91 protein-coding genes and 1 pseudogene (2 of these 92 cut by a window edge) are annotated in these 115343 nt (G+C 62.2%); 44 read left to right on the top strand and 48 right to left on the bottom strand.

What is annotated here, in order from left to right; all coding sequences use genetic code 11:
• The 7 genes from ACYASU_RS23390 to ACYASU_RS23360 form a co-directional block, all read left to right on the top strand.
• On the top strand, nt 1-907 hold the 3' portion of the coding sequence (locus ACYASU_RS23390) for a transporter substrate-binding protein (RefSeq protein WP_463584232.1). The gene continues 254 nt to the left of window position 1, outside the view; the window shows 907 of its 1161 coding nt (coding positions 255-1161); its start codon lies off the left edge, out of view; its stop codon occupies nt 905-907.
• Complete coding sequence (locus ACYASU_RS23385) at nt 904-1488, top strand: ANTAR domain-containing response regulator (protein ID WP_463584231.1); 585 nt, start codon at nt 904-906, stop codon at nt 1486-1488. Before ACYASU_RS23390 ends, ACYASU_RS23385 begins: the two co-directional genes overlap by 4 nt.
• Entirely contained in the window at nt 1485-2333 is an 849-nt protein-coding gene (locus tag ACYASU_RS23380) for an ABC transporter permease (RefSeq protein ID WP_463584230.1), read from the top strand. Before ACYASU_RS23385 ends, ACYASU_RS23380 begins: the two co-directional genes overlap by 4 nt.
• Complete coding sequence (locus ACYASU_RS23375) at nt 2333-3259, top strand: ABC transporter permease (RefSeq protein ID WP_065988863.1); 927 nt, start codon at nt 2333-2335, stop codon at nt 3257-3259. Before ACYASU_RS23380 ends, ACYASU_RS23375 begins: the two co-directional genes overlap by 1 nt.
• A 27-nt stretch (nt 3260-3286) precedes the next feature.
• Complete coding sequence (locus ACYASU_RS23370; protein WP_463584229.1) at nt 3287-4894, top strand: ABC transporter substrate-binding protein; 1608 nt, start codon at nt 3287-3289, stop codon at nt 4892-4894.
• Nucleotides 4895-4972: 78 nt separating this feature from the next.
• A complete protein-coding gene (locus ACYASU_RS23365; protein ID WP_463584228.1) occupies nt 4973-5920 on the top strand; it encodes an acetamidase/formamidase family protein in 948 nt (315 codons plus the stop codon).
• Complete coding sequence (locus tag ACYASU_RS23360; protein ID WP_463584227.1) at nt 5917-7659, top strand: ABC transporter ATP-binding protein; 1743 nt, start codon at nt 5917-5919, stop codon at nt 7657-7659. The genes ACYASU_RS23365 and ACYASU_RS23360 overlap by 4 nt, the downstream gene beginning before the upstream one ends.
• Nucleotides 7660-7675: 16 nt before the next feature.
• On the opposite strand, the gene ACYASU_RS23355 is transcribed toward ACYASU_RS23360, so the two are convergent.
• On the bottom strand, nt 7676-8227 hold the full coding sequence (locus tag ACYASU_RS23355; RefSeq protein WP_463584226.1) for a cytochrome b: 552 nt from the start codon (nt 8225-8227) through the stop codon (nt 7676-7678).
• Between the two features lie 190 nt (nt 8228-8417).
• Between ACYASU_RS23355 and ACYASU_RS23350 the strand changes: the two genes are divergently transcribed.
• The 10 genes from ACYASU_RS23350 to ACYASU_RS23305 all read left to right on the top strand — a co-directional run bounded on the left by ACYASU_RS23350 (nt 8418) and on the right by ACYASU_RS23305 (nt 25195).
• Nucleotides 8418-9140, top strand: a complete 723-nt coding sequence (locus tag ACYASU_RS23350; protein WP_463584225.1) for a thermostable hemolysin — start codon at nt 8418-8420, stop codon at nt 9138-9140.
• Nucleotides 9130-10611 carry an AMP-binding protein gene (locus ACYASU_RS23345; protein WP_463584224.1) on the top strand — a complete coding sequence of 494 codons (1482 nt, stop codon included), beginning with the start codon at nt 9130-9132 and terminating at the stop codon, nt 10609-10611. Before ACYASU_RS23350 ends, ACYASU_RS23345 begins: the two co-directional genes overlap by 11 nt.
• Complete coding sequence (locus ACYASU_RS23340) at nt 10608-11297, top strand: TenA family transcriptional regulator (protein WP_346629020.1); 690 nt, start codon at nt 10608-10610, stop codon at nt 11295-11297. Before ACYASU_RS23345 ends, ACYASU_RS23340 begins: the two co-directional genes overlap by 4 nt.
• On the top strand, nt 11284-12093 hold the full coding sequence (locus tag ACYASU_RS23335; RefSeq protein ID WP_282368413.1) for an SDR family oxidoreductase: 810 nt from the start codon (nt 11284-11286) through the stop codon (nt 12091-12093). The genes ACYASU_RS23340 and ACYASU_RS23335 overlap by 14 nt, the downstream gene beginning before the upstream one ends.
• Nucleotides 12090-12731, top strand: a complete 642-nt coding sequence (locus tag ACYASU_RS23330; RefSeq protein WP_463584223.1) for a tetratricopeptide repeat protein — start codon at nt 12090-12092, stop codon at nt 12729-12731. Before ACYASU_RS23335 ends, ACYASU_RS23330 begins: the two co-directional genes overlap by 4 nt.
• A gap of 10 nt (nt 12732-12741) precedes the next feature.
• Complete coding sequence (locus ACYASU_RS23325) at nt 12742-13404, top strand: response regulator (RefSeq protein ID WP_133770422.1); 663 nt, start codon at nt 12742-12744, stop codon at nt 13402-13404.
• The gene (locus ACYASU_RS23320; protein WP_463584222.1) at nt 13401-14777 is read left to right on the top strand and encodes an ATP-binding protein; all 1377 of its coding nucleotides are present in this window, start codon (nt 13401-13403) and stop codon (nt 14775-14777) included. The genes ACYASU_RS23325 and ACYASU_RS23320 overlap by 4 nt, the downstream gene beginning before the upstream one ends.
• Nucleotides 14778-14904: 127 nt before the next feature.
• Entirely contained in the window at nt 14905-23550 is an 8646-nt protein-coding gene (locus ACYASU_RS23315) for a GH36-type glycosyl hydrolase domain-containing protein (RefSeq protein ID WP_463584221.1), read from the top strand.
• A gap of 64 nt (nt 23551-23614) precedes the next feature.
• Complete coding sequence (locus tag ACYASU_RS23310; RefSeq protein WP_346629016.1) at nt 23615-24334, top strand: Crp/Fnr family transcriptional regulator; 720 nt, start codon at nt 23615-23617, stop codon at nt 24332-24334.
• A gap of 99 nt (nt 24335-24433) precedes the next feature.
• On the top strand, nt 24434-25195 hold the full coding sequence (locus ACYASU_RS23305) for a YoaK family protein (RefSeq protein ID WP_463584220.1): 762 nt from the start codon (nt 24434-24436) through the stop codon (nt 25193-25195).
• A 127-nt stretch (nt 25196-25322) separates the two neighbouring features.
• Here ACYASU_RS23305 and ACYASU_RS23300 read toward each other — a convergent pair whose 3' ends face one another.
• The 3 genes from ACYASU_RS23300 to ACYASU_RS23290 are packed head-to-tail and all read right to left on the bottom strand — an operon-like array spanning nt 25323 to nt 29163.
• The gene (locus ACYASU_RS23300; protein ID WP_463584219.1) at nt 25323-26360 is read right to left on the bottom strand and encodes a hypothetical protein; all 1038 of its coding nucleotides are present in this window, start codon (nt 26358-26360) and stop codon (nt 25323-25325) included.
• Nucleotides 26357-28249 carry a hypothetical protein gene (locus ACYASU_RS23295; protein ID WP_463584218.1) on the bottom strand — a complete coding sequence of 631 codons (1893 nt, stop codon included), beginning with the start codon at nt 28247-28249 and terminating at the stop codon, nt 26357-26359. The genes ACYASU_RS23300 and ACYASU_RS23295 overlap by 4 nt, the downstream gene beginning before the upstream one ends.
• A gap of 20 nt (nt 28250-28269) precedes the next feature.
• A complete protein-coding gene (locus ACYASU_RS23290; protein WP_463584217.1) occupies nt 28270-29163 on the bottom strand; it encodes an SH3 domain-containing protein in 894 nt (297 codons plus the stop codon).
• A 286-nt stretch (nt 29164-29449) separates the two neighbouring features.
• On the opposite strand from ACYASU_RS23290, the gene ACYASU_RS23285 reads away from it, so the two are divergent.
• Genes ACYASU_RS23285 through ACYASU_RS23270 form a run of 4 tightly spaced genes read left to right on the top strand, consistent with a single transcriptional unit; the run spans nt 29450 to nt 31243 of the window.
• Complete coding sequence (locus ACYASU_RS23285) at nt 29450-29725, top strand: metal/formaldehyde-sensitive transcriptional repressor (RefSeq protein WP_463584216.1); 276 nt, start codon at nt 29450-29452, stop codon at nt 29723-29725.
• 20 nt (nt 29726-29745) lie between these two features.
• Nucleotides 29746-30681, top strand: coding sequence for a CDF family Co(II)/Ni(II) efflux transporter DmeF (gene dmeF / locus ACYASU_RS23280; RefSeq protein WP_463584215.1), 936 nt, complete (start codon nt 29746-29748; stop codon nt 30679-30681).
• Between the two features lie 32 nt (nt 30682-30713).
• Nucleotides 30714-31070: a hypothetical protein gene (locus ACYASU_RS23275; protein WP_463584299.1), complete on the top strand. Its 357-nt coding sequence runs from the start codon at nt 30714-30716 to the stop codon at nt 31068-31070.
• Nucleotides 31071-31072: 2 nt separating this feature from the next.
• Nucleotides 31073-31243 carry a DUF1289 domain-containing protein gene (locus ACYASU_RS23270; protein ID WP_369305382.1) on the top strand — a complete coding sequence of 57 codons (171 nt, stop codon included), beginning with the start codon at nt 31073-31075 and terminating at the stop codon, nt 31241-31243.
• Between the two features lie 218 nt (nt 31244-31461).
• Here the strand turns inward: ACYASU_RS23270 and ACYASU_RS23265 are convergent, their stop codons facing one another.
• The 11 genes from ACYASU_RS23265 to ACYASU_RS23215 all read right to left on the bottom strand — a co-directional run bounded on the left by ACYASU_RS23265 (nt 31462) and on the right by ACYASU_RS23215 (nt 41906).
• On the bottom strand, nt 31462-32343 hold the full coding sequence (locus tag ACYASU_RS23265; protein WP_463584214.1) for an NAD(P)-dependent oxidoreductase: 882 nt from the start codon (nt 32341-32343) through the stop codon (nt 31462-31464).
• Nucleotides 32344-32360: 17 nt separating this feature from the next.
• The gene (locus ACYASU_RS23260) at nt 32361-33701 is read right to left on the bottom strand and encodes an MmgE/PrpD family protein (protein WP_463584213.1); all 1341 of its coding nucleotides are present in this window, start codon (nt 33699-33701) and stop codon (nt 32361-32363) included.
• A gap of 61 nt (nt 33702-33762) precedes the next feature.
• Complete coding sequence (locus ACYASU_RS23255; protein ID WP_423574292.1) at nt 33763-34530, bottom strand: SDR family NAD(P)-dependent oxidoreductase; 768 nt, start codon at nt 34528-34530, stop codon at nt 33763-33765.
• Entirely contained in the window at nt 34527-35366 is an 840-nt protein-coding gene (locus tag ACYASU_RS23250) for an N-acyl homoserine lactonase family protein (RefSeq protein WP_423574291.1), read from the bottom strand. Before ACYASU_RS23250 ends, ACYASU_RS23255 begins: the two co-directional genes overlap by 4 nt.
• A gap of 80 nt (nt 35367-35446) precedes the next feature.
• Complete coding sequence (locus tag ACYASU_RS23245; RefSeq protein WP_463584212.1) at nt 35447-36211, bottom strand: carboxymuconolactone decarboxylase family protein; 765 nt, start codon at nt 36209-36211, stop codon at nt 35447-35449.
• A gap of 147 nt (nt 36212-36358) precedes the next feature.
• Complete coding sequence (locus ACYASU_RS23240; protein WP_463584211.1) at nt 36359-36748, bottom strand: cupin domain-containing protein; 390 nt, start codon at nt 36746-36748, stop codon at nt 36359-36361.
• Complete coding sequence (locus tag ACYASU_RS23235) at nt 36745-37668, bottom strand: NAD(P)-dependent oxidoreductase (RefSeq protein ID WP_423574289.1); 924 nt, start codon at nt 37666-37668, stop codon at nt 36745-36747. Before ACYASU_RS23235 ends, ACYASU_RS23240 begins: the two co-directional genes overlap by 4 nt.
• A 27-nt stretch (nt 37669-37695) precedes the next feature.
• Nucleotides 37696-39036 carry an MFS transporter gene (locus ACYASU_RS23230; RefSeq protein WP_346625748.1) on the bottom strand — a complete coding sequence of 447 codons (1341 nt, stop codon included), beginning with the start codon at nt 39034-39036 and terminating at the stop codon, nt 37696-37698.
• Between the two features lie 49 nt (nt 39037-39085).
• Complete coding sequence (locus ACYASU_RS23225; protein ID WP_463584210.1) at nt 39086-39490, bottom strand: carboxymuconolactone decarboxylase family protein; 405 nt, start codon at nt 39488-39490, stop codon at nt 39086-39088.
• 92 nt (nt 39491-39582) lie between these two features.
• Nucleotides 39583-41010 carry an aldehyde dehydrogenase family protein gene (locus ACYASU_RS23220; protein ID WP_463584209.1) on the bottom strand — a complete coding sequence of 476 codons (1428 nt, stop codon included), beginning with the start codon at nt 41008-41010 and terminating at the stop codon, nt 39583-39585.
• Between the two features lie 14 nt (nt 41011-41024).
• Nucleotides 41025-41906, bottom strand: a complete 882-nt coding sequence (locus ACYASU_RS23215) for an NAD(P)-dependent oxidoreductase (protein WP_463584208.1) — start codon at nt 41904-41906, stop codon at nt 41025-41027.
• Nucleotides 41907-42098: 192 nt separating this feature from the next.
• Here ACYASU_RS23215 and ACYASU_RS23210 point away from each other — a divergent pair, with 192 nt between their 5' ends.
• Nucleotides 42099-42425 carry an NIPSNAP family protein gene (locus tag ACYASU_RS23210; RefSeq protein ID WP_192172555.1) on the top strand — a complete coding sequence of 109 codons (327 nt, stop codon included), beginning with the start codon at nt 42099-42101 and terminating at the stop codon, nt 42423-42425.
• 220 nt (nt 42426-42645) lie between these two features.
• Here ACYASU_RS23210 and ACYASU_RS23205 read toward each other — a convergent pair whose 3' ends face one another.
• On the bottom strand, nt 42646-43326 hold the full coding sequence (locus ACYASU_RS23205) for a GntR family transcriptional regulator (RefSeq protein ID WP_192172554.1): 681 nt from the start codon (nt 43324-43326) through the stop codon (nt 42646-42648).
• Between the two features lie 333 nt (nt 43327-43659).
• Here ACYASU_RS23205 and ACYASU_RS23200 point away from each other — a divergent pair, with 333 nt between their 5' ends.
• The 4 genes from ACYASU_RS23200 to ACYASU_RS23185 all read left to right on the top strand — a co-directional run bounded on the left by ACYASU_RS23200 (nt 43660) and on the right by ACYASU_RS23185 (nt 48809).
• Nucleotides 43660-44118: a hypothetical protein gene (locus tag ACYASU_RS23200; RefSeq protein WP_463584207.1), complete on the top strand. Its 459-nt coding sequence runs from the start codon at nt 43660-43662 to the stop codon at nt 44116-44118.
• 451 nt (nt 44119-44569) lie between these two features.
• Nucleotides 44570-45418 (top strand): phosphate/phosphite/phosphonate ABC transporter substrate-binding protein, encoded by an 849-nt coding sequence (locus ACYASU_RS23195; protein ID WP_346625743.1) that lies wholly within the window; start codon nt 44570-44572, stop codon nt 45416-45418.
• Nucleotides 45419-45449: 31 nt separating this feature from the next.
• Nucleotides 45450-48368, top strand: coding sequence for a putative bifunctional diguanylate cyclase/phosphodiesterase (locus ACYASU_RS23190; RefSeq protein ID WP_463584206.1), 2919 nt, complete (start codon nt 45450-45452; stop codon nt 48366-48368).
• Nucleotides 48369-48569: 201 nt separating this feature from the next.
• Nucleotides 48570-48809, top strand: a complete 240-nt coding sequence (locus tag ACYASU_RS23185; protein WP_346625741.1) for a hypothetical protein — start codon at nt 48570-48572, stop codon at nt 48807-48809.
• 21 nt (nt 48810-48830) lie between these two features.
• Here ACYASU_RS23185 and ACYASU_RS23180 read toward each other — a convergent pair whose 3' ends face one another.
• The 8 genes from ACYASU_RS23180 to ACYASU_RS23145 all read right to left on the bottom strand — a co-directional run bounded on the left by ACYASU_RS23180 (nt 48831) and on the right by ACYASU_RS23145 (nt 58761).
• Nucleotides 48831-49985 carry an ATP-binding protein gene (locus tag ACYASU_RS23180; RefSeq protein ID WP_463584205.1) on the bottom strand — a complete coding sequence of 385 codons (1155 nt, stop codon included), beginning with the start codon at nt 49983-49985 and terminating at the stop codon, nt 48831-48833.
• A 224-nt stretch (nt 49986-50209) separates the two neighbouring features.
• A complete protein-coding gene (locus ACYASU_RS23175) occupies nt 50210-51043 on the bottom strand; it encodes a phosphodiesterase (protein WP_463584204.1) in 834 nt (277 codons plus the stop codon).
• Nucleotides 51044-51050: 7 nt separating this feature from the next.
• Nucleotides 51051-52097, bottom strand: coding sequence for an ABC transporter ATP-binding protein (locus tag ACYASU_RS23170; RefSeq protein ID WP_463584203.1), 1047 nt, complete (start codon nt 52095-52097; stop codon nt 51051-51053).
• Nucleotides 52094-52888 (bottom strand): ABC transporter permease, encoded by a 795-nt coding sequence (locus ACYASU_RS23165; protein ID WP_463584202.1) that lies wholly within the window; start codon nt 52886-52888, stop codon nt 52094-52096. Before ACYASU_RS23165 ends, ACYASU_RS23170 begins: the two co-directional genes overlap by 4 nt.
• Nucleotides 52885-53706 carry an ABC transporter permease gene (locus ACYASU_RS23160; protein ID WP_463584298.1) on the bottom strand — a complete coding sequence of 274 codons (822 nt, stop codon included), beginning with the start codon at nt 53704-53706 and terminating at the stop codon, nt 52885-52887. Before ACYASU_RS23160 ends, ACYASU_RS23165 begins: the two co-directional genes overlap by 4 nt.
• 48 nt (nt 53707-53754) lie before the next feature.
• Nucleotides 53755-54759: an ABC transporter substrate-binding protein gene (locus ACYASU_RS23155; RefSeq protein ID WP_463584201.1), complete on the bottom strand. Its 1005-nt coding sequence runs from the start codon at nt 54757-54759 to the stop codon at nt 53755-53757.
• A complete protein-coding gene (locus ACYASU_RS23150; protein ID WP_463584200.1) occupies nt 54743-55762 on the bottom strand; it encodes a LacI family DNA-binding transcriptional regulator in 1020 nt (339 codons plus the stop codon). Before ACYASU_RS23150 ends, ACYASU_RS23155 begins: the two co-directional genes overlap by 17 nt.
• Before the next feature lie 416 nt (nt 55763-56178).
• A complete protein-coding gene (locus ACYASU_RS23145; protein WP_463584199.1) occupies nt 56179-58761 on the bottom strand; it encodes a M10 family metallopeptidase C-terminal domain-containing protein in 2583 nt (860 codons plus the stop codon).
• A gap of 242 nt (nt 58762-59003) precedes the next feature.
• Between ACYASU_RS23145 and ACYASU_RS23140 the strand changes: the two genes are divergently transcribed.
• On the top strand, nt 59004-59519 hold the full coding sequence (locus ACYASU_RS23140; protein ID WP_463584198.1) for a DinB family protein: 516 nt from the start codon (nt 59004-59006) through the stop codon (nt 59517-59519).
• Between the two features lie 138 nt (nt 59520-59657).
• Here ACYASU_RS23140 and ACYASU_RS23135 read toward each other — a convergent pair whose 3' ends face one another.
• On the bottom strand, nt 59658-59972 hold the full coding sequence (locus ACYASU_RS23135) for an RcnB family protein (protein ID WP_463584197.1): 315 nt from the start codon (nt 59970-59972) through the stop codon (nt 59658-59660).
• Nucleotides 59973-60239: 267 nt separating this feature from the next.
• Between ACYASU_RS23135 and ACYASU_RS23130 the strand changes: the two genes are divergently transcribed.
• Together ACYASU_RS23130 and ACYASU_RS23125 are read left to right on the top strand one after the other, a co-directional pair.
• Complete coding sequence (locus ACYASU_RS23130) at nt 60240-60797, top strand: GNAT family N-acetyltransferase (RefSeq protein WP_463584196.1); 558 nt, start codon at nt 60240-60242, stop codon at nt 60795-60797.
• A gap of 102 nt (nt 60798-60899) precedes the next feature.
• Complete coding sequence (locus tag ACYASU_RS23125; RefSeq protein ID WP_463584195.1) at nt 60900-62078, top strand: MFS transporter; 1179 nt, start codon at nt 60900-60902, stop codon at nt 62076-62078.
• A gap of 44 nt (nt 62079-62122) precedes the next feature.
• Here ACYASU_RS23125 and ACYASU_RS23120 read toward each other — a convergent pair whose 3' ends face one another.
• Nucleotides 62123-62497, bottom strand: coding sequence for a MerR family transcriptional regulator (locus tag ACYASU_RS23120; RefSeq protein WP_463584194.1), 375 nt, complete (start codon nt 62495-62497; stop codon nt 62123-62125).
• Between the two features lie 74 nt (nt 62498-62571).
• Between ACYASU_RS23120 and ACYASU_RS23115 the strand changes: the two genes are divergently transcribed.
• On the top strand, nt 62572-63018 hold the full coding sequence (locus tag ACYASU_RS23115; protein ID WP_463584193.1) for a hypothetical protein: 447 nt from the start codon (nt 62572-62574) through the stop codon (nt 63016-63018).
• A gap of 52 nt (nt 63019-63070) precedes the next feature.
• Here the strand turns inward: ACYASU_RS23115 and ACYASU_RS23110 are convergent, their stop codons facing one another.
• Nucleotides 63071-63958, bottom strand: a complete 888-nt coding sequence (locus ACYASU_RS23110) for a LysR family transcriptional regulator (RefSeq protein WP_463584192.1) — start codon at nt 63956-63958, stop codon at nt 63071-63073.
• 103 nt (nt 63959-64061) lie between these two features.
• Between ACYASU_RS23110 and ACYASU_RS23105 the strand changes: the two genes are divergently transcribed.
• The 3 genes from ACYASU_RS23105 (at nt 64062) to ACYASU_RS23095 (ending at nt 65944) form a co-directional block, all read left to right on the top strand.
• Nucleotides 64062-64724, top strand: a complete 663-nt coding sequence (locus tag ACYASU_RS23105) for an NADPH-dependent F420 reductase (protein WP_463584191.1) — start codon at nt 64062-64064, stop codon at nt 64722-64724.
• A gap of 95 nt (nt 64725-64819) precedes the next feature.
• Nucleotides 64820-65449 (top strand): LysE family translocator, encoded by a 630-nt coding sequence (locus ACYASU_RS23100; RefSeq protein WP_463584190.1) that lies wholly within the window; start codon nt 64820-64822, stop codon nt 65447-65449.
• Nucleotides 65450-65509: 60 nt separating this feature from the next.
• The gene (locus tag ACYASU_RS23095; protein ID WP_463584189.1) at nt 65510-65944 is read left to right on the top strand and encodes a GNAT family acetyltransferase; all 435 of its coding nucleotides are present in this window, start codon (nt 65510-65512) and stop codon (nt 65942-65944) included.
• 76 nt (nt 65945-66020) lie between these two features.
• Here ACYASU_RS23095 and copM read toward each other — a convergent pair whose 3' ends face one another.
• From copM to ACYASU_RS23080, 3 genes are all read right to left on the bottom strand, one after another.
• Complete coding sequence (copM, locus tag ACYASU_RS23090; RefSeq protein WP_346625727.1) at nt 66021-66362, bottom strand: CopM family metallochaperone; 342 nt, start codon at nt 66360-66362, stop codon at nt 66021-66023.
• A gap of 243 nt (nt 66363-66605) precedes the next feature.
• The gene (locus tag ACYASU_RS23085) at nt 66606-67574 is read right to left on the bottom strand and encodes a hypothetical protein (protein ID WP_463584188.1); all 969 of its coding nucleotides are present in this window, start codon (nt 67572-67574) and stop codon (nt 66606-66608) included.
• A 241-nt stretch (nt 67575-67815) separates the two neighbouring features.
• Nucleotides 67816-68028, bottom strand: coding sequence for a hypothetical protein (locus ACYASU_RS23080; RefSeq protein ID WP_463584187.1), 213 nt, complete (start codon nt 68026-68028; stop codon nt 67816-67818).
• 123 nt (nt 68029-68151) lie between these two features.
• Between ACYASU_RS23080 and ACYASU_RS23075 the strand changes: the two genes are divergently transcribed.
• Both ACYASU_RS23075 and ACYASU_RS23070 read left to right on the top strand, forming a co-directional pair.
• On the top strand, nt 68152-70680 hold the full coding sequence (locus ACYASU_RS23075; RefSeq protein WP_463584186.1) for a PAS domain-containing protein: 2529 nt from the start codon (nt 68152-68154) through the stop codon (nt 70678-70680).
• Nucleotides 70681-70927: 247 nt separating this feature from the next.
• Nucleotides 70928-72343, top strand: coding sequence for an MFS transporter (locus ACYASU_RS23070; protein WP_463584185.1), 1416 nt, complete (start codon nt 70928-70930; stop codon nt 72341-72343).
• Between the two features lie 806 nt (nt 72344-73149).
• On the opposite strand, the gene ACYASU_RS23065 is transcribed toward ACYASU_RS23070, so the two are convergent.
• The 9 genes from ACYASU_RS23065 to ACYASU_RS23025 all read right to left on the bottom strand — a co-directional run bounded on the left by ACYASU_RS23065 (nt 73150) and on the right by ACYASU_RS23025 (nt 86438).
• Nucleotides 73150-78435, bottom strand: a complete 5286-nt coding sequence (locus tag ACYASU_RS23065) for a DUF4011 domain-containing protein (RefSeq protein WP_463584184.1) — start codon at nt 78433-78435, stop codon at nt 73150-73152.
• 179 nt (nt 78436-78614) lie between these two features.
• Nucleotides 78615-79808 carry an ABC transporter substrate-binding protein gene (locus tag ACYASU_RS23060; RefSeq protein WP_463584183.1) on the bottom strand — a complete coding sequence of 398 codons (1194 nt, stop codon included), beginning with the start codon at nt 79806-79808 and terminating at the stop codon, nt 78615-78617.
• Nucleotides 79805-80809, bottom strand: a complete 1005-nt coding sequence (locus ACYASU_RS23055; protein WP_463584182.1) for a CobW family GTP-binding protein — start codon at nt 80807-80809, stop codon at nt 79805-79807. The genes ACYASU_RS23060 and ACYASU_RS23055 overlap by 4 nt, the downstream gene beginning before the upstream one ends.
• A complete protein-coding gene (locus tag ACYASU_RS23050) occupies nt 80806-81105 on the bottom strand; it encodes a hypothetical protein (RefSeq protein WP_065989066.1) in 300 nt (99 codons plus the stop codon). Before ACYASU_RS23050 ends, ACYASU_RS23055 begins: the two co-directional genes overlap by 4 nt.
• Before the next feature lie 64 nt (nt 81106-81169).
• Nucleotides 81170-81916, bottom strand: a complete 747-nt coding sequence (locus tag ACYASU_RS23045) for an SDR family NAD(P)-dependent oxidoreductase (protein ID WP_463584181.1) — start codon at nt 81914-81916, stop codon at nt 81170-81172.
• Between the two features lie 60 nt (nt 81917-81976).
• Nucleotides 81977-82738, bottom strand: coding sequence for an SDR family NAD(P)-dependent oxidoreductase (locus tag ACYASU_RS23040; protein WP_463584180.1), 762 nt, complete (start codon nt 82736-82738; stop codon nt 81977-81979).
• A 38-nt stretch (nt 82739-82776) separates the two neighbouring features.
• Nucleotides 82777-84117, bottom strand: a complete 1341-nt coding sequence (locus ACYASU_RS23035; protein ID WP_282371672.1) for an MFS transporter — start codon at nt 84115-84117, stop codon at nt 82777-82779.
• A gap of 27 nt (nt 84118-84144) precedes the next feature.
• A complete protein-coding gene (locus ACYASU_RS23030) occupies nt 84145-85026 on the bottom strand; it encodes a polysaccharide deacetylase family protein (protein ID WP_346628983.1) in 882 nt (293 codons plus the stop codon).
• The gene (locus ACYASU_RS23025) at nt 85026-86438 is read right to left on the bottom strand and encodes an amidase (RefSeq protein WP_463584179.1); all 1413 of its coding nucleotides are present in this window, start codon (nt 86436-86438) and stop codon (nt 85026-85028) included. The genes ACYASU_RS23030 and ACYASU_RS23025 overlap by 1 nt, the downstream gene beginning before the upstream one ends.
• Nucleotides 86439-86770: 332 nt before the next feature.
• Here ACYASU_RS23025 and ACYASU_RS23020 point away from each other — a divergent pair, with 332 nt between their 5' ends.
• Nucleotides 86771-87772, top strand: coding sequence for a GntR family transcriptional regulator (locus ACYASU_RS23020; RefSeq protein WP_346628981.1), 1002 nt, complete (start codon nt 86771-86773; stop codon nt 87770-87772).
• A 695-nt stretch (nt 87773-88467) separates the two neighbouring features.
• On the opposite strand, the gene ACYASU_RS23015 is transcribed toward ACYASU_RS23020, so the two are convergent.
• The 5 genes from ACYASU_RS23015 to ACYASU_RS22995 form a co-directional block, all read right to left on the bottom strand.
• Nucleotides 88468-89886: an efflux transporter outer membrane subunit gene (locus ACYASU_RS23015; protein WP_463584178.1), complete on the bottom strand. Its 1419-nt coding sequence runs from the start codon at nt 89884-89886 to the stop codon at nt 88468-88470.
• A 17-nt stretch (nt 89887-89903) separates the two neighbouring features.
• Nucleotides 89904-93011, bottom strand: a complete 3108-nt coding sequence (locus tag ACYASU_RS23010; protein ID WP_463584177.1) for an efflux RND transporter permease subunit — start codon at nt 93009-93011, stop codon at nt 89904-89906.
• Nucleotides 93008-96238, bottom strand: coding sequence for an efflux RND transporter permease subunit (locus ACYASU_RS23005; RefSeq protein ID WP_463584176.1), 3231 nt, complete (start codon nt 96236-96238; stop codon nt 93008-93010). The genes ACYASU_RS23010 and ACYASU_RS23005 overlap by 4 nt, the downstream gene beginning before the upstream one ends.
• Entirely contained in the window at nt 96235-97335 is a 1101-nt protein-coding gene (locus ACYASU_RS23000) for an efflux RND transporter periplasmic adaptor subunit (protein WP_244655918.1), read from the bottom strand. The genes ACYASU_RS23005 and ACYASU_RS23000 overlap by 4 nt, the downstream gene beginning before the upstream one ends.
• Before the next feature lie 472 nt (nt 97336-97807).
• Nucleotides 97808-98857, bottom strand: coding sequence for a GGDEF domain-containing protein (locus tag ACYASU_RS22995; RefSeq protein ID WP_463584175.1), 1050 nt, complete (start codon nt 98855-98857; stop codon nt 97808-97810).
• A 263-nt stretch (nt 98858-99120) separates the two neighbouring features.
• Here ACYASU_RS22995 and ACYASU_RS22990 point away from each other — a divergent pair, with 263 nt between their 5' ends.
• On the top strand, nt 99121-100146 hold the full coding sequence (locus tag ACYASU_RS22990; protein WP_192172516.1) for a YrzE family protein: 1026 nt from the start codon (nt 99121-99123) through the stop codon (nt 100144-100146).
• Nucleotides 100147-100255: 109 nt separating this feature from the next.
• On the opposite strand, the gene ACYASU_RS22985 is transcribed toward ACYASU_RS22990, so the two are convergent.
• Nucleotides 100256-100555 carry an ArsR/SmtB family transcription factor gene (locus ACYASU_RS22985; RefSeq protein WP_192172634.1) on the bottom strand — a complete coding sequence of 100 codons (300 nt, stop codon included), beginning with the start codon at nt 100553-100555 and terminating at the stop codon, nt 100256-100258.
• Between the two features lie 84 nt (nt 100556-100639).
• Here ACYASU_RS22985 and ACYASU_RS22980 point away from each other — a divergent pair, with 84 nt between their 5' ends.
• Together ACYASU_RS22980 and ACYASU_RS22975 are read left to right on the top strand one after the other, a co-directional pair.
• Nucleotides 100640-101731 carry an NADH:flavin oxidoreductase/NADH oxidase gene (locus ACYASU_RS22980; RefSeq protein ID WP_282371657.1) on the top strand — a complete coding sequence of 364 codons (1092 nt, stop codon included), beginning with the start codon at nt 100640-100642 and terminating at the stop codon, nt 101729-101731.
• A 127-nt stretch (nt 101732-101858) separates the two neighbouring features.
• A complete protein-coding gene (locus tag ACYASU_RS22975; protein ID WP_463584174.1) occupies nt 101859-102737 on the top strand; it encodes a LysR family transcriptional regulator in 879 nt (292 codons plus the stop codon).
• An 18-nt stretch (nt 102738-102755) separates the two neighbouring features.
• Here ACYASU_RS22975 and ACYASU_RS22970 read toward each other — a convergent pair whose 3' ends face one another.
• A complete protein-coding gene (locus tag ACYASU_RS22970; protein ID WP_074883781.1) occupies nt 102756-103181 on the bottom strand; it encodes a VOC family protein in 426 nt (141 codons plus the stop codon).
• Nucleotides 103182-103434: 253 nt separating this feature from the next.
• On the opposite strand from ACYASU_RS22970, the gene ACYASU_RS22965 reads away from it, so the two are divergent.
• The 5 genes and pseudogenes from ACYASU_RS22965 to ACYASU_RS22945 all read left to right on the top strand — a co-directional run bounded on the left by ACYASU_RS22965 (nt 103435) and on the right by ACYASU_RS22945 (nt 113528).
• Complete coding sequence (locus ACYASU_RS22965) at nt 103435-103947, top strand: acyloxyacyl hydrolase (protein ID WP_282371647.1); 513 nt, start codon at nt 103435-103437, stop codon at nt 103945-103947.
• 360 nt (nt 103948-104307) lie between these two features.
• Nucleotides 104308-105339 (top strand): annotated as a pseudogene (locus tag ACYASU_RS22960) (cache domain-containing protein); the annotation flags it as partial.
• Between the two features lie 15 nt (nt 105340-105354).
• A complete protein-coding gene (locus tag ACYASU_RS22955; protein ID WP_423572567.1) occupies nt 105355-106194 on the top strand; it encodes a methyl-accepting chemotaxis protein in 840 nt (279 codons plus the stop codon).
• A 137-nt stretch (nt 106195-106331) separates the two neighbouring features.
• Entirely contained in the window at nt 106332-107543 is a 1212-nt protein-coding gene (locus tag ACYASU_RS22950; RefSeq protein ID WP_463584173.1) for a GGDEF domain-containing protein, read from the top strand.
• 369 nt (nt 107544-107912) lie between these two features.
• Nucleotides 107913-113528 carry a putative Ig domain-containing protein gene (locus ACYASU_RS22945; protein ID WP_463584172.1) on the top strand — a complete coding sequence of 1872 codons (5616 nt, stop codon included), beginning with the start codon at nt 107913-107915 and terminating at the stop codon, nt 113526-113528.
• Nucleotides 113529-114672: 1144 nt separating this feature from the next.
• Here ACYASU_RS22945 and ACYASU_RS22940 read toward each other — a convergent pair.
• Together ACYASU_RS22940 and ACYASU_RS22935 are read right to left on the bottom strand one after the other, a co-directional pair.
• Entirely contained in the window at nt 114673-115266 is a 594-nt protein-coding gene (locus ACYASU_RS22940) for a peroxidase-related enzyme (RefSeq protein ID WP_463584171.1), read from the bottom strand.
• Nucleotides 115266-115343 carry the final stretch of a CMD domain protein gene (locus tag ACYASU_RS22935; protein WP_463584297.1) on the bottom strand. 444 nt of this gene lie beyond the right edge of the window, so the window shows 78 of its 522 coding nt (coding positions 445-522); the start codon falls outside the window, past its right edge; its stop codon occupies nt 115266-115268. The genes ACYASU_RS22940 and ACYASU_RS22935 overlap by 1 nt, the downstream gene beginning before the upstream one ends.

The following is a 115343-nucleotide window of genomic DNA, read 5'->3' as shown; positions in this document are numbered from 1 at the left end:
CACGCTGTCGGCAAGTCGCAAGGAAATCATCCCGGACCTGGACCAGCACGGCGCCCTGCTCTGGTATTCGAGCCCGTACGAAGGCTACGAAAGCAGCGAAAACGTCTTGTACCTCGGCGGATGCCCGAACCAGACGCTGTTGCCGTTGTTGCGCTACGCCTTGAGCCAGTTCGGTCGGCGGGCGTTTTTGCTCGGTTCCAACTACGTCTGGGGCTGGGAAAGCAACCGCATTGCCCGGGAAGTGCTGGAAGCCAACGGCGCCGAAGTGCTCGGGGAAAAGTACTGGCACCTGGGCGCGACCGGCTTCGACACGCTGATCGAAGGGCTGATTCAGGACCCGCCCGCGTTCGTGCTCAACAACCTGGTGGGCGAGTCGTCCTACGCCTTTTTGCAGCAACTGGATCGGGCCTGCGAGCGCAAAGGCCTGCGCCTGCCAGTGCTCAGCTGCAACCTGACCGAAGCGGAGCTCGATGGGGTCGGCCCGATGCAGGCGCTGCGGCTGCTGTCCTGCGGGCCGTTTTTTGAAACGCTGAACCCCGCGTTTTGCGAGGGTCAGCAGCGCCATGGCCCGCGCATCTGTTCGCACTATTACACCAGCGCCTACACGTCGCTACGGGTGTTCGCCGACGCTTTGCACATCAGCGAGGATGCGTCGCCCAAGGCGATTTGCGAGCACCTTTACGGCCACCCGGTTGCCAGCGTGCTCGGCACCGTCAGTCTGTCGGCGCGCAACCATCACAGCGCGCTGGCCAGTCATATTGCCGAACTGCGCGGGGGTCGCTTTGAAGTGGTGCAGTCGGCGCCACACCCGATCGCCGCCGATCCCTATCTCACTGTTACGGATGTACACGCGGATGGGGTCGACCGACACGCCACCCCGGCACCGCGCTTGAGGATCGTCAAATGAACACACGCGCATTTCCTGCTTTCGACCAGGGTCACTTGCTGCTGATCGACTGCGATGAACGCAGTCAGGCCAATCTGGGCAAGAGCCTTCAACGCCTGGGTATCCACTCGCAAGCGCTGGATCACGATGGACCGTGTGACACCCAAGGCTGTTTCGCGGCGATCCTTGAAATCGAACATTTCGCCAGCCCCCTGGCGGTGCAGGCGCTGAATGCGGCCAGCATTCCCATCGTCGCGCTGACCGCCCACGAAACCCTGTCGCAGATCCAGCGCGCGCTGCAGCTTGGCGCCACGGCATTGCTCAACAAACCCATCAGCCAGGGCTCGGTGTACACCACGCTGATGATGGCGGTGGGATTGCGCGAGCGGCAGCGCGCCGATGCCGAACAGCTCAACGAGTTGCAACAGCGCCTGGCACTGCGTCCGCTCATGGCCCAGGCCCTGGCGCGCTTGATGGTGACCCAGCGCATCAACGAGGCGACGGCTTACGAGCGTTTGCGCAGTCTGTCGATGCAGCTCAACCGGCCGATCGAAACGCTGTGCGTCGACCTCCTCGCGGCGCGGGACGAGGACCGCGCATGAACACCCTCAAAGCCCTGTTGCGTCGACCGGCCGTGGCGGTTTCGCTGCTGTTTATCGTCACCGTGGTGCTGCTCGCGGCGCTGGCCCCGTGGATAAGCCCCTTCGACCCGGATGAGCAATTCGTCGAAGGCCTGACTCTGGAAGGCGCGCCCATGGCTCCGTCGACGCCGTACTGGATGGGCACCGACCTGCTCGGCCGGGACCTGCTGTCGCGGTTGATTTTCGGCGCGCGCACCTCGCTGTTCATCGGCGTGCTGGCCAACGGGCTGGCGGTGCTGATCGGTACGCTGGTGGGCCTGACTGCCGGCTTTGTGCGCGGCTGGCTCGGCAGCGCGTTGATGCGCCTGACCGACCTGATGATGGCCTTCCCCGCGCTTCTGTTGGCGATTGCCCTGTCGGCGATTTTCCAGCCCAGCGTGTGGATCGTTGCCATGGTCATCGCGATGGTCAACTGGGTGCAGATCGCCCGGGTGATCTATGCCGAAACCGTGGCCCTGAGTGCGCGTGATTTCGTCGCCGTGGAGCGCACCCTCGGCGCCAGTTCCCTGCGCATTCTGTTCTCCCATCTGTTGCCCCATCTGCTGCCGACCATTCTGGTGTGGGCGACGCTGGGCATTTCCACCACCGTTTTGCTGGAAGCCACCTTGTCGTACCTGGGCGTGGGCGTGCAGCCACCGACGCCGAGCTGGGGCAACATCATTTTCGAGAGCCAGACTTACTTCACCTCCGCGCCTTGGCTGGTATTCATTCCGGGCGCGGCGATCATCCTCTTGTCTCTGGCGTTCAACCTGGTCGGCGACGCCCTGCGCGACGAACTCGACCCCACACTCAAGGGGCGTCGCTGATGCTGCCGTTCATTTGCCGCCGGGTCGGTTACGCGCTGCTGATTCTGCTCGGCGTGACCTTCATCACCTACCTGTTGCTGTTCCTGCTGCCTGCCGACCCGGCGCGGCAGATCGCCGGGCGCAGCGCGACCCCTGAAGTGGTGGCGGCGATTCGGGCGCAACTTGGGCTGGACCTGCCCTTCTATCAGCAATACCTGAGTTACCTGGGCAACCTGCTCCACGGCGACCTTGGCCGCTCCTACATCCAGCGCACCGCCGTGAGTGAACTGATCGGCGCGCGACTGCGGCCTTCGCTGGAACTCATGGCGGCAGGCATCGGCTTCGAGCTGCTGATCGGCATCAGCCTGGGCATGCTCGCGGCGCTCAAACGCGACAGCTTCGCCGACAAGCTACTGATGGCGTTTTCCTTCGTCGGCGTGTCGGCGCCGCAATTCATCGCCGCGATGCTGTTTCTGTACTTCTTCGCCGTGCAACTGGGCTGGTTCCCCCTGGGCGGCTACGGCGGCGCCAGCCATTTGATGCTGCCGGCGCTGACCCTCGGGCTGCTCGGCAGTGGCTGGTATTCGCGCATGGTCCGCTCTTCGATGATCGAAGTGCTGCATCAGGACTTCATCCGCACCGCACGGGCCAAGGGCCTGAGCCGGGCGCGGATCGTGTTCGTGCACGTGCTGCCCAACGCCATCGTCCCGGTGATCCCGATGATCGGCATCGACATCGGCGTGTTCATGGGCGGGCTGGTGGTGGTCGAGTCGGTGTTCGGCTGGCCGGGCATCGGTCAGCTCGCCTGGCAGTCGATCCAGCAAGTCGACATCCCGGTCATCGTCGGCGTCACCACGCTGTCGGCGGTGGCCATCGTGCTGGGCAACCTGCTGGCGGATCTGGTGATCCCGCTGGTGGACCCGCGCATCGACATCAAGCAGCACTGAATTCCATCAACACAACGGGGCATAACAATGAAGATCAACGCGCTGACCCTGGCCGTGGCGGCCACGCTGTTTACCACGCCACTGTGGGCCGACACGCCGAAAAGCGGCGGCGATGTGGTGGTGACCTACCAGAACGATGTCGCGACGCTGGACCCGGCAATCGGCTATGACTGGCAGAACTGGTCGATGATCAAAAGCCTGTTCGGCCGCCTGATGGACTACAAGCCGAGCACCACCGAGCTGGTGAAAAGTCTGGCCGAGGACTACAGCATTTCCCCGGACGGGCTGGTCTACAGCTTCACCCTGGTCAAGGGCGTGAAATTCCAGAACGGCCGTGAGCTGGTCGCCAATGACGTCAAGTACTCCCTGGAGCGCACCGTCAACCCGAAAACCCAGAGCCCGGGCGCCGGTTTCTTCAGCTCCATTGTCGGCTACGAAGACGTAACCGGCGGCAAAAGCACCACCCTCAGCGGCATCAAGGTGGTCGACGACCAACACCTGACCATCACGCTCAGCGCACCGAACGCGACCTTCCTGCACATCATGGCCATCAACTTCGCCTCGGTCGTGCCAAAGGAAGCGGTGGAGCAATGGGGCGCCGACTTCGGCAAACACCCCGTGGGCAGCGGCGCGTTCAGCCTGGCCGAGTGGAAACTGGGGCAGAAGCTCGAACTGGTGAAGAACCCGAATTACTTCCAGAAGGGCCTGCCCTACGTCGACAAGATCACCTTCGAAATCGGCCAGGACCCGACCGTTGCGCTGCTGCGCCTGAACAAGGGCGAAGTGGACATTGCCGGCGACGGCGTGCCACCCGCGCAGTTCCTGCAGTTCAAGAACGACCCGGCCTCCAAACAATTGCTGGTCACCGGCAATCAGTTGCAGACCGGCTACGTGACGCTGAAAACCACCCTGCCGCCGTTCGACAATCTCAAGGTGCGCCAGGCCATCAACATGGCCATCAGCAAGGAACGCATCGTGCGCATCATCAACGGGCGCGCAGTGCCGGCGAACCAACCGCTGCCGCCGGCGATGCCCGGTTATGACACCCAGTACAAGGGCCTGCCCTACGACGTCGAAGGTGCGAAAAAGCTGCTGGCCGACGCCGGTCTGGCCAAGGGTTTCGACACCGAGCTGTACGTGATGAACACCGACCCGCAGCCGCGCATCGCCCAGTCGATCCAACAGGACCTGGCCAAGGTCGGCATCCGCGTGCAGATCAAATCCCTGGCCCAGGCCAACGTGATTGCCGCCGGCAGCTCCAAAGATCAGGCGCCGATGGTGTGGTCCGGCGGCATGGCCTGGATCGCCGACTTCCCGGATCCGTCGAACTTCTACGGCCCGATTCTCGGTTGCACCGGCGCGGTGGAAGGCGGCTGGAACTGGTCGTTGTACTGCAACAAGGCGCTGGATGAACGCGCCGCCAAAGCCGACGCCATGGCCCGCCCGGAACAACAGGCCGAGCGCACCGAGGCCTGGAAGAAGATCTTCACCGACGCCATGGCCGATGCGCCGTGGGTGCCGATCTTCAACGAGCAACGCTTCACCGTGCGTTCCAAGCGCATGGGCGGCGACGACGCGCTGTACGTCGACCCGGTCCACGTGCCGGTCAACTATGACTACATCTGGGTGAAGTGATGTCGCGCTGGCCTGCTCCCGGTAAACGCCGGGTCACAGGCCATCACGCCTTGCCCCTTAGCAACGAGGACCGCACCCATGTGCCAGAACTGCCTGGTCAAGACCATTCACAGCGTCAGCAGCCACTTCGGCTGGGACCGCAGCTTTACCCCGGTCGAGCGCGTGGCGCCCGGCACCACCCTGCAGATGAACTGCCGGGATTCGTCCAACGGCTATTTCACTGCGCAATCGCAAGTGGCCGACGTCAGCGTCATGCCCTTCGACCAGATCAATCCGGTCACCGGACCGATCTACGTCGAGGGTGCCGAACCCGGTGACATCCTGAAAATCACCCTGGACAGCTTCAAGCCCGGCGGCTTCGGCTGGACCGCCAACATTCCCGGCTTCGGCCTGCTCGCCGACCAGTTTCAGGCGCCTGCGTTAGCGCTGTGGCACTACGACACGCAGACCCTCGCCCCCGCCGCGTTCGGTGATTTCGCCAAGGTGCCGCTCAAGCCGTTCGCCGGCACCGTCGGCGTGGCGCCGGCCGAAGCCGGGCTGCATTCCATCGTGCCGCCGCGCCGGGTCGGCGGCAATCTGGACATCCGCGACCTGGCGGCCGGCAGCATTTTGTACCTGCCGGTGGAAGTCGCCGGCGCGCTGTTTTCCATCGGCGACACCCACGCGGCCCAAGGCGATGGCGAGGTCTGCGGCACCGCCATCGAGAGCGCCATGGACGTGGTGGTCACGCTCGACCTGATCAAGCAAACGCCCTTGGCCACGCCGCGTTTCAGCACCCCAGGCCCAGTGACGGGGCACCTGGACAGCGCCGGCTACGAAGCCTTCACTGGCATCGGTCCGGACCTGATGCAGGCCGCACGCCAGGCCGTCACCAACACCATTGACTGGCTGTGCCGCGAGCACCGCATGCCGGCGGAACAGGCCTATATGCTGTGCTCGGTGTGCGGCGATCTGCGCATCAGCGAAATCGTCGACCTGCCGAACTGGGTGGTGTCGTTCTACTTTCCGAAAGTGGTGTTCCAGTGAAGCCAGCCGAGCAGCCGAGTCTGTCGGTGGAGCGGTTGAGCATCGACGTCGGGGGCGGCGCGTCACGGCGTCGGGTGGTCGATGAGTTGAGTTTCGCCCTCTATCCCCGCCGCACCCTGTGCATCGCCGGCGAATCCGGCAGCGGCAAATCGCTGTCGTCCCTGGCGATCATGGGCCTGTTGCCCAAGGCGGCCAGTGTTCCCGGTGGCGCGATCCTGTTTGACAACCGCGACCTGCTGAGTCTGCCGGAGCGAGAGCTGCAACGCTTGCGCGGCAAGCGCATCGGCATGATCTTTCAGGAACCGATGACGTCGCTGAACCCGCTGCTGACTGTTGGCCAACAACTGGCGGAAACCCTGCGCCGGCATGAGGCGCTGAGTCGCAGCGAGATTCACCAGCGCTGCCGGGCCATGCTCGACGCCGTGCGCATGCCCCAGGTGGACAAGCGCCTGACCCAGTACCCCCATGAGTTATCCGGCGGCATGCGCCAGCGGGTGATGATCGCCATGGCGATGCTCTGTCAGCCGGAAATCCTCATCGCCGACGAGCCGACCACCGCGCTCGATGTGACCATTCAGGCGCAGATCCTTGAGCTGATGCGCGAGTTGCAGCAGCAGTTCGCGACCAGTCTGTTACTCATCACCCACGACATGGGCGTGGTCGCCGAGATGGCCGATGAAGTGGTGGTGATGAATCAGGGGCGCATGGAAGAGCGCGGCTCGTTGCATCAGGTCTTCACCGACGCGCAAGCGCCCTACACGCGCAAATTGCTGGCCGCCGTGCCGGTGCTGGGCAGCGCCCCGCCGCCTGATGTCATGACGGAACAGCCGGTGGTGCTCGCGGTCAAGGACCTCAGCGTGCGCTTCCCTTTGCGCCACGGCTGGTTCGAAACGCCGCGCACGGTGCATGCGGTCGAGGGCGTGAGTTTCGAGCTGCGTCAGGGCGAAACCCTGGGGCTGGTCGGCGAAAGCGGCTGCGGCAAATCCACCACCGGCAAGGCCTTGATGAACATGCTCAGCTATCAGGGCAGCGTCAAATTGCTCGGGCAGGAACTCAACGGTTTGCAGGGTGACGCGTTGCAGCGGGTGCGCCGCGACGTGCAGATGGTGTTTCAGGACCCGTATGCGGCGCTCAATCCGCGCAAGACCGTGTTCGATCTGGTGGGCGAGCCGCTGCTGATTCACGACAAGATGCCCGAACCCCAGCGGCGCGAGCGTGTGGCGCAGCTGCTGCAGCAGGTCGACCTGCCACGGGACACCCTTGAACGCTATCCCCATCAGTTTTCCGGTGGGCAACGCCAGCGGATCTGCATCGCCCGGGCACTGGCACTGAACCCCAAGGTGATCATTGCGGACGAATCGGTCTCGGCGCTGGACGTTTCGGTTCAGGCTCAAGTGCTGGAGCTGCTGGAACGGCTGCGCGCCGAGCATGGCCTCAGCTACCTGTTCATCTCCCACGACATGGCCGTGGTCGAACGCATCTGTCACCGCGTGGCAGTGATGTATGGCGGCCGCATCGTCGAAATCGGCGCCCGTGATCAGGTGCTGCACAACCCGCAGCATCCTTACACCCGACGTTTGCTGGCGGCAGTGCCGGTGCCGGAAGTGGGCCGGCGCCGGGATTTCAAGAGCTTGCTCAAGGAGCTGGAACGGCCTGATCCGATAAAGACAGCGGATTTTGTCGCGCCGGTGCAGCGGTTTTCGGCGGTGGCGGCGGATCACTGGGTGGCGGTGGAGTGATAACAGCAGTGACCGCTTAACGCTTTTCGGCCGTCAACGGCAGCATGCGGCGCAGGGTGTTGTCGCGGACAAGGTAATGATGGAAGAGCCCCGCTGCCGCGTGTACGCCGATCAACCAATAGCCCAGATTCCCGCCCCACTCGTGCCAGCCTTTGATTTGTCTGGCCAGATCAGGGTCCAAGGACACGGGCGCGGGCAGGAAGAAGCCGAAGTACGGCATCGGCTTGCTACCCGCCGCCAGCATCAGCCAGGCCAGCACCGGTGTCGCGATCATCAGTGCGTACAGCAGCCCATGAACGAGGTGGGCCATTCCGAGCTGCCAAGTGCGAGGGGCCGGCGTGATGGGTGGCGCCTGGTACATCAGCCTGCCCAGCAAACGCAGCCAGACCAGTGCAAATATCGACAGGCCGAACATGCCGTGCAGGCCTGACAACAGCGAGCGCAACGTGCTTCCTCGAGGGGCGAACCCCTTAAGCTCGATACAGGCGTAAACGCCGACGAACAACGCCAGCATCAGCCAGTGCAGGGACATCGACAGTCTGGCGTATCGGTGTGGGGTTGAAATCATGTTGGGGGCGCTCGCTGAGTGGGAGGATGTTGCTGATTTCCGCGCACCTTGAGGCCACTGTCTTAAGACAGTCTGAAGACGTCGCGCAGGTTGCGAAAACGCCAGGCCAGGTGAATTTCTCTACCTTCAGACTTCGTTAAGAATCGACACCGATACTCCACCCCATCACCACTGGGGAGGAGCCACACCCATGCAGGGTCTGGACTGGAATAACCGATTACCACAGCACTCAATGCCGTCCGGTGCGCTGCCTCTGGATTGCCTGCCTATGGGATTCGGCACTGCGCAATCACCGCCCCTCACGCTCAATCGTGCCTTGACTCAGGAGTCACTGCGCGACGCCTACGAGACGTTCATCCAGCATCGCTTTCGCCAGGCCCACAACGCCGAGATCCGTAGCTTCATGCCGGAGCTGTTTGGACTCCACGACAACACAGGCACCCTCTGCGCCGTGGCCGGCGTGCGGGTGGCGACCTCCGGCGCGCTGTTTCTGGAGAACTATCTGGATCAGCCTGTCGAGCAGATGATCGAAGCCAGCGCCGGCAGGCCCGTGGACCGTCAGGGCATCGTCGAAGTGGGCAACCTCGCCGCCAGCAACCTGGGCAGCGCGCGACTGAGCATCATCACTGTGACCTGGCTGCTCGCCATGAGCGGCCTGGAATGGGTGGCGTTCACCGGCAACGCCGGACTGGTGAACAGCTTCAATCGCCTTGGCCTGCGACCCCTTACGCTTTGCGTTGCCGACCCTCTGCGGCTGGGTGACGACAGGCACGCGTGGGGCAATTACTACGATTCTCAACCCAGCGTGCACGTGGGAGACATCCGCGCAGGCTTCCTGCACTTGAGCAGCAGCGGCGTGTTTGAACGCTTCGGATTACCCCTGACACTGGAGGACAGCTGCCATGTCGCCTGAACTGACCGGCTTCCGCCAGCGCATCACTGACCTCGCCGCCGCGCAGCCCGATGCCTGTGCACTGTGGGGCGATGACCTGAAATTGAGCTATGCCGAGCTGGACGCAGAAATCAATCTGCGTCAGGAAAGGCTCAAGGACCTGGACGCCCGGGTCGTGGCCCTCGCCCTGGAGAATGGCCCGGGCCTGCTGATCTGGGACCTGGCGATTCTGTTCGCAGGCCTGGCCTGTGTGACGCTGCCGCCGTTCTTCAGCGCCGCCCAGCGCCGTCATTGCCTGGAGCAGAGCCAGGCCGACGTGGTCATTGCTGACGACGGCTACTTTAGTGAGCTCGCTCCCTCGGCATTCCGTCATGAGGAGGGATTCTGGCGGCGCGTGAGCCGTCAGCCGTCGCCCCTGCCCGTCGGGACGGCAAAGCTCACCTTTACGTCTGGCACGACCGGCACCCCCAAAGGTGTCTGTCTGGACGCCGCAAGCGTACTCGCCGTGGCATTCGAGCTGCAGCGCGCCAGCGAGTCTCGCCAGCCCGCCCACCACCTTTCACTCTTGCCTCTGGCGATCCTGCTTGAAAACGTTGGCTGCTACGCCGCGCTTTACGCCGGGGCCATGCTGAGTCTGCCGAGTCAGCGAACCTTGGGCATCCAAGGGGCGAGTGGCGTGGAGTTGCCGCGCCTGCTGTCGACGTTGGCGGTGCGCCAGCCCCACAGCGTGATCTTGGTTCCGCAGCTGTTGCTGCTGCTGGTCAGCGCTTGCGAGATGAATGCGTTTAACCCGGCAGCGCTGCGCTTCATCGCAGTGGGCGGCGCCAAGGTCACCCATGAACTCTTGCTGCGCGCCGAAGCCCTCGGCATTCCGGTGTACGAAGGCTACGGCCTGTCGGAGTGCGCGTCGGTCGTGGCCCTCAACCGCCCCGACGCCCACCATCCCGGCAGCGTCGGCAAACCCTTGCCCCATGTGCAGATACGCCTGGCCGAAGACGGCGAGGTCCTGATTGGCGGGTCGCGGATGCTGGGCTATCTCGGCGATGCAGACCCCACACCCGAGTGGTGGCCGAGCGGTGATCTCGGCGAATTCGACGCCAACGGCTACCTCTACCTTCACGGCCGCAAGAAGCATCAGTTCGTGACCAGCTATGGTCGCAACGTCAACCCTGAGTGGGTCGAGGCCGAACTGACCCAACGCGGTCGGATCGCTCAGGCGTTTGTCTACGGCGAAGCCCTGCCTTGCAATCATGCGCTGCTGTGGCCACTGCGCCCGGACACCACCGACGCGCAAATACACAGCGCTGTCGCCCAGGCCAACCAGGCGCTGCCCGACTACGCACGCGTCCACAACTGGACGCGTCTTGATCAGCCTTTCACCACCGCCAACGGCATGGCCACCGCCAACGGCCGACCCCGGCGCGACGCCATTCTGGCGAATTATCGACATCTGTTCACTGAGCCCACGCGAGCAAAGGACCTTCAATCATGAGTTTTTTCCAAGCCCTGCAAGACGCCACCCGCACCGAGCGCGAGACCTTGTTCAATCTGCCCGTCATCCATGAGGCGCTGCACGGTGAGGTCTCGCTGGAGAGCTATCGCGCCTTCCTGACCCAGGCCTACTACCACGTGCGGCACACCGTGCCATTGATGATGGCCTGTGGCGCGCGCCTGCCTGCCCGGCTGGAATGGCTGCGTGGCGCGGTCTGCGAGTACATCGAGGACGAATACGGCCACGAGCAGTGGATCCTCAACGACCTGCGCGCCTGCGGTGGCGATGCCGATGCCGTGCGTGACGGCACGCCCGGTCTGCCCATCGAGCTCATGGTCGCTTACCTCTACGATCTCATCGCGCGGGGCAACCCGGTGGGACTGTTCGGCATGGTCAACGTGCTGGAAGGTACCAGCATCGCCCTGGCGACCCATGCCGCCGGTAGCATTCAGCAGCGCCTGGCATTACCGGCCACTGCGTTCAGTTACCTGAGTTCCCATGGCAGCCTCGATGTCGGCCACATGGAGACCTACCGCGCGCTGATGGACCGTCTCGAAGATCCGGAGGATCAGGCGGCCGTGATCAAGGCCTCGAAAGTGGTGTACGGCTTGTACACCGAGATGTTCCGCCAGTTGCCCCTCGTACACGCCGAACCCGTGAAGGAACTCGCCCATGCGTCTGTCTGAAACCCGCGTCGTCCTGACCGGGGCCAGTGGCGGCATCGGCATGGCCATTGCCCAGGCGCTGTGCAGCCATGGCGCCGAAGTGCTCGCCGTCTGCCGCCATCAGGAGCCGCTGTTGCCATTGCAACAGCAGTACCCGCATCTGTTGCACTGGGTGAAGGCCGATCTGACCACCGCCGAAGGTCGTCAGCACGTGCTGATGACCGCGCAGGCGATGGAAGGGGTCAACCTGCTGATCAACGCCGCCGGCATCAATCATTTCGCCATGCTGGAACAGTTACCTGGGCCCGAGATCGATTCGATGCTCGACATCAACCTGAACGCGCCGATTCAGCTCACCAGCCTGTTATTACCGCTGCTGCGCCAGGCAAGCCGCGCCATGGTGGTGAACGTCGGTTCGACCTATGGCTCGATCGGCTATGCCGGTTACGCCACGTATTGCGCGAGCAAGTTTGCGCTGCGCGGGTTTTCCGAGGCCCTGCGCCGTGAGCTGGCGGATACGCGGGTCGGCGTGTTGTACGTCGCCCCGCGCGCCACCCGCACGACGATGAACAGTCCCGCCGCGCGCGCGCTCAACTCTGCCCTGAAAACCGCCGAGGACGATCCGCAGACGGTCGCCGCCGCCGTTGTCCGTGCGATCGTGGGTAATCAGCGCGAGCTTTATATGGGCTGGCCAGAACAGTTCTTCGTCCGCCTCAACAGCCTGCTGCCCGCCGTGGTGGACCGTGGGCTGCGCAAGCACTTGCCCCTCATTCGCCGACTCAGTAGCGCCCCCTTCGACAAGAGCACCAAACCATGAAACGTCTACTCGTCGTACTGCTCGCCACACTCGCCCTGCCCGTGTGGGCACTGGATGCCCCTGACCAGCAACGCCTGACCGGGATTCAGCAGGAGTGGGCGCGAATTCAATACCAGTTGCCGGACGATCAGCGCGTTGCTGCATTCGAACAGTTGGCCGCCAAGTCCTCCGCTTTTACCCAGCAGCGTCCCGCCGTCGCCGAGGCATGGATCTGGTCGGGCATTGTCACCAGCAGTTGGGCCGGTGCCCAGGGCGGGCTCGGTGCGTTGACCAAGGTGAAAACCGCGAAAGCCGATCTCGAAAAAGCCATGACGCTGGACCCCAATACCTTGCAAGGCTCCGCCTACGCCAGCCTGGCAGCGCTTTATGATCGCGTGCCGGGATGGCCGATCGGGTTCGGCGACCCGGATAAGGCACAAGGACTGCTGGAGCAGGCGCTGAAGCTCAATCCTGACGGCATCGATCCGCTTTATTTCTGGGGCGATCATCTCTACCGCCAGGGCCACTACGCTCAGGCGAAGGAAGCGCTGGAAAAGGCTTTGCTCGCCGCACCCCGCCCCGGCCGCGAAGTGGCGGACAGTGGACGCCGTAAAGATATCCAGCTATTGCTGGTGGACGTAAACAAGAAACTGAAATGACGGAGCATTCATGCGTTTGCTGCTGGTTGAAGACGATGTTGCCCTCGGCGAGGGCATTCATCAGGCGTTGAGTCGCGAAGGCTACACGGTGGACTGGGTGAAAGATGGCGCCAGCGCCCTCCATGCCTTGTTGAGCGAAGTCTTCGACCTGGCCATTCTCGATCTCGGATTGCCCAGGCTGGACGGCCTGGCGGTGTTGCGGCGCCTGCGGGAAAGCGGCTCGGCGCTGCCGGTGCTGATCCTGACGGCACGGGACGCCACCGAGGACCGGATTGCCGGCCTCGACGCGGGGGCCGACGACTACTTGATAAAGCCCTTCGACCTGTCAGAACTCAAGGCCCGCCTGCGGGCGCTGTTGCGGCGCAGTGCCGGCCGCGCGCGGGTCACGATCGAGCACGCGGGCATCCGCCTGGACCCGGCCACCCAGCAAGTCAGTTACAAGAACGAACCCGTCGCCCTCACCCCCAAGGAATACCAGCTTTTGTACGAACTGCTCTCGCCTCCGGGCCGGGTGATGACCCGCGAACGCTTGATGCAGTTGTTGTACGGCTGGAACGAAGAAGCAGAGAGCAACACCCTCGAAGTGCACATCCATCACCTGCGCAAGAAGTTCTCCAGCGAGCTGATCCGCACCGTACGCGGCGTCGGCTACCTGGTGGAGGATCGCCCGTGACGTCGATCCGCCGCCGCACGCTGACCCTGATCCTCGGACTGGTGCTGATCGGGCTGTTGATCCTGACGCTGGTCAACCTCCATGACAGCAACCACGAAATCGCCGAAGTCTACGATGCCCAGCTCGCCACCAATGCCCGGTTGCTGCAGGGCGTGATGCGCATGCCCCTGGCGCGGCAGGAGCACGCGCAGTTGTACCAGGCGTTCAATGAGGCCCTGGCTCAGGCCGAACCCCGAATCGACGGCCACCCCTACGAGAGCAAAATCGCCTTTCAGGTCTGGGACCTTCAAGGCCGGCTGCTGGTGCACACCCCCAGCGCGCCGAGCCTGACCCGTGCGCCGCAGTACAACGGCTTCAGCGACATCAATGATCTGGGCAAACATGAGTGGCGCACCTTCGTGCTCAGGGACGAGCAACACGACCTGCTGATCTGGGTCGGCGAGCGCGACGACGTGCGCTCGGACCTGGTCAACCGCATCGTTCGCCACACGGTGATCCCCAATCTGATCGGCAGCCTGCTGCTGATGGGCGCGATCTGGCTGGCCATTGGCTGGGGACTCAAGCCGCTGGCCGATCTGGCCGCCACGCTGCGCGGTCGTCATCCGGGCTCCCTCGAACCCTTGCAACTGGCCCCGCTGCCCAGCGAGCTGGAGCCCATGCAAGCGGCCCTGAACAGATTGCTTGGACAGATTCAGGAGGTGCTGAGCCGCGAACGGCGCTTCATCGCCGACGCCGCCCATGAAATGCGCACCCCGCTGGCGGTGCTGCGTGTGCATGCGCAAAACGTGCTGGAGGCACACGATGAGGCACAGCGCGACCAGTCCCTGAGTTACCTCATCGTCGGCGTCGACCGCACGACACGGCTGGTCAATCAGTTGCTGACCGTCGCCCGGATGGAACCCGGTGCCGGCGCGGTGCTTACCCGCAATGCCGATATCGTCGCAGCTGTACGCGAGAGCCTGGTGCAAATGACGCCGTGGGTATTGAGCCGGGGGCTGGAGTTGGTGTTCGACTGCGATGAACCTTCCCTGATGGTAAGAGCCGATTTCGCCGCCATCGACATTGCCCTGCAAAACCTGGTCACCAATGCGGTCAATTTTTCGCCCTTGAACGGTCAGGTGGTCGTCACCCTGGGGGTGAGCAATGGCTATTTCCAGCTCAGCGTTGCGGACGAGGGACCCGGCATTGACGAAGCCGAGCGGGAGCGTCTTTTCGAGCGGTTCTACAGTCGCGGCAACGATCAGGGCGCCGGGCTGGGCCTGACCATCGTGCAATCGATTGCACGACGCCTCGGCGGTGAAATCATCCTGGAGAACCGCGCAGGAAAAGGCCTGCGCGCGACGCTATGTGCGCCAGCGAACAGACAGCCCTGAGAAAGCGTACTCACACTGTCGTGGCTTGAACGCTTCGTTCACCAGGGCACATCGGTGCCGGCGCTCCGCTGTGCACACCGCCCAACACGCTGCGTCCGCCGGAGTGCAAGTCATTTAAGGGAAACTAATGACGAGCACATGGACACGCACCAAACAGGCGATCTCCCGAGTCAGACTGGCGGGTCGCGCCGGAGCCCATCCGAAGCTTGCGTTCGCCTACGAACGGCTGCTGCGCGCCGAACTGTTCAACGCCGACCAGATGGCCAGCCACGGCATTGCCCTGGCCAACCAACATCAGCTCGGCGCAGTCACCACGCGGGACTTTCTGCTGGGCAGGCTGGATGACAACGAGGCATTGCTCAAGGAGAGCTGCAGTGCGTTGACTCAAGCCCAGGCGTCCGAGCGCCGTATGACCCCTGCCGCCGAGTGGCTGCTCGATAATTTTTTTCTCATCGAAGATCACATCCGCACCGCACGGTCCCACCTGCCCAAGGGTTACAGCCGTGAGTTGCCGCGCCTGAGCAATGGGCCTTCCAGCGGCCTGCCGAGGGTTTATGACATTGCCCTGGAGACGATTTCCCACGGTGATGGCCGCTTTGACGAATTGAGCCTCAAGCGCTTCGTCGTCTCTTATCAGACGGTCATGCCGCTGACGCTGGGCGAGTTGTGGGCCATTCCGATCATGCTGCGCCTGGCCTTGATCGAAAACCTGCGGCGGGTGGCCTCACGGGTCATGGCCAACTGGGACGATCGTAATCTGGCTGATGACTGGGCCGAGCGGCTCATCGAGGTGTCCGAGCACGACGTGAAAAGCGTGGTGCTGAGCGTCGCTGACATGGCCCATTCTTCCCCGCCCATGACCGCTGCATTCGTGGCCGAGTTCGCCCGCCGGCTGCAGGGCCAAAGCGCTGCCCTGGCGCTGCCGCTCAACTGGATCGAGCAGTTGCTCGCCGAGACCGGTTCGAGTATCGAGCGGCAGGTGCAATTCGATGCGCAGCAGCAGTCTGCGGATCAGATGTCCATCAGCAACAGCATCGCCAGCCTGCGCCTGCTGTCAGCGACCCCCTGGCGTGAGTTTGTCGAAGCCATGAGCCATGTGGAGCAGAACCTCCAACAGGACCCGGCCGAGGTCTATCCGCGCATGGACTTCGCCACCCGCGACAGCTATCGCCACGTCATCGAACGGCTGGCCCGGCGCAGCGGAAGCACTGAGATGTCCGTCGCGCAGACCGTTGTAGCGCTGTCCCGGGAACACCGGGATGCTTCAGCCGGAGACGGTCTCGCACTCCATATCGGGTTTTTCCTGGTGGGCCCTGGAATCGGCGTTCTTGAAGAAAACCTCGGCGCCCGTGTGCCCTTTCACGAACGCTGGAAACGCCTGCTGCAAAGCTCACCGCTGACGTTTTACCTGGCACCCGCCGGTGCCCTGACGATTATTTTTGCGCTGCCGCTGCTGTCCTCGGCACACCGGGACGGACTGCCTGATCTCGCGCTCATCGCACTGGCAGTGCCTTGCCTGGTCATGACCAGTCGCCTGGCCTTCAGCCTCATCAACTGGCTGGTCACGTTCAGCCTGCTGCCCGCCATGCTGCCGAAGATGGATTACGCCGACGGCATTCCCGATGAGGCGCGCACGCTGGTCGCCGTTCCGACGCTGATCGGTTCTCGCCCGGACGTCGACGAATTGGTGGAAGGCCTGGAGGTCAGGTTCCTGGCCAATCGCGACAGCAATCTTTTCTTCGCGCTGCTGACCGATTTCCTCGATTCACCCACTGAAGTGCAAGCGCCGGATGCCGACCTGCTCGCCTATGCCGCAGAGGCGATCAATCGGCTCAACGGCAAGTATGCGGACGAATTGCCGGCGCGGTTTTTCCTGTTTCACCGCCCTCGCCGCTGGAGCGCCAGTGAACGCGCGTGGATGGGCCACGAGCGCAAACGCGGCAAGCTGACCGACCTCAACGCGTGGCTGCGCGGCGCGGGCGAGGACCGTTTCACCACCATCGTGGGTGACACCTCGGCCCTTGGTACTGTGCGTTATGTGCTGACCCTTGACACCGACACCCTGCTGCCGGGCGAGGTGGCCCGCCAGTGTGTGGCCGCGATGATGCATCCGCTGAACCGCCCGGTGTTCGATGCAAGCCGTGAGCGCGTCATTTCCGGGTACGCGCTGTTGCAACCCCAGGTCGGCATCAGCCTGACCAGCACCCCCCGCTCGATCTATTCGCGCCTGTTCGGCAGTGGCGGCGGCGTTGACCCCTACACCCGGGCGGTCTCGGACATCTATCAGGACCTGTTCAAACAGGGCTCCTTCATTGGCAAGGGCATCTACGATGTCGATGCGTTCACCTGTGCACTGGAGGGCTGTCTGCCGGACAACCAGGTTCTCAGTCACGATTTGATCGAGGGCTGCTACGCCCGGTCGGGCCTGCTCAGCGACGTGCAGTTGTATGAGCAATATCCGTCTCGCTACAGCGTGGACGTCAAACGACGTCATCGCTGGATTCGCGGCGACTGGCAACTGATCCCCTGGATCCTGCCCTGGACCCTGAACACGCGCGGCGAATGGTCACGCAACCGTCTCGACGTCATGGCCCGCTGGAAAATCCTCGACAACCTGCGCCGCAGCCTGGAGCCGGCGGCCGTGTTGCTGATGCTGGCCTGGGGTTGGTTCGCCAGCAGTGAACCGCTGGCCTGGACCTTGGCGGTGGTCGGCCTGCTGGTCATGCAACCGCTGCTCAGGACCCTGACCGATGGGTTGCAACCGCCGTTGAACGTGCCTTATCGGCAATACCTGGCCGCGCTGTGCCGGAGTCTGGGGCAAGACCTCGCCCAGATCGCGGCCACCGTCGCATGGTTGCCGTTCGAGATGTATTACAGCGTGGGCGCCATTGCACGCTCGCTCTGGCGCATCCTGTTCAGCCGCCGCCTTTTGCTGCAATGGCAACCCTCCCGCGAAGTCGAGCGCAACACGCAAAACCCGCTGCCGGCGCTCTACCGCGAGATGTGGTTCGGCCCTCTGCTCGCCCTCTGCGGATTCGCCGGCTTGCTGACTGACCCGCTCGCGCTGGCGATCGCCATGCCGTTCCTGCTCGCCTGGGCTGCCGGCCCCTGGATCGCCTGGCGCCTGAGCGCGATGCCGGAAAATGCCGTGTTCGAGCCCTCGGTGGAAGCATTGCGCTTCCTGCAGGTGCTCTCGCGGCGGACGTGGGCATTCTTCGACGAACTCGTCGGGCCCCAGGATAACTGGCTGCCCCCTGACAATATTCAGGAAGAGCCGAAATCGGTGATCGCCCACCGGACCTCCCCGACCAACATGGGCATGGCCTTGCTTGCGCATCTGGCGGCCCACGACTTCGGCTATCTCAGCACCGACCGACTGCTGCAGCGCTTGTCCGCCTCGCTGGACACCATGGACAGCCTGGAGCGTCACCAGCAGCATTTTTACAACTGGTATGACACGCAGACCCTCAAGCCCCTGCGCCCTCAATACATCTCCACCGTTGACAGCGGCAACCTGGCCGGGCACCTGCTGACCCTGCGTGCGGGTTTGATCCAGCTGCCCGACGCCGCGGTGTTCGATGCTGCCATGCTCAAGGGGCTGCGCATCACGCTGGACACGCTGCTTGAAACGACGGACACCGCTGACACCTTGACCGCGCTCTATTCCCTGCTCGAAGCGCCCCCCGAAACAGATGAAACCGGTGCGCTGTTGACGGCGTTACAGACCGTCCGTGCTCGGGTGGCGGCCATGCCGGCGGGCAGCACCGAAGACAGCGCATATTGGCAAACCGCGTTGCTCGCCCAGTGTGATGACTGGATCGCGGCCCTCCAACGTTATCGACTGCCCACGCCTTCGATCGGTCGACACCCCCGTTACCGCACGCTGCGGGAGCTGTCCACACTGGATGAAGCTGACTGGGCTGCGGAGGATCACCCGCGCATAGACGCGGTACGCCAGGCCGCCCTCGCCGCCATCGCCCGGATCGGTCGCCTGATCCTGCTGACGGGGGATCTCGCGCAGATGGACTTCTCCCTGCTCTATGACCACAAGCGCGACTTGTTCGTGATCGGCTACAACGCCGACGAGCGTCGCCTGGACACCGGCTATTACGACCTGCTGGCGTCGGAAGTGCGCCTGACCAACTTCGTGGTCATCGCTCAGGGGCAGATTCCCCAGCGGGCATGGTTCACCCTCGGGCGACTGCTCGGTGACTGCGCCGGCGTACCGACCTTGATGTCCTGGTCCGGCTCGATGTTCGAATACCTGATGCCCATGCTGGTCATGCCCAACTACGACGGCAGTCTGCTTGACCAGACCTGCCGGGCGGCGGTGGCCGTGCAGATCGAACACGGGAAGCGCCTGGGCATTCCGTGGGGGGTATCGGAATCGGGTTATTACACGCTGGATGCGCATTTCAATTATCAGTACCGGGCGTTCGGCGTTCAGGCGCTGGGCCTCAAGCGCGGCCTGGGCGACGACGTGGTTGTCGCGCCTTACGCCAGCGTGCTGGCCTTGATGGTGGACGCCGAGGCGGCCTGCAAAAACCTGCAGCGTCTTGCCCGCAAAGGCGCCTGCGGGCGCTACGGATTCTACGAAGCGATTGATTACACCGAAGCGCGTCTGCCAAGGGGCCAGCGTTATGCCTGGGTGCAGTCCTTCATGGCCCACCATCAGGGGATGAGTCTGCTGGCCTTGGCCAGTGTGTTACTCAATCAGCCCATGCAACGGCGGTTTGAATCCGACCCTGCCCTGCAGTCGGCCCTGCTGCTGTTGCAAGAGCGGGTGCCCAAAGTCGCAGCGCCTTACCTGCAAACCGCCCAGCAGCCGGCCGCAGGGGATACAGCCGCCGGCCAGGAGAATGACCTGAGGGTGTTCGCCAACCCGGGGCTCAAGCGCCCGGCGGTGCAATTGCTGTCCAACGGCAAGTACCACGTCATGCTCAGCAGCGCAGGCGGGGGTTACAGCCGCCTGGAAAACATGGCCGCCACCCGCTGGCAGGAAGACACCACTCGCGATCACTGGGGCACGTTCTGCTACTTGAGGGACGTTGCCACCGGCGCCGTCTGGTCCAGCGCCTTTCAGCCGACCTTGCACCGGGCCGAGAGCCACGAGGCAATTTTCAGCGATGCCCGTGCCGAGTTTCGCACCCGGGAACTGGGTTTCGACACCCATACGGAAATCGTCGTCTCCCCTGAAGACAACATCGAACTGCGGCGCCTGCACGTGACCAACCGAGGGGAATCTGCGAGGACGCTGGAGATCACCACCTACGCAGAAGTGGTGCTGGCTTCGCCGGAAACGGACGCCATGCACCCGGCGTTCAGCAAGTTGTTCGTGCAGACCGAGCTGCTGCTGCCGCTGCAAGCCATCGTTTGCAGTCGTCGGCCCCGCGCCAGCGATGAGCACACGCCGTGGATGTGCCACCTGCTCGCGGCTCACGGCGTGGATATTCAGGCCATTTCCTACGAGACCGACCGCGCGCGCTTCATCGGCCGCGGCCGCAGCACCCAGTCGCCGGCAGCGCTGGACCCGGACTGCGAGCAACTGTCGGGCAGCGCCGGCCCGGTCCTGGACCCGATTGTCGCCATCCGTTGCCGGATCACTTTGCAGCCCGGGCAGCAAGGCACCATCGATTTGGTGACGGGTGTTGCGGACAGTCGCGACGACTGCCTCTCGCTGATCAACAAATACCGGGATCGGCACTTGGCGGATCGGGTTTTCGATCTGTCATGGACCCACAGTCAGGTGCTGCTGCGCCAGCTCAACGTTTCCCCCGCCGATGCCCGTTTGTTTGAACAGATGGCCTCGTCACTGATTTACGCCAACGCAGGCCTGCGCGCCGACAGCACCGTGCTGGCGGCCAACCTGCGCAATCAGCAAGGCCTGTGGGGGCAGTCGATTTCAGGCGACCTTCCCATCGTGCTGTTGCAGGTCAGAAGCCTCGAGAATATCGAGCTGGTCCAGAAGATGATTCAGGCCCACGCCTACTGGCGCCAGAAAGGCCTGCTGACGGATCTGTTGATCTGGAACGAAGACCAGGTGGGTTATCGCCAGCAATTGCAGGACGCGATCATGGGACTGGTCACTTCCGGCAGCGAAGCCACGCTGGTGGACCGGCCGGGCGGCCTATTCGTGCGCATGGCGCAGCAGATGTCGAACGAGGACCGCACGCTGATCCTGTCGGCTGCGCGCCTGGTGTTTTCCGAAGGACTGGGGACGCTTGCCGAACAGGTTCAGCGCCGCCGCGTGGTCCGGGTGCACGCGCCGTTTGTAGCAACCCGCCTTTATATGCCAGTGCCATCGAAGGCCCTTGCGCCGTTGCCCATGTCGCTGTCATTGAGCAACGCCTACGGTGGATTCAGCCAGGATGGGCGTGAGTACATCATCAACGCACCGGCCTCCCATCCCACACCAGCGCCTTGGGTCAACGTGATTGCCAATGCCCGGATGGGCACAGTGGTCTCGGAGTCCGGCAGCGCCTACACCTGGGCCGAAAATGCCCACGAATACCGCCTGACGCCCTGGCACAACGACCCGGTGAGCGACCCCGTCGGCGAGGTCATTTACTTGCGGGATGAAGACACCGGGCATTTCTGGTCAGCCACCCCCCAACCTGCCTCGGGCACTGGCGCTTACCGAACGCGCCACGGCTTTGGTTACACCGTGTTCGAGCACGAGGAAGACGGCATTCAGAGCGAACTCTGGGTTTACGTGGCGCTGGATGCGCCGATCAAGTTCTCCAGGCTGGTGCTGCGCAATGTGTCGGGGCGTGAGCGCAACCTGACGGTGACGGGCTATGTGGAGTGGGTGCTGGGCGATCTGCGCAGCAAATCAGCCATGCACGTGGTCACCCATTCGGACCCTGCCAGCGGCGCATTGTTTGCGCGCAACGCCTGGTCGGTGGAATTCAGCGAGCGTGTGGCGTTTTTCGATACCGACTCCGTCGATCACAGTGTCACGGCGGACCGTACCGAGTTCATCGGGCGTTGCGGCAGCCTGCAGTCTCCCGCCGCGATGCGGCATAAGGGGCTGTCCGGAAAAACCGGTGGCGGTCTGGACCCGTGCGCCGCGATACAGGTGACGGTGGCGCTCGCACACGGCCAAAGCACGGAAGTGATCTTGCGGCTGGGTGCGGAGAAAAATCCCCAGGCGGCCACCCAGTTGGTGCAACGCTACAAAGGCGTGCAGGTGGCGGCGGCGGAGTTGCAGAAGGTGAAGGACCACTGGCGCTCGGTGCTTTCCGTGGTTCAGGTGAAGACGCCCGTGCCGGCCCTGGACGTGATGCTCAACGGCTGGTTGATGTACCAGGTCATCGCCTGCCGGTTCCTCGCCCGCAGCGGCTATTACCAGTCGGGCGGCGCCATCGGCTTTCGCGATCAGCTGCAAGACAGCATGGCGATGATTCATGCCGACCCGGCAGCCGCGCGGGCGCATCTGTTGCTGTGCGCGAATCATCAATACGCCGAGGGCGACGTTCAACACTGGTGGCACCCGCCCCTCAATCGAGGCGTGCGCACGGCCTGCTCCGATGATTTCCTGTGGCTCGTGGCCGCCACCAGTCGCTACGTCGAGGTCACCGATGATCTGTCGGTGCTGGACGAACCCGCCGGCTACCTTGAAGGGCGCGCGCTGGGTCCGGGTGAGGAATCCTATTACGACTTGCCCGGAGTATCGCCGCTGCAGGAGCCGCTGTATCGGCACTGTGTCCGCGCCATCGAGCACAGCCTCAGCCGTGGCGAACACGGTCTGCCGCTGATGGGCAGTGGCGACTGGAACGACGGCATGAATCGCGTGGGCTATCTCGGCCGGGGTGAAAGCGTCTGGCTGGGCTTTTTCGGTTGTCAGGTGCTTGAACGCTTCGCGCGGCTCGCCGAGCGTCACGGCGACAGTGAATTCGCCGCACGCTGCGGCGAACAGGCGAAGCTGCTGCGTGACAACCTGGAAGCCTCTGCCTGGGACGGCGCGTGGTATCGCCGCGGCTGGTTTGACGACGGGCAGCCGCTGGGCTCCTCCGTCAACGATGAGTGTCGGCTGGATTCCATCGCCCAGAGCTGGTCGGTGTTGTCCGGCGCCGGATCACCCGCCCGCCAGCATCAGGCGATGCAGGCGGTGGATCAGTATCTGGTCAAACCGGACATCCGCGCCGTCCTGCTGCTCGACCCTCCTTTCGACAAAGGCCTGCAAGACCCGGGCTACATCAAAGGCTACGTGCCGGGCGTGCGCGAGAACGGTGGGCAGTACACCCACGCGGCTGTCTGGGCGGCAATGGCCTTTGCGCAGCTGGGCGACACGACCAAAGCCTGGGAGCTGTTGCACATGATCAACCCGGCCGACCCCCTCAACGGCGCCAGGATCGACACCTATAAAGTCGAACCCTATGTGATGGCGGCCGATGTCTACGGCATTGCGCCCCATGCAGGACGGGGCGGCTGGACGTGGTACACCGGCTCCGCTGGCTGGATGTACCGGTTGGGCGTCGAGTCGCTGCTGGGGCTTCAACGCACCGGCAATCTGCTGCAGCTGAACCCTCTGATGCCGGCGGACTGGCCCGGGTTTACCCTGAGCTACCGATTCGCTGAGACGCAGTATCACTTCGAGGTGGTCCGCGGCGATGCCCAGGGCAGCTCAATGACTATGGATGGCGAGCCGGTCGAGGGGGACACGCTGACGCTGGTGAATGATGGCGTGGAACGCCGGGTGCGCATTGAGTGCGGCGACTCGCGGCCCGCAGCGTCAGCGGCAGGGGAATACGCGAAGGCGGCCGATGATTGACCTCCAGTGCCGGCGCCGCGCTGGAGTACTCTCTGTTGGTCGTCCCCTCTTCCGGAGTTTCCGTATGTGCACCGCGCCGCAGCCGATCGACAATCACTTGCTGGCTGCGCTGGCCGATGAAGAACTCAGTCGGCTGGCGCCGCACATGGAATGGGTGGTTCTGGTATTGGGCGAGGTGCTGTATGAGCCCGGGGACACCTTGCGTCATGTGTACTTTCCCACCGACTCGATCGTGTCCCTGCTGCAGGTCACTGAAAGCGGCGCCTCGGCAGAGATCGCCGTGGTCGGCAACGAAGGGCTTGTCGGCATCGCGGTGTTCATGGGCGGCGAGAGCACGTCCAGCCGCGCCGTTGTTCAGAGCGCCGGGGGAGCGTTCCGGCTGGCCGGCCATAAACTCAAGGAAGAGTTCGATCGTCACGGCGACCTGTTGCTGCTCATGCTGCGCTACACCCAGGCCTTGATTGCGCAAATGTCACAGACCGGCTTGTGCAATCGGCACCATTCGATCGATCAGCAGTTGTGCCGCTGGTTGCTGTTGTCGCTGGATCGGCTGGCAGGCAATCAGCTGACCATGACCCAGGAACTCATGGCCAACATGCTGGGTGTTCGCAGAGAAGGCGTGACCGAGGCAGCGGGCAAACTGCAGCGCCAGGGCATCATCGAATATAGCCGGGGCCAGATCAAGGTCCTTGACCGCTCGCGACTGGAACAGTTGAGCTGCGAATGTTATTCAGTGGTGAAGGCCGAGTCCGACCGCTTGCTGAGCTACACCCGACAAACGTGAGTGATCGGGTCATCATTAGGGTCTTGAAGGCTCGATACGGTGATTGCACAGATCGGATAAAAACGGCCTCAGGAACTTCAGCATCCACGGGACCCTTTGATGGCGATCAGATACATCCGCAGCCTGACCGGCAGAAGACGCACCCCCGCCGCTAACCGGCACCTCGGCTTCGCCCTGGCTTTTGTGGCCGGGGCCATCAATGCCGGGGGCTTTCTGGCGGTTCAGCAGTACACCTCACACATGACCGGGATCGTCTCGTCCATGGCCGACAACGCGGTGTTGGGTGCGTACGAACTGGTCGTGCGCGGGGGCAGCGCCCTGCTGTCCTTCATGGCAGGGGCGGCCTGTTCAGCCATCATGGTCAACTACTCCCGTCGCAAACGCCTGCACAGCGCGTTTGCGCTACCGCTGCTGTTAGAAGCTTTTTTGCTGATCTGCTTCGGCTTTCTGGGCGCCACGCTGTCGGCGCTGGACGGCATGATCGTGTCGCTGACCGTGATGCTGCTGTGCTTCATCATGGGCCTGCAAAATGCCCTCATCACCAAGGTTTCCAAAGCCGAAATCAGAACCACGCACATCACCGGCATCGTCACCGACATCGGCATTGAGCTGGGCAAACTCTTTTACTGGAATGGCGCCACACCGCCCGGGCAACCGCGCGTGCTGGCCAATCGTGCGCGCCTGAAAATATTGACCGTCTTGGCCTTGAGCTTTTTCGCCGGAGGGGTCGTGGGTGCGTACGGGTTCAAACACGTCGGGTACATCGCCACTGTGCCGCTCTCGCTGGTCCTCGGAGTACTGGCCGTTGTGCCTGCGCTGGACGATGTGCGGCGGTATGTCCGGCGTGCAGTGCGTGGGTGACCTGTCGGCAGACGTGCCCGTACAGGATCGACACGCCAAGCGAAGCAGCCGAACGGTTGCCAACCGCTTCTACAAGTGAGCACGCACGTCATCCTGATCACAGAAAGCAGTGTCAGTCCCGCTGAACCTACAGCGAGCTCACCTCCGGATTCAGCCGTTCCAGCACCTGCCTGCTATTGCCGCCGCCAAACAGACTCATCAGGTCCATGACCCGGACCGGGTCTTTGGGGTCGACGCTCAGCTGGATGCCGTCGTTTTTGCCTTTGAACAGTTTGACCATCAGTTCGCAGCCATCACTGAGCATCGGGGCTTTTTCCCGCATCCCGCTTTCACAACTTTTCTGCCAGTTATCGAGGCTTTTCTCGAACCAGGCCTGGCGCTGTTTGTCGGCACTGCCGGCAGTCGGGTCCAAGGGCGTGGCGTAGCGTTGTTCGAGCAATGCGCTGCGTTTGACCATGCCCTTGTCCTTGAAACTGACGTTCAATTCGCTTAATTCGGCTCGGGCGAATGCGGCCTGCACGCCTTGCGCTGCACCGCCGAGCAACCCGTAGACGGCCATCTCGCCGCCGCGCTGCAAGTCATTGATCGTACGGTGAAGGTCCTTGACGTTATCCATGCGGTAGCTGGCGCTAAAGGTGAACAGGTCTGGCATGTCCACAAAGGTCTCACCCGTAGCGCGGGTGGCGCCGTCATCCAGGTCCAGAAACAGCGTGAGGTCGAACGGTTTGAGCTCGTTGCGGCCGCTGCTTAATAACGGGCCAAAATTATTCATGCCCCTTGAGCCACCGCCCATCCCTATCAAGCCAGCCATTCCGCCCAGGTCCTGCAGACTTTGCAGCGAGCTGCTGGAAGCCTGTATGCCGCTGGCTTCGATGCGCACACGACTTCGGCTGTCGTTGTTGATCAGGTCGGTCACGATGACTTTATCGGCGCGCAGACCGCCCGCCTTGCCCTCGCCAAACTCGACGCCTTTGATCACGACCTTGCCGCCAAAGGGCGAGGAGCTGACCGAGGCCCAACTGACAGTCCCATTGAGATGGTTGTCATACACAAAGTCATCGAGCCGCTTCTGGGCCTGTTTGCCGGCGTAGGCACACAAGCCAAAATAGCCCGCAGCGAGCACCACTACAGCCGCAGCCGGGACAAGCAGTTTTTTCTGGATCATTGCACATCCCCCTGAATGTTCCGGTCAGGCCAGGCCTGTTTGAATACCTGGCGCGCCGCGTCGGGCGTCCAGCTGTCGTCGCCCAACTGCATGCGCATGATTTTCAGCGGATCACGTAAATCGGTGCAGCCGTCTTCGGCGCAGGCTTGCAGGTAAGTCACCGCTACCAGGGTCAGCGGCAGGTCTTCGCTGTCTCGCTTGACCGGGTCCACCGTGACCTCGCCTTTGGCCAGGAACCAGCCCTTCTCAGGCTTAAGGTTGGGGCCGACCACATCCAGTTGCGACTCATAGGGGTAATCGGTTTCCCAGCGTCCATCTGTCTTGCCGACGATGTGCACAATCTGGCTGTACTGCGCTTTGCCGCCGGCTACCAGCCGCGCATACCCTCCTCCGGAAGTGGGCGTATAGCTGACGTCGGTGAGCAATCGAGACTGGATGTATTTAGCGTTGCTGCTTTCGGTTTTCAGCTGGGCAAACTGCTGAAGCTGGGTCTGGGCCTGGTAGCCGGCCTGCTCACGTTTGTTCTGCTCTTCGTACTGGCGCTGACGGTCGGCGGCACGCTTCTGCTCGGCGAGCTGCGCTTCATGCATAAACAGGTAGTTGTTGGCGTTTTGCGGGTTGAACTGCCAGCTTTTGGTGCCCCAGTTCCGGTTGATATTGGATTCATACAGCCAGCTGTCGCGGTCATTCTTCACAAGGCCCTGCGGCACGTCTCGAACGGCGATGAAGTTGACGTTCGGAGTTTTCGGCTGGACCTGGTCCAGAGCGCTCAGGGCGGTGAACACCGTGGTTTTAATGGTTTCAAGCTGGCGGAAAAGCTCCTGGTTTTCGGTCACAGCCACCAGCGCCGGACTGCGCGTATCCCAATAGCCACTCCAGCTGTAAGACGCTCGCAGCAGATAATGTATGCCACTGGCCGGGTCACTGGTGAGCAGCATCAGGGCGTTTTTCTGGTCATCAAAGCCTACGATAGGAAGCTGCGGCGCTTGTTTGTTGAACGGGATGCCTTGATGAAAACTGCCTTCGTATTCCTTCAGCTTCACCCCGTCTGCCCGTAGCACCACGACTGCCCCCTCACCTGCAGCGTAGCCATCGGAACCGCAGGTAACACCCGTGGATTTTGCACTCACGAAGCGGGTGTCACCGTCTGGCTTGTAGGTGGTACGAAACAGGCAACCGTTCTGGTCTTTGAGTTCCAGGAAAAAGGTGGCGGCCTTGATCGCGTCGGCCTCGGACGGTGGCGTCCAGCCGGATACCGCAAAAGCCGGCGTCACGGGAGTGATCGTTTTGGGCACAGGGGACGGCGGAACCGGCGCCGATTCAGACGGTTGTGGAACTGCGGCGGCGGGCACAGGCGGTGGGACTGGATCTGCAGCCACAACGGGTGAAGGAGCCGGGGATGGAGCTCGATCTTCCGTCACAGCCGGTGCAGGAACTGGCGGCTGGACTGGGGCTACAGCTGCAACGGGAGCAGGAACGGGCGGCACCGGGGCCGGGTTTGGCTCGGAGACAGGCGCAGCGGCAACCTCGGCTGCTGGCACGGCCGGCATGTCAGCCACGACGACATGGCTGGACCATTCTTCCGCCTTGGCAGCCACCCCATTGGCAACGATCTGGCCTTGGGCGTTGTAGCTTTTCCAGTTCACCGTGGCAGCACTTGGGCACTGGCTGGCCAGCAGGCCGCCGAGTTTGGGCAGCAGGCGCGCGACGGCATCGTTGTCCGGCTTGCCGGCGAAGGCAAAACGCAGCGCCAGCGGATTCGTGCACCACGGCTGATTGTCGGCATGGTCCACGAAGACTTCGACGTTCTCGCCCTTGGAAAAGGCCAGCCGATAGGCAGCAGCATGGGCATTTGGGCACACGGCAAGCGCCAACAGGGTCAGTGGCAACAGTTTGCTTAAGCTGTTCATCAAATCAGTTCCCAGGCGCCGTCACCCGCCTGGCAGGCCTTGACGGTTTGCTTCTCAGCCTGACTGTCCTTGGCTTTCACGTCGTAGGTAATCGTGCGGCACGTCGTCTGCGCGGTCAGTTTGTCTTCCACCGGTTTGGCATCGATGGCGTCAAGGTCCACGCCTTGCTTGGCGGCGCTGGCAACGTCGAGGTTGTCCAGGTCAGTGGCGTTGTCGGCGGAGCCTTGTGTGGCAGCACTGCTGGCAACCGCCATGGGTTTGGGCGCAACGGCCTCCACCAGAGGGGCATACACATAGCCTACGGTGACGCCACGGCGGCCGACCATGATCCAGTCATTGTGGGTGCGGCCCAAGGCGGTGAACGTCGAACTCGGGGGTAACCCACCCGCTTTTTCGGCGCTGCTGTCCGGCGCGCTGCGCAGGTTGGCCGACTTGATGGTGCGGTAGGGTTTATTGATCACGGTCATGTCGGTGACCGGCTGAATCTTCGGCAGGCGCTTTACCGCCACCTGCCGCGACTGCGTTTCGGTACTCACCGGGGTGATTTGCGCGCTGCTGCCGCTGTGATTGGACTGCCAGGTAGCGGCCTGGCCGTCCTGGTTTCTGTTGAGGACTTGCTGGGTTTGTGCAGCGAGGGCCAGACGGTCGGTTTCATCCATCTTCGCGCCGATGGTTTTGCCCAGCAATGCGCCAGCCAGGCCGCCGATCAACATCGCTGCGGTTCGCCCGCCTCCGCCGCCGATGCGGCTGCCGATCAGCACACCAGCGGCGCCGCCGATTACGGTGCCAATGTTTTCCTTGTTAGCCCAGTCGGGACCCGACGTGGCGCAACCGGATGAAAAACCAATGCTCAACACGAGCAACGCAGCAGTGGCCTTTTTTGCCAAACCCATCGCACAGTCCTCTGAGGTGAAGGAGAGATATGCAGGGATGAGTTAGCACGGTGAAATCGTTGATTGGCCTTCATCCCTGAAGAAGTGCGCGGATTACACACAAATTCCAAAAGAGTCACAACCGTTTTTATGGCTGACAGGCGGTTCGGGGGAAGAACAGCGGGCTGCGACTGGAGCAACAGCCTTTACGACTGCATCAGCCAGCCAACGCTCCGCTTCCAAACGAGCCTTGCATAGGGATAGGGGGTACCCCTATGCTGCATTCTGTCCAGGCAGGGGGTATCCGATGGGTCATATCGCAGCAAACAAAAACGATCTTCTCAAGCGTGTTAAGCGCATCGCCGGACAACTCCAGGCCGTCGAACGGGCATTGGAGTCGGATCTCGACTGCGCCAGAACACTGCACCTTGTCGCCGCCACTAGGGGGGCCATCAACGGCTTGATGGAGGAGATCATTGAAGACCACGCCCGCGCGCATATTGCGGATTCGGGTCTCAGCGAAGCCGAGCGCAGCAAAGGTGTCGAAGAGCTTCTTGAAGCCATTCGTCGTTATTCCAAGTGAACACATCCCGGCGCTCACTCATGAACAGCAGCATCAACTACGCACACGACCACGTGTTCCTCGGCTCAGCCCACGATGAAAATGCCAGGCGCACACTGTGGGTGGTGGCCCTGACGGTTGTGATGATGGTGGGTGAAATCGCCGCCGGGTATGTCACGGGCTCGATGGCGTTGCTGGCCGATGGTTTTCACATGGCCACCCATGCCGGTGCATTGGGCATCGCCGCGGCCGCCTACGGGTATGCCAAGCGTAACGCGTCCAGCCAGCGTTACAGCTTCGGCACAGGAAAGGTTGGAGATCTGGGCGGGTTTGCGTCGGCGCTGATTCTCGGTATGGTTTCCCTGGGGATCGGCATCGAGTCCGTCATGCGCCTCTTGCAGCCAACGGACGTTCAGTTCGGCACCGCTACCCTCATCGCGATTGCCGGGTTGATGGTCAACATCGTCAGCGCCCTGTTGCTGGGCCACGGGCACAGTCACGAACACGATCATGGCCATCATCATGATGATCACGGTCATAACCATGCCAATCATGGCAACGACAACAATCTGAAATCGGCCTATGTCCACGTCCTCGCAGACGCGCTGACGTCGGTGCTGGCCATCGCTGCACTGCTCGCCGGTCGCTACCTGGGCTGGGTGTGGCTGGACCCGGCCATGGGCATCGTCGGCGCCATCGTTATCGCGCGGTGGGCATGGTCCTTGATGAGCGTCACCACAGGCGTATTGCTCGATCAGACTGACGCACACGTTGCCGAGGAGATCCGGCAGTTGGTTGAAGAACCGGGGGATGGCACGATCACCGACTTGCACGTCTGGCGGGTTGGCCCCCAAGCCCATGCGGCCATCGTCAGCGTGCTTGGCGCGGCCACTGCGAACGCCGACACCATTCGAGAACGCCTCCTGCCGGTCCATGAGGTCAGGCATCTGACGGTCGAATTTCGATCGGTTGATTGAGCACCTCTGCCCCTAATCAAAAGGAAATTGCGATGCCACCCGGCAAACGTGAACGGGCGCGAATCGAACGTCGGTTAATTGCGACGCTGACCGACGCGTGCGAAACCGCAAAAGGTGAAATCAAAGGCTTCACCTGGCTGACCCACCTTGCTGACCTGGAGGCGTTGGCCGAAACCCTGAAGGTGATCTGGGTGTTCGAAACGCTCGCGGACAGCAAGCTCGCTCAGGTTGAAGCGAAGGCTCGCCTTTTTGAGCTGACGGCCATTGCGTTGAATGAAGCCGGCATCGATCTGAAGCTGTCAGATCGCAATGTCCGCTTTGACTCTGAGGAAGAATGCCAGCGCAGTCACAGTGGCAACTGGCAGACGCGACTGGCTAAGGATCACTGACGATGGCGAAGGAAATCGAAAATCCGTGCATCGCTGTGTGCCAGCTCAGGGGTGATCTGTGTGTGAGTTGTGGCCGGACCAAGGAAGACATCAGAAAGTGGAAACGCATGAAGCGCCCTGAAAAAATGGCGGCCGTGCAAAGGGCGAGTGTGCGTTTGAAAGCGTTGAAATGAGCATGGGGAGGGTCGTTCCTCCTGAATGGCCGCCGTGGGCCCAGCGTGCAAGTAGCTGGGCCATAAACGGGCCATCAAGAGGTTTTACCCTGGAGTAAGGCAACAAGATCGGGCGTCCTGCAGAATCAGGCCAGCGCCCTTCCCCGCCAAGGGCGATGCCTGGGAGCGATGGCCCTGATGGGCTTAGACCCAAGCGCTCCATACCGGTTGCTGAGGTCTCAGCGATTCGACCAGCCCTCCACGGTGCGCACCAGATCGGTGAGGTCACGTCCGCCGCCGTCCTGTTGCGCGGCCACGTTCCACAGTTGACGCGCCGCGTTGCCCAGCCACATCGGCACGCCCAGCGCCTGGCATTCCTCGACGGCCAATCCGATGTCCTTGCACACGCTTGAAATCGGAAAGCCAAAGTCGAAGGTGCCGGGCAGGACGTGTTTGGGAAATTTGTCCATCGTCGCGCCGTTCTTGCCGCTGCCCGCGTTGATCACCGCCATCATGACTCCGGGGTCCAGCCCGCCTTTCACGCCTGCGACGAAGGCTTCGCTGGTGATGGCGAACGCGGTGGTCGAGAGCATGTTGTTGAGCAGCTTGAGCAACTGCCCCTGCCCGGGCTGTTCGCCAACGATGAACACCTTGCCGAACACGTCGAACAACGCACGCACTCGCTCGACTGCCCCCCGTTTGCCCGCCACCATCAGCGCCAACGTGCCCTTTTCTGCGCCCGCTGCGCCGCCGCTGACAGGCGCGTCAACGGTGTCGATGCCTTTCGCCGACAGCCCTTGGGCGACTTCCTGCTCGGCCCGGGAACCGACGGTGGAAAGGTCCACCAGAATGCGCACCGCGTTGCCCTCGACGATCCCGTCCGCGCCCAGCGCCACGGCCTTGAAAACGGCCGGACTCGGCAGGCTGGTGAAGACGATTTCGGCGCTGTCGGCCACTTCCCGTACGCTGCCCGCGACTCGCGCACCCAAAGCGCCAAGTTCATCCAGGGCGCCTTGATCCTTGTCGTAGATGACCAGCGAGTGGCCCTGCTCCAGAAGCCGGCGCGCCATCGGCCGCCCCATGACGCCGACGCCGATGAAGCCCAGTAGGTGATTGCTCATGATGGATTTCCTGCCTGTCAGAGACTCGCCAGACGCATCAGCGCACCGGCATCGTTTGAGTGTTCCAGTTTCCACAACGCGTCGATCAACGGTTGCGGCTCGCACCCCGAACGGCCATAGGCGTTGAGATCGCGCAGTTTGTCTTCGAGAAACTGGTCACTGAGCGGCGCATCGAGGCTGCCGAGGGAAACGTCGAGGTTTCGGGTGAGGACCGAGCCTGAGTGGAAGACGATGCGCACCTGTGCCGACTCCACGGGGTAATCGGCGTCATCCACGAACTGCAACCGCCCGTACAGCGCGCGCAGCCGTTGATCGCTGACCGCTGCGTCGCTGAATTCGGCCAGCCCCGCCCTGCCCGTCGCCAGGCTGACGGCCACGGCATGTTGGGCGCTGACCTGGGATTCCCGGCCAAGGCGTATGTCGGGCCGGTCCGTGCGTTGGCGCAATAAAGGATGCCCCGTGAGTTCGATGCACTGAATGTCCTCGAGCGCCCAGCTGCGATCCCGCCCCAGTTCGAGGCAGGCCTGAATCACCGGGTTGAGCACCACGCCACATGGATAGGGCTTGTAGGTGTTGGCCGACAAGGCCCAGCGCTCGCCCAGCCCTGCGCTTATTTCGTCCAGCCGTGGCTGCTCGCCGAAGACGTTCAGAAACCCCCGCTCCCCCTCCAGCGGCTGGTCTGGCCCGGCGAACCCCTCTTTTGCCAGCAAGGCCGAGAGCAGGCCATTGCGCGCGGCGTTGCCGACGCCGATGCTCTTCGCGGCGCTGCCGAGGGTTTCCACCAGCCCGCTGGCCTGTGCGCTGGCATTGCCAAACGCCCACACCAGTTGCCGGGCATCAAGGCCCAGGACCTTGCCGACAGCGGCGGCCGCGCCGAAGACGCCGCAGGTCGCGGTGATGTGCCAACCACGCCGGTAATGTTCGGGGGAAATGGCCATGGCGATGCGGCACTCGACTTCGACGCCCAGCACGAACGCCAGCAGCAGCTGCTCGCCGCTGATCACGCGGGTTTCCGCCAAAGCGAACAGCGCCGCAGCCACCGGCGCCGTGGGGTGCAGGATCGTTGGAATGTGCGTGTCGTCGTAGTCGAAGACGTTGGCGCTCATGGCGTTCAGCGACGCCGCGCTGAGCATGTCCATGACCTCAGCGCGGCCAATCAAGTGAGCTTCGCCACCCCCGTTGAAGCGCGAAAACAGTGTCGCGGCCCTGACGACGTCCGGGTCGCTGCAGCCTGCGAGGGACACCGCGAAATAGTTGACCAGCGCGCGATGGGCTTCATGTCGTACGTGGGCGGGAATGTCCGACCAGGTCGCGCGTTCGATGAACTGCGCGAGTTGATGGCTTAGGGTTTGAGTCATGGGGTATCCATTTTCTTAAGGTCTGACGCTGTCACCACTGCGGGTGCTTTTGGTGCATGGCTCACCCCGCCATCCACCCATCATCCACCGGCAACGTCGCGCCGGTGATCGAGCTGGCCGATTCGCTGCACAGGTAGACGATCAGATCGGCCACGTGACTGGCCTCGATGAAGCGCCCGGTGGCCTGTTTGCCTTGCAGGAATTCCACGGTCGCGGCCTGCCGGTCGAGCTGTTTTTCGGCCATCAGCGCGGTCAGTCGGCTTTCGATGTTGGGTGTCAGCACCGAGCCAGGGCACACTGCGTTGCACGTAATGCCCTGCCCCTGGGTTTCCACCGCCACGGCGCGGGTCAGGCCCAACAGCGCGGTCTTGGTGGTCACGTAATCGATGCGGTTGGCGATGGCCCGCGATCCGTAGGCCGACGACAGATTGAAAATCCGCCCCCACCGCCGTTCACGCATTCCCGGCAACACCCGCTGAATCGCCAGAAACGCCGCCGTGACATTCACCGCCAAGGCCTGATCCCAGCGCGCGAGGGGAAACTCATCCAGGGGGGCGAAATGCCGGATCACCGCGTTGTTCACCAGCACGTCAACCCGCCCTGCCGATGCGATCAACGCCTCGACGCCCGCTGGCGTGGACAGGTCCGCCTGCACATAACGCACCTGCACATCGTGGGAGCGCAGCAGATCCTCACGGGCCTGGCGCACCGCGTCAGGCGCGGCCAGACCGTGCAGGACCACGTCATACCCCGCTGCGGCCAGGCCTTTGCCCATCGCCAGCCCGAGGCCGTCCGACGACCCGGTCACCAGTGCCGTGCGCCCATTCATACTCCGGCTCCGTAGGCGTCGATACGCACCGCGAACGAGGGATCGCTCGCGTCAACGGGGGCGAAGCGATTCATCACGTCAGGGTCATGGCCAGGAATCACCACCGCACCGGGGCGCTGCAACCATTCACGAATGCGCTCGTAGCCCCGGTACATGTCCGCCAGGCTGTCAAGCACCGCGAACGGCCGGTCCTGCTCCAGTTCGTCGTAATAGTGAATAGCGTCCGAGGCAAGGATCACCGGGCCTTCGGGCATTTCCACCACCACGGCCATCTGCCCCGGCGTATGGCCGCCGAGTTCGTACAGCTCAATGCCCGGAATCAGCGTGTTCTGCGGCGTGTCGAGCAGTGTGATGCGGCCTTCGCGGTGCAGCGCCTGAATGCGTTCGATGTCCAGCGGGTCGATGTGGTGGCCGTACTGCGGGCGCTTGCCCATGTCGGTGCCCCAGAATTCGAACTCTTTGCGCGACATGACGATCTTCGCGTTGGGGTACAGGCCCAGGTTCCCGGCGTGGTCGTAATGGGCGTGAGTCAGTACCAGCAATTTGACGTCTTTGGGGTCGATGCCAAGGCGAGCCAATGCATCTGCAGGCGCGACCACGGGTTGCCGTTTACGGGCGATTGCTGCTTCCGGGCTGAAACCGGTGTCGATGACGATGGTCTGCTCGGCGCTGCGGAAGATCCAGAAAAAGTAGTCCATAGTCATCGCCGCGTCCGGTTCGCGGTAAGCGCCGAAGTTGTAATAGCACTCGCTTTTGGTGGTCTGCCGGGTGCCGTACCGCACCACAATCACTTCGGGGTCGGTCCAGTCCGGTCTGACGGTCGATGGCGTGTTCATGGGGAAACTCCAGATAAGGTCTGTGTTCAGGGCCTGATGGCTTGCGGCGTCGTTATTGTTAGAGGAGTCGGGACGCAGCGTTATCGAGGATTATTGGGTGCCGCCTCCAGAGCCTGCTCCAGCAACGGCGCTGCCAGCTGCGCGCCATGGATGCCGATGACACTGACGATCTCCAGCATTTCCATGATCTCTTCCCTGGTCGCGCCGTAACGCAGCGCGTTGCGCATGTGCAGCTTGAGGCCCGGCACATAGAGGTGCGTGGCGGCAGCGTCGAACGCGCAATACATCAGCTCCTTGACCTTGGGCTCCAGCACGCCGGTGCGCCATGGCACCGAGGAAAATTCGAGGTAGGTCTCGAACATCTCCGGGTCCAGTTCCAGCAGGCCCTCCCAGGACGGATGCCAATAGCCCCGGTTTTCGATGAAGCTCGCCTTGAGGGCTTCGCGGCGCGCATCCAGGGGGGCCGGGCCGTTGCGCATGCCCTCTTCTTCCAGCACTTCCAGCAATACCGGCACCCCGACGTTGGAGGCGTGAATGCCGACCGTGCTGATCAGTTCCAGCACCTCGGTCAGTTCCTCGCGGGTCGCGCCGTGCTGAATGGCCGCATGAATGTGTTCCTGAATGCCGGGTTGGAACAGGTGTGTGGCGTTGGCACTGGCGACAAGGGCGACGAACGACTTGACCTTGTGCGGCAGGTGATTCTTCTGCCACGGCACTGAGGCGAAACCGGCGTAGGCTTCGACAAAACCGGGGTCCAGACGCAGCAGGCTGTCCCAGCCGGCATTCCAGGTCCCGTGACGCTCAAACGCGGCTTTGGCCTGTTGTTGTTTTTCGGTGAGGCTCATGGTGTTCCTCGATGAACATTGAAAAGCGTTGCATGACCTGCGGGAGCCAATTCACTCGCGATTGGCGGGACATCCGACAGGGCTCTGTCGTCTGCCCTATCGATTCGCAAATGAATTCGCTCTGACAGGGGATGACGGCGTCCTGGCTCAATCCGTCCCACGCAGATAATCCACATCCGCCACCGATTCCTGCCACACGGTTTTGCCGATGGACGTCGCGGTGTGGACCATGAAGTTCGTGGTATTGGCGCCGTGCCAGTGCCGCTCGTTGGGGCCGATCCACACGGTGTCGCCCTGGCGGATGGGCTGTGGCGCGCTGCCTTCCAGACAGATCCAGCCGCTGCCCGACGTCACGTACAGCACCTGCCCCTGTTCGTGGTAATGCCAGTAGGTGCGCGCCCCGGGGTTGAACGAAACGTTGTTGATGGTCACCCCATCCGTGGTGGGCATGACCGGGTCGGCCCAGACCACGCCGGTGAACGTCGCGCCACGCTGTTCGGAAATCGCCCCTTCGACAGCGCCGTGAAAAACTTTCATGCCTTGTCTCCTTTCTTGTTCTCTATGGCCGATTCGTGCAGGCGTACCCCACCGGACAGGTCGCCGATGGCGTCCACCACGCGGTTGCTGATCAGGTCGCCGTAGCCGAGCGCCGTTTGCAGGCCGAAGCTCGCCAGCGGACCCGATGCATTGAGCGAAGCGACGCCCAGTTCTCGGACGCGATCCAGGTACAGCACCACGTCCTTGGTCATCAATTTGCCGGTCAGGCCGCCTTCAAGGTAATTGCCGTCGACGATGTGCGGGAAGCGGTTGAGCGTGGCGAAATTCACGCCGCTGCTGCTGTTCAATACGTCGAGCAAGCGATGCAGGTCGAGACCCGCCTTCTTGCCGGCGACCATCACCTCCGCCGTGGCCGCCAGGCTGACGGCATTGAGGAAGTTGTTCAGCAGTTTGGTGGTGTGGCCGGCACCGCTTTCGCCCATCAAGAACACCTTGCTGGCGATCGGCTTGAACACCCACGCCAGGGTGTCCACGGTCGCGCTGTCGCCACCGACCATCAAGGTCAGCGCGCCCTTCTCCGCCGCCGCCGCGCCACCGGAAATCCCGGCGTCGACGTACTGCACGCCGCGCTCGGCAAACAGCCCGTGCAAACGCATCGTCGAACTCGCCGCCGCGGTGCTCAAATCAACGACCACCTGCCCCTCGCGACAATGCTCCAGGAGTCCGTTCGGTCCTTCGACGACGGCCTCGACCACCTTGCTGTCAGGCAGCGACAGCAGCACAACGCCGGCCTCGGCCGCCACGTCGGCGACCGATCCGGCCACCTGCGCGCCTGCGGCCTTGACCCGCTCGGCGTCGGTGTCATAGCCGAGCACGCTCAGCCCGGCATTCACCAGGCAGCGCGTCATGCGCCCGCCCATGTTGCCCAGACCGATGAAACCCACGGTTTTGCTATTCACGACAGCTCTCCTCACGTGCAGAGAATTCTAGAAATCCACGTCTTTGGTTTCCGGCCCCATGTAGGCGCCGATGGTCGCGATCACGCCGCCGATCACCAGCAGCACGGCCGGGGTAACGGTGAACGGCATGAATTCGCCCAGCCAGGCCATGTAGAAGGCGTAGAACGACGGGATGATCACTGACAGGCTGAAACCGACACCGAAGCCGGTGGCGCGCACGTCGGTCACGAAACGCTCGTTGATGTAGGTCACGATCACGCCCCATGGCGCGGTCACCAGCACCGAGAGCACGCAGACCAGCGTGATGATCACCGGCAGCGTGAGCCCCTGGACGTTGGCCAGGACGTACATGATCGCGGCGCCCAGCGTGGCGATGATCGGCCCGAGAATGATGAAGAAGCGCCGACGGCCGATCTTCTGCCCGATCATGCCGGACGCGATATAACTGAAGAACAGCACCGAATAGGCGATCAGCAGCGTCCCGGTGACCTCCATGCCCGAGAGGTGCAAGGTGTTGCGCAGCAAGCCGGTGGGCAGAAAGATGGTGATGATGTTCTGGGTCAGCCAGAAGCCGGTCATCATCAGCAACACTTGCAGCAGGTTGCGCCCGCTTTTGCCCCGCAGCAGATCGGTGAGCGGCAGCTTCTCGCGGGGTTTGTTGCCCGCTTCGCTTTCCCAGATTTCCGATTCCGACACCGCGTAGACGTAGTACAGCGCCAACATGCCCGCCAGCACGGCACCGATCACGAACGGAATGCGCCAGCCCCATTGCACGTAAGGCGAGCCGGGCCCATCGAGGGGGAACAGCATGAACATCAGCATCGCCACCAGGTTGATGGTGACGTAGGCCAACGGGAAGCCGGCGATAATCAAGCCGCCCACGAACCCGCGTTGGTGCTTTTTCGAATACTCGATCGCCAGCGGCATCGCGCCGGTGTAACCGCCGCCGAGAAAAATACCGTCGACGAAACGCAGCAGCACCAGCAGCCAGTACGACGCGATGCCGATGCTTTCATAACCGGGCAGCAACGCGATCAGAAGCGTGACCACGCCGAAGCCGGATACCGAGTAGATCGACGCCATGCGCCGCCCGGTCTTGTCAGCGATCATGCCGAACAGCAAGGCGCCGATGGGGCGGCCCAGCAGCGTGGTGATGAACACCAGCGAGGCCAGAATCGCCGCCATGCCGGGCGACAGCTGCGCGGGCTGGAAATAGAACAACACCGGGGACAACACCACCACCGGCAAGTAGATGTCGAACATGTCGATGTATTCGGAGAAAAACGCGCCCTTGATGGCGTTCCTCCTCTTATGCTCGATCGACTGTTCGGTTTCAGCCGCCGATCTGGCTGGGGCGTAGGTGCTCATGACGTTTTCCTTATAGTTATTGTCGGACGCAAGCATGGAGGTGGAACGATCAGCTGGCGGTTTCGGCCTCGTAGGCCTTGATCGCCTCGGACGCCACACGGAAGGCCGCCAGGCCCAGTGGCGCGCCGCAGTACACCGCCGCCTGCATCAGCACGGCGCGGATTTCTTCCCGGGTCACACCATTGCGCAAGGCGCCGCGTACGTGAATGCCCAGTTCATGGTGCTGGCTCATGGCAGTCAGCATCGCGATGTTGATGATGCTGCGGGTCTTGAACGAGAGCGTCGGGTCGCCCCAGATCTCGCCCCAGCAGACCTCCGTGACCATCTTCTGCATGGGCCGGTTGAAGTCGTCGGCCGCCGCCCAGGATTTCTCGACATGGCGGTCGCCGAGCACTTCCTTGCGGTTATTGAAGCCCTGGTTGAAGCGTTCAGTGTGGTTCGCGTTGTCACTCATGTTCTTCTCACCTTTTTCGTACGATCGACTGATTGTCATACAGTTGAAACGGGCAAATTTTTTTCAGCCGTGCGGCGAAGCGGTTGGCCAGCTCAGTTGCCGTAGCCCACCACAGACTTGACTTCCAGGTACTCGCGCAAGCCGTACTCGCCCCATTCGCGGCCATTACCGGAGCGCTTCACGCCCCCGAACGGCGCGGCGAAATCGGCTGGCGGGTAATTCACATGCACGCTGCCGGCCTGTAACTGGCGGGCAACCTGACGCGCACGCTGTTGATCGGCCGATTGCACGTACGCCGCCAGGCCGTAGTGGGTGCCGTTGGCGATGGCAAGCGCGTGCGCTTCGCTGTCGTAGGTAATCATCGACAGCACGGGCCCGAAGATTTCTTCCTGAGCAATGGTCATGTCCGGCGCCACGTTGGCAAACACAGTCGGTCTGGCGTAGTAGCCCTTCTCGATGCCCGGCGGCAGTCCAACCCCACCCGTCACCAATTGCGCACCTTCGTCGATACCGCTTTGAATCATTGCTTGCACCCGACGCCATTGCGCCCGGTTGACCAGCGGGCCGAGCTGGGTATTTTCATCCGTCGTGGGCCCCACGCTATAGCCTTCGGCGGCAGCCTTGGCAATCTGGATGGCGTCGTCCATCAGGTGGCGCGGGATCAGCATGCGCGTCGGGATCGAGCACGACTGACCGCTGTTGGTGAAACAGGCGGCGACACCGCGGGTCACGGCATCCTGCAGGTCAACGTCGTCCAGCAGGATGTTCGCCGACTTGCCGCCCAGTTCCTGCGCCACGCGCTTGACCGTATCGGCGGCCGATCTGGCCACCAGCACGCCCGCGCGGGTCGAGCCGGTGAACGACAGCATGTCGATGTCCGGGTGTGCCGACAATGCGGCGCCCACTCCCGGCCCGTCGCCGTTGACCAGATTGAACACACCCGGTGGCACGCCCGCCTCGTCCAGCACTTGCGCAAACAGCAGGCTGCTCAGCGGTGAATATTCGCTGGGCTTGAGGACCATGGTGCAACCCGCCGCAAGGGCAGGCCCGACCTTGACCACGATCTGGTTGATCGGCCAGTTCCACGGGGTGATCAGGCCGCAGACACCCACGGGTTCATGCCGGATCAAGGTAGTGCCTTGAGTTTCTTCGAACTGAAAGCGTTGCAGCACATCGATCAGTTGATTGAGGTGCAGCCAACCGCGCGGCACCTGAAATTTGCGGGAAAACGTGATGGGTGCGCCCATCTCGACGCGCATCGCCTGAGCGAATTCTTCTTGACGACGCTCGTAGATCGAGACGATGCGCTGCAGCAGCGCGATGCGCTCGGCGACGGACGTCCGGGCGTAACCCGGCAGCGCTTTGCGAGCGGCAGCCACGGCCTGGTCAACGTCGGTGGCATCGCCCAACGCCAGGCGCTCCACCACGGTTTCGGTGGCCGGATCAATGATGTCGAACCATGAGGGCGACGCCGGTTCGACCCAGCGCCCGTCGATGTAAAACCTGTCAGCGTTTGACATGGCATCGGACTCCTTCACTCGCCTTCCCTGGCCAGCATGCGGTACATCTCGGTGTGGTCCGTGGCAGGCGTGGCATCCTGCGCCACGTCGTTCCAGACCTTGATCGCGCTCTGGCCGAAGATCATCGGGTAATCCAGCGCGTCCGAAAGCCCCTTGGCGATTTTCAGGTCCTTGTTCATCAGTTGCATCGAAAAGCCCGAGCCAAAGGTGCCGCTAAGCATGAATTGCCTGGCCTTGTTCAGCGAGGTGTTACTGCCGCCGCTCGAGGCATTGAGCACGTCGACCATGACGCCGGGGTCGATGCCGAAGCGTTTGGCGACATGCAGCGCCTCGACCGTGGCCATCAAGCCCGCTGCCGACACGAAATTGTTCAGCGCCTTGGCCGCATGACCCGAACCGGCGTCGCCGATGTGCAGGATGTTCTTGCCCATGGCGTCGAGCACCGGGCGGCAACGCTGCAGGACCTCGGCATCGCCCCCCACCAGAATCGCCAGGCTGCCGTCCACGGCGCGCTTCACTCCTCCCGAAACGGGCGCGTCGAGGTAGTGCAGGTTGAGTGTCTTGAGACGCTGCCCCAGTTCACGGGAACGCGCGGGTTCCGAAGAACTCATGTCGATCACCACAGCCTGCGGCGCGAGGGACGCGGCCCAGCCGTCTTCGCCCAGCAACACACGCTCGACGATGTCCGAGTTCGGCAGCATGGTGATGAGGATGTCGAGGGATTTAGCGTTCTCGGCGGTGAGCGCGCTGGCGTTCAGGGTCGCCTGCACGTCACGCAGACGGCCGGCGTCGGCGTCAGCGAGAAACAGTTCAAAGCCGGCTTTGGCCAGGCAGGCCGTCATGGGAGTGCCCATCATGCCCAATCCGATGAAGCCGATACGTTGCGGTTGCGTCATGTCCGTGCCCTTTGATTTTTATGTTCTTGTCAATGGCGTCGAGGCGGCGTCAGCCTTTCCTGCGTGACGTTCACCAGCAGGTGAAATAAAACTATAGGGCTGTCATACAATCGGTCAATAGGATAATTTACGTTTTCTTACCAGCGGCACCTGCTCGCAACTTTTGTCAGCAGCCCTAACAGGAGAAGAAAAATGATCGTTGAATTGCGCACCTATCACTGTGCTCCCGGCCGCCTGCCTGCATTGCATGACCGGTTCACCAGCACGACGCTGGGATTTTTCGAGAAGTACGGGATCAGGCAGGTCGGCTTCTGGACCAACCTGACGGGGGCGACCAATCAGTCGCTGACGTACCTGTTGCAGTGGGAGAGCCTGGCCGAGCGCGAGACGAAGTGGAATGCGTTTCAGGCGGACGCCGAGTGGATCGCCAAACGCGCGGCGACTGAAGCCCAGGCGATTATCGTGGAGCGGATCGAGGTGCAGTTCATGGCGCCGACGGGGTATTCGGCGTTGCGATGAAAGGAGAGCGCTGAAGGTCGTTTGAATATCCGTTGCTGCGGTAACGGCTGCGTGAGCGGACTCCAGTCAGGGTTGACGCGACACCTGTCGGCGCCGCTGGAGGCAAGACCGCAGTGAATGGCGAAGGTCTGCCAGACAAGGCGTCTGACATGCTCCTGTGCTGTCCTCGCGACTCGTGACATCACCGCATCGCGTGCTGTCGACGTAAGGCGGCGAACCGTTACTCGACGGCATGCGCCCCTGTCGCTGCCAGCAGTTCAAGGACGTTTTTCGAAGCGTTCTCGACGTGGAGCAATGCCGCAGCGCAGGCACTTTCTTCATCGCGCAGCTGGATGTTGCGGACGATTTCCTTGAGTTCGGCGAGGGTGTGAGGCATGCGCCCTTCCCGGCCCAATGACAAGGCGCGCAGAAGGCTGACGCGGTTGTTGAGCTGTTCGAGCATGCTACCGACGACGCGGCTTTGTTCGATGTCGAGGAGGACGTGGTAGAAGCGTCGTTTGATGTCCAGCAAGGCTGTGCCATCGACGCTGGTGGTGCGCGACTGTTCGGCGAATTCGTCGAAAACTTCACTCAATTCGCCCACGTCTTCGTCGGTGGCGTAACGAACGAAGTTGCGCACGGCCAGGACTTCCAGCGCACCGCGCACGTCATAGATTTGCACCGCATCTTTGGCATCCACCGAAGCGACATAGGCGCCGCGATGGGGCACCTGCTCCACCAGGCCTTCGGCTTCGAGCTGCCGCAACGCTTCGCGCAACGACGTGCGGCTAACGTCCAGGGCCGTGTAAAGCTGTTGCTCGACCAGACGATCGCCGGGTTTGAAACGCCCCGAGATGATTTCGTTGCGCAGTGCATCCTGCACTTGATGCCGCAAGGACGATGCCTGACGTAGTACTTTCATGCTGTATCCCTGATGACCTGTAAATGCCGTGATGGAGACCCTCTTGGAACGAGGGTCACTTTGAACCTGCGGGCCGATCCTCATGATGCGACCCGTCGAAAGCAATCGTATTGTATTACAGGAATTAACGGGGAATTTAAATCAGCAGGTGATCCGGTGGTGGTTCGCCATGCGCCGTGGCGGCAGATTGGCCAGGCATTCAGGTCGCTTGCGCTTTAGCATCGCGGCTGAAGTTATGGCCCACAAGCGGTCACTCCTTTTTTACTCAAAGCGGCTCGCCTCTGCACTCAGCCCGCTGCTAGCATCCACTCATTGATAACCTGAGATCTTTCCATGCTACGGATTGCAATCGTCTTTAGTTTCACGGCCATCTTTTCTCTGCCAGCGTCGGCACAGGAGCAATTTCAGTGTGCCGGGGCAACCGTCACCATTGCGGTAGATGCGACCAGGCCATTACGATCAACAGAAGGCGCAGACGTTATTCTCCGGGTAGAACGCGGCACTCGTTCAACAGTCTTGCGGTACAGCAATGTGGATTTCATCGGCGGCGAATGCGACACCGATGCAAATCACGCTAGCCGGATCATCTATCAAGCTGTCTGTGGCGGCAGCGGTTGTCATGATTTATCCAACTGGGGAGTCATCAATCCTGAAAGCCTTCAAGCCCTGCTGGTTCCTTCGGACGACAGCCTTGAGCCAGCCATTGCCCTCGTCGGGCATAAGCCGATGCTGAAAGGCAAACCGATGAATGTGAGCGCTGAAGCACACCGGCTGGGATTACCTACGCCGTAAGGTGCACTGGGCCAAAAAAGCGATAGCCGACGATGAAGCCTCTTTGACCCAAATCGAACGGGACCCAGGTCGTTCTTCACCTGTTCTTGCCTTGCCTGATCGCCGCTCGGCGAATCTACGTACGGAACCTGGCAAGCATCTGCCGAAGGTCAAGGGCCGCCTCACCCGGCGAACAGATCAAACACGCCTCCGAACACCGGGTCCACTCCAGCGCTGAAGCCCTTGAGAGCCAACCTTCGCACGCCCCTCCAAACGAGGACGGGATAACGGCCTTCGTCAATGGGGTCAGGGATAAGAAGCGGATCAGTGGATCCAAGTGCAGTTAACTAATTATTTAAGAAAACGGTGCTTAAGATCTCCCCTCTTCGGCCGATTATATTGGATTGCTGAGTTTAATTAACGCTCATCACCTTTGAGTCAGAAACTGATATACATCTGGAGCCAAAAAGTAATGTTACGTCTGACCTGCAAAGCTATCCTTATTGCGCTGTCGTTTGGCCTTTCAAATATCGCCGCTTCTGAAGATCTTAAAGTCTATAGTTTCTCGCCTGTCAATCAATACAACCTTAATCTCTCAGCCACTTTCTGGAACCCGATCATACGGTACGTGTCCGAAAAAAGCGGCGTGAACCTCACGCTGAAATTAGGCCGCACCTCCTCTGACACGACCAGTTATGTGCTCGCACAGGAGGTTGATTTTGCATTTACCAATCATCTCTTCAGCCCTGAGCGCGACAAAATGGGCTGGAAGGTATTTGGCCGCCGTGACGCCCCTGCCCTCGAAGGACAAATCGTGGTCCCCGCCGATTCGCCCATCCATAGCCTTTCCGAACTGGAAGGCAAAGAGGTCGTGTACCCCGGCCCCGAAGCGTTTATTGCTTACAAAGTCACCAGCTCGGAACTGGTAAAAAAAGGGATACATACGTCTACGGTATTTGCAGGAAACATGGACGGCGCCTTCAGCCAGCTGCTCAGCGGCAAGGCTCAGGCGATGGGGGTCAACTCACAGCTTGTCAGCGGCTACACGGAGAGAGAAGGTCAATCGTTCCGGGTATTGTGGAGTTCGTCCTCGTTCAATGATTTAGCCCTCATGGCCTCCCCTCGTATTTCTCAAAAAGAACTTGATGCGGTAGCCAACGCATTTTTTAACATGCAGTACGATAAAGACGGCAGCAAGATTCTTCATGAGGCGACCGAGTTAGTTCATGCACCGGCACCGATTACTTTCATTCCTGCGACGGCAGCGGATTACGCTTCCTATCGTGATTTTTACAGCAGCTTGCCGGCAAACCTTAAGTAAATAATCTGACATTTAGCTGGAGAGGCTATTAATGACTTTCTTTAAAAGCCTGCTGCCAAAATCGCTGACGTCGCAAATATTGGGAATGTTGTCTATTCTGATAGTCGTATTCCTTACGGCCGGCCTGGGTCTGTTTTATAAAAATCAGCTTCTTCAACATATCGAGGAAATCCAAGACACCGCCAATATGCTGATCGAGGTTGCCGCGCAAGCCGTGGAGGAAAGCGTAGTCATCGGCGATTACGACACCATCAAAAGAACCCTCGAAAAGACCCTGGCTCGCTCGCCATTCCAATCCGCCATGTTTATTGACCTGTCAGGTGGCGTCATTCGCCTGCAGGCGCCCAGCGCGCCGGTTGGCAGAGCCCCCGCATGGATAGAGTCCGAGGTCGCTGCACGATTGTTCGATGTCAACCGTCCGATAACGATCGGTGGGAAAGATTATGGCGTGATGCGCCTGTCATTCAACGCCGAGAAAATAGCGACCGAACTTTGTAATCTGGTGGTGCAAGCTACGGTACTGGCAGTGCTTTTTTTGCTCACAAGTTTGTTATTGATGGGCTGGGTGATCAAGCGTTCACTTGCCCAGCTGGACAAGCTTCACTCCTATGAAGCGGAAATCGCTTCCGGCGAAGTGGCAGCAGAGGCTATGTTGGTCGCAGATGCTCCCGTTGAAATACAGGAGGCAATCAAAGCGGTAAACCGTACTGCGGCGAACATGCGTAATCACTTTGGCCAGCGCATCGAATCGTTGATGAACACCCTGGTGCAGCATAAAAACGCCCTGGATGAGGTTTCAATCGTTTGCGAATGTTCGCCGTCCGGTCGCATCACCTATGTCAACGAACGATTCGTCACAAGCTCACACCGTTCCCGCGCCGAGCTTTTAGAGTTGACGATCGATCAAGTCTGGAACGGCATGTCTTCAACCACTCAGCCGTGGCAGTGGGCACCTGAACGCGGAGTGTGGAACGGTGAGGTCAGGCTTACCGGTCTTGCCGGTAAGGAGAAATGGCATCAACGCACCATCATCCCTATTCTCGATGACAGGGGCGGCGTTGAAAAATATATCTGCATCGACATCGATATTACGGATCGAAAAGAGTTTGAGGATGCGATTCTCGATAACGCCAGAAGGCAAAACCTGATCGCCCTGTTTGGCCAGCAGGCACTGACAGAGGAAAACGTCAGCGCCCTGGGTGAACTGGCCGCACTGACGGCCGCGCAAGGGTTGAGCATGAGTAAGGCCGCTTTGTTAGTCGTTGATCGAGTGAGTCACGGAGTCATCCTCAACGCCAGGACCGGCTTTACCAGCGTTGATGCCCGGAATGGCTACACGAATGAATTCTTGAGCGGTATGGGTTCTTCTGGCGGGCTTGAGATTATTTCCGATACGCCTGATGCAACGTACAAGTTGCTGTCGATTGACACCGTGGAAGCTGAGCGCATTGGAAGCCGTATAGAGGTCGATATACCGTGCGGGAATGCCTTTAAGGGTGTGCTCGGAGTCTATGCCACCACGGGGCAGCCCTTTACCCGTGAAGATGTTAGCTACCTCCAAACGTTGGCAAACCTGTTGGCCGCCGCGCTTGAACGGGATGACGCGAAGAAAAGGCTCACCTATCTGGCCGAAAATGATTCGCTTACACATCTGCCTAATCGCTGGTTTCTGAATAATTACCTGCACGCTGCAATCAGCCGCACTGCATCAGCGCCCTCTGCAATAAGCGTCATGTTCATCGATCTGGACAGATTCAAAACCGTGAACGACACCATGGGGCATTCCGTAGGGGATGAATTGCTCATCCAGGCAAGTCGGCGCCTGGAGGAATATATCGATGACGACAGTCTGGTTGCGCGGCTGGGGGGCGATGAATTTTCGATTGTTGTCACACAGGCTGCTTATTCGGAGAGCTCCATAAAATCGCTCGCGACCCGTATTGTCGACGCTTTGGCGAAACCATTTAATCTTCGCGGCCAGGATATATTCGTTTCAGCGAGCGTTGGCATTGCTAATTATCCCTTTGACGGGGATGACGCTGGCGTCATCCTCAAGCATGCTGATACCGCCATGTACCATGCAAAAAAGAGCGGTCGTAATAATTTCAAGTTTTACACTGCCGAGATGAATGAAAGTGCCGTCAAGCGTTTGCAAACTGAAACGCTGTTGCGGGGCGCGCTCGATCGCGACGAGTTCATTCTGCATTTCCAGCCCAAGGTCAGCCTCGCAGACGGCAGCATCAGTGGTTTGGAGGCGTTACTGAGGTGGAATCATCCAGAGCTCGGCCTGGTTTCTCCCGCTGACTTTATCCCTATGCTTGAAGACACCGGCCTGATCATTCCTGTGGGCGAATGGGTCATCCGGAAGGTCTGTGAAACCCTAAAACGTTGGGAAGATAACAATCTCGGGGTGGTACCGATCGCCATCAACCTTTCAGCCAGGCAGCTTCAGGTAAAAGGGCTGGCTAAAATCGTCAGGCATATCCTGGAAGAATACGGTATCAACCCCGCTCTTTTAGAGTTCGAGCTCACTGAATCCGTTCTGATGATTGAACCCGAGTCGGCGGTTGAAATACTTCGAGAGATAAAGTCATACGGCATAGGGCTTTCGGTCGATGATTTCGGAACGGGTTATTCCAGCCTCGCCTACTTGAAGCGATTCCCTATCGATACTCTTAAAATCGATAGAATGTTCATAAAAGATATAACAAGCAATCATGAAGACGCGGCGATCACCCGCGCGGTCATCGTATTGGCGCACGAACTGGATCTAAACGTCATTGCGGAAGGCGTCGAAACATCTGACCAACTAGAGTTGCTTGTCAAACATGGCTGCGATCAAATTCAGGGCTATCTTTTCAGTAAACCCGTCACAAGTGATGAGTGTGCCGCCATGATTAAATCTTCACGCACGTTGGCTATACGATTTTCTGAACCTGATTTTGCCTGAATCAGTATCTGCAGCATTTGCACGACCCGCCAGGACGGGCAGCGGCGCTTGAACCCAGGGTGAATGTCTTCCCCGGGGCCTCCCCCTCAGACCCGTCGCAGCTCTGGCGAACACCATTGGGGTCGCGACGCAGCCCGGTTATGGGCACACTGTGCAGCATTCGCCTGAACACACAGCGCCTAACCTCTATCCGGACGTCACATGACACCCAACGCAGAACTCTATAACCCTTCTACCGACTACGCTGACAAGCTGATTTCGCGGATTGGCCAAACACCTTCGTGGATCGCCAAGCGCATCGGTGTCACCGACAAGCGCATCCGCTACATCCTGGACGGCGAAAGAACCGTCAAGGGCGAAACCACGCCCATTCAGATGACCTACACCGAGCAGTTCGCCCTTGAGTGCCTTGTCCAGGAGGCCATCGCGCTCAAGAGGTAAGCATCCTGGGCTGCCGCGAGGCTACAAACCTTCCAGCAGCCCGTCGGCGCGCAGCAGATCAACGATCACGTGCTCATCCACCGCATACACACCCCGCGAAGCCTTCCAGACCAGATTCTTTTCCTGCAACGCGATGAGCGCTTGTTGCACGCCCGGCACCTCAACCTTGATGTCGCTTTCCGGGATGCCCGCCTGCTTCATCGCTGTGGCGTACAACGCAATGGTGGGCGCCTCGAACGGGGCGAAGTTATCGCCCATGCTGCCCATAACGCGAATCACGGCCGACTGAATCGGGGTGAGGCTGTGGATCACCTTCTTGAGGTTCGCATTCAACTCATCAGCCTGTGCGCGAACAAGCTCGGCAAACCGCTCACGTACGTTTTCAGGGTCGATGAAAAAATCGAAGCGAATGGCATCAGCCGCTGCGCCGAGCAATTCGGGCCGATAGCCGCTTTCTTTGAACAGCTGGAACACTTCTGCCGGATCGAGCGGGGATGGCAGATCGATGTTGGCGCACAGCCAGTCGATGTAGTTCTGATCGAGCGTAGGGAACGGCACCATTGATGCCCCAAAGAACGCCTGGTCCTTGCTGTTGCGCAGCATGGCCAGCTTGTCCCGGTTCGAGCCGGTGCAAACGATGCGCAGGCCGTGGTGCCGGGAGCTGTTGAGTTCGTCCCTCGCCGCCTTGAGCGCGAACAGCGCCGCCACACCCGCCTCGGTGGTAATCGCGTGCTGCGCTTCATCGATCATCAGAACGATGAGCTTCTGCGATTCGTCGGAGAGCGCCACCAGCGCCGTGGTGAGGTCGATGTCCTTGCCGAGGCCGATTTTATCCAGACTGAAATTCAAGCCGCCAACAGCGACCTTGTCTATCCCGGAAGCCTTGGCCAGCCGTGTGATGAAGCCATCGTTTCGGCCAACCGCTTCGCGTATGGCTTCCACGATGACAAGGCCGGGGTCTTTGGTCAGGTCTTGCCAGAGGTCGGCATACAGCACGATCGCCCCCGCTTTCTCCAGCGCAGGACGCAGGTCTTCGCGGGCGAAGGTGGATTTGCCGGTGCGCCGTGGCGCTGCCAGGAAGACGCCTGAACTGGCCGAGCTGCCCACAGATACCTGAATGATCAGCTTCGAAAGCCGGGCGGCCAACTCGGGGCGGTGGTAGAAGATTTCGGGCATCTGTAGACCTCAAGCACAGCTCTATAGGCAATTATAGAGCGACTATAGACCAATTATAGAAAGGATGAAACTCTTCGTTTATAGCGGATTATAGAGTCACTATAGAGCGACTATAGACTGATTATAGATGAGGTCATTTTAGCGATGCAGCGGCACCCACAGGCCCGCAACCCTCCAGGCCCCGACGGGCCAGGACGATAGGACAACCTCCGGGATGGAGAGTGCTAGTCGATCAACCCCTGCGCGTCATAAAACGGATAAGGCCCCGGGTAATCACCGAACACGCCGTTGTGGGTGACCAGGCCCTGCTCCCCATGCCAGCGATGCAGCAGATAGCCCGCCGGCTCAAGGTTGAAATGCGCCGGGGCATCTTCGCGCAGGTCGAGCACGATCTGGTGCGAGGTGCCCGGGCAGGTGCAGCTGATGCTCCCGGCAAAGCGCCGTTGCATCGGCCGATGCAGATGGCCGCACAGAACACGTTCGACTTGCGGGTGACGGGCGATCACCTGCTCCAGCGCCGCACCGTTGATGAACGCCTCGCGGTCCATGTGGCCGATCCCGGTGACAAACGGCGGGTGGTGCATGATCAGCAAGGTCGGCACCTCCGGGCGCCGGCCAAGCACTTCATCGAGCCAGGCCATCTGGCTGTCCAGCACCTGTCCGCCGTGGGCGCCGGGAATGGTCGAGTCCAGTCCGATCAGGCGCACCGGGTGCTCCTCGACAACCCAATCCAAGGGTGACTTGGGACAGAGCGGCAGGTAAACGTGATCGGCGAATTCAGCCAGCAGGTGCTCGCGAACGTCATGATTACCGGGCACCAGGTAGTACGGCATGACCAAGCGCGCCAGCTCGGGGTGCAGGACGGCGTATTCATCCGGCCGACCGAAATCCACCAGGTCGCCGCTGATCACCACGATGTCCGGGCGCGGCGTGCTGGCGTTCAGATGGTCGACCGCGCGACGCAACGCGCCGAGGGTGTCGACCATGCCATAGGTCAGCTTGTTGCCGGCTTTGAGGTGCAGATCGCTGATCTGCGCGATGAGAAACGGGACGCTCACATTCAACTCACTTACACAATGATGACGGATGCAGGGCGAACAACGCCTGCGGCTCGACGGCCAAGGCGATCAGATCACCCGGGGCATGAATGACGTTGTCGGCGCTGTCGACCAGCAAGGGTTGCGCCGCGCCGACTTCAATCAGCAAACGGCTCTGGGCGCCTTGAAAGAACTGACCGAGCAAACGCCCGTGCAGGTGCCCTTCGCGCTTCACCACCCGCAGGTGCTCGGGCCGGCAATAGACGGTGGACGGCTCACCCGCCCCACTCCACGGCAGTTCGCCGCCGCTGACTTTCAGGCCGTTGACGGAGCGGCCTGCCACCGAGAAGGCGTTGAGATTGCCGACGAAACCGGCGACGAACGGGTTGGCCGGCTGCTGATAGATTTCCCGCGGGGTGCCAAGCTGGGCGATGCGCCCTTGCTGCATGACCAGGATCCGGTCGCCCAGGGCCATGGCTTCGCCCTGATCGTGGGTGACGAACACCGAGGTAATGCCCAGTCCGCGCAGCAGCTGATCGAGTTCGCTGCGCAAGCGTTCACGTAACTGCGCGTCCAATGCCGCGAGGGGTTCGTCGAGCAGCAGGACTTTCGGCCGTGGCGCCAGGGCGCGGGCCAGTGCCACACGCTGACGCTGCCCACCGGACAACTCGTGAATGCCGCGCTTGGCGTGCTCCTGCAGGCCGACCAGTTCCAGCAGTTCGGCGCAGCGCTTGTTGCGCTCGGCGACGGCCATGCCGCGCACTTTCAGGCCATACACGATGTTGCCTTCCACCGAGAGGTTGGGGAACAGCGCGTAGTTCTGAAAAACCATGCCGACGTCGCGGCGCTCGATGGGCAGACGGGTGACGTCCTGATCGCCGAAAAATACCTGGCCGACGTCCGGCCGTTCCAACCCGGCGATCATCCGCAGGGTGGTGGTTTTGCCGCAGCCGGACGGGCCGAGGATGGCCAGGGTCTCCCCCGCCTCGATGGTCAGGTTGAGGTCGTGAACGGCAACGGTGCCGTCGGCGAAAGCCTTTCGGCAACCGATCAGCCGCAGCGTGGTTCCAGTCATCTTTGCTCTCCACGGGAAAGGCGTGTGCTGATGGCCTGCAACGCCACCAGCAGCGGCACGATCATCAACAGAAATATCAGGGTGTAGGCGCTGGCGACTTCCAGCCGCGCCGACGCGTAACTGTCCGCCAGACCCACCGGCAGGGTTTTGGTCATGGGCGTGTGCAGCATCCAGGTCAGGTTGAATTCGCCCAGTGACAGCGTGACCACCATCAGCACGCCGGCGAGAATCCCCGCCCGGCAGTTGGGGACCACGACGCTGAAGAATCGTCGCAACGGCCCGGCACCAAGACTGGCGGCGGCCTCCTCCAGCGTCGGCAGATGTTGACGCTGCATCACTGCCATCACCGGCCGCACCAGAAACGGCAACGTGAACAGCACGTGTCCGACGAGGATGAACAGCCAACTGCTGCGGAAACTGCCGAACTGGCCGTAGGTCAGCAGCAGGGCCAGGGCGCTGGCGAGGCCCGGCATGGCCACGGGCAGGACCATCAATTCTTCAAAGGCGCGACTGAAGCGGTTGTTCATTCGCACCAGCGCGTACGCCGCCGGTACGCCAATCACGCAGACGCACACCGCGCAGGCCAGGGCCAGTTGCAGGGACAGCCAGACGGTCGGCGAATAGGCCAGCCAGACTTGAGCAATCCAGTCGAAGGTCAGTCCGCTGGACACGCCCTGAAAGTAATTGCGCGTCAGCCCGGCCAGCAGCGACATCAGCACCGGGACCAGCATGAAGGCGCAGACCAGCAGCGTGAACAGCAGTTGCGTGATGAACAGCGAAGAGCGCTTCACAGGACGGTCCTCGATTGCTTGACCATGCGCCGCGCGAGCAGTAACACCGCCCAGGTCAGCGCGCCCAGTACCACCGACAGCGCCGCCGCGACGGTAAAGTTGGCGTAGTTGGTGAATACGTTGTAGATCGCCACGGGGGTGACGTTCAGCTGGGTGCCGAGGGTGAAGGCCGTGCCAAACGCGCCCATGGAGGTGGCAAAACAGATCGCCCCGCAGGACACCAGCGCTGGCGCCAGCCCGGGAATGATCACGTCACACACCACCCGCCAGTGCCCGGCGCCGAGGGAATGGGCGGCTTCTTCCAGGCTGCGGTCGAGGCTTTCGCAGGCGGCCATGATCGTAAGAATCACCCGCGGAATCGAAAAATACAGATAGCCGAGGAACAGGCCCGCCAGGGAATAGGCGAACACCCAGCGCTCACCGGCCAGTTTCAGGCCGAGCATGGCAAACAGACCCTGCCGCCCTGCCAGCAAAATCACCAGAAAGCCCACCACCACGCCAGGAAACGCCAAGGGAAAGGTCAGCAGCGCCACCAGAGTAGTGCGTCCGAAAAAGCGCTGGCGTGCGAGGAAAACGCCGGTGATGCCGCCGACCAGTAGCGCCGCCAGCGTCACCACGACGGCGAGGACACAGGTTTGCGCCAGGCTGCCCAGGTACTGCGGGCTGCTGAGCACTTGCCAATATCCGCTGCCGGCGCCATCCCGCTGCTGTCCGCCGAGCACGATCAGGTGCGCCAATGGCAATAGCCAGAACGCCGCCAATACCGCCGCCGCGGGTGCCAGGGCCCACGCGGCTGTTGGGCGCAGACGCCATTTCAACAACCTACGCGCGGCCAGGTTCTGCGCCTTCAAAACCGTGCTGCTCACTTACTTGACCTCGCTCAGGTAACGCGCGGCGAAGGCTTCCTGCACGTCGGCCATGTGCTGATAATCCACTACACCGGCGCGGGCGTAATCGCTGTCCGGCAAAAACTGCGCGGCGACGTCGGCCGGCATCTTCATGGTGCGAACCGGACGCAGATACGCCTTGGCCCACAGCGCCTGGCCCTGCTCGGAGAGCACGAAATCCAGCACCTTCTCGGCGTTGGCTTGATGGGGCGCGTTGGCGACCAGGCTCATCACGTAAGGGACGCTGATGCTGCCCTCCTTCGGGATGACGAAGGCGACGTTGGCCTTGTCCTTGTAGCGGGCGCGGTAGGCGTTGAAATCGTAGTCCACGAGGATCGGCAATTCGCCGGACAGCACCCGCGCATAGGCCGTCTGCTTGGGCACGATCGGCGCGTTCTTCGCCAGTTTCTGGAAATAGTCGATGGCCGGCGCGAAGTTATCCAGGGTGCCGCCCATGGCCTGGTTGATCGCCACGGCAGAGACGTAGCCAACGAACGCGCTGGACGGATCGAGGTAACCGACCATGCCTTTGTATTCCGGCTTGAGCAGATCAGCCCAGCTTTGCGGGACTGGCAGGCCGCCCAGTGCATCGACGTTGACCATGATGCCGAGGGTGCCGGAGTGGATCGCGAACCAGTGGCCTTCCGGGTCTTTCAGGCCTGCGGGAATTTGCTCCCAGCCTTTGGGTTTGTAGGTGCCGACCACGCCAGCCTTCTGCGCCTGCAAGCCGAAGGTCACGCCGTAATACACCACGTCCGCCACCGGGGCGGCTTTTTCGGCCACCAGTTGCGCCAGCGACTGGCCGGAGTTCTTGTTGTCCAGCGGCACTTGCACGCCGGTGCTGTCGGCGATGGCCTTGAGCTGGGTGCCCCAGTCCGCCCATTCCGGCGGACAGTTGTAGCAAATCGCGGTTTCGGCGGCCTGGGTCAGGCTGGCCACGCCACACAGCAGCAGGGCCGCCAGGGTTTTACTGAAGCGGATCATGGAGCGTCTCCTCGTAGGGCTGAGTACTTTCGCCCGGCCGGATGTGGCACGGCAGGCAGTGGGAAGTCGGTGCGGCGCCGGCGATTTGCGCCAGCAATTGATCGATGACGGTGGTGGCCAGGGCGGCAATCGGCTGAACCACGCTGCAGAGGGTCGGGTGCATCTGGGTGCCGATGTCGATGCCGTCGAAGCCGATGATCGACAGCTGCTGGGGCACCGCCCAACCGTGGCGGCGCAGTTCGGCGATCAGGCTGATTGCCAGCAAATCGTTGGAGCAAACCAGCGCGGTGGGCGCGTGAGGGCCTCGTAGCAACGGCGCGAGCGCGGTGAAATCGGCCTGGGTGTGGCTGGGCATTTCGATGATGGGCATGGCGTTCAAGCGGTGTTCAGCCATTGCGTCGCAGTAGCCCGCGTAACGCTGCCGCGCCCGGTCGGACTGCAGCGTCGGCCCCGCGACCATGCCGATGCGTCGATGACCGGCGTCCAGCAGATAGCGCGTGGCAAGGGCCATACCGGCACGGTTGTCCACCGAGACCGCGCTGTATTCGGTGCTGCCGGGCTGGTGATAAGCGAGGACAAAGGGCGTGTCTTCGGTGCTGAGGCTTTGCAGCACGCGATTGCTGTGGGCATCGGTCACAGTGAGGACCAGACCGTCGACACGCTGACGCAGCAGCTCTTCAACCACCGCGCTTTCCCGTTCGGCGCTGTAATCGGTGGTCGCCAGCAACAGGTTGTAGCCCCGCAACCGCGCGGCGCGCTCCATGGCTTGAAACTGTTCGGCGAACACCGGGTTGAGCAGGCTCGGCACGACCACACCGATGAGCTGGGTGGTCTGCAGGCGCAACTGGCGGCCCAGCAGGTTGGGGCGAAAACCCAGTTCCCGCGCGGCGGCGAACACCTGATCACGGGTCGTCGGACGCACCACTTCGGGAGAGGCGAAACAGCGGGCGGCGGTCGCTCTGGAAACCCCTGCCACCCGTGCGACTTCTTTCAGGTCACTCATGTTCACTCGCTTGAGATCGATCTCATTGGCGAGGACATTACGGCGTCAATGTGGCAATTCAGGGGCGAGGATGTGACAGATTGGAGTCATTGGGTGAGGCAGGCCTGACTGCCAGGCGGAAGTCGGACTGGCTCAACCCACTGTAGGACAGGCTTTAGCCGGGAAAGCGTCAGGTGTCACATCGCACATTTTAGGGTGTGCGGGCTGGCCTCTTCCCGGCTAAAGCCGGTCCCACTAATGAGCCGCGTGCATCCAGTGGCACTGGCGGCGAACCAATTGTGGGACCGGCTTTAGCCGGGAAGACGTCAGACGTCACACCGTAAATCTGGGGGTGTCCGGGCTGGACTCTTCCCGGCTGAAGCCGGTCCCACACTGAGATCGCATGCAGCCTGAGAGACCGCATGCGTTGAAGGTGATCAGGCGTCGGACAAAACCATATGGTCCATCGCTGCCTGCACGCCCACGGCCTTGATCTCGGTCGCGTTCGCTGCCGGGCTAAAAGCGAAATCCTCGGCCTTCAGGCTATGGCTGTAATCCCCCGCCAGGGTGACCTGGAATTTCTGGCCCGCGACATCCGCCTCGTTGCTGCGCACGTAGGTGCGGTCGCTGCTGGCGTTGTAGCTGACCTGCAAAGTGCCGTCGCGGCCGTCGCCCAATCCGGTGAAGCCCAGCGCGGAAACGTCCAGCGTGTCGTGGCCAGTGGTGAAGTCGGTGATGAGATCCGCCGCGCCGACGTAGCTGTCGCTGATGTGATCGAAGCGAAAGGTGTCCTCGCCCGATCCGCCGGTGAGCTTGTCGCTGCCAGCACCGCCAACCAGCAAATCATCGCCGACGCTGCCCGCCAGCACGTCGTTGCCCGCCAGGCCAAACAGGGTGTCATTACCCCAGTCGCCATACAGCGTGTCGGCGCCTGCCGTGCCGGTGGCGTTCACCGAGGTCAGCGGCTGAGACGAATCGGTGCGCGTGTCATCGGGGTTGGCGAACAGCACATTGCTCGCGGTCAGGTCATAGAGGTGATTGCCGTTGAGCAGAATTTCGAAGCGGTTGCCGTCGGCGTCCGGCTCCAGCGACTTCAGCGCCGTCTGGTCGCCGGCCAGGTTCAACACGACTTTGAGCGTGCCGTCATAGCCATTGCCCAGGCCCTTGAAATTCAGGGCTGTAAGGTCGAGGCGGTCATGGCCGTTGCTGTTGAAATCGGTGATCAGGTCGCGTTGCGCGTAGCTGCCGCTGGCATCGTTGCGCAGGCTGTCGCTGACGCTGGTGTACACGAAGGTGTCTGCGCCAGCCCCACCCGTCAGGGTGTCGCCGCCGCTGCCGCCGAGCAACCGATCTGCGCCGCCGTCACCGGACAACGCGTCTCGCCCTGCGCCGCCGATCAGCACGTCATCGGCGGCGGTGCCGAACAGCTTGTCGTCACTGGCCGTGCCGGTAATCGACGAAAAGAAGTTCGTCTCGCTCAGCGTGCTCAGGTGGTTGCCGTCGAGTGCCAGCTGAAAGCGGTTGCCGGCGGCATCGGCGTCCAGGCTCGAGAGGTAAGTGATGTCGGTGCCAGCGTTATACGACGCCTTCAGCGTGCCGTTGTGGCCATTGCCCAGCCCGGACAATCCCAGCAGGGTCAGGTCGAGACGGTCGCTGGCGTCGTTGAAATCGGTAATGCGATCGGTGAAGGACGTGGTGGCCGTCCGATAGCTGTCGCTGACCGAGGTGAAGCGAAACACGTCGCTGCCGGTGCCGCCGCTGAGGCGGTCCGCCCCTGCACCGCCATGGATGACGTCGTCACCGGCGCCGCCGTCGATGCGATCACGCCCCGCTCCGCCACTGATGAATTCGTCCGAACGGCTGCCGATCAGGGTATCGGCGCCCGCACTGCCGCGCACGATCAGCACATCGCTGTTGTTGTAGACCTGGGTGTTGTTGCCCGCCGCGCTGATGTCGCCCGAATGAGTGCCGTTGATGACGTTGCCGAAGATCACGCTGCCTTCGACGCTCGCCACGTCCGACGGCACCTCGGCCACGCCCCAGGTCGATCCGGCGCTGCCGGTGATCAGGTTGTCGTAGACGAAATTCTGCGTGCCGTTCTCGCTGCCCAGGTTGCGGATCGCCACTTCCGGCACGTCGTTGATCTGCGCGTTGGCGTGGATGACGTTGTCGGACACTTCGATGTGGGTCGTGCCTTGCAGATTGACGCCTGACCCGCCGTTGTCATGGATGTCGAGGCGATACACGCCGCCGTATTCGATGCCGCGCATGTGCACGCCATCACCGCCGTTGCCATTGATGTCGCCGCCGATGACGCTGAAAAAGCCGGTGTCGACGCCGCTTTCTTCATGGACGTGAATGCCGTCGCCAGCATTGCCGGAAGCCTGGTTATCGGTGAGCGACATCGCCACGCTGCCAAGCCCGACATTGATGCCATTGCCGCCGTTGTCCAGCGCGCGGTTGTCCTGAAAGGTCAGCGCCGGCAGCGACCCGCCCAGCACGAAACCGTCAGAAGCATTATCTGTGGCCGTGCTGTTGCGCACCGTCAGATGCACCGACGCGCCGGTCAGGTCAAAACCGCTGCCGCTGAAGTGGGTGGCGGTGACGCCGTCGATCAACAGATTGGTACTGCTCGCCCCCGACTGAGACCAGCCACTGACGTGCCCGCTGCCGTTGACCTGATTGCCATCCAGCGAGAGATTGCTGACGGTCGCGTCTCGCACGCTGCTGCCTGCCACCACGCCCAACAGAGCGGTGGTATTCGATCCGGCGCCCTCGGCCAGCTTGAGCACGCTGTCACCTGCGCCCTCCCCGGTGAGGGTGACGTTGCTTTTCAGCGCCAAGGCGTTGCCCGAACCGTCGCTGTCCGACACAAGCCAGGTGCCGCCAGGAATGTAAACCTTGCCCCCACCCGCAGCGCTTGCGGCATCAATTGCCTTCTGGATGGCGACGGTATCGTCAGTGACGGAGTCGCCCTTGGCGCCGTAATTGCGGATATCGAAAGTGGGGGTGATGCTCATGCGCTGCTCCTGCCTGGAAAACTGACGACCTGTGAACCGGTTGTTGCAACCGGCTCGGGGAACAGGTTGGACCGGCAGAGTTCCGGATTGTTAGTGCCGGTTCGAAGGCTTTCGTCGGATGGGCTGTATGGGATTGCGTGGCACTTTTCGGTGAGCCATCCAGTCGCGGGAGTGAAACGCCGGGTGACGAGACATCCCTGAATTCATTACATTCATCCCAGCTATCCACCCAGGGCCTACCGATGAACAGCTATCTGGCGCAGGCACACAATAATCGATGGTCGAACCGGCGCCTGCTCTCGGCATACCTGGGATTGAGCAATGAAGAATACCTGGCGCCGCGAACAGGTTTTTTTCCCTCGATCGAGCTGACGCTGCGGCACATACTGGATGTCGATCAGTTCTACCTGGCCGCGCTGACGTTTGATCTCGAAGGTCAACGAAAGGAGCTGCCCGAGCATCTGTCGCTGCAGGAAATCGTCCGGTTCCAAACCGAGGCAGACGGCCGACTTGTTACCTATTGCGAAGGTCTGGATGAGCACGCGCTTGGTCGACGAGCGGGTGTAGTGCGGGCGACGGGCATTATTCCGGAACGAGTGGATTGCCTGTTGCTACATCTGTTCCAGCACCAGATTCACCACCGTGGACAGGTTCACGCCATGCTGTCCGGTACCCGCATACCACCGCCTCAACTGGATGAATTTTATCTTGATGGAGATTTACCATTGAGGTCATCGGATGAGCTTCTTCCCGGCTAAAGCCGGTCCCACTAAAAAGCACCGCGTGCATCCAGTGGGATTGGCTACGTACCCGAATGTAGGACCGGCTTTAGCCGGGAAGGCGTCAGACGTCACGTCATCATCGCTGGCTGAGGAATGGGGTCTCAGCCAATGGCGTTATTTATGCGCCTTACCCTTGGACACCATCTGTTTGATCGTGCCCGTCGGAATATCAACCAACAGGTACTGGTCCTTGATCTCCACCCACTGTTGATTTTTGTCCGGCGCGCTCAGGTGACGTGCTTTCCAGTCTTTAAGCGCCAGGCTGGGACGTTGGTATTGATCAGGGACGTTGTCGCCCTCCTTCATTTCCTTAACCCCTGCGCCCGGGCGATCCATCGTCACGCTTGGCTGTTCGGCAGCGTAGGAGAAGCTGCTGACTGCGCATACTGCGGTGAACAGCAGATGAGGGAGGAGTTTCTTTCCGAGCATGATCAGATCCTTTGGCAAACGAGTGCCGCTGATTGAATAAGGGGTGACGGTGCATCCGTCATGCTCTGACCGGGACTGATTCGAAGGAGTTCGATCTGATCGCGTGCCATACGCTCGCATCGACTTTCGCAGTGGTTGCCAGTGGGGCAACAGCAGATACCAGAAGCTGAAGATCAACAAAGTCCGAGAGCCAGTCTCGAGACACTTGTTCTCTGTTCACTGTATATGGCATCAATGTCGCCGTACTGCTTGCATGGAAAAAACCGCATGGAAAGCCCCACGCTCCAGACTCCCCGACTGACACTCGCCCCGCTGCGGCTAACCGACGCGCCCGTGATTCAACAGCTGTTTCCCCAGTGGGACGTGGTCCGGTATCTGGACAGCCATGTGCCATGGCCCTATCCCGACGACGGCGCGCTGACCTACCTCCGCGACGTCGCGCTTCCTGCCATGGCAGACGGGCGCGAATGGCACTGGACGATACGCCTGACGTCCGAGCCGGCGCGGATGATCGGCTGCATCAGCCTGCACGATCAGCCCGAGAACCACCGGGGTTTCTGGCTGGCGCCGCAATGGCGAGGTCAGGGGTATATGCGGGAGGCGTGCGAAGTGATCAACGCCTTCTGGTTCGAAACCCTGCAGCGCCCGGTGATGCAGGTGCCCAAAGCGGCGGGCAACGCGGCATCGAGGAAGATCTCCGAACGCGAAGGCATGCGCATGATCGAGCGCCGGGACGGCCACTTTGTCTCAGGTCCCATGGTTCAAGAGCTCTGGGAGTTGACGCGCGATGAATGGTTGACCAGGCAGCCGCCGACTTCGAAATGATGCAGCAGGCACTGGTTTCCCGGGGCAGTTAGCTGATTGCCTGTTGACCTGCTCCGCCTCAATCCCTAGGGTAGCCGGCCTTCTTTACCCCTCAGGAACCCCATGTCCAGCCGCAGCAAACTCCCGTCCACCGTCTACCTTCTGGGCCTGACGATCTTCTCGCTGGTGACGGCCGAATTCATGGTCGCCGGCATGATGCCCGCGCTGGCCGATGCGTTCTCGGTCAGCCTCGCCCAAGTCGGCAACCTGATCGCCTTTTACGCTTTAGGCATGGCCATCGGCGGCCCCCTTGTGACCGTGTTGCTGCTGTCCAAAGGCGTCAGCAACAAACGCTCTTTGATCGCGCTGCTCGTCTGCTATGTGCTGGCCGGCGCAGTCGCAGCGGCCGCCCAAAGTTATCTGGTGCTCGCCGCTGCACGCGTGGTCATGGGCATTTCCAGTGCCGTCTGCATCGGTTTGTGCATGACGGTGTGCGCAGGCCTCGTCACCCCGGAACGACGCGGTCGAGCGGTTTCGGTGGTCCTCGCCGGGCTGATGCTGTCCCCTGTCGTCGGCGTGCCGCTGACCACGTGGGTCGAGCAGCACTTCGGCTGGCGTGCGAGCGCCTGGCTTGTGGTGGTGCTGGCGATGCTCTGCACGGTGCTCGCGAGCAAGCGCCTGCCGGCAGGCGCCAATGGCAGCGAACCGCCGCTGCGCCAACAAGTCGCGGACATGAAGAATCCGCCCCTCTGGGCGGCGTACCTCACCAGCGGCTTGATCATCGGCGCCACCTTTGCCGCGTTCAGCTACTGCACGCCCATCTTGATTCAAGAAGTCGGCGTGGCACCGAAATTCGTCGCCCCGCTGCTGGCGCTGTATGGCGTCGCCAATGTGCTGGGCAAATGGGTGGTGGGCCGACTGGCGGATCGCTACATGATGGCGATCGTCGGCTGGGGTCTGGCGATCATGGTGCTGGCATTGTCGGGCTTCGCCCTGGCCGGGGATCATCTGTGGCTGAACCTGATATGCTTCCTCGCCCTCGGGCTGACCGGCGTGGCGCTGAACCCCGCGATGGTCGCGCGCGTCATGAAAGCGGCCGAGCCCGGCGCGCTGGTGAACATCATGCACACCTCGGTCATCACCGCCGGACTGGCATTCGGCAGTTGGGCGGGCGGCGTGACCATCGATGCAGGCCTGGGTCTGCGTTCGCCGCTGTGGGTCGGCGCGGCCATGGCCCTGGCAGGATTGCTGAGTCTGGTTCGGCCGATTGCGATGCGTCGCAGCCAGGCGTTGTGCGACTGAAGGCGTTGTAACTGACGTCCGGGTATTGCGAGGTGACGTGTCCTTCAGGGCACGTCAGCGGCGCCAGTGTCCAACAACGGACAGACCTGCCCCGCCCGCTCGGCCAACAGATTACGCAGCGCGTGCATCTGCCCGATGCGCTCGTCCAGCATCGCGATTTTCTCGGCGAATAATCCTCTCAGCAAGTCGATGGACACCTGCTCGCTGTTCCACAGCAGCGGCAGGTTTTCGCCGATCTCCTTCAGCGAAAATCCCAACTGTTGCGCCAGCTTGATATACCCCACCAGCTGCAGGGTCTCCTCCGGGTAGTGGCGATAGCCGTTGGCACTGCGCTGCGGTTTGATCAGGCCTTTCTCTTCATAAAAACGCAAGGCTTCCACGGACACCCCCGCACGCACTGCCACTTCGCCTATTTTCATGACTCTCAATGCTCACGTTGACTCTGGACCCAGGACCAGGCTTTAGCCTGCGGGCTCAACTGTGAGGGAAGATCATGATCAGCGCAAAGACCAACAAACGCATCGTCAGAAGCAGCGCCTTTTACGATTTGATAATGACGACGGGGTTCATGACGCCCTGGACCGCCGCGTGGGTGTTCGACACCTTTGCCGCGCTGTCAGCCGCTCTGGCACTGGAACGGCCGGTGCCCGTGCTGGACGTCAGCGGCATGCTGTTCGCCAATTTGCTCGGCAGCGTGGTGGTCTGGTCGCTTTGGCGCCTGGCGCAACCGAGCCGTCGCGTGGGGTTGTACGACGCACTGGCGCGAACGCTGTTCGCGACGTGGCAGCTTTATGCGGTCGCCCACGGTGCGAGTTTTCTGATTCTCGGGTTTACGGTGTTCGAGGGGGTGTTTGCCGTTGCGCAGGTCTGGCCGATCCGGCATTCAGGACAAGGCAGCCAGAGGGAGAAACAGGCGCCAGCGTCGTCCGGTGTGCGGTAAACGCAATAGCTGTGTCCTCAAACCAGGCGCGGCGCCGACCTGCACGTAGCGCTCAACCGAACTGCAGCAGCGCCGCATCAATGAATCGGCGCAGCTTGGCCGTTCGCTGTCGGCTGCCGGTGTAGAGCATATGCATGGCCCGGCTCGGCGCCTCATAGTCGGGCAACACTCGCACCAGCGCGCCGCTGCGTACCGCGGACTCGAGGAAATCCCAAGGGCCGAGCACAATGCCGAAACCGTCCAGCGCCGCAGAGAGCAGCGCCCGGACCTCATTGACCCTCAATCGACTGGCCACCTGAACCCGTTCCACCGTTGACCCTTTGCAGAAAACCCATTCGCGGTCAGTCGGCCGCGACCACCAGGCATACCCAAGGCACTCATGCTGGCTCAGGTCCTGCGGACGTTGCGGCACGCCGCGTTCGGCCAGATAACCAGGCGCGGCGCAAGCGACCAGTTGATAAGGCGCCAGCGGCCGGGCGGTCAGGCTGGATACGTCCAGCGGGCCGATCCTGAACGCGATATCGACCCCCTCCTCCATCAGATCAACCAAGCGATCAGTCAATTGCAGATCGATTTCAATCTCGGGATGCTGCCGGAGAAAATCCGTCACGAAGGGCATGAGGCGAGAGGAGCCGAAGGTAGTGGGAGCGCTGATTTTCAGCTTGCCGCGCGGGGTATCGTTCATCATCTCCCCAAGGGAATCCGCCGCCTTCGCTTCACTCAGGATGTGTTTGCAGCGTTCCAGATACGCCTGGCCCAGATCGGTCAGGCTCTGGCGCCGCGTGGTGCGGTTCAGCAGTCGTGCCCCGAGTCGATGCTCGATCGCAGCGACATGCTTGGCGACCATTTGCGGCGACAACCCCAGGCGCTCGGCCGCTTTGGCGTAGGAGCCGCATTCCGCCGCCATTACGAAGGCTTCCATGCTGCTGAGACGGTCCATGATTCAACACTCCGGGTGGGGAGACTAAGTGCCTGATGATCATTTATCTGCAGCTGGTTCGCAATCATCATGGCGGCTCTTGCAAACCATCGGGAGCAGTCACATGCGCATAGGCATCATCGGGGCAGGCTTTATCGGCCAGGCAGTGGCGCAACGGGTCATCGCCGCAGGTCATGAAGTCATGCTCAGCAACTCACGTGGCCCACAGACCCTGAACGGCCTGCTCGTCCAGATACCCGGCGTCCAGATAGGCACGATTGAGGACGCTGCTGCCTTTGGCGATGTGGTCCTGGTCGCCATTCCCTTCAAGCACTACCCCACCCTTTCAGCTAATTGGCTTGCCGGTAAAACGGTGCTGGATGCCAATAACTACTACCCCGAACGGGACGGCTCTTTCCCGGCGCTCGACAGGTGTGAGACCACCACCAGCCGGCTGCTTGCCGAGCATTTGCCTGGCGCCAGCGTGGTCAAGGTGTTCAATGCGATCCTGGCGGATGACCTCATCCGGGAAGCTCGGCCAGTTACGGCCCACGACCGACGCGCACTGCCGGTGGCCGCCGATGAGCCTGCGGCGAAAGCGCTGGCCATACAACTGCTGGACGAGGTGGGATTTGACGCGGTTGACGCCGGTAACCTCGACGAAAGCTGGCGATTCGAACGGGCCAAACCCGCCTACTGCGTTCCATTAAACCGGGAGGCGCTGAAAGTTGCGCTGGCCGGGGCTGAAAGGCACGTGGAGCTGCCCCATGGCTCGTGGCGCCACTGAATGGCGTCATCCCGAAAAGGACCTTCAGCCAGCGCCACCTTCCGGTAACATGCGTGCCTGCACATGCCGTTCGTATTGCCTCGGGAAGGAACTTGATGATCGATCTTTCAGTATTGCTGCTTTTCGCTGGCGCCTGCCTGGCGCTTACGCTGACACCGGGCCCGGACATGCTGTTGATTGCATCGCGAAGCATGAGTCAGGGCAGAGCATCCGGTTTCGTTTCGCTGGCGGGCATTCAGGTGGGCACCTATTGTCACGCGCTGGCTGCCGCACTCGGACTGTCGCAATTGTTGATCAACGTCCCCGCTGCCTACGACGCGGTGCGGTTCGCGGGGGCTGCCTATCTGGTTTTTCTCGCCTGGAAAGCGTTCAGCGCCCCATCGCCGCTGCGTGCAGATGCGGACCTCGCAGCCACGCCCCTTCTGAGTATCTTTCGGCAGGGAGTCGTGACCAATCTGCTCAACCCAAAAATGGCACTGTTCGTGTTGGCGTTGTTTCCGCAGTTCGTTGATCCGACAAAAGCTTCGCTGGTCGGGCAGATGCTGATATTCGCCACGGTTCTGAACGTCATCGGTTTGCTGGTGAACGGCGCAGTGATACTCCTCGCCAGTAAAATCGGGCACACGCTGGCGACCAATGCCCGCATTGCCAAGCGCCTTAATCAAGTACTGGGTGCGGTCTTTTTTGGATTGGCCTGCCGGCTGGCACTGGTTTCGGGAAGATAAGGTGGCGATTGCCAGCGCAGAAAATCTTACCGCCCATTCCGTTGAACAAGGAGCCTCACCATGGCTGCCATCACCGACTATTCGGACACGCTTCATCGCCAGGCCGTGATCGAACTCTGGGACACCGTGTTCGGCTACGAAACCGCCCATAACACGCCCGGCCTCGCCATCGACAAAAAGCTGGCTGTACCGGACGGCCTCTTTTTTGTTGCCCTGACGAACAACGAGGTGGTGGGGACCGTTCTGGCCGGGTACGACGGTCATCGTGGATGGCTGTATGCGGTGGCGGTGCACCCTTCTCATCGCAGAAAAGGCGTAGGCATGCAGCTGGTTCGTCATGCAGAGCACGCCCTGACAGTGCGGGGGTGCATGAAAATCAACCTGCAGATCGTCAGCACCAATGCAAGCGTCCAGGCGTTCTATGAGTCTATGGGGTACTCAACCGAACCGCGCATCAGCATGGGCAAGAAAATCGAATCGAACATCACCCATTGATGCGTCCGCCGCAGCGGCCTCCTTGCCCTGCCCCCGCTGTCTGCGCCCCTGATCAGGGGCGTATTACTTCGTTGCTTTATTGAGCCGGATGCGCCTTCAGCCAATTCTTCATCTGCGTGATTTCCGCTGCCTGCGCCGCCACAATCTTGCGCGCCAGCTCCAGCATCTCCGGATCCTTGCCGTATTTCAGCTCGATCTTGGCCATCTCCACCGCGCCTTCGTGGTGCGGCAGCATGCCGGCCGCAAACGCCACATCGGGGTCGTCACTCATCATGCCGTGGTGCATGTCGTCTTTCATGGCGCCCATCGATTGCTGGTAGGCCTCATGCATCTGTTTGACGTCCTCCGTCTGGTCGGCCCTGACGGCGGTTACGGAAAGCAGAGCAATGACGCTGACAACGGCGGCAATCTTTTTCATGACGAAGCATCCTGGATGAGGGTAGAAACGAAGCCGTCACGCTAGACCTTTCCATTGCGGCAAGGTCAAGCAGATTCTCTATTGGTTTATCTGTCTTGGACGCTATTCTGAAGGCGCCATCGCAGTGATTACCCTGGACGGAAAGTTCCTCCCGCTGCGTCCTTTTAAGTTGCAACCGCGCTGAGACGTGGGCCCGCCGACGGTTATTTCCTCGTGCGGGCATTACGCCCAGGCTGCTTCCCCTCATTGGTAATCATCCAGTTTCAGACGGTCCAATACCCCGCGCTTAAGCGCGCTGGTGGTCTGCATTTCACACTTAACTGTCCTGAACAAATAGCCTTTCGCAGTCTGTTCAGCCAATACCGCATGACTGTCGTCGATCAAAGCCACCCAGGCGTCGCGAGTCCAACCGGGTATTGCACAATCTCTGGGATGGAGGTGGAAGGATGAGAAAACCAGGGTTTCCTGAAGCGCTCCTTCGGCATGGCGCCCGATATATTCAAGAAAATTCATCGCAATGGTGCCGGTAAGGGTGGACCCCGCGAAGATAATTGTGAGCATAACTCGTTGCCTTTTTTCCTCCGTTCCTTGCACATGTTTCTTCCAGGCCATGAACTTGACTCGATCACGCATCACCAAACCGATGAATGTGGGCGTTCTCGCCGCGAGGATAATGGAGACCAGAACGACAACGATACTGAGTGCCACAACTCCTATGAAAACCCAAAGAGTGACCAATATCAGGCTGGTCAGCGCTTTTTGAGCAACCGGAAATTTCGCTGGGTCAACGCGCGTCACGTTGAGGATGTAGGAATCGGCATGCGCACTGGCATAGATCCCAAGACCTAATGTGGGCAGCGCCACCAGCAGCGTGATCCACCACGCGCTGGCTCTGAATTTCTCAACCAACCTGAAGTGGCGCGCCGCTATCACCGTAGATCCGAGCGCAATTGGCAGGTACAAGAGTTGACCCGCATCACGGTTGATCGCGCCTCCTACAAAATGCCAAAACAATAGAAACACCAAGGCAAACATCGATATCACCGTCACCGCTGTCCAATACTCCTGCACCCCCCACCACCGAAAGCTGTAGTTCAGCTTCCATGGGAAATGCTTTAGATGAGTGCGGATAAACAGTGGCTTGTCGGCCAGGCGGTCCACCAATGCGAGAATTGCCGCGAACAGTAGGTAGCTGACGAGATACGGAAGCATGGATACGAGGCGTCCCTTTTAGAGTGGGGCGATGTTATCTCACGACCAGCGCAAGTCTTCGAGACTCCCCTGTACAGCTCAGCCTCACCAAAAACCGGCCATTCGCAGTCACCGAACCCAATGCCCGCGACTGAAGTGAGGGTGCACGAATGTGCCAACCGGTTCTGCCGGAATGCGCCAGAGGCAAGGCTGCATAACGTGAGGTGCGTACCCACGCAAAGAGTGGGCGCAATCGGCGCGCTCAGTAATGCATCGCAGCAAGATGGATCAACAAGCCAAACCGAAATGAAAAATATTCCATACCGGCCTGGCGAATCATTCCCGGTGCCGGAACCTTTGTCTTGCCGCCCGAGTCTTTTCTGGAAGCCAAATTGCATTCTGCCAGCATGCAGCGTAAACGCTGGCCGCCGATACGTGCTGGATCAGCCGGCTGGCGCAGTCCCGGAGGGAGCATGGCGCACCTCCGACCTCAGGTCATAACGTTACGTTTGCAGGTGGAAACTTGAAGCATTTGACCCGGGAAGCTCTCGAGGCTGAAGTCATGCAGTTGCGGTCGGCGTTGAAGAAAAGTGAAGTCATGAGGCTGAACAGTCTGTGCACCGGCACACGACCGAACGATAGCGCCGCCTCGCTCGGCCACACGGCCGAGCGCGCCGCCGAAGAGGTTGCCGAGCAAGCGATCGAAGACGCTCAGGTCCGCTACCGCCTCGCGGTAAAAGCCACCAACGATGCGATCTGGGACTGGGACCTCAAGGAAAACCATGTCCTGTGGAACGACGCCCTGGAACGGGTCTACGGGCATCCGCTCGCCACGGTCGAAATGGCCGGCGACTGGTGGATTGCGCAGATTCACCCCGATGACAGGCAGCGCATCGTCGCCTCGATCCATGACGTGATCGACGGCAGGCAGACCGGCTGGAGTGAGGAGTATCGGTTTCGCCGGGTGGACGGCACCTACGCTCAGGTCCTCGACCGTGGGCACGTCATCCGCGATATTCAAGGCAACGCGGTGCGCATGATCGGCGCGATGCTCGACCTCACGCCGATTCGTGACACCGAGGCTGCACTGCGGCAGAGCGAGGAGCGTTTCAGGACGATTCTGGAAACGGTCGAAGCCGCCTTTGCCATCGTTCAGGTCAAGTTCGATGCCAATGACTACCCGATCGACTATTGCTTCCTCGAAGCCAACCCGGCCTTCGAACGTGAGGCCGGGGTCAACCTGCGCGGGAAATGGGTCCGGGAGTTTGCCCCGGACCTGGAACAATTCTGGTTCGATACCTACGGACGGGTTGCCAAAACCCGCGTGCCGGCCACCTTCGAAAGCTACGCCAAAGCCTTCCAGCGCTGGTTTGACGTGCGCGCCGTCCCCGTTGGCGATCCCGCCGAATGCCAGATTGCGATCATCTTCAACGACGTGACCGGGCGGCGTGATGCCGAGGAGCGTCTGCGCCAGAGCGAAGCCATCGCCCGCGCGAACGTCGAGCGGGTGCAGCTGGCCCTGGCCGCCGGGGCCATTTTCGGCACCTGGCACTGGGACTTGCCCAGCAACAGTTTCACCGTCGATGAAGCGTTCGCCCGGGCCTTCGGCCTCGACCCGATGCTGGGCTACGAAGGCCTCAGCCTTGACCAAGTGGTGGCGACCGTGCATCCGGAAGACCGGGCGGGCCTGATGACGGCGATCGACGAGGCCATCCGTCGCGGCGGCGCCTACGCCCATCAATACCGGGTCCGTCGGGCGGACGGCAAATACTACTGGATCGAGGCAAACGGGCGCGTCAACTTCAGCGAGGACGGCGCTCCCCTCAGTTTCCCGGGCGTGCTGATCGATGTCGAGGAGCGGCGTTCGGTCGAAGCCCAGCGCGACCTAGCAACCGCCGCCCTGCGTACGCTCAACGAGACCTTGGAACAGCGTGTGGCGGAACGCACCGCAGCGCTGATGCAGACCGAGGAAAAGCTGCGCCAGTCACAGAAAATGGAAGCTGTGGGGCAACTGACGGGCGGGCTTGCCCATGACTTCAATAACTTGCTCGCGGGCATCTCGGGCTCGCTGGAATTGTTGAGTGCGCGGTTTGCTCAAGGTCGTCTGACGGATGTCGAACGCTACCTGACGACGGCACAGGGCGCGACCAAACGGGCGGCTGCCCTGACTCACCGATTACTGGCGTTCTCCCGCCAGCAAACCCTGGATCCCCGGCCCACCGAGATCAACAGCCTTGTCGAGGGCATGACCGAGCTGATCCAGCGCACCGTGGGCCCCAGCATCAGCGTGCAGACCGTTGGCTCGCCGGACAGCTGCGTGGCACTGGTCGATGCGAGCCAGCTGGAAAATGCGTTGCTGAATCTGTGCATCAACTCGCGGGACGCCATGCAGGACGGCGGCAGCATTACCATCGAAACCCGCTGTCAGTTCGTGGGAACAGCGGAAGCACCGCTGCTGGAGGTCCCCGAGGGCGAATACCTGACCCTCAGCGTGACCGACACCGGAACGGGCATGCCGGCCAACGTCGTGGCGAAGGCTTTCGACCCCTTCTTCACCACCAAACCCATCGGTCAGGGCACTGGCCTGGGCCTCTCGATGATTTATGGTTTCGCCAAGCAATCCGGGGGGCAGGTTCGTATCGCCTCGGTGGTCGGACAAGGGACCACGCTGTCCATCTACCTCCCCCGCTACCACGGAACGCCCAGCGTAAATGAGCTGTACGAACCAGATGCCGCGGCCTCGACAGCGGGCATCGGCGAAACAATTCTGGTCGTCGATGATGAACCCACGGTGCGCATGCTGGTGACCGAGGTCCTGGCTGAACTCGGCTACACCCTCATGGAAGCGACGGACAGCGCCAGTGGCCTGAATCTGCTTCGGTCGGATGTGCGGATCGACATGCTCGTCACCGATGTCGGTCTGCCCGGTGGCATGAACGGACGCCAGATGGCAGACGCTGCGCGCCTGGTGCGTCCGGGCCTGCGGACATTGTTCATCACCGGCTACGCGGAGGGGGCGGCGATCGGTGCCGGCCAGCTCGAGCCTGGCATGCATGTGCTCATCAAGCCTTTCGGCATCGAGACACTGGCCGCCCGCGTGCGTGAACTCATGAACACGCCGATCTGATAGACCGATCTGATAGTCAGCCCGGCGGCATACCCGATCAGGCTGACGCGGACCTTTGGGCCACACCTCACGGTTTTTCCGAAAAGCCAGCGCCTCCCCCGGGTGACATTTGAAGCCTGATGAGCATGGGGGCGGCGATGTTTCGCGTGCAAACATTGACAGCCTGCTGAAACGCTCGCTATACCTACAGCGTTGTACGACGACAGACGATCACAATCGATAACCCCAATAATAAAAAAGTGATGCCATGATCCCGAACGAGTCTACCCACCCCCAAAGCATTACCCAGACGGCCACCCGGTCCGTCGGCAAATACCGCTGGACGATCTGCGCGCTGCTGTTTTTCGCCACCACAGTCAACTACCTGGACCGTCAGGTGCTCAGCCTGCTGGCACCGGAGCTGTCCACGACGTTTGGCTGGAGCAACACCGACTATGCCAACATCGCTTCGGTGTTTCAGTTCGTCTATGCGATCTCGATGATTTTCGCCGGGCGTCTGGTCGACAGGATAGGCACCAAAACCGCGTTCGTGGTGGCCATCAGTGTCTGGTCCACCGGCGCGGTCATGCACGCGTTTGCAGTGCCGCTGGGACAAGGCATTGGCGCGATCACCACCGTCCTGGGATTCGCCGCCATTCCGGTGTCCATTGCCGGTTTCATGCTGTCGCGGGCCGTGCTGGCGGTTGGCGAGGCCGGTAACTTTCCGATTGCGATCAAGGCGGTCGCCGAATACTTCCCGAAAAAAGAGCGCTCGTTCGCCACCGGCATTTTCAACTCCGGCGCCAACGTCGGCGCGATCACGGCGCCCATTTGCGTGCCACTGATCGCGGCATTCTGGGGCTGGGAATCGGCGTTCATCGTGGTCGGCCTGCTGGGTTTTGTCTGGCTGGGCGTGTGGATGGCGCTGTACGAAAAACCGGATCAGCAAAAACGCCTGACGGCTGAAGAACTGGCCTATATCCGTAGCGACGAGGTTGAGCACGTCAAGGCGGCCCCGCTGCCGGGCGCGCCTGCGGTCAAGGTCTCCTGGTTCAAACTGCTCACTTATCGCCAGACGTGGGCGTTTGCCTTCGGCAAGTTCATGACCGACGGCGTGTGGTGGTTTTTCCTGTTCTGGCTGCCGACCTACCTGTCGGCGCAGTACGGGATGAAAGGCCAGGCCATCGTGCTGCCGCTGTTTGTGCTGTACAGCATGACCATGGTTGGCAGCATTGGCGGCGGCTGGTTCCCGAGCTACTTCATGGCTCGCGGTGACAAGCCTTATGACGGCCGCATGAAAGCCATGCTGGTGATCGCGCTGTTCCCGCTGGTGGTGCTGCTGGCGCAACCGTTCGGCTATATCAGCTTTTGGGTGCCCGTCCTGTTGATCGGCATCGGCGCATCCGCGCACCAGGCGTGGTCTTGCAACATCTTCACCACCGTCTCCGACATGTTTCCGCAGAAAACCGTGGCGTCGGTGGTCGGCATCGGTGGCATGGCGGGCGGCCTGGGCGGCGTGGTCATGACCAAGATCGGCGGCTGGGTGTTCGACTACTACAAGTCGATCAACGACATTCACACCGGCTACATGATCATGTTCGCGATCTGCGCCCTCGCCTACCTGGTGGCGTGGAGTGTGATGAAGACGCTGGTGCCGCGCCACAAGGAGATCACTGACCTTTAACCAGTCGGATGAAGCCAGGCCCCCCATAAACCGGGGCTGAGGCAACAATGTGGGACCGGCTTTAGCCGGGAAGACGTCAGGCGCCACACCTCAACAGTGATGGCGCTTGCACTGGCCTCTTCCCGGCTAAAGCCGGTCCCACTAAAAGACCGCGTGAGGTCAGTGAGATTGAGCGTGAACTCGACTGTGGGACCGGCTTTAGCCGGGAAAGCGTCAGACGTCACACCGCAAAAGTGATGGCGCTTGCACTGGCCTCTTCCCGGCTGAAGCCGGTCCCACTAAAAACCGCGTGCGGTCAGTGAGATTGAGCGTGAACCCGACTGTGGGACCGGCTTTAGCCGGGAAGGCGTCAGGCGCCACACCGCAACAGTGATGGCGCCTGCACTGGCCTCTTCCCGGCTGAAGCCGGTCCCACTAAAACACCGCGTGCCGTCAGTGAGATCGAGCGTGAACTCGACTGTGGGACCGGCTTTAGCCGGGAAAGCGTCAGGGGACACGCCGCAAATTGCGGGTGATCGCGCTGGACTCTTCCCGGCTGAAGCCGGTCCCACTAAAACACCGCGTGGGGCCAGTGAGATCGAGCGTGAACTCGACTGTGGGACCGGCTTTAGCCGGGAAGGCGTCAGGTGTGACGCCGCAAAAGTGAGGGCGATCGCACTGGCCTCTTCCCGGCTAAAGCCGGTCTCACTAAAAGACCGCGTGCGGTCAGTGAGATGCTGACGATCAGGCGCCTCTGTCACCTCGACTGGCCGCCAGCATTGAGCAAGTAAAACCAGAGTCTGCTGAGACGGGCCCCGGAGATCAATCTAACCAATCGGGGTTTCATTCACCTCGTCGTCAGCCTCAGGTTCCGGTAACGCTGTGAAGTCGACCAGGAGCGGCGCGGTGACGGCCTCATCGGCCCGTGCGGCAGCGCCGTCCCGTCGCGATTCAGCCAGCAGGTCGTTCAGCGCCACGTGCAGCTTCTGCAACGCCCCTTCCTTATCCACCCACCAGTCGGTGGACCACAGCCGCAGCAGGTTCCAGCCCAGGCCGGTGAGAATCGCGCCGCGCACTTTGTCCCGGTCCCGGGCGGTGGCAGCGCTGTGGTACGTGGCACCGTCGCACTCAACCCCCGCCAGGTAATCGCCCGGGCGGTCCGGGTGAACGATGCCCAGATCGATGCGGAAACGTGACACGCCGATCTGCGGAACAACCTGCCAGCCCAGACGCCTCAGCCCTTGGGCCACGGCTTCTTCGAACGGCGAATCGTAACCGCCCACCGAGCCTTGAACCGCCTCGGCCAGCGCTTTCGGACCGCGCTGAGCAAACTCGATGAAGTGCTTCAGATCGCGCACGGCTCGCGCGTTGGTGCGGTTGAGGTCAATCATCGACGGATCGAACGAGGTGAACACCAGCATTTCCCGGCGGGACCGGGTAATGGCGACGTTGAGCCGGCGCCATCCGCCGTCCTTGTTGAGGGGACCGAAGTTCATCGACATCACCGGCGCACCGGGTTCGGTGGGGCCATAACCAATGCCCAGCATAATCAGGTCACGCTCGTCGCCCTGGACGGTTTCCAGATTCTTGACCACCACCGGCTCGGTCTGGGTGTCCTGGAAGAACGGCTCGATCTGCGGGTATTGCTTGCGGGCCGCGTCCAGCAGGTCGTTGATCAGTTTCTGCTGATCGGAGTTAAGCGTGATGATGCCGATGGAATACCCCGCCGCCACGAACGCAGGGTCGGTGAGGCGCTTGACGGTTTCATCGACGATGGCCTGGGCTTCGGCCTGGTTGTAACGCCCCTTGCCCTTGGCGTACACGCCCTCGACCTTGCGCCACTCGACGGCACTGGCGCGGGTTTCCGCGGCCGGGAAAGTGATCAGATTGCTGTCGTAGTAACGGTGATTGGAGAAGGCAATCAGGCTTTCATGGCGACTGCGGTAGTGCCAGCTCAGACTGTGACTCGGCACACCTGCCCCCAGGCATTCGTCGAGGATGCTTTCCATGTCTTCGGCGGTGTCGTCGTCGCCGGCATTCGGGCCACGGTTGAAGAAGTTGGTCGGCGGCATCTGCCGAGGGTCACCGGCGATGATCACCTGCTTGCCCCGGGCAATCGAACCGATGGCGTCCCACGGCGCGATTTGCGACGCCTCGTCGAAGATCACCAGATCGAACGGCGGCTGGTCGGCGGGCAGGAACTGCGCGATCGACAAGGGGCTCATGAGCATGCAAGGGGCCAGACGATTCAGCGCATCGCCCATCTCGATCGCCAACTGCCGGACCGGTTTGTGCCGGCGGGACTTCTGCAACTCATGCTTGAGAATGGCAAAGCCGCTGCTTTTCGGGATGTCATTCTTGGACGGAATCAACCCGCAGAGCTTGGCGCGGATATAGCGCACGGTCAGTTTCGCCAGCTCGTCGTCCAGGCGTACGAAAGCGCCGATATCGCTCATGTGCTCGGCCGACACGAAATTGCGCAGCAAGGGTTCGCCGTCGATGCCCTGGGTCGCGAACCAATGGGCATAAGCCGTGACGAAGGTGTCCTCTGCGGCAGACGGCAACAGGCTGCCGGTTTCCAGTGCCTGGGCCAGAGTGGCCAGGCCGGCCTCGCTCGCTTGTTCCCTCACGCGGCACCAGTCACACCACGCCTTGAGCCGCTCCTCCTGCTGCTGGATGGCGAGTGACGTGGTCCGAAGAACGGCCACGCTCGGGTGAGTCTCGGTGGCCGTGCCCGCCAGGCCGGCGAACGACCGCGCCGCTTCCTCAAAGCGCGACAGCGCCTGCTGCAACGTCAAGCAGGAGGAAGCGATTTGGCCGCTCGGCGCCAACATGTCGTTCGCCTCGATCACCAGACGCGCCACGGCGCCGCGCAAGGCAATCAGGTTCTCGGGTGATTTGGCCAGCCCGATCAGCATGCCGCGCAGACGCTCGGCCAAGGTCACGGCCTGCAGCGTTCGCACCGGGTCGCTGGTCATGCCTTTCCAGCCGGGCATCGATTGCATGTCGCTGGCCAACCCATCCAGCTCCACGAGATGAGTCTGCAGGCGTTCAAAAATGGCGAGGTCGCCCAGGGTGTCCGGCAGCCCTGCCGCCCCACCCAGGGAGGCGAGCTTCTTCGCCACCTTCTTTTTCGCGAACGTCGCCAGAAACCAGAACTTGCCCTCGGCTTCATGCCACTCGGTGCGCAGTTGCGCGACCGGCACACGACGGCACGCTTCATCGGCGTAATCCAGGGACAGGGTTTCTTCAAGCTCCCGATAACTCTCGATCAATTGGCAACTGCGCCGGGCTGCTTCGATGCGCGCGGCAGCATCGGGTGCAAAGGCAAATGACAGGTTCAGGCCGTGGGATTCAAGGATCAGGGCAACCAGCTCATGCAGCTGCTGGACCTGCGCCACTTCAGCGACCGGCAACGGCACGTGGGTCAGACCCAGAAGCCGCTCGCTGGCGGCGTTCAACTGATCAAGGGCTTGGGGAATCTCGCGGGCAACGCTGGCGATCTGAGCCTGCCAGGCGTTCGACCATTGCGTCTGCGCCAAGGCGCCGAACTTGCCTGAAAGCTCGCGGGCGGCGCTGCCGTTGAGTCCCAGGCGACGGGCGAGATCCAGCAACCCGGCGTACTCGGTTCCATCGTGTTGCGTGCCTATTTCCCAGGCCAGCCTTGGCGTCTGAGGGCTGTGGTCGCGAACCACCCGACCGATGGACTGATGCAGGGTCAGGCCGTTATCCCAGCGTCGGTGCAGCACATCGACCAGTTGGTTGAGCCGTGAGCGAAGGGTCTGCAACCGGGCGGCTTCACGTTCCCATTCCTCGGCGCTCAACGCTTCACTCACGTCCCAGGCGCGGTCCAGCTGCTTGAGCACTTCAACCTTGGACGCCTTGCTGGAATGCAGCTCCAGACAGAATTCGCCAAGGCCCTTCTCGGCCAGGCGACGAAACACCACGTCAAGGGCGGCGCGTTTCTCTGCCACGAACAGCACACGCCGGCCGAGGGCCAGGTTGTGGGCGATCATGTTGGCGATGGTCTGGGATTTGCCGGTGCCGGGTGGCCCGTCCATGACGAAACTGTGGGTGTTGGCCGACGCCACCACCGCGGCCACTTGCGACGAGTCGGCCGGCAAGGGGGCGAACAGCTGCGCCGGCGTGACGGTCGCATCCAGACGCTCGGGGTGGGGAAATTCGGCCGAACTGGAAAAGCCTTCACCCGCTCCTTCACCCGCTGCGTCGGGGTCCAGCAGAAGCTTGACCAGAGGGCTTTGCAGCAGCTGCGCCGCGTTGGCGTTCAGGTCTTTCCACATCAGGTATTTGGCAAACGAGAAGGTGCCCAGCACCAGCTCGGTGCTGACCTCGAAGCCGGGTACATCGCGCACCGCCCGGCGCACGCTGTTCCAGATCCCGGCCACATCAATGCCGCTGCCATCGCTGGGCAGCTCACCGTCCAGCCCGGGAATCACCAGCTCGAAGTCGTGGCGCAGCAGCTCAAGCAAGGTCAGGTTGAAACGCGGTTCCTCGTCGAGCAGGCTCAGCGTGACCCCGGACAAAGCGCTTTTGCGCTCGAGTTTCACCGGCAACAAAATCAGCGGCGCGGAATAGGTTTTCGGGTCGTCGACGCTTTTCTTCCACTTCAGAAAGCCGATGGCCAGGAACAGCGTGTTCGCGCCGCCTTCCTCGATATCGCTGCGGGCCTTGCGGAACAGGTCGATCAGCGTGGCTTCCAGCTTGACCTTCTCCAGACTGGCCAGGACTTCGCCGCGCGCCAGTGCCTGACGGGCGACTTCGTCGACCAGGCTTTCGTTGTTCTGCTGTTCATACAGGGCCTCATCGCGGCCGCTGCTTTTCAAATCGGGGACGGCCACCACGCGAATGCGCTGACCGCTGGAGAGCAGGTCTTCAAGGGCCGCCGAATCGGGGCACAGCAGACGCACGCCCTTGGCGCTGTCCGGCAAATGCAGCAGACGATTCCGGGTGGTCAGATCGAGCAGTTTGCGTTGCCACAGGGTGAGTTTTCCGGCCGGCCCCGAGGCGTCTTCATTGATCTCGACATCGAACCCCGGCAGCGACGGCGCTTCTTCCAGCCCTTCCGCCACGGGCGGTGCTTCCTCGGCGCCATCGACTGGAACAACCGCTGACACCAGCGCCATCGGACGAATCTTCTGCATCCGGGCGCGGTGCACGTCGATGGCCATGATGAACTGCTCATCGTCGAGTTCCCGCTCGGCGGCGGCCACCGCCCGGGAAAAACTCGGCGCGGGTGCCTGGGTCGCGAGGGTCGTCTCGAACACCAGCATTTCTTTCAGGTCGAGACGCTTGCGCACGGCCGATGCTTCATCGGTCAGCAACTGGGAAAATTCCTGAGGCTGCAACCAGACGCCGGCGAATGCGTGACCCTTGGTCATGACCAGCAACGCATTCAAACCGGCCTGCTCCAGCGCGGCCGCAAACAGCAACGCGGTGTCGAGGCAGGTCGCGACGCCGTTTTCCAGCACCACGCTCGGTGGCCTGATCTTCTGGCCCTGCTGCTCGAAACTGGCGGGTGGCAACGCATAGCTCAGTTGAAAGCTGCACACCCCCGACCAGATGGCGGAAGCCAGTTCCCAGGTGCGCGTGCGGGATTTGCTTTCGTAGCCGTCGATGCCGTCTTTCTTGCCGGCACGGCGCAGGACTTGCGAGGCGGCTTTAAGCACCCGGTCCACTGCGGGGTCATTGGGCATGCAGAACGCGGCGAGCAGTTCCGGCATCGCGCTCAACCCGCTCCATTCAGTGCGGGCCAGGAGTTCGGTGGGGAAGCGCTGTTCGACGAGCACCGTTTCGCCCCGGGACACGCGCAACACCACGTCGGCGTTCAGGCTTTCGGTCAGACCGGACAGGTATCCGGCGTTCAGCTTGATGTCGCGATCAGGGATGCCGAGGCGATCACCGGCGTGGATGCGGTCAATATTCCAGCTTCGGCTTTCAACGAACTCCGGGTCGGTGCTCAGGGTCAGCACCAGGTCTTCGAGGGTGGTTTCTTCCTGATTCCAGAGGCTCAATTCGCGCACAAGGGGAACGGCATTCTGGTGGGAGGCGAAGCCGATCTTGCGGGCGATCAGCGCGTCAATCTTGATGTTCATTCACAGGATCCTGAAGCTACGAGCGCTGGCCCCATGAGGGGCGCGCCAAATGGCGCCTATAGTCCATGAGTAATCGCCGATTGTGAATGTGTTTATCGGTCAATCAGCCCGCCGGGCATTTTACAGGGACGCTGGCGCAGCGGTCCGCAACGCCCCGGCTTGCGGCTCGCACGAGGGCTTCACTGCCTGCGCGAGCCCTTGCTGCCGGCCCGGGAGATGTCCCCCCAGCGGCGCACCAGGTAGTTGTGTTCATCCATGACCGCATTCCACACCGCGATGTGCCCCATGCGCTGCTCGTAGGAGCCGCCATCGCGCACTTCGCCGATGTCGATCAGCGGCAGGCCGTCGCTGCCCATGAGTTGTTCCCGGGCGGGCAGTCCGGCGTACCAGTAATCCCACTCGGCCGCGCTCAGGTGTTCGCGGCTGCGGGCCGGATTGCCGATGTAATAACCCTGGCGGGCCATCACCGCCCCGGGCCAGCCGGACAGCCACCAGTTGAGGTAGGCGTAGGCCGCATCGAGTACCGCGCCTTTGGCATGGCGCGACAGGGACAACCCGCCGAACCAGCCGCGATAACCCTCGCGCGGGACGGCGACGCGGTATTTCACGCCGGCCCGATGCAAGCGCACCAGGGTCGGCGACCATAAGCTCTGGATGTCGATTGTCGGATGCAACATCAGTTCCGCCGCTTCTTCATCGTCTGACCAGAACGCGCCGAACATGCCCTGCCCCTGCTTGCGCACAAGGATGTCGGCGAGCACGTCGATCTCTTCGATGCTCAGGTTGCCGATGTCGCGGAACTGCGCCAGCCCTGCGCCTTCCACGGCGAGCGCCGCGTCGAGTGCGCCGATGGCCGCGTCACTTTGCAGGGCCACCCGCCCGCACCAGGCCGGATCGACCAGCCAGCCCCAGCTCTCGTCCGCCGAGCTGAAGCCGGCGGGAAGGCGCTCGGGACGATAGGCGAAACTGTCGGCGTTGTGGGTCAGTGGCAACATGCTGATGCGCTCACTCACCCCGCTGCCGAGGCTGCCGTCGTGCTGCACAAAAAGGCGCTCGCTGGGCACGCTGCCGCTGCCGAGGCGGTCACTGGCCGACAGCCTGCCGCGTTTGGGCAGATCGTTGATTTCGTGCCACAGGGCAACACGGCGGGTGTCGATGGGCTGAATGGCGCGGGCGGGCCAGACGAAATCCACGTTGTGGAACCACTGGTCATAGAGGTCGTAACTGTCGGGCTGCATGACCGCGATGCGCTGGGCGGTTTGCACGTCATGCACCTGATAAACCAGCTTGATACCGAGGTCTTCTTCGGCGCGAACCCGCAGGGATTCAAGCAGCGTCACCGAAGTGCCCAGTACCCTCAGCGTCACGGTCATGCCAGCGCTTCCCGGGGCGCCGGCGCCAGGCGTTCGCTGAACACCTCGAACGAGCGGCGCAGCAGCGCGGTGTCCAGCCCGCGCACGATGAATACCAGCCGCGAACGATGGTCGTCGCCCGGCCACGAAGGCAGGTGCACCGGCGCGTGCAGGCAATGCTGCACGCCATGAATGACGACGGGGGCGTGGCTGTTGTTCACGTTGAGCAGTCCTTTGACGCGCAGGATTCGTTCGCCGTGGCATCTTAGCAGCATGGACAGCCAGACCCCGAAGGCGACCCAATCCAGCGGGCGTTCAAAGGTCAGGCAGCAGACCTGCGCCTCGCCGTGGCGGGCGGCTGTCGAGCGCACGCCCATCAATTGCCAGCGCGCGACCTCCTGGGCGGGATCACTGCTGTGCAGCCCGTCACCGAGCAGCAGTTGGTCGCCGCTCTGAATGGCATCCGTGGTCAGCACAGGCGCGGGATTGATCGACTGCAAACGCCGCTGCAACGCCTGCAGCGCGTCTTCGTCGGCGACGTCGGTCTTGCTGATCAGCAGCCGGTCGGCAGCGGCGACCTGGGCCATCCATTCCGGGTGCAGGCGTTCCTGCAGCGCGGCATGGCTGGCGTCGACCACGGTCACCACCAGCCCGACATACACACGGCCGCGCAGGTGCGGATCATTGTTGATCGTCGCCAGAATGGGCGCCGGATCGGCCAGCCCCGTGGTTTCCAGGAGGATGCGTCGAAACGCCGGCACTTCGCCCCGTGCGCGGCGCTGGAGCAAATCGGTCAACGCGTCGCGCAACTCGCCCCGAATGGAGCAACAGACGCATCCACTGGGCAGCAGGACGGTGTCCGGCGCCACCGCCTCCACCAGCAGGTGATCGATGCCCACATCGCCGAACTCATTGATCAGCAGCGCCGTGTCGCCGAGGTTTTCTCCCTGCAGCAGGCGCTTGAGCAAGGTGGTCTTGCCGCTGCCGAGAAAACCGGTGATGACGTTCAGCGCGATACTCATGGGTGCTGCTCCAGGTGGTCCAGCAGTCGTTCATCCAGCGGATCCAGCGGGCGGCCGATCAACTGCTCGGCCCGTTGCCAGAGTTGGTCGAGGCCGCTCGCCAGTTCCTGCTTGCCGGTGGCGCCGAGCAGCAGGTAGGAGACGCCCTGAAAGTCCTCGACCTTCAGGCGGAACGGCGCCACCACCTTGTTGATCGCGGCAATCCGGCGCAGGCGTTCGCGGCGACGGGGCAGTTCGTCGCCCAGCGGGTCGCTCCAGTGCACGTCTTCACCCAGCAGGCCGCAGAGTCCACACATGGTTATTTGCTCCTGTTTTATTCACGACTCTGTTCTTCGCGGCTCTGTTCTCTGTACTTGGGCATCACGGCATCACATCGCCGGAATTCGGCCCCAGGGTCTGGCCGACGAACAGATTGCCTCCGGGCTCGCTGGCGAGCAGCACCGCGACGGGCGCCACTTCTTCCGCCAGGCCAAAGCGCCCCAGGGGCAGCTCGGCAGCTTTGGCGGTTTTCCAGGCGCTGCTGATCCCGGCCACCAGCGGCGTTTCGATCGGGCCGGGCGCAATGGCGTTGACCAGCACGTTGTCCTTGGCCACTTCCAGGGCAAGGGATTTGCTGAAGCCGATCACCCCGGCCTTGGCGGCGGCGTAATGGGTCAACTCGGCGCCGCCCTTGATGCCCAACTGTGACGCGACGTTGATGATGCGTCCCCACCGCTGCGCCAGCATGTGCGGCAAGGCGCGCTGACTGGCGATGAACACGCTGGTCAGGTCGACGCGCAGCATGTCGTTCCACATGTCCAGGGTCAGGTCGACACAGCGGGCCTGGGTCAGCATGCCGGCGTTATTGACCAGAATATCGATGCCGCCAAAGTGCTGAACGCAGGCATCGACACCGGCCTGCGCGCCCTCGACGGTGCCGACATCGGCCACGCTTTCCACCACTTGGGCACTTAATGAGCGACAGGCCTGAGCGGTGGTCGCCAGGGTAACGGCGTCGCGGTCGGCGAGGACCAGCCGCGCGCCCTGCTCGGCGAACGCGCGGGCGATGGCAGCACCGATCCCGCTGCCTGCGCCGGTGATCACCGCGCGTTTATTAACCAGTTGCATGGTGTTTCCTCTTTCAGTCCAGCGCCTGTAGCGCGATCAACAGCGGATCAGCGCTGCGCCCTACTCCGGCCACCGCACGGTCAGGCCGCCATCGATGACGATGCTTTGCCCGGTGAGATAACTGGACTCCTCGCTGCACAGGAATCGCACCAGCGAAGCGACTTCATCGGCCCGGCCGACACGGCCCAGCGGGATGGCACGGGCCGCTTTGGCGAGGCCCTCGGGCCCGAGTGAGTTTTTACTGTCCAGCGATTGCGGTGTCTCGATCAAACCCGGAATCACCGCGTTGCAGCGAATCCCCCGGGGCGCCAGTTCCACCGCCAGCGAACGGCACAGCCCCGGCACCCCGGCTTTGGCCGCAGCGTAGTGGGCGTGGTCCTGCCAGCCATAGACGCCCCCGGCAATCGACGAAATGGCCACCATCGAGCCGCCCTCGCCCATGTGCCGAGCCGCTGCGCGAAAGGTGCGCATCACGCCGGTGAGATCGACATCAAGCATCTCGTTCCAGCGCGCGTCGGTCATCTCCAGCAACGGCGCGCGGCGCAGCAGTCCGGCATTGGCGACGGCGTAATCGATGCGGCCGAAGCGGCTGATGGCCTGCTCGGCCAGGGCATCAACCGAGGCCGTTTGAGTGACGTCCAGCTCCGCCATCAGGCATTCGCCACCCGCTTCCGCGACCAGCTGCGCGGTGATCTCCGGGTCATGGGGGTCGGCCGGGTAATAGCCGCCCACCACCGCGACGCCCTTGTGCGCGAAAGCCACCGCCAGGGCCTGGCCGATCCCGCTGGCGGCCCCGGTAATCAACGCTACTCTGCGAATCATGTTCAGTTCCTTATTGGACGGTTTCTATCGGACGGTTGCTATTGGACGGTTTCTGGGCGCACGTGGCGGGCGGCGAACATCAACACGCCGGACAGAAAACACGGCACGGCACCGAAATACAGCGCCGAGGTCTGCCAGTCGCCGCCGGCACTCAGGACCGAGGTCGCGCCAAAACCGGCGACCACGGCGCCAATCGGGCCCATCGCGTGGATGATCGCGCCACCGGTGGCGCGGATGCTGGTCGGGAAGCTTTCGCTGATGAAAAACAGGGCGGCGGAATATGGACCGATCAGGAAGAACAGCCCGAGGCTGTACAGACCGACCACCGTCGGCATGTTGCTGGGGCCGAACAGCATGCCGGTGAACGACAGACCGCCGAGCATCCAGCCCAGGCCGATGACGTTGCGCCGGCCGATCTTGTCGCCCATCCAGCCGTGGCTGAGGTAGCCGCAGTAGCCCACCAGGTTCGACAGCACCAGGATGATCAGCGAGTTCTCGAAGGAGATGTGGTGCACGCTGACGATGACCGAGGTGCCCAGCACGCTGAACACCTGAATCGCCGCCCAGTTGAGCAGGATCGCCGCGCCGATCACCAGGGTCGCCCGGCGCGAGGTGCCACGGAACGCTGCGCCGATGCCGGCGGTGCGATGCTCTTCGTAATCCACGCCGTAGGTCATTGCCACTTGTTTGGCCTGCTCGGCGTCGCCGGCCTTGCGCAGCTGGGTGATGCGCTGGTGAATCTGGAACTGCGGGCTTTCCTTGAGCTTGCGCGCCATGAACGCAATCACCAGCGCAGGGATGGCGGCGAAGACGAAGCAGCCCTGCCAGCCGATGATCGGCAGCAGCACGGCGGTCAGGCCTGCAGCGATCAGCGCACCGACCGGCCAGCCGCCTTGCACCAGGCTGTAGATGAAGCCACGCCGCTTGGCCAGACGCGGGTCTTCGGAGGCCGCATAAATTTCGCTGAGGTAGGTCGCGTTAACGGTTTCTTCGGCGTAGCCCAGCCCGCTCAGGGAGCGGATCAGGATCAACGGCGACTTGCCCCATGACCCGCCCAGTGCCGTCAGCGCCGAGCAGATCGCGGAACCGGTGACCGTGAAAATGATGCCCATGCGTCGGCCGAGGCGATCCACCAACGGACCGATGGCCAGCGCGATGACCGCCGTGCCGACCGCAGCCCAGGTGGCGATTTCCGCCTGTTCCGCTTCGCCCCACTGAAAGTGCCGGCCGATTTCCGGCAGCAAGGTGCCGAACAGGATGAAGTCGTACACCGCAAAGACCCACGCGAAGAAGGCGATCCAGGTGGCGTAGCGGACTTCTTCGGAAGTCAGTTGCCGGGGTTTCCAGCCGGTCAGATCAAGCTTGTTGTAAATGGACATGGGTCACGCCTCGGAATGAAGGGGCTATCAGCTGTGGCGCGGATGACGGCGGACGAAGTCGTCGGCGATTTCGTCGAAGGTGACGAACTTGACCCCGGCGTGGCTCTGGATGTGCTCGATCAGACGCTCCAGCATCAGCAGCACTTGCGGGCGCCCGGAGACGTCCGGGTGAATGGTCATGGTGAACACGGCGTGTTCGTGCTCGCGGTAGACCCAGTCGAACTGATCGCGCCACATCTCTTCCAGATGGCGCGGGTTGACGAAGCCGTGGCTGTTGGGCGCCTTTTTGATGAACATCATCGGCGGCAGGTCGTCGAGGTACCAGTTCGCCGGAATCTCCACCAGATCGGTTTCCTCACCGCGCACCAGCGGTTTCATCCAGGTGTCGGGGTGCTGGGTGTAATCGATCTTGGTCCAGCTGTCGCCCACGCGCACGTAGTACGGATGGAAGTCGTTGTGCATCAGGCTGTGGTCGTACTTGATGCCTTTCTTGAGCAGCAACTCGTTGGTGACCTTGCTGAACTCCCACCACGGCGCGACGTAGCCGGTCGGACGTTTGCCGGTCATCTGGGTGATCAGCTCGATGGATTTGTCGAGGACGATTTCTTCCTGCTCGGGCGTCATGGCGATCGGGTTTTCGTGGCTGTAGCCATGCACTCCGATTTCGTGGCCGGCGTCGAACACGGCCTTCATCTGCTCGGGAAAGGTCTCCATCGAGTGACCGGGCACGAACCAGGTGGTGCGCAGACCGTAGCGCTCGAACAGCTTGAGCAGGCGCGGCGCACCAACCTCCCCCGCGAACAGGCCACGGGAAATGTCATCCGGCGAATCCTCGCCACCGTACGAACCCAACCAGCCTGCCACGGCGTCTACGTCGACACCGAAGGCGCACAGAATTTCTTTAGCCATCATCGTTCTCCAGCGGAGTTATCGGATTCTTGGTTTCGGGACGTGCGCAACGCCGCTTCAACAGCCAGCGCTGCGCGCAATAAACGTGAGTCTTCGCCACTCGGCGCGCTGATCAACAGGCCGGTGGGCAGGCCACGGGCGTCGCAGCCACTCGGCAGCGACACGCCCGGCATGTCCAGCAGACTGCCCGGCATGGTCAGGCGCAGCGTGGCCAGGTTGGTGCGGGTAAACAGGTCGTCGTCGCTCAGCAACGGCGCAAGCGGCGGCGCCACATGGGCCACGCTCGGGGTGATCAGAAAGGCGCCGTCGAGTTCGTCGCTCATCTGTTGCTGAAGCCGCTCGCGGGCGCTGTAGAGGTTGATCAAGTGGCTGGCCGGAAATGCCCGCGCCGCTTCAAGCCGGCGTCGTACGCGAGGGTCGAGTTGCGCGGCCGCCTCGCTGTCGAGCAAGGGCTGATGCAGGGCGTAGGCTTCTGCCGCGCCGAGCCAGCCTTGCTGCTGGATCAGATCAAGCGTGGCTTGAAACGCCGGCGAAGGACGCACCTCGATCAGCGCGCCCTGGGCCTGCATCGCGCTCACACAGCGCAGCAGGTTGTCCCGCACAGATGGCTCGACGCGGTCGTCCTCAAGAACAGCCTGATCGACCCGGTACCGCTGACCGGCCAACGGGCGCGGCAGCAAAGAGGTCGGTTTTGTGCGACCCCGCAGGATGTCGTCAATGGCGACCGCATCGCGCACGCTGCGGGTCAGCGGGCCGAGGCTGTCGAGGGTGTGCGCGAGGGGGAAGACCCCGTCGCGGCTGTAGCGGCGGCAACTGCTGCGAAAGCCCACCAGGCCGTTGAAGGCGGCCGGAATGCGGATCGAGCCGGCCGTGTCGGTGCCCATAGCGACAGGGACGATACCCGCTGCGACCGCGACCGCAGAGCCGGACGAAGAGCCACCCGGAATGCGTGGCTGGTCATGCCCGAGGGGATTATGCGGCGTGCCGAAATGGGGGTTCAGGCCCAGCCCCGAGTAAGCGAATTCACTGAGGTTGGTTTTGCCGACACTGACCATCCCGGCCCGTGACAGCAGGCCGACGCTCTGCGCATCCAGCAGCGCCGGCGCGTATTCACGGCGCAACGCAGCGCCGGCGGTGGTCGGGCTGCCAGCGAGATCGAACAAGTCCTTCCAGGCGATGGGCACGCCGTCCAGCGCGCTCGCCGGTTGCCCGGCCTTCCAGCGTGCCGCCGAGGCTTCTGCTTCGCGGCGTGCCCGGGGAGTGGAGAAAGAGATGAACACGTCATCGACGGCGGCAGCCTTCGCCAGCGCTGCGTCCAGGGCCTGCACCGGGTCGTTCGTCCCGTTGGCGAACGCTTCGGCCATTGCCAGCGCATCGGCGAGTGTCGGATCCGGGAAGCGAGCGTCGGACATTTCATCTACCCTTTAATGTACATATTTGGAGAATGTACATTTCTTAAAGGCAGAAAGCGTGCCAGAGTCTGAGTACCTTGATTCGCAGAGCGATGATTGCGTGGGCATGCGGGCCAAGAGCCCCGGGCTAGATACCTCGTCCAATTTTAAAGCACGAGGTGGTGCGCAGGACTGTAAGCGTCATCACAGGTATGCCATCAAGGATGGATAGTTATGCAAAGGTACGTTTTAGTGCAGAAAAGTAACAACAGCTCCAATACCGTGCGTTCTGCCGTGGCCCGCAGTGACGCGCTGTCTTGTGCGAGAATCCCCGCCCGCCTTCCGAGAAGTGTATGAAATCGATGTCCGCCGAGGATTCCCGCACTGCGTCCCGCTACGCCACGATCCGACAGGTCCTGCGCGATGCCATCGTCAACGGTGACGTGGTTGAAGGATTGGTGCTGCTAGAAGCGCCGCTGGCAGAGCTGTTCGGCACCAGCCGGGTGCCGGTGCGTCGGGCGCTGGATATGCTCCATGGAGAAGGCCTGATCAGTCGGTTTGATGGGCGCGGTTATCTGGTCAATCCCAACGGCAACGACGTACAGCCAGTGCGCCTGGCTCTGACCCATCATCAGCTGGGCCTCGATAGCAGTGAAGAGCTGGTGGACACGCGTCCCCTCGGCGAACGGATCTTCGAGGAAATCGGTGCGGCGTTATCGACCTGTATCGCCTTCGGTCATTATCGGCTCGATGAGCAAATTGCCGCCGAGCACTATGGCGTCAGCCGGGCCGTGGTGCGCGAGGCGCTGATGCGTCTGCGTGACCGGGGGCTGGTGGAGAAGGAGCCTTACTCCCAGTGGCTGGCCGGCCCGCTTACCGCTCGGGAAGTGACCGAGGATTACGAGCTGCGGGCCTGCCTCGAGCCAGAAGCACTGCGCCAGACCGCGCCAAGCCTGAGCCGGGACGACCTGGCCGCCATGCTCGCGCGGGTTGAAGCCGCGCAAAATAATCCGCAGTGCAGCCTGGCAGACATCGAGCGACTGGAAGAAGACCTGCATCACCACTGCCTGGCGGGCATCAGCAACCGCAAGATTGCCACGCTGATCCGCCAAGGCCAGAGCCCGATGATCATCAGCCGGATTTTCTACAGTCAGTTGGGCATCGGCCCCGACGAAGCGATGCTGGCCGAGCATCGGCTGATCCTCGAATTACTGCTGCACGGCGCATTCGATGCCGCTGCACTGAACCTCAAGGAACACCTCAACCGTGCCCGTCAGCGGATGCTGCAGCGGCTGAAAGTCTTGTCGGTACTGCCTGAACAGCCCGTCCCGGCGTATCTGACCCGACTCAGCTGAAGAAGCGGGAATGCGCAGAGTAGGACCGGCTTTAGCCGGGAAGGCGTCAGGGGCAACACCGCAAAATTGATGGCGCACACACCGGCCCCTTCCCGGCTGAAGCCGGTCCCACTGAGATCAAAAGCATCCCCCACTGACACACCGCGCCCAGTTAGTGGGACCGGCTTCAGCCGGGAAGGCGTCGGGTGCAACACCGCAAAATTGATGGCGCACACACCGGCCTCTTCCCGGCTGAAGCCGGTCCCACTGAGATCAACAGCATCCGCCACTGACACACCGCGTCCCTTTAGTGGACTGGCTTTAGCCGGGAAGGCGTCGGGTGCAACACTGCAAAATTGATGGCGCACACAGCGGCCTCTTCCCGGCTGAAGCCGGTCCCACTGAGATCAAAAGCATCCGCCACTGACACACCGCGCCCCTTTAGTGGGACTGGCTTTAGCCGGGAAGGCGCCAGCGGCAACACCGCAGAATTGATGGCGCACACACCGGCCTCTTCCCGGCTGAAGCCGGTCCCACTGAGATCAAAAGCATCCGCCACTGACACACCGCACGTGTTTAGTGGGACCGGCTTCAGCCGGGAAGGCGTCGGGTGCAACACTGCAAAATTGATGGCGCACACACCGGCCTCTTCCCGGCTGAAGCCGGTCCTGCCAATCAAAAGCAGCCGACACCGAATCAGCAGCGTCCGCCTGAAATCACTCGGCCACCCACGACCCACCCAGCGCTGCCTGCAGCTGAACACTGGTGATCAACTGCGTGGCGACCAGATTGAGCAGGGTCTGGCGTTCGTTCAGGCTGGTGGCCTGGGTGGTGGCGACGTCGAGGTAGTCGATGACGCCGGCTTCGTACTGGTCGCGACTCACCGCTGCGGAATCTTCCGCCGATTGCGCGGAGTTGCGGCGTGCTTCCAGCTCCGGCTCCAGGGTGCGCAGTTCGACCAGGTAATCCTCGACTTCGCCCAGACCGGTCAGCACCGTCTGGCGATAGGTCGCGACGGTGGCGTCGTAGGCATGACGGGCCTGTTCGACGCTGGCACGGGTGGCGCCAAAATCGAGAATCGTGCCGGTCAGGCTCGGGCCGATCGACCAGAAGCGGTTGGGCAGCGAAAACAGGTTGCTCAGGGTGGAACTCTGGTAGCCGCCACTGGCGCTCAGCGTCAGGTCCGGGTAATACGCCGCCGTTGCAACCCCGACCGCGGCATTGGCAGCGGCCATTTGCCGTTCGGCGGCGGCGATGTCCGGGCGACGTTCCAGCAAGCGACTGGGCACACCCAACGGCACGGCGGGCACGTGGTACTGCCAGGCCGGGTCTGCGGCGAGGGAGAAGTCCGCCGGCGGTTTGCCCATCAGCAACGCGATGGCGTGCTCGTACTGGGCGCGTTGCCACTGCAAGTCGAGCATCGAGGCCTGGGCGCTCTGCAATTGGGTTTTGCCCGTCGCCAGGTCGGCCCGCGAGGAGATCTGCTCGTCGTACTTGTTCTGGATGATTTGCAGGTAACGCTCGTAACCGGCAATGGTCTCGCGGTACAGCGCGATACGCCGGTCCAGCAGGCGCAGCTGGAAGTAATCCTGCGCCAGGGACGATTGCGCGCTGAGGGTGGCGTTGGCCAGGTCGGCAGCGCTGGCCTGTGCGCTGGCACGGTCCTGTTCGTTGGTGCGGCGCAGTCTGCCCCAGATATCAGCCTCCCAACTCAGGTCCAGGGTGGCCGAATGCACCTTGCTCACACCCCCTGCCCCGCTGGACGACGAGCCGCTGGCGGACTCGCTGCGGCTGCTCGCCCCGGTGCCGGTCAACGTCGGGAATTCTTCGGCGCGGGACTGACGCACCAGCGCCAGGGCCTGTTGGTATTGCGCGGCGTAGACCGCGACGTTCTGGTTATTGAGCTGCACCTGGGACACCAGCGCATCCAGTTGCGGGTCCTGATAAAGCGCCCACCACGGCCCCTTGGGCAACTCGTCCTGGGGGCTCGCCGCCTTCCAGCCCCGGGCTTCCTTGAAGGTGGCGGAGATCGGCGCACTGGGTTTCTGGTAGTCAGGGCCAACCATGCAGCCCGTCAACAGGGTGCCGGTCAGCAGCAGAGCGATGGACAGACGGGACGGCAGCGCAGCGTTCATTCATTCAACCTTGTCAGTCAGCCGGGCACGTGAGTGCGGCGGATACGCGTGTGCCAGAAACGCCGCGAAGAACGGCTCAGGCGATCGAGATAGAGGTACACCACCGGGGTGGTAAACAGGGTCAGCAACTGGCTCAGCACCAGACCGCCGGCAATCGCCACGCCCAGCGGCTTGCGCAGGTCAGCGTCGCCGCCGCTACCAAGAGCCAGGGGCAAGGCGCCGAAGAAGGCCGCCAGCGTGGTCATCATGATGGGCCGGAAGCGCATGCGGCAGGCTTCAATGATGGCTTGCTCAGGCGACATCTTGCGGTCGCGCTCGGCCATCAGGGCGAAGTCGATCATCATGATGGCGTTCTTTTTGACGATGCCGATCAGCAACAGAATGCCGATCAGGGCGATGACCGTCAGTTGCATGTTCACCGCCTTGAGCAGCAGCAAGGCGCCGACTCCCGCCGACGGCAAGGTCGACAGAATCGTCAGCGGGTGAATGTAACTTTCGTACAACACCCCCAGCACGATGTACACCGCGAGCAAGGCCGCGCCGATCAACCACGGCATGCTGGCGGCGAGCGCGGCGTAAGCCTGAGCGGTCCCGGCAAATCCGTACTGGATATCCCGGGGCAAGCCGACCTTGTCGACGGCCGCATTAATGGCCGCCGTGGCCTGCTCCAGAGAGACGCCGTCCTGCAGGTTGAAGGCAATGGTGCTGGTCGCCGATTGACCCTGATGCGCCACGGCCAGCGGCGCATTGTCCGGGCTGAACGTAGCAAACGCGGTCAGCGGCACTTGCTGGTTATCGGCGTTGATCACGTACATGCGGTCGAGCATCGTCGCGTCCTGGGTGTACACCGGGTCCAGGCCCATGATGACGTGGTACTGGTTCAACGTTTTGTACAAGGTCGCCACCTGCCGCTGGCTGTAGGCGTTGTTCAGCAGGTTGTCGATGTCGCTGACGCTCACTCCCAGCCGGCTCGCGGCGGCACGGTCGATGTGCAGTTTCATCTCCTGGCCGCCGGTCTGGGAGTCCGAGTCGATACCGGTCAGTTGCGGCAATGCCCGCAGCGCCGCCTCGACCTTCGGTTCCCACACCCGCAGCAGGTCCAGATCATCGGCCTGCAGGCTGAACTGGTAGGTGGCGTTGGCGCTGCGCCCGCCCACACGAATGTCCTCGGCGGGCATCAGAAACACCTGAATCCCCGCCACCTTGTTGTTCGCCCGGGTCAGCCGGTTCGCCACCGCTGCGGCGCTGCTGGTGCGCTGCTTGTAGTCCTTGAGCCGAATGAAGAAGTCGCCGGTGTTGCGCGACCCGGCCCGCCCGCTGCCCGTTGACGACATCACCGCCTCGACGTCGGAATCGGCCGCCAGGTCATGGGCGATCTGCAGCAAATGCGGCTTGAGGGCCTGGAATGAAATGTTCTGGTCAGCCCGCACGGCGCCCATCAGCACACCCGTGTCCTGGGCCGGGAAAAACCCTTTCGGCACCGTGGCATAGAGGTACACGTTGAGCCCCACGGTCAGCAGCAGGCTGAACATGGTCAACAGCCGATGGCGCATGACCCAGGCCAATGCCGTGAGATAGGCGCCCTGCATCCGCGCAATGCCGGCTTCAATCCAGCGATAAAGCCGCGGCTCGCGGGCGTCGTGGGCGGGCTGGCGCAGCAGCAGGACACAGAGCACCGGCGTCAGGCTCAGAGACACCAGCATCGACAGGCCCAGGGCGATGCTCAGGGTCACGGCGAACTCCCGGAACAGCCGCCCGACGATGCTGCCCATCAGCAGGATCGGGATGAACACCGCGATCAGCGACAGGGTCATGGACAGCACCGTGAAGCCGACTTCTCGGGTGCCCATCAGCGCCGCACGCAGCGGACGCATGCCTTGCTCCTGATAGCGGGCGATGTTTTCCAGCACCACGATCGCGTCATCCACCACAAAACCGGTGCAAATGATCAGTGCCATCAGCGACAGGTTATCGAGGCTATAACCCAGCAGGTACATGATCGAGCAGGTGCCAATCAGCGACACCGGCAGCACCACCGCCGGAATCAGCGTCGCGCGCAGGTTGCGCAAAAACACGAAGACCACGGCAATCACCAGCAAGGTGGCGATCAGCAGGGTTTCTTCGGTGTCATGCAGGGACGAACGCACGGTCGGGCCACGGTCGATGACGCTGATCAGTTGCACATCACCGGGAATCTCCCGCTGCAACTCGGGCATCAGCGCCTTGATGCTGTCGATGGTCTTGAGCATGTTGGCGCCGGCCTGGCGGGTCACGCCCAGGGTCACCGAGGGCTGGCCGCTGTAATAGCCGCCGACGAAGGTGTCTTCCACCGAATCGTAGACGTTGGCCACATCGCGCAGACGCACAGCGGCGCCATTCTGATAGGTGATGACCAGGTCCTGGTAATCGCTGGCCTTGTCGATCTGGTCATTGCCGTCGATGACCCAGCTCTGGCCCTCGCCCTGGAGAATGCCTTTCGGCTTGGCCTTGGTGGCGTCGTTGATCGTCTGCCGCACGGCCTCCAGGGAAATGCCAGCGTGGTTGAGCAGGTTGGGCTGAACGTCGATGCGCACGGCCGGCAAGGCGCCGCCCCGCACCGACACCTCGCCCACGCCGTTCACCTGGGCGATCTTCTGCTGCAACTTGCTATAGGCCAGGTCGTAGAGCTCACCGGGGCTGCGCGTCGATGAGGTCAGCGCCAGCATCAGCACCGGCGCCTCGGACGGATTGGCTTTGCGGTACGTGGGCAGCGACGGCATCGAACTGGGCAGCAAGCTGCGCGCGGCGTTGATGCCGGCCTGCACATCCCGGGCGGCGCCATTGATGTCGCGATCCAGCTCGAACTGCAGAATCAACGTGGTCGATCCCTGGCTGCTGGTGGACGTCATCTCGGTGATGCCGGCGATCTGCCCGAGACTGCGCTCCAGCGGCGTGGCCACCGTGGCGGCCATGGTTTCCGGGCTGGCACCGGGCAGCGAGGCGCTGACCATGATCGTCGGGAAATCCACCTGGGGCAGCGGCGCCACCGGCAACAGCGTGTAACCAAGAATCCCGGCCAGGGTGATGCTCAGGCTCAGCAACAGCGTCGCCACCGGACGGCGGATAAACAGCCGAGACAGATTCATGGTCGCGTACTGCTCTGATCACCATTCCGGGTGCTGCCCCGATTGCTGCCCCGCGTGAAGCGTGCCCTGGCCCGCTCGGACAGGCGATCAAACATCAGGTAGATCACCGGCGTGGTGAACAGCGTCAGCACCTGGCTGAGCAACAGCCCGCCGACGATCACCAGCCCCAGCGGTCGACGCAGTTCAGCTCCGGCCCCGGTGGCGAGCATCAGCGGCAACGCGCCGAACAGCGCCGCCAGCGTGGTCATCAGAATCGGCCGCAAGCGCAGCAGCGCGGCCCGGTGAATGGCGTCCCGGGCGTTGAGGCGCTGATGCTGGCGACCCTCCAAAGCGAAGTCGATCATCATGATCGCGTTCTTCTTGACGATGCCGATCAACAGCACCACGCCGATCAGCGCGATCAGGCTGAATTCGGTGCCGGTCAGCAGCAACGCCAGCAAGGCGCCGATCGCCGCCGAAGGCAGCGTCGAGAGAATCGTCACCGGATGGATGAAGCTCTCGTACAGCATGCCCAGCACGATGTACATGGTGACCAGCGCCGCCAGGATCAGCCACAGCGTGTTGCCCGTGGCGGTCTGGAACGCCTCGGCCGCGCCCTGGTAACGCAGGGTAATGCTGCTCGGCGCGTTCAGCTCGGTCATCACCTCGCTGATGGCCTGTTGCGCCTGCTCCAGGGAATAGCCGTCTGCCAGGTTGAACGACACCGTCACTGCCGGGAACTGGTCCAGGCGGCTGAGGGACAGCGAACCGGTGCGTTGGCCGACCTTGGCGATGTCCGTCAGGCGCACCATTTGCGCCGAGGTGCCGGTGGTGGTGGTCGAACTGGATGACGTGCTCTGGGTGGAGGTGCTCGAAGACGTGCCCGATGTCGTGCTGGCTGTCGTCGTGGCAGAACCGGTCGCCGCCGCCAGGTAGATGTTGTCGAACGCCGCCAGGGATTGCTGGAACTGCCCCGGCACCTGCAGCACCACGCGGTACTGGTTGGACTGGGTGAAAATGGTCGATATCAGGCGCTGACCGAAGGCGTTGTACAACGCGGTATCCACGTCGGAGGCGCTGATGCCGTAGCGCATGGCGGCCGCCCGGTTCAGCTCGACGTACGCCACCAGGCCCTGGTCTTGCAGGTTGTCGACGACGTCGCGCATTTCCGGACGGTGCTGCAATTTCTCGATCAGTCGGGGCGTCAGCGTCGACAGATTCGCGCTCTCCGAGTCGTCGAGGGTGAACTGGTACTGGCTCGGGGTCAGTTGGTCATCGACGGTCAGGTCCTGGGACGACACCAGATGCAGCTGAATGCCGGACACGGCGCTGGCGGATTTCTCAAGCCGGGTGATGACTTGGGTCGCGGTGTCGTCGCGGTCGTCGAAGGGCTTGAGGCCGATCTGCAGGCGGCCGTTGTTCAGCGAATCGTTGCTGCCGTCGACGCCGATGGTGGACGACACCGACTCCACGGCCGGGTCCTGACGCACCACTTCCACCAACGCCTGCTGACGACGGGCCATCTCGCTGAACGAAACATCCTGAGAGGCACGGGTGAAGCCCTGAATCAGGCCGGTGTCCTGGGTCGGGAAGAATCCTTTCGGCACTATCAGGTAGAGAAAGCCGGTGAGCGCCACAGTGCCGACAGCCACCAGCAGCGTGAGACGCTGGTGATCGAGCACCCACACCAGACCCGGGTCATAGCCGTTCAGCACCTTTTGATACTGGCGATCGCCCCAGGCGGCGAAGCGGCCCTTTTCGCCTTCGGGCACATGCCGCAACAGGTGCGCGCAGAGCATCGGCGTCAGGGTCAGTGACACGACCATCGACACCAGAATCGCCACCGCCAGGGTGATGGCGAACTCGCGGAACAGCCGACCCACCACGTCGCCCATGAACAGCAGCGGGATCAGTACGGCAATCAGCGAGAAGGTCAGGGAAATGATGGTGAAGCCGATTTCCTGGGAGCCTTTCAGCGCGGCGGCCATGGGCTCTTCGCCCTCCTCCAGGTGCCGGGAAATGTTCTCCACCACCACAATCGCGTCGTCGATGACGAAACCGGTGGCGATGGTCAGCGCCATCAATGTCAGGTTGTTCACGCTGAAGCCGGCCAGGTACATGATGCCGAAGGTGCCGATCAGCGACAGCGGCACCGCGAGGCTCGGGATCAGCGTCGCGGTGAAGTTGCCGAGGAACGCAAAGGTCACCAGCACCACCAGGCCGATGGACAGCAGCAGCTCGATCTGCACGTCCTTGATCGAGGCGCGGATGGTCTGGGTGCGGTCGCTGATGACTGTCAGCTTGACCGAGTCGGGCAAGGCCGTTTGCAGGGTCGCCAGCTTCTGCTTGATGCTGTCGACCACGTCGATGACGTTGGCGCCCGGCTGACGCTGGACCGCGATGACAATCGCCGGTTGCCCGTTCGCCGTAGCCCCCAGGTACTGATCCTGCGGCGCTTCGGACGTGGTCGCGACATCCTTCAGACGCAGCGCCGCCCCGTTCTCGTAGGCCAGCACCAGCTCGCCGTACTCAACCGCATCGCGCAGCTGGTCGTTGGCGTCGATGGTGATGGAGTGGGACGGGCCATCGAAGCCACCCTTGGAGCCATTGACGTTAGCGGCGTTGACCTTGTCGTACACATCTTCCAAGGTCAGGCCGTGGGCCGCCAGGCTGGTGGGGTTGACTTCGATCTTTACGGCGGGCTGCTGACCGCCGGCCAGGCTGACCATGCCGACGCCGGAAATCTGCGAGAGCTTGAGCGCCACACGGGTGTTGACCAGGTCCTGCACACGGGTCAGCGGCAGGCTGTCCGATGTCGCCGCGAGGGTCAGCACGGCGGTGTCGGCCGGGTTGACCTTCTTATAGGTCGGCGGGTTCGGCAGGTCGGTGGGCAGCAGGCTGTCGGCGGCATTGATCGCCGCCTGCACTTCCTGTTCGGCGACGTCCAGCGATAAATCCAGGGAGAACTTCAGGGTAATCACCGACGCCCCGGCCGAACTGGTCGAGTACATCTGCGCCAGCCCTGACATCTGCCCCAACTGGCGCTCCAGCGGCGCAGTGACCGCCGAGGCCTGCACGCTGGAGCTGGCGCCGGGGTACAGCGTGGTGACCTGGATGGTCGGGTAGTCCACTTCCGGCAGCGCCGAGGTCGACAGCAGGCGATACGCGAAAATACCGGCGAGCATCACCGCGAGCATCAGCAGCACCGTTGCCACCGGGCGCTGGATAAACAGTCTTGAAGGATTCATGGGGCAGCGTTGCCGGCAGCCGGCTGCGTGGCGCTGGCAGGGGTTCTGGATGCGGCTACATCCGCGCCGGCCGGTTTGTCCGCCTCAATGGTCACCGTGCTGCCGTCACGCAAATGATCGATACCTCGGGTGACGACCTGATCGCCCTTGTCCACGCCCTGGCTGATCACCGTTTGCTCGCCGAAGACCGGGCCGACCTTGACGCTGCGGCGGGCGACCTTGCCGTCTTTCACTACATACAGAAACTCGCCGTCGCTGCTCAATTGCACGGCGGCCGACGGCACCACCACGGCGTTGTGCAGGGTGTCGGTGGTCAGCTTCACGTTGACGAACTGGTTGGGGTAGAGCTTCTCGGCGGGGTTATCGAACAGCGCCTTCAGCTTGATGCTGCCGGTGGTGGTGTCGATTTCGTTGCTGATGAATTTCAGCGCGCCGTTGGCCAGCGGCGTGTTGCCCAACTGATCGAGGGCCTGCACGCTCAGCGGCTCGCCCTTGCGGACCTTGGGCAGCAGGGTCGCCAATTGCGCCTGGGGCAAGCTGAAGGTCACGGCGATCGGGTTGGTCTGGGTCACGGTGACGATGCCGGTGGTGCTGCTGGACGAAACGATGTTGCCCGGATCCACCAGCCGCAGGCCGACGTAGCCATCAATCGGCGAGACGATTTTCGCGTACAGCAGATTGAGTTTCGCCGCATCGATCTGCCCCTGATCCGCCTTCACGGCGCCGGCGTACTGGCCGACGGTGGCGATCTGCGTGTCCAGGTCCTGCTTGGCGAGGGAGTCCTTGGCGAACAGTCGCTTATAGCGTTCGGCGGTCAGTTGCGCGCTTTTCAGCAGCGCCTGATTCTGGGCCATGTCGCCCAGGTATTGGTCCAGGGTGGCCTGGTAGGCACGGGGGTCGATCTGCGCCAGCAACTGGCCTTTCTTAACGTACTGGCCCTCGGTGAAATACACGGCCATTAGCTCACCGTCGACCCGACTGGTCACGGTGACCGAGTAGTTGGGAACGACCGTGCCCAGCGCCTGCTGAATCACCGGAACATCCGCCGTACCGGCCGTGCCCACTGCGACGCTGACTGCTGCGTTGGGGTCCGCCATGCCCGGCCCACCGTGGCGACCACCGGGTCCGGCGGAAACAGTCGCGCCAGCATCGGTCGACGGCGTCGGGTTGGAAGTGTGCCGGTAGTAGACATAAACAGCCCCAACGGCTACGGCTATGAGGAGCGCAAGGACAAGGCGCTTTCGTGAGCGGGCTGCCGAATTCTGGGTCATGGTTTACTTCTTGGTGGCCAAGGGACAAAAGTGAAGCCGTCAGCCAGCGGGTTGCCGGGCGGATCGGTATGGCGTGCAAAACGCTGCGCCAGGCAACGTCGATGCGCGCGGCGCGCGGCGCGCTGCAGTCGTGCAGCAGGCGCCGCCTGGCCGGCAGGCTGACGTTCGGATTGAGGTGTTTCGAATTGTTGCGACATTTAGCCTTGCGTGATCGGCAGGAACAAGCGACGAGCCCGACCTTTGCAGAGAATTTACATTCAGCGGGTGCATCGGGCGGGCTTCGCGAGGCCCGCCGCGCTCACTCCGCCAGCATGACCCGGTTGCGTCCCTCCTGCTTGCCCTCGTACAAGCGCTGATCCGCCCGGTTCAGCGCATCCCGGAACGTCTCCCCGTCTTTCAGGATGGCCACCGCAAGGGTCGCCGTAAGGTTCAGGCTCTGCCTGATCTCCCCGCCCTGTTCGCGAATGTGCGTGAGTATCCGCTCGGCGATCAGCCGGGCGTCCTCGAAGCGGGTGTTGGGCATCAACACCAGAAACTCTTCGCCGCCCCAGCGCGCGGCGATGTCCGTGGTGCGTACACACTGGGCGATGACGTCGGCCACCTGCTGCAGTACCACATCGCCCATGTCATGACCGTGCTTGTCATTGATCTGTTTGAAGTGATCAATGTCGATCAGCACCAGCGCCGTGGGGATCTCCCGCCGCCCCCCGCCTAGCTGACGCAGACGCTGAAGCACCCGCCGCCGGGTATAGAGATTGGTCAGGCTGTCGCGGTGGGCGGAGTGATAAAGGTTCATGTGCATCGACAGGTTGAAGCGCACCGACAATGCCGTGGCGTGCAGCAACAACGCCGTTGCGGTCAATGCGTTGGCTGCGCCAAACAGGTCCTGAACGTTTTCGCTGATGCTGAAGACCGGCACTTTGTTGCGCAGCAGGTACCCGCCCACGGTGACGATGAGCACGGCGGCGCTGAGGCAGCCTCTGCGCACCGGCGAGGAATGAAAGCCGAAGGCAATGATCGGCACAATGCAGAACACGTAGAGGTGGAAGTTGCTGTCCCAGCCGAGCACCCAGGTGGCGATGGCGGCGTGGGCGATGATTTCGATACAGATGAGCATGCCGGCGCAGCGATACAGCCGGCGTTTGATTGCCAGCAGACAGGCGATGTAAGCCGCGACGCTCGCCGCGTTGGTGACCCACATCACGGGCAGGTCCACGATCAGGAACAAACCCAGCAACAGCACGTGAATCGCGAACGCGATTTGCACGATCGGGATGATGTGTTTCCAGTATTCAACGGTGGCTTCCCGAGTGACCTGAGTGCGGTCATCGGCGGTGAGGGTATTCATCAGGCTGTCTCGGGAAAAATTATTACGGTGGTATAGAAGGTAGCCAAGGACAGCATCCGGGGTAACGCCATATCGCGACTGGGAATAACACTGATTCCAATTTAATCTGCTTGCAGACCTTTGAATTTTCGGCAATTTTGATGCTTAGGCATTTTGCCAGCATTTTATTTTCCGGCTGCATAAAACTAATCAAAAAGTGCGGAGGTCATTGAATTACGCGCAACACGTCTTGCGCTCTGCCAATGACCAAAGGAACTGCCACTATGATTCGCGATGACCGAGTTACACCTGCCGCCTACGACGATCCTGTCTACCGGGGGACTGCTGTTGCCCCCTTGCTCAAACGAATTTCCTGGGGCGCCATTCTGGCCGGTGTGGTACTCGCGCTGGTGGTCTCGCTGATGCTCAGCCTGCTGGGCACCGCCATCGGCAGCGCCAGCATCGATCCGCTGCAAGAAGCCGATCCGCTGGCGGGCATGGGCAAAGGCACCGGCATCTGGCTGGGTGTGAGTATGGTCATTTCCCTGTTCGTCGGGGGCTGGGCCGCCGGCCGGTTGGCCCATCGCGAAGGCGCCTTCCACGGCATTCTGGTCTGGGCCAGCGTTTCGCTGATCAGCGTTTACCTGGTGTCCAGCGCCGTGACCGGCGTTGTGCGTGGCGGTTTGAATCTGGCGGGCAGCGGCCTGTCGGCAGTGGGCAGCGGCATTGCGCAAGTGGCCCCGGCCGTTGGCGGCAAGATCCAGGAGCAGCTGCGCGCCCAAGGCATCGACTTCAATCTGGACGATATCCAGGGCGAAATCGAACAAGCCATGCGCCAGACCGGCAAGCCTGAGCTGGATCCGAACAAGGTCAAGCAGGACGTTGCTACCACCCAGGAAGACGCGAAAAACACCGCACAACGCAGCGCCGAAGCCCCACAACAGGCCGACGAGCAACTGAGCGGCCTGCTCGACCGTCTGAAAGCCAAGGGCGACCAGGCGTGGGACGCCGCTGACCGTCAGGCCTTCGTCAACCTGATCAAGGCCCGCGGCAACAAGACCGACGCCGAAGCCAACCAGATCGTCGATCAGGCCCAGGCCAGCTACCGCCAGGCGTACGCCAAGTACCAGGAGCTGAAAGCCCAAGCCGAGCAGAAAGCCCGTGAAGCGGCTGACGTTGCGGCGAAAAACATTTCCCGCGCCGCCTGGATCCTGCTGATCACCCTCGTGGTTTCTGCCCTCGTGGCAGCCGGTGCCGGTGCAATGGGTCGTCGTACCCAACCGGCTGCGAAGATCGTCGGCGCTGTCTAAGCGTCAGGTTCAAGCCCGCAAATGAAATGGCCCGATCGCAAGATCGGGCCATTTTTGTTTGCGCTGAGGGCGGGTCTACAAACCGCACCGTACGTCTGAAAACGCCGGTTCACGCCTGAGCCAGAATGCACCCCAGCAACCCCGGAAAGCGAATATCCAGCTCCTCGGTGCGCAGCGAATTCATGTGCGTGGTGCCGATGTTGCGCGTATGCACCAGGCCTGCGTCGCGCAGCACGCGGAAGTGGTGAGACATGCTGGACTTGGGCCGTCCGCCGTCGAGCTCGCCGCAGGTCGCCTCCGCCACCGTGGAAAGACAGCGAACGATTTCGAGGCGTACGGGGTCACTTAATGCGTAAAGCAAACGCTCAAGTGTGAGTTCGGTCGGTAACGGATGTTTGAAGGCGCGCATGCCGCGCATCATAGCGAGGGGTTTCATTCTTCGCCATATTTCGAATACTATCGAACAAGCGAATTCAATCATCAGGAGTATTTCATGTCTGCATTGTTCGAACCCTTCACGCTGAAGGACGTGACCCTGCGTAACCGCATTGCCATCCCTCCAATGTGCCAGTACACCGCAGACGACGGCGTCATCAACGAGTGGCACCACGTTCACCTCGCGAGCATGGCCCGCGGCGGTGCGGGCCTGGTGGTCGTCGAAGCCACTGCCGTCTCCCCTGAAGGCCGCATCACTCCGGGTTGCGCCGGCATCTGGAGCGACGAGCACGCCAAGGCGTTCATTCCTGCGGTGCAGGCGATCAAGGCAGCCGGCTCGGTCCCGGGCATCCAGATCGCCCACGCCGGTCGCAAGGCCAGCGCCAACCGTCCATGGGAAGGTGACGACCACATGGCCGCCGATGATGCCCGCGGCTGGCAGACCATCGCACCCTCGGCCATCGCCTTCGGCGCCAACCTGCCGAAAGTCCCCCAGGAAATGACCCTGGACGACATCGCCCGGGTCAAGCAGGACTTCGTCGACGCTGCACGCCGTGCCCGTGAAGTCGGCTTTGAGTGGATCGAGCTGCACTTCGCCCACGGTTACCTGGGCCAGAGCTTCTTCTCCGAACACTCCAACCAGCGCACCGATGCCTACGGTGGCAGCTTCGACAACCGCAGCCGCTTCCTGCTGGAAACCCTGGCCGCCGTGCGTGAAGTCTGGCCGGAAAACCTGCCCCTGACCGCGCGCTTCGGTGTGATCGAGTACGACGGCCGTGACGAGCAGACCCTCAGCGAATCCATCGAACTGGCGCGCCGCTTCAAGGCCGGCGGTCTTGATCTGCTCAGCGTCAGCGTCGGTTTCACCATCCCGGAAACCAACATCCCGTGGGGCCCGGCCTTCATGGGCCCGATCGCCGAACGCGTACGCCGTGAAGCCGATATCCCGGTGACCTCGGCGTGGGGTTTTGGCGATCCGAAACTGGCTCAGGCCGCCGTGCAGAACGGTCAGCTGGACCTGGTGTCGATCGGCCGGGCGCACCTGGCGGATCCGCACTGGGCTTATTTCGCCGCCAAAGAACTGGGCGTCGACAAAGCCTCGTGGACTCTGCCTGCGCCCTACGCGCACTGGCTGGAACGCTATCGTTAAGCGTCCCGCGTAAAAAAATGCCGCCCTTGAGGCGGCATTTTTATTTGTCGGCGGCACTGGTTACTATCCGCTGTCGGCCGCCTGTGGGTGCGCCCTGCCCGATTGAATTTCCTGCCAGGACCTGCCGATGATCAGAGAGTTGAAAACCTTCGTCTGCGTCGCGCGTCGAGGCACCTTTGCGGCGGCCGGGCGCGAGGTCGGGCTGACCCAATCGGCGGTGAGCGCGCAGATCAAGAACCTCGAAGACGCTCTTGGCGTCACCCTCTTTGATCGCACCGGCCGCGCCGCCACCCTCAACGCCGCCGGACAACGCGCCGTGGCACTGGCCGAAGAAATGCTGCAGCTGTTCGGGCGCATGGGCAGCCCCGACAGCGCCAATGACTTTCGCGGCGCGCTGCGCATCGGCGCCATCAGCACGGCGCAGACCGGCATCCTGCCGCAAGCCTTGGTGGCGCTGCGCAGCAAGGCGCCGTTCATCGAGGCCAGTCTGGTGCCTGGGGTTTCATTGAACCTGCTCAGTCAGGTGGACGCCGGCGAGCTCGATCTGGCGATCATGATCAAACCGCCATTCGCCCTGCCCAAAGAGCTGCACGCCGAGGTCCTCGCCAGAGAACCGTTCGTGCTGATCACGCCATCCGGCATGCAGGGCGACGACACTCGGCAGATCCTCAGCGACCATCCTTTCATTCGCTACGATCAGCGCTCGTTCGGCGGCCGCCGGGTCACGCAGTTCCTGCGCGAGCGCAAACTTGAGGTGCGGCAAACCCTGGAGCTCGATGAGCTGGACGCCATCGTCAAGATGGTGCGCGCCGGGTTGGGCGTGGCGCTGGTGCCCATGGCCGGGTTGTGGCTGGAGCATGCGGAGGACGTGCGGATCATCGACCTTGGTGAGCTGACCTTCTTCCGCGAGATCGTGCTGGTGAGCAAATACCTGCAGCGGCACACACCGCTGCTGGAATTGTTTCGCCGTTGCGTGATCGAGACGCTGGAACCACCCGCGCGCTAAGGGTGGTTCAGCGAATGGCTATTTGGCGAACAACTGACTCATGTCCTTGAACGCCTTGAATTCCAGCGCGTTGCCGCACGGATCGAACAGGAACATGGTGGCCTGCTCGCCCACCTGGCCCTGGAAGCGGATGTAGGGTTCGATCACAAACTTCGTTTCCCGGGCGCGCAGACGCTCGGCCAGCGCCTCCCATTCTTCCCAGTGCAAGATGATGCCGAAGTGCGGGACCGGTACGTCGTGGCCGTCCACTGCGTTGGAATGTACGGATTCCTGGGAAGTGGTCTTCGGGTGCTCATGGATGACCAGTTGATGACCGTAGAAATCGAAATCGACCCATTGCTCGCTGGAGCGGCCTTCGGAAAGACCAAATACGTCGCCGTAGAAGTGGCGCGCGGCGGCAAGATCATAGACGGGAATGGCGAGATGGAAGGGCGAGAGGCTCATGGGCGATCCTTGGGGCGGGAATGACAGGGCGGATTGTTGACCTTAATCGCACGCCGTAAAAGCGAATTATCCTTCTGCCGAGCCTCAACAATTTTGATCAATGGGGCCCTTGATACAGCGTTAATCATTCCAAAAACGAAGTTCTGGGAAATTTCATACAGGGCCAATGGAACTTTCGTAGTGGCGTTCTGCCCTACATCCGTTCGGGTGACATCTCTCCCCGGTTTTATTGACCTTTCTGGCTATCTCCACCATGAAAAAGCTACTGCTCGCTGCCCTGTGCCTGTCTTCTTTCGCCATGACCGCCAACGCCACCCAGATCTCCGGTGCATTGGGTGCCACCAGCCAAGGTGGCGTCACCGGCCGCGTTGCCCTGGGTTTCGACTGGGACAAGTCCTGGCTGGAAAGCTCCACCGGCAAGCTGACCGGCTATTGGGACCTGGGCTACACCTACTGGGAAGCAGGCAAACAGGCAGGCGCTCGCCACTCGGCGTCCTTTGCCCCAGTGTTCGTTTATGAGTTCGGCAGCGGTCCGGTGAAGCCCTATATCGAAGCCGGTGTGGGCGTTTCGTTGTTTACCGGTTCATCTGCGGGTGACCAGAAGTTCGGTTCCGCTTTCAACTTCGAAGACCGTCTCGGCGCCGGCCTGAAATTCGGCGACACCCAGCGCGTCGGCCTGCGCGTTACCCACTATTCAAACGCAGGGATCAAGGAGCCTAACGACGGGATCGAATCCTATGCGCTGGTCTACAGTCATGCGCTCTAAGGGATGAGGACTTAGCTGCGAGCTCGAGGCTTCAAGCTTCAAGCTTCAAGCTTCAAGCTTCAAGCTTCAAGCGCCATGCTTCGTGCTTGGGCCGCATAAGTCGAATGCCAGAGGGCTGCATTTTGCAGCCCTTTTTTTGGGCGTCTGCCCTGCTCCACTTCCTCACGTCCTCGCCCTCAGCCCTCCTCGCTTAGCACGGTTACATGACTCGCGGGCCGTACACCCAGGACCGATTGTCAGATTCCAGTCAAATAGAGGCCTGTTTTGCGCAGCAAGCCATTCATCTATCCCGCCGGCCGCCGATAGCCCGACTGACACACTGCAATCCTTTCCCTGCAATCGCTTGAAGGCCCTCAAGGCATGACCAAATCCCTGAAATTCAGCCATAAAATCCTGCTGGCGGCGTCGCTGGTGGTGATCGCCGCGTTTACCTTATTCACCCTCTACAACGATTATCTGCAACGCAACGCCATCCGGGATCAGTTAAGGGAAAGTCTGAACCAGATGGGCGAAAGTACGGCCGGCAATATCCAGAACTGGATGTCGGGACGCATCCTGCTGGTGGAAAACGTCGCCGAGGGCGCCGCCGTGTCGTCGCCCGAGGTGTTCAACCGGCTGCTCGGTCAGCCAACGCTGATCTCGACGTTCATGAGCATCTACCTGGGCAGAGCCGATGGTTCATTCGTGACGCAACCGCCTGATGACATGCCCGGCGATTACGACCCGCGCACCCGCCCGTGGTACACCGATGCACTGAAGGCCGGCAAGACCACCTTGACCGAGCCCTATCTGGACGCCGTGACCAAAGGCCTGATCGTGACCATCGCCACGCCGGTGAAAGGCCCTTCCGGCGTCGCCGGCGTTGCGGGCGGCGACCTGAGTCTGGAAGTGCTGGTGAAGATGATCAGCGCGCTGCGCCTGCAGAACGACGGCCATGCTTTCCTGGTCGACGCCAACGGCCGCATTCTCGTGCATCCGGACACCTCGCTGGTGATGAAAACCCTGGCCGAGGTCTACCCGAACGCTACGCCGCGCCTGTCCGAAGACGTCAGCGAAAGCGAGCACGCCGGCAAGACCGAAGTCGTCACCTTTGCTCACGTTGACGGTCTGCCGTCGGTCAACTGGTACGTCGGCATCGCGGTGGACAAGGCCCAGGCCTACGCCGCACTGGGCGATTTCCGTAACTCGGCGATCGTCGCCACGATCATCGCCGTGGTCCTGATCATTGCGCTGCTGGGCGTGTTGCTCAGCGTGCTGATGCGTCCGCTGAACACCATGGGCCGCGCCATGCACGACATCGCGGCAGGTGAAGGCGATCTCACCAAGCGCCTGGAAATCCTCAGCCAGGACGAATTCGGCTACCTGGGCAACGGCTTCAACCTGTTCGTGGAGCGGATCCATGACTCCATGCGCGAAGTGGCCTCCTCCACCGTGCAGCTCAACGAAGTCGCGCTGCGCGTGGTCAGCGCGTCGAACTCCTCGATGTTGAACTCCGATCAGCAGGCCAACCGTACCAGCAGTGTCGCGGCGGCCATCAACGAGCTGGGCGCTGCGGCGCAGGAGATCGCGCAGAACGCCGCCATGGCGTCCGGGCATTCCAGCGATGCGCGCAATATGGCGTCCAGTGGTCAGGCCGTGGTCGGTCAGAACATTCAGGCGATGAACCGTTTGTCGACACGCATCAGCGGCGCCAGCGAGCAGATCGAGCAGCTCAACACCAAGACCGCCAACATCGGGCAGATTCTGGAAGTCATCACCGGCATCTCCCAGCAGACCAACCTGCTGGCGCTCAACGCTGCCATTGAGGCGGCGCGCGCCGGGGAAGCCGGGCGCGGGTTTGCCGTGGTCGCTGACGAGGTCCGCAGCCTGGCCCACCGCACTCAGGAATCGGCAAGCCAGGTGCAGAAAATGATCGAGGAGCTGCAGCACGGCGCCCGTGAAGCGGTGGCGATCATGAACGACAGCCAGCGCGAGAGCCATGAAAGCGTCAGCATCGCCAATCAGGCCGGCACCAGCCTGGAAAGCGTGACCGTGCGTATTGGCGAGATTGACGCGATGAACCAGTCGGTCGCCACCGCCACCGAGGAGCAGACTTCGGTGGTCGAGGCGATCAACGTCGACATCACCGAAATCAACACACTGAACCAGGAAGGCGTGGAAAACCTTCAGGCCACGTTGCGCGCCTGTTCCGACCTGGAACGTCAGTCGGTGCGTTTGACGCAGCTGGTGGGCAGTTTCCGTATCTGAGGCAAGACGGAGCGCTGTTCATCGCAAACCTGACGCTTGATCGGTCAGTCCTTGCGAAAACAGCGCGCCGACGAAATGATGGCACTAAGGCATCACTCATGATGTCCTAGTCCGGTAACCCATCTCTTTGGTGCAACATGCTTTCCTTTGTCATCGATCGACCTGGCCCCCATGACGCGCAACTTCTCGCCGAGGTCGATCGCACCATCGCATCGCGTTTTCGCAGCCTGCGTTTCAGCACTGAGCTGGAACAGCGCTACGAGGCCGAAACGCTTGAGCAACGCCGCCAGTTTCTGTCCGCCGTGGGCATCGGCGGCATCCTCATCTACAACCTGTTCATGGTCAGCGACTGGCTCAGTCTGAACGACATGTTTACCTACGTGGCGCTGGCCCGTGTCTGCCTGATGACGCCGATCTTTATGATTCTGCTGATCATCGCGCGGCGCGCCAGCACCCGACGCATTGTGGAAGCGACGGCAGCCATCGGCACCGTGACGTGTTCGGTGATGCCGCTGATAGCGATGATCTACAGCGAAAGTCCGTTCCGCTTGCACTATCAGCTGGGGATGCTGCTGATCATGGTGTATTGCACGGTGATCCAGCAGGTGCCGGTGCGCTGCGCGGCGGTGGCCATGGCCTGCATGCTGGTCATTCAGCTGGTGACCACTTACCTCGCTGAGTTCGCCGACTTTCAGATCTGGCAAGCCAATGCGCTGTTGTTCTTCTCCACCGCGGCGTTGCTGATGATGGCGTCGTGGTTTCTGGAACACGGAAGCCGCTTGAGTTATCTGTTTGCGTTGCGCGGGCAGTTGCTGCGAGCGCAACTGGTGGAACTGGCGCGCATCGATTCGCTGACGCAATTGTTCAACCGGCGTTTTCAGGGCGAGGTGCTGGCCTCCCTGTGGAGCCGCGCAACGCAGACCCCCACGAACGTCGCGGTCATCCTGCTGGACATCGATCACTTCAAATCCTACAACGACAACTACGGGCACCTGCAGGGCGACACCTGCTTGCGGTTGCTGAGTGGCGTGATCCAGCGCACGGCGCAGAAAGCCGACGCCCTGACCTTTCGCTTCGGCGGCGAGGAAATCATGGTGCTCATGACCCACGCCCACCCGGCTCAGGCCAGGGCCCTGGCAGAAAACCTGCGTGCTGCGGTTGCCGCGCTGAACGTGCCTCACCCGGTGCTGGGCGACGGCGCCAGGGTCACCATCAGCTTGGGCGTCGCCATCGCCAGCGCACCTCAGACCAGCGCCGAAGCGCTCATCGCCATGGCCGACAAGGCGCTCTATGCCGCCAAGGGCGAAGGCCGCGACTGCCTGCGCTGCGCCCCCGCTGAAGTGGCCTAGTAGGCCCGCTAACCCATAATAGGACCGGCTAACGCGAACTTTGCGGGACCGGCTTTAGCCGGGAAGGCGTTGGTGGTCACACTGCAGAATCCAGGGTGCCCACACGGGCCTCTTCCCGGCTGAAGCCGGTCCTGTCAAGCGATCTTCATCGCTCGCAGATCCTCATCTCTCCAACAGTGCCAGAAAAGCATATCCCTCCAAACGTCAATTACGTGACACCAACAACCACCAAAATGTGCCGATCGTCACAAAACGACGGTTTTCCGACATACGGCGACAACTTTTCCGTTCAGGTGGGTCATACCTGCTGCAGTGCCGATTGGAAATTGGCACGCAGCGTGACCTCAGCCTGTGACCGGAGATAAGTACATGATTTTTAACGTCCAAAATTTTGGCGCCAAGGGAGATGGCGTCTCTGACGACACCGCGGCCATCCAACAAGCGATTGATGCAGCTGCGGCGGCGGGTGGAGGACAAGTCTATGTACCCCCCGGGACCTACATCGTGTCAGGCGGCGAGGAACCGTCCGACGGCTGCCTCATGCTCAAGAGCAACGTCTACATGTACGGCGACGGCATGGGCGTCTCCAACATCAAGGTCGCGGACGGTTCGGACACGAAAATCACCGGCGTCATCCGCTCCGCCTACGGCGAAGAGACCCACGACTTCGGGCTGAGCAATCTGACCATCGACGGCAACCGGGACAACACCACCGGCAAGATCGACGGCTGGTTCAACGGCTACATCCCGGGCAAGGAAGGTTACGACTCCAACGTCACCCTCGATGGCGTGGAAATCAAGGACTGCTCCGGTTACGGCTTTGACCCCCACGAACAGACCGTGAACATGGTCATCAAGAACAGCGTGTCCCACGGCAACGGCCTGGACGGCTTTGTCGCTGACTTCCTCAGCGACAGCACCTTCGAAAACAACATCGCCTACGACAACGATCGCCACGGTTTCAACGTGGTCACCAGCAGCCACGATTTCACCCTCAGCAACAACGTCGCCTACGGCAACGGCGGTGGCGGCATCGTCGTGCAGCGCGGCAGCGAGAACATCCCTTCGCCGAACAACATCACCATCACCGGCGGTGAGGTCTATGGCAACGGCGCCGAAGGCGTGCTGATCAAGCTGTCCAGCGAGGTCACCATGACCGGCGTCGACATCCACGACAACGCCAGCGCCGGCGTTCGCATCTACGGCAGCAACAACGTCGACGTTATCAACAACACCCTGAGCAACAACTCACTGGGCGGCGGCGTACCGGAAATCATCATTCAGTCCTACGACGACACCAAGGGCGTTTCCGGCAAGTATTACAACGGCAGTGACAACACCGTTCAGGGCAACACCATCAACGGCAGCGCCCTGTCGACCTATGGCGTGGCCGAGCGCAACGAAGACGGCACCGACCGCAACGCCATCATCGGCAACACCATCACCCATACCACCAAGGGCGACACCCTGGTGTATGGCGATGGCAGCTACGTCAGCGCGACCGTGCCCGTGGTGGCCGTCCAAGGCACTGACGGCAACGACACCCTGCTGGGCAGCGACGCCAACGAGATCTTCTACGCCGGCGCGGGCAATGACACCGTAAACGGCGGTGGCGGCAGCGACATCCTCATCGGCGGCGCCGGGGTCGACAAGCTCACCGGCGGCGCGGGCGCGGACATCTTCCGCTTCACCAGCGAGTCCGACAGCTACCGCACCGCGACCACCAGCTTCGACGACACCATCACCGACTTCGACCCGACCCAGGACAAGATCGACCTCGCCGGTCTGGGCTTCACCGGGCTGGGCAACGGCCGTGGCGGCACCCTGCAGATCAGCTACAGCGCCAGCAACGACCGCACTTACATCAAGGATTACGATGCCGACGCCAACGGCAATCGCTTCGAGCTGATCCTCGCCGGGAATCTGGTCAGCGCACTGACCGCCGACAACTTCATCTTCAACCGCACCCTCACCGGCACCACCGGCAACGACTCGCTGCAGGGCACTGACGGGGCCGACACGCTGCTGGGTCTGGCCGGCAACGACAGCCTGGCGGGCGGCGCCGGGGACGATCGTCTCGACGGCGGCGCGGGGCAGGACACCCTGAGTGGCGGCGCTGGCGCTGACACCTTTGTGTTTTCCAGCCGCACCGACAGCTACCGCAACTACAATGCCGGCGGCGCCAACCTCGGCGACGTGATCACCGATTTCGACGTCACCGCCGACAAGATCGACCTCTCCAAGCTGGGCTTCACGGGCCTGGCCGACGGCATGAACAACACCGTGTACGCGGTGCTCAACGACGCCGGCGACAAGACTTACATCAAATCGCTGACCGCCGATGCCGAGGGCAACCGCTTTGAAGTGGCGCTCGTGGGCAACTACCTCGACAAACTGACCAGCGCCAACTTCGTGTTCGCCACCGCCCCGACGGTCAATCAGGCGCCCGTCGTCGCCAACCCGCTGCTGGATCAGAACGCCACCGAAAACACGCCGTTCAGCTACGTCGTGCCCGGCACCAGCTTCACCGATCCGGACAACGACACCCTCAGCTACAGCGCGACCCTGGCCGACGGCACAGCGCTGCCGAGCTGGCTGATCTTCGACGCCGCGACCCGCACCTTCAGCGGCACCCCGGGCAATACGGCATCGGGTACCTACGCGATCAAGATCACCGCGAGCGACGCCAGCAACGCCACCGTCAGCGACAGCTTCACCCTTGCCGTGCAGGACGTGCCGGTAACGCCGGGCGTGGTCAACGGCACGCCGGGCAACGACACGCTGACCGGCACCACCGGCAACGACCAGATCTTCGGCGGCGCGGGCAATGACACCCTGAACGGCGGCGACGGCAACGACGTCCTCATCGGTGGCGCCGGTGCCGACAAACTCACCGGCGGTGCGGGGGCGGACGTGTTCCGCTTCACCTCCACCCAGGACAGTTACCGCACGGCGACCACCAGCGCCAGCGACCAGATTCTCGATTTCGATGTCGCCGCCGACAAGATCGACGTCTCGGCGCTGGGCTACAGCGGCCTGGGCAACGGCCTCAACGGCACACTGCAGGTGTCCTACAACGCCAGCACCAACCGCACCTACGTCAAAGACAATGTCGCGGACGCCAGCGGCAATCGTTTCGAGCTGTCACTCGCGGGCAACCTGGCCGGCAGCCTCAACGCCAGCCACTTCGTCTTCGCCAGCCAGAACCTGCCGCCCAACGTGGCGCCGGTGGTGGTGATTCCGCTGCTGGACCAGAACGCGACGGAAAACTCGCCGTTCACCTACGCGGTCACCAGCAACAGCTTCTCCGACGCCAACAACGACGCGCTGACCTACACCGCGACCCTGGCCGATGGCAGTGCCCTGCCCGACTGGCTCAGCTTTGACAGCACCCGCCTGACCTTCAGCGGCACGCCGACCAGCACCGCCTCCGGCAACTACACGCTGCTGATCAAGGCCACCGACCCGTCGGGCGCGTCAGTTAGTGACAGCTTCGCCCTGGCCGTGGCCGATGCGCCGGCCAGCACCATCACCGGCACCGACAACGGCGAAGCGATCGCTGGCACTGCCGGCGCCGACCTGATCCTCGGCCTGGGCGGCAACGACACCATTCGCGCCGGCGCAGGGCCGGACATCATCGACGGCGGCGCGGGTCGCGACTCGCTGTACGGCGGCGACGGCGCGGATACCTTCCGCTACACCAGCGTCCAGGACAGCTACCGCGACTACAACACCGGCGGTGTCACCGCCACTGACACGATCTACGATTTCACCCACGGCGTGGACAAGATCGACGTCTCCGCCCTGGGCTTCCTCGGCCTGGGCGATGGCAGCAACGGCACGCTGTACCTGAGCCTCAACGCCGCTGGCGACAAAACCTACATCAAATCCAGCGTGCCCGATGCTGACGGTCACCGCTTCGAGATCGCCTTGAGCGGCAACTACATGAACACCCTCACCGCCGACGACTTCGTGTTCGGCGCACGGGCCGATCAGGACATTCTGTTCCTGCCGACCCTCGGCCAGTCCAACGCACGTCTGCTGCGCATGACCGAAGACGACAGCCAGTCCGGCACCACCATGCTGGTGGACGGTTTGAGCAAATACACCACCTACGACGTGCGCAGCCAGTTCAATGACGCCGACGGCAATGGCATCGACATCGCGGTGGGCGGCAGCACGGTCAACGGCCTGTCGACCCTCGGCCCTGAAGAGCTGAAGCTGTGCTGGTGGCTGACCGACACCGACCAACCGGGCCCGGCCCTGTTGCGCGCAGTGGCCTTGTTGAACGACCAGCTCACCGAGCTGAAAGCGGTCGACAACGTGACCATGGGCATCATCTGGGGCCAGGGCGAAGAAGCGGCGCAGGAAATCGCCCGCGCTTCGGACAAGGATGCTGCGGCGGCGGCGTACAAGGCGGCGACCTTGTCGGTGTTCGATTACCTGCACGCGCAGTTCGGCAACTTCAACGTGTACATGATGGAAACCGGTCACTACGACCAGGACGCGGCCCGCGCCCGCGGCTTCTCGGAAGAGAAGATCGCCGGCATCGTCGAAGGTGTCGGCTATGTCCGCGCCACCCAGGAAGCGATCGCCGCCCAGCGTGACGATGTGAAGATTGCGGTGGATTACACCGACCTGCCCCTGCGCCACGAAGTCGACCCGCTGGTCTACCCTGACGACGTCTGGCACTTGCACGAAGAGTCGGCCGAAATCGTCGGTCAGCGTCTGGCCGACTACATCGCCGACGACCTGGGATTCCACGGTGACCCGAGCGACAACAACAGCGTGCAGGCCATCTTCGACGGCGCACAGAACGAAGGCGGCATGATCTTCGGCACCGACCAGGACGACACCCTGGTGGGTTCGTCCGGCAACGATACGCTGGACGGCGACCTCGGCGCCGACAGCATGACGGGCGGCGACGGCAATGACATTTACATCGTCGACAACGCCTTCGACAGCGTCACCGAAAGCAGCGACTCGCCGTCGCAGATCGACACCGTGCAGGCGTCGGTCAGCTGGACCCTCGGCGCGAACCTGGAAAACCTGGTGCTCACCGGTGTTTCAGCCATCGACGGCAACGGCAACGAGCTGCGCAACTTCATCACCGGCAACGCGGCCGCCAACGTGATTGATGGCGCCGGCGGTGCCGACAGCATGAGCGGCGGCAATGGCAACGACACGTACTACGTCGACAACAGCGGCGACAGCGTGATCGAAACCAACGCCGATCGCGTCTCCGGCGGCATCGACAGCGTGCACAGCACCCTGGCGACGTTCACCCTCGGCGCCAACGTGGAAAACCTGTACATCGACAGCCTCGATGCGGCCAACGGCATCGGTAACGCGCTGGACAACGTGCTGTTCGCCGGCAGCGGCAACAACGTGCTGGACGGGCGGGACGGTAACGACACCGTGTCTTACGTTGGCGCGCAGGCAGGCATCACCGCCACGCTGTCGACCTCGGCCCAGCAGAACACTGGCGGCTCCGGCCTGGACACGCTGAAGAGCGTCGAGAACCTGATCGGCAGCGCCTTCGCCGACAGCCTGACCGGCAACAGCGGCGTCAACGTGCTTAACGGCGGCGCCGGCGATGACACGCTGATCGGCGGCTCGGGCAACGATCGTTTGATCGGCGGCGCGGGTACCGATTCGCTCACCGGCGGCACCGGGGCCGACACTTACGTGTTCGACTCTGTCGCCGACATGGGTGTCGGTGCGCTGCGCGACGTGATCAACGGCTTCAAGAGCGCCGAAGGCGACTTGCTCGACTTCAGCGCCCTGGACGCCAATCCACAGACGCCGGGCATCGACGCGTTTACCTTCATTGGCAGCAACGCCTTTGACAGCAACGACGCCACCGGGCAACTGCGCTTCGCCGACGGGATCCTCTACGGCAGCATCAACGCCGACGCGACCCCGGACTTCGAAATCCAGCTGGTCGGCGTCAAGGAGCTGCACGTCACTGACCTCGTTGCCTGATTGATCGCGTAAACACAAAAACGGCCTCCGCAATGGAGGCCGTTTTTTTTGATGGATAGCGCAGCTGCCGGCCCCTTCCCGGCTAACGCCGGTCCCACTGAAAGCATCCCGTGCATCCAATGTGACTGACTGAAACCCGAACGATGGGATTGCATATCCCCTGTGGGACCGGCTTCAGCCGGGAAGGCGTCAGATGCCACACCCAAAATCCGCTGCGTACTCAATGGCCTCTTCCCGGCTAAAGCCAGTCCCACTAAAAGCATCCCGTGCATCCAGTGTCACTGACTGAAACCCGAACGGTGGGACCAGCTTCAGCCGGGAAGGCGTCGGATGCCACAACACAAAATCCGCTGCGTACTCAATGGCCCCTTCCCGGCTGAAGCCGGTCCCACTAAAAGCATCGCGTGCATCCAGTGTCACTGACTGAAACCCGAAGGATGGGATTGCATATCCCCTGTGGGACCGGCTTCAGCCGGGAAGGCGTCGGATGCCACACCGCAAATTTTATGGCGCACACACTGGCCTCTTCCCGGCTAAAGCCGGTCCCACTAAAAGCATCGCGTGCGTCCAATATGGCTGGCGAGAACCCGGACACCGGCACCGCAGATCCCGTACGTCGGGGACAGATTAATTTACGGTGAAGCGCTGTAAATAAATCAGTCCCCTTAAACACACATACTGGCCTCTTCCCGGCTAAAGCCGGTCCCACTAAAAGCATCGCGTGCGTCCAATGCGGCTGGCGAAAACCCGGACACCGGCACCGCAGATCCCGTACGTCGGGGACAGATTAATTTACGGTGAAGCGCTGTAAATAAATCAGTCCCCTTAAACAAGTCCCACTAAGTGCATCGCGTGCATCCAATATGATTGGCTCAAACCCGGACGGTGGGACCGGCTGTAGCCGGGAATGATGGTTATGCGCGCAGCAAACTCCCGGGGTTACTGCGGTTCATGTGGGAGTGAGCCTGCTCACGAAGACGGCATTCCAGCCGCTGAATGTTTGAAAGGGGACTGATTTATTTACAACGCTTCACCGTAAATTAATCTGTCCCCGTGCCACTAAGAATGCGGACTGTGGGACCGGCTTCAGCCGGGAAGGCGTCAGACGCCACACCACAACATGGCCCTGGCCCCTAAAAATCCATCAACCCTTATCCGCGGAAAACACCGGCTCCCCCAGATTCAGCATCAGGCGGTTGGCCCAGGCGAAAATTGAGATGGCGTGTATCAGGTCCAGCACCTGCCCATCGTCCAGGCCCTGTTCGCGCAACGCCTTGATGTGGGTGGCATCGATCGAGGCCGGGGCCAGTGTCAGGTCTATCGCAAAGCGCACGATGGCTTTTTCCCGTGCGTTGGTGCCCGCGGTGGCAGGGTCGGCGAAGACCTTGCGGATCACGTCGTTGCGCTTGGCCAACTGCTCAAACCGCTGGGCATGCACCGAGGCGCAGTACACGCAGCGGTTGACGCACGAAACCACGGTGCTCGCCAGTTCACGTTCGGCTCGGGACAGCCCGCCCGGGGCGTACATGATGGCGTTGAAGGCCTGGGAACGCTGGCGAAGAATGTCCGGGTGATGGGCCAGGGTCAGGTAATAGTCAGAGGTCTTCGCCTGGGGATGGCTCTCTTCGAGCACCGCGATCTGCTCGGGGGTGGCGCTGTTCAGATCAACCATCGGCAGCCAGGCCTTCCAGCCCAGCACCTCGTTGGTGAATCCATTGTCGCGAATCGGCTCGCTCATCACGCTTCTCCAGCAGAAAGCAGTGCACCCAGCCCTGCGGCCAGACGCACCTGATAGGACATGAACGCAACCAGCTG

Source organism: Pseudomonas sp. HP_12 (assembly GCF_055283955.1).
The sequence above is the reverse complement of the archived record's forward strand: the minus strand, read 5'-3'. Positions and strand labels throughout refer to the sequence as shown.

Bases quoted from the DNA above. Each gene is read 5' to 3' on its own strand.
- ACYASU_RS23025 (WP_463584179.1), bottom strand. From the start codon at position 86,438: ATGTCCGACGCTCGCTTCCCGGATCCGACACTCGCCGATGCGCTGGCA.
- ACYASU_RS23100 (WP_463584190.1), top strand. From the start codon at position 64,820: ATGATCGATCTTTCAGTATTGCTGCTTTTCGCTGGCGCCTGCCTGGCG.
- ACYASU_RS23290 (WP_463584217.1), bottom strand. From the start codon at position 29,163: ATGGGTTTGGCAAAAAAGGCCACTGCTGCGTTGCTCGTGTTGAGCATT.
- ACYASU_RS22970 (WP_074883781.1), bottom strand. From the start codon at position 103,181: ATGAGCCTCTCGCCCTTCCATCTCGCCATTCCCGTCTATGATCTTGCC.
- ACYASU_RS23005 (WP_463584176.1), bottom strand. From the start codon at position 96,238: ATGAATCCTTCAAGACTGTTTATCCAGCGCCCGGTGGCAACGGTGCTG.
- ACYASU_RS23355 (WP_463584226.1), bottom strand. From the start codon at position 8,227: ATGATTTCAACCCCACACCGATACGCCAGACTGTCGATGTCCCTGCAC.
- ACYASU_RS23040 (WP_463584180.1), bottom strand. From the start codon at position 82,738: ATGATTCGCAGAGTAGCGTTGATTACCGGGGCCGCCAGCGGGATCGGC.
- ACYASU_RS23270 (WP_369305382.1), top strand. From the start codon at position 31,073: ATGGCGAAGGAAATCGAAAATCCGTGCATCGCTGTGTGCCAGCTCAGG.
- ACYASU_RS23035 (WP_282371672.1), bottom strand. From the start codon at position 84,117: ATGTCCATTTACAACAAGCTTGATCTGACCGGCTGGAAACCCCGGCAA.
- ACYASU_RS23075 (WP_463584186.1), top strand. From the start codon at position 68,152: ATGAGGCTGAACAGTCTGTGCACCGGCACACGACCGAACGATAGCGCC.
- ACYASU_RS23385 (WP_463584231.1), top strand. From the start codon at position 904: ATGAACACACGCGCATTTCCTGCTTTCGACCAGGGTCACTTGCTGCTG.
- ACYASU_RS23205 (WP_192172554.1), bottom strand. From the start codon at position 43,326: ATGAAAGTACTACGTCAGGCATCGTCCTTGCGGCATCAAGTGCAGGAT.
- ACYASU_RS23375 (WP_065988863.1), top strand. From the start codon at position 2,333: ATGCTGCCGTTCATTTGCCGCCGGGTCGGTTACGCGCTGCTGATTCTG.
- ACYASU_RS23240 (WP_463584211.1), bottom strand. From the start codon at position 36,748: ATGAAAGTTTTTCACGGCGCTGTCGAAGGGGCGATTTCCGAACAGCGT.
- ACYASU_RS23015 (WP_463584178.1), bottom strand. From the start codon at position 89,886: ATGAACGCTGCGCTGCCGTCCCGTCTGTCCATCGCTCTGCTGCTGACC.
- ACYASU_RS23140 (WP_463584198.1), top strand. From the start codon at position 59,004: ATGAACAGCTATCTGGCGCAGGCACACAATAATCGATGGTCGAACCGG.
- ACYASU_RS23225 (WP_463584210.1), bottom strand. From the start codon at position 39,490: ATGAGTGACAACGCGAACCACACTGAACGCTTCAACCAGGGCTTCAAT.
- copM (WP_346625727.1), bottom strand. From the start codon at position 66,362: ATGAAAAAGATTGCCGCCGTTGTCAGCGTCATTGCTCTGCTTTCCGTA.
- ACYASU_RS23095 (WP_463584189.1), top strand. From the start codon at position 65,510: ATGGCTGCCATCACCGACTATTCGGACACGCTTCATCGCCAGGCCGTG.
- ACYASU_RS23120 (WP_463584194.1), bottom strand. From the start codon at position 62,497: ATGAAAATAGGCGAAGTGGCAGTGCGTGCGGGGGTGTCCGTGGAAGCC.
- ACYASU_RS23345 (WP_463584224.1), top strand. From the start codon at position 9,130: ATGTCGCCTGAACTGACCGGCTTCCGCCAGCGCATCACTGACCTCGCC.
- ACYASU_RS23335 (WP_282368413.1), top strand. From the start codon at position 11,284: ATGCGTCTGTCTGAAACCCGCGTCGTCCTGACCGGGGCCAGTGGCGGC.
- ACYASU_RS23195 (WP_346625743.1), top strand. From the start codon at position 44,570: ATGTTACGTCTGACCTGCAAAGCTATCCTTATTGCGCTGTCGTTTGGC.
- ACYASU_RS23285 (WP_463584216.1), top strand. From the start codon at position 29,450: ATGGGTCATATCGCAGCAAACAAAAACGATCTTCTCAAGCGTGTTAAG.
- ACYASU_RS23230 (WP_346625748.1), bottom strand. From the start codon at position 39,036: ATGAGCACCTACGCCCCAGCCAGATCGGCGGCTGAAACCGAACAGTCG.
- ACYASU_RS23000 (WP_244655918.1), bottom strand. From the start codon at position 97,335: ATGGCGGACCCCAACGCAGCAGTCAGCGTCGCAGTGGGCACGGCCGGT.
- ACYASU_RS23070 (WP_463584185.1), top strand. From the start codon at position 70,928: ATGATCCCGAACGAGTCTACCCACCCCCAAAGCATTACCCAGACGGCC.
- ACYASU_RS23350 (WP_463584225.1), top strand. From the start codon at position 8,418: ATGCAGGGTCTGGACTGGAATAACCGATTACCACAGCACTCAATGCCG.
- ACYASU_RS23305 (WP_463584220.1), top strand. From the start codon at position 24,434: ATGGCGATCAGATACATCCGCAGCCTGACCGGCAGAAGACGCACCCCC.
- ACYASU_RS23065 (WP_463584184.1), bottom strand. From the start codon at position 78,435: ATGAACATCAAGATTGACGCGCTGATCGCCCGCAAGATCGGCTTCGCC.
- ACYASU_RS22985 (WP_192172634.1), bottom strand. From the start codon at position 100,555: ATGCGCGCCTTCAAACATCCGTTACCGACCGAACTCACACTTGAGCGT.
- ACYASU_RS23260 (WP_463584213.1), bottom strand. From the start codon at position 33,701: ATGACTCAAACCCTAAGCCATCAACTCGCGCAGTTCATCGAACGCGCG.
- ACYASU_RS23125 (WP_463584195.1), top strand. From the start codon at position 60,900: ATGTCCAGCCGCAGCAAACTCCCGTCCACCGTCTACCTTCTGGGCCTG.
- ACYASU_RS23310 (WP_346629016.1), top strand. From the start codon at position 23,615: ATGTGCACCGCGCCGCAGCCGATCGACAATCACTTGCTGGCTGCGCTG.
- ACYASU_RS23045 (WP_463584181.1), bottom strand. From the start codon at position 81,916: ATGCAACTGGTTAATAAACGCGCGGTGATCACCGGCGCAGGCAGCGGG.
- ACYASU_RS23085 (WP_463584188.1), bottom strand. From the start codon at position 67,574: ATGCTTCCGTATCTCGTCAGCTACCTACTGTTCGCGGCAATTCTCGCA.
- ACYASU_RS22980 (WP_282371657.1), top strand. From the start codon at position 100,640: ATGTCTGCATTGTTCGAACCCTTCACGCTGAAGGACGTGACCCTGCGT.
- ACYASU_RS23200 (WP_463584207.1), top strand. From the start codon at position 43,660: ATGCTACGGATTGCAATCGTCTTTAGTTTCACGGCCATCTTTTCTCTG.
- ACYASU_RS22940 (WP_463584171.1), bottom strand. From the start codon at position 115,266: ATGAGCGAGCCGATTCGCGACAATGGATTCACCAACGAGGTGCTGGGC.
- ACYASU_RS23180 (WP_463584205.1), bottom strand. From the start codon at position 49,985: ATGCCCGAAATCTTCTACCACCGCCCCGAGTTGGCCGCCCGGCTTTCG.
- ACYASU_RS23020 (WP_346628981.1), top strand. From the start codon at position 86,771: ATGAAATCGATGTCCGCCGAGGATTCCCGCACTGCGTCCCGCTACGCC.
- ACYASU_RS22995 (WP_463584175.1), bottom strand. From the start codon at position 98,857: ATGAATACCCTCACCGCCGATGACCGCACTCAGGTCACTCGGGAAGCC.
- ACYASU_RS23130 (WP_463584196.1), top strand. From the start codon at position 60,240: ATGGAAAGCCCCACGCTCCAGACTCCCCGACTGACACTCGCCCCGCTG.
- ACYASU_RS23190 (WP_463584206.1), top strand. From the start codon at position 45,450: ATGACTTTCTTTAAAAGCCTGCTGCCAAAATCGCTGACGTCGCAAATA.
- ACYASU_RS23340 (WP_346629020.1), top strand. From the start codon at position 10,608: ATGAGTTTTTTCCAAGCCCTGCAAGACGCCACCCGCACCGAGCGCGAG.
- ACYASU_RS23110 (WP_463584192.1), bottom strand. From the start codon at position 63,958: ATGGACCGTCTCAGCAGCATGGAAGCCTTCGTAATGGCGGCGGAATGC.
- ACYASU_RS23210 (WP_192172555.1), top strand. From the start codon at position 42,099: ATGATCGTTGAATTGCGCACCTATCACTGTGCTCCCGGCCGCCTGCCT.
- ACYASU_RS22945 (WP_463584172.1), top strand. From the start codon at position 107,913: ATGATTTTTAACGTCCAAAATTTTGGCGCCAAGGGAGATGGCGTCTCT.
- ACYASU_RS23105 (WP_463584191.1), top strand. From the start codon at position 64,062: ATGCGCATAGGCATCATCGGGGCAGGCTTTATCGGCCAGGCAGTGGCG.
- ACYASU_RS23055 (WP_463584182.1), bottom strand. From the start codon at position 80,809: ATGAGTATCGCGCTGAACGTCATCACCGGTTTTCTCGGCAGCGGCAAG.
- ACYASU_RS23215 (WP_463584208.1), bottom strand. From the start codon at position 41,906: ATGACGCAACCGCAACGTATCGGCTTCATCGGATTGGGCATGATGGGC.
- ACYASU_RS23155 (WP_463584201.1), bottom strand. From the start codon at position 54,759: ATGATCCGCTTCAGTAAAACCCTGGCGGCCCTGCTGCTGTGTGGCGTG.
- ACYASU_RS23380 (WP_463584230.1), top strand. From the start codon at position 1,485: ATGAACACCCTCAAAGCCCTGTTGCGTCGACCGGCCGTGGCGGTTTCG.
- ACYASU_RS23170 (WP_463584203.1), bottom strand. From the start codon at position 52,097: ATGACTGGAACCACGCTGCGGCTGATCGGTTGCCGAAAGGCTTTCGCC.
- ACYASU_RS23365 (WP_463584228.1), top strand. From the start codon at position 4,973: ATGTGCCAGAACTGCCTGGTCAAGACCATTCACAGCGTCAGCAGCCAC.
- ACYASU_RS23250 (WP_423574291.1), bottom strand. From the start codon at position 35,366: ATGAACACGCCATCGACCGTCAGACCGGACTGGACCGACCCCGAAGTG.
- ACYASU_RS23050 (WP_065989066.1), bottom strand. From the start codon at position 81,105: ATGTGTGGACTCTGCGGCCTGCTGGGTGAAGACGTGCACTGGAGCGAC.
- ACYASU_RS22975 (WP_463584174.1), top strand. From the start codon at position 101,859: ATGATCAGAGAGTTGAAAACCTTCGTCTGCGTCGCGCGTCGAGGCACC.
- ACYASU_RS23135 (WP_463584197.1), bottom strand. From the start codon at position 59,972: ATGCTCGGAAAGAAACTCCTCCCTCATCTGCTGTTCACCGCAGTATGC.
- ACYASU_RS22950 (WP_463584173.1), top strand. From the start codon at position 106,332: ATGCTTTCCTTTGTCATCGATCGACCTGGCCCCCATGACGCGCAACTT.
- ACYASU_RS23245 (WP_463584212.1), bottom strand. From the start codon at position 36,211: ATGAGCCTCACCGAAAAACAACAACAGGCCAAAGCCGCGTTTGAGCGT.
- ACYASU_RS23030 (WP_346628983.1), bottom strand. From the start codon at position 85,026: ATGGCTAAAGAAATTCTGTGCGCCTTCGGTGTCGACGTAGACGCCGTG.
- ACYASU_RS23255 (WP_423574292.1), bottom strand. From the start codon at position 34,530: ATGAATGGGCGCACGGCACTGGTGACCGGGTCGTCGGACGGCCTCGGG.
- ACYASU_RS23145 (WP_463584199.1), bottom strand. From the start codon at position 58,761: ATGAGCATCACCCCCACTTTCGATATCCGCAATTACGGCGCCAAGGGC.
- ACYASU_RS22955 (WP_423572567.1), top strand. From the start codon at position 105,355: ATGCGCGAAGTGGCCTCCTCCACCGTGCAGCTCAACGAAGTCGCGCTG.
- ACYASU_RS23150 (WP_463584200.1), bottom strand. From the start codon at position 55,762: ATGAGTGACCTGAAAGAAGTCGCACGGGTGGCAGGGGTTTCCAGAGCG.
- dmeF (WP_463584215.1), top strand. From the start codon at position 29,746: ATGAACAGCAGCATCAACTACGCACACGACCACGTGTTCCTCGGCTCA.
- ACYASU_RS23265 (WP_463584214.1), bottom strand. From the start codon at position 32,343: ATGAGCAATCACCTACTGGGCTTCATCGGCGTCGGCGTCATGGGGCGG.
- ACYASU_RS23010 (WP_463584177.1), bottom strand. From the start codon at position 93,011: ATGAATCTGTCTCGGCTGTTTATCCGCCGTCCGGTGGCGACGCTGTTG.
- ACYASU_RS23080 (WP_463584187.1), bottom strand. From the start codon at position 68,028: ATGCTCCCTCCGGGACTGCGCCAGCCGGCTGATCCAGCACGTATCGGC.
- ACYASU_RS23060 (WP_463584183.1), bottom strand. From the start codon at position 79,808: ATGACCGTGACGCTGAGGGTACTGGGCACTTCGGTGACGCTGCTTGAA.
- ACYASU_RS23370 (WP_463584229.1), top strand. From the start codon at position 3,287: ATGAAGATCAACGCGCTGACCCTGGCCGTGGCGGCCACGCTGTTTACC.
- ACYASU_RS23315 (WP_463584221.1), top strand. From the start codon at position 14,905: ATGACGAGCACATGGACACGCACCAAACAGGCGATCTCCCGAGTCAGA.
- ACYASU_RS23300 (WP_463584219.1), bottom strand. From the start codon at position 26,360: ATGATCCAGAAAAAACTGCTTGTCCCGGCTGCGGCTGTAGTGGTGCTC.
- ACYASU_RS23330 (WP_463584223.1), top strand. From the start codon at position 12,090: ATGAAACGTCTACTCGTCGTACTGCTCGCCACACTCGCCCTGCCCGTG.
- ACYASU_RS23275 (WP_463584299.1), top strand. From the start codon at position 30,714: ATGCCACCCGGCAAACGTGAACGGGCGCGAATCGAACGTCGGTTAATT.
- ACYASU_RS23185 (WP_346625741.1), top strand. From the start codon at position 48,570: ATGACACCCAACGCAGAACTCTATAACCCTTCTACCGACTACGCTGAC.
- ACYASU_RS22990 (WP_192172516.1), top strand. From the start codon at position 99,121: ATGATTCGCGATGACCGAGTTACACCTGCCGCCTACGACGATCCTGTC.
- ACYASU_RS23115 (WP_463584193.1), top strand. From the start codon at position 62,572: ATGATCAGCGCAAAGACCAACAAACGCATCGTCAGAAGCAGCGCCTTT.
- ACYASU_RS23325 (WP_133770422.1), top strand. From the start codon at position 12,742: ATGCGTTTGCTGCTGGTTGAAGACGATGTTGCCCTCGGCGAGGGCATT.
- ACYASU_RS23220 (WP_463584209.1), bottom strand. From the start codon at position 41,010: ATGTCAAACGCTGACAGGTTTTACATCGACGGGCGCTGGGTCGAACCG.
- ACYASU_RS22965 (WP_282371647.1), top strand. From the start codon at position 103,435: ATGAAAAAGCTACTGCTCGCTGCCCTGTGCCTGTCTTCTTTCGCCATG.